This is a genomic window from Adlercreutzia muris (assembly GCF_008831045.1).
Lineage (GTDB): Bacteria > Actinomycetota > Coriobacteriia > Coriobacteriales > Eggerthellaceae > Adlercreutzia > Adlercreutzia muris.
The window spans coordinates 1-115,343 of record NZ_WAJS01000002.1; the positions used below are offsets into that span (position 1 = coordinate 1).

The window sequence follows — 115,343 nt, forward strand, 5'->3', positions numbered from 1 at the left end:
CGCCCGAGAACTCGTCTCGGGCTCCATCCTCAGTATCCGGTTGTCAAGGTTCCGCGGGCCTCGCCCGCCGCCGTCTCTCGCGAGCGGCGCAAGGAAGTACTTTACAGGTCGGCTCCGGTCTTGTCAAGAACTTTTTTCGAAATTCTTTCGGAGCCGCCCCCCCGCCCGCGGCCCTGGGGTCCGGCGGCCGCGCCTTCCCCGAGCGCGGACTGCATATGATACACCGTCCGGCGGATCGCGCAAGGGGGGATTTTCGGCTTTTTTGGAAAAACTAATTTCCGTGGCGGCCGTGACCGCCGTGACCGCCTCCACGGCCCTGATGCGCACCGCTTCCGGAGGAAGCGATGGAAGCCTCGTCTCCCGCGCCTTCGCTGTGGCAGGCATCAATGTGATCGCGCAGCTGGCGCATGGACATGGAAGCGCAGTCTTCGAGCGTATAGGAGGGATCGAGCTCCATAAGTTCCTGGGCCGCCTGGTAGCGACCGACGCACAGGCCCACCTCTGCCGCGGCGTCGCGCGTGTCGGCGTCGGTGCGCTGACAGGCGTGCTCGCAGGGCATGGAGGCCATGGCGGCATCGCTCTGGGCCACAAGATCTGATCCCAGGCGGTCGTTCTCCGACACGACATTGATGTCGATGAAGGCATCGGCGTCAGCATAGGAGGCGAAAACCTCACTGGCCATGAGGGCATCGATCGCGTCCTTGTAAGAGCGATGCAGCACGGGCACCGCGTCAAGCACCGTGCGACCGTCATCGTTGAGGGCGTCGGCGCCGATGACCACACCGAAGGGGTTCACGGCCAGTTCGATGGCCGGGTTCACGTCGATATCCACATAGGCCGAAGGCGTCTGATAGACTCCGTAGACGCCGAAAGCTGCCAATACGAGCAGCAGGCACGCTGCCAGTGCCGTCACGAAACGAGCGCGCGGCCGGCGACGAAGAGGCGCAGACGCGACGGCTCCCCGGACCGGAGCTTCCGTCTCAGCGGGGGAAAGGGCGGGGAGCGAGAACGGGCTCGCCACCTCGGCTGCCTCGGCCTGCGAGGAAAGGCCAGCGCACGGCTGGGGGGAAACCACCCGACCGCCGCCCTCCTGGCAATGACGAGCCTCTTCAATGGCGGCGAGGGTGCGGGCACGCACGGGGGCGGGAAGATGCTGGGATTCGTAGGCTTCGCGCAGGCGCTGTTCGATATCGGTCATTGCAGAGCCTCCTTCAGCGTCTTCTTGCCGCGGGCGATCCAGCTGTAGACGGTGTTCACCGGGGCATCCATCATGGTGGCGATCTCAGGGGCCGTATAGCCCTCGTAAAGGGCGAGGTACACGGGGGTGCGGGGCGGATCGTCGAGGTTGTTCATGGCATCGAGCACCTCGGCGATACGGGAATCGGGCTGGACGGCGGGGTCGCTGGACACGGGAGTGTCGGCGGTGCAGCCCTCCGCCTCCAACGAAGGCGCGTTCCATGCAGCTCGTCGCTGCATATCGCGACAGGTATTGGTGGCGACGCGGATGAGCCACGCCTTACGATGCTCCTCGTCGGCAAAGGCCTTTTCGTCGGCGAGGGCGTACTTCAGAAACGCATCCTGAAAAGCGTCTTCCGCATCGGCAGAGCGGCACAGGGCATTAAGGCAGACGCGCCAGACGGTATCGCCGTGGCGCGTCATGGCTTGCTCTATGTCGTCAGCGGCCCGCACCGATCGGGGACAGCCTAGCGCATGCACCCGTGGCCGCGACCATGACCACCGCCATGGTGGCCGCGACCGCCGGTGCCGTTCTCGTAGTTGTCGCAGACATCGTTATCGTTGTCGTCCACGTAACCACGGCCACCGCCGTTGCCATTGCCAGCGCCATTACCGTTACCAGTACCGTTGCCGTAGTTGTCGCAGACGCCGTTGCCGTCGGCATCGACGTAGCCCGGGCAAGCGGCTCCAGTGGCACCGCAGCTGTCGCAAGCGCCATCGCCGTCGGCATCGACGTAGCCACCGCAGGCGCCGATGTGATTCTCGGGATGGTGATAGCCGTAGGCACGGGAAGCGTCCTGGCCCTCGGGAGCCGGCAGGGCCCCAGACTCGGGAACCGCCTCGGGCTCGGGGGCCTCGTCCGCCGCAGCGACCTTCTCGGCCTCGGCCGGAGCCTCGGGAGCTGGATTAGCCTTGGCCTGGGCGGCCGGCTTGGGAGCCTGGGCCGGGGCAATCGGCTCAGCCGCAGGGCTCGGAGAAAGCGTGGCAAACGCCACTGCCGGCACACACAGAGCCGCAACGAGCGCGATGATAATGGCGAATGTGGACTTCTTCATGGTTCAAGCTCCTCCTTGAGTTCTCTTCCGTCTCTGCAAGTAACACGATTCAGCCTTGCGAATCCTTGCAAGAAATTTGAAAACTTTTCGGAACGCCCGCTGCCGACGCGAGAAGGCCTACACGAGGCGGACGAACTTGCGCTTGCCCACCTGAATGACGGCCCCCTCCAGCAGGGCCGGCTCCACATTGTAGGCCTTGGGGGCCAAAGCCTCGCCGTTGACCTTCACGCCGCCCTGATCGATGAGGCTGCGCGCCTCGCTCACGCTGCTCGCGAGCCCCGCCTGGTGGATGAGGCGCGCCACATAGACGAGCCCCTCGTCGTTGGGGGTCAGGTCGGCGGCGAACTCGGCGATGTCCTCGGGGACGGCATGCTGCTTGAACACGAGGTCGAAAGCGGCCTCGGCCTCCTCAGCCGCAAGATTACCATGGTAGGCGGCCACGATGTTGCGGGCGAGCGCCCGCTTCACCTTGTTGGGATGCAGCTCATCGGCCGCCAGCCCCGCCTCGATGGCGTCAATCTCGTCGACGGACTCGGTGGAGGCCAGGCGGTAGTACTTCACCATAAGCTCGTCGGGGATGGACATGACCTTGCCGAACATGTCGGCCGGCTCGTCGGTGAGCCCGATGTAGTTGCCGTAGCTCTTCGACATCTTCTTCACGCCGTCGGTGCCCTCCAGAAGCGGCAGAGTGAGGCAGACCTGGGGCTCCATGCCCATTTTCTCCATGAGCTCGCGGCCGGCAAGCAGGTTGAACAGCTGGTCGGTGCCGCCGAGCTCCACGTCGGCCTTGATGACCACGGAGTCGTAGGCCTGCATGACCGGATAGAGGAACTCGTGCAGGCTGATGGATTGCCCGGACGTGTAGCGGTTGTGGAAGTCGTCGCGTTCCAAGATGCGTGCCACGGTGAAATTCGCCAGCAGCTTCAGGAGCTGCTCCATATCCAAATCGAGGATCCACTCGGAGTTGTAGCGCAGGACGGTCTTCTCCGGGTCGAGCACCTTGAAGGCCTGGTCGACGTAGGTTTGGGCGTTCTCCTGGATCTGCTCGCGGGAAAGCTGCGGGCGCGTGGAGTTGCGGCCGGACGGATCGCCGATGAGCGCCGTGCCGTCGCCGATGATGAGGGTCACTTGATGCCCCAGATCCTGGAACTGGCGCAGCTTGCGCAGGGGCACCGCATGGCCCAGATGGATGTCGGGGGCCGTCGGGTCGACACCGAGCTTCACGTTCAGCGGCACGCCGCGCTTGAGCTTCTCCAAAAGCGCCGCCTCCGGCACGATCTGTGCCGTCCCGGATTTGATGATGTGCAGTTGTTCCTCAGGAGTAAGCATGAAGCACCCGCTTTTCTCGTTTTCGCTGTACCAATATATAAGTGTAGGCGATTCTAGCACAAGAACGACGAAAGCCCTGCACCTCCAGCGGGAGTGGCGCCCTTTCACCGCAACGACAGCGCGCGATGCCCCTGCCGCGTATCACCCGAGCCCATCGTCCCGTTCACTCGAACAGCAGCACATTCGGACGCTGTTCGGCGACCTCGCGCAGCGCATCGCTGAAGCCGGCGATGCTGAAGAGGACGAAATGCTCCGCGCGATCGGGGTCGCCCCATTTCACGCGGCGGCTCTTCTCCTCCAGGACGGTCAGCACGTCGACGCCAATGGGGCCGTTCTTGAACTTGCACTCGCCGAAGACGATGGCGCTGTCGGCCTCCGAAAGTCCTACGATATCGATCTCCCCGTCCTTGGCGTCCCACCAACGACCCACCTTTTCCAGGAACATCGGCACGATTCCCTGGGCCGAAAGATCCCAGAGCTCCGCGCGGCACACGTCCTCGTAGACGTAGGCGACATGGCGATCGATGAAGCTCTTCTTCAGGCGGTCGAGCACTAACTCCCCATGACCCGATTCCAGGTAGCTCAGACCCGGCTGGACGAACTGGAACCAGAACTGGAGGAAGTTGTCCTTGAGACGATAGAGGCTCTTCTTGCTGTTCTCGGGATTCTTCTCCGTTACGGGCACTTCGCGCTCGATCATGTCCAGCGAAACGAGCGTCTTGAAATAGCGAGACAGGTGCGTTTGCGGCACTTCCAGGCGGCCCGCGATGGCACCGGCTTTCCGGTTACCCGCCGCAATCGCCTTGATGATGGAGAAGTAGCTGCCAATCTCCGACACCTCTTTCTGCAGAAGAAACGTCGGCTCGTCGAAGAGGAAGCTGTCGGGGTTGAGCACGTTGCGGCTGATGGCGCGATACACGTCCGATTCGTCCTCGAACAGCTCGATGTACTTCGGGACGCCTCCCGTCACGCTGTAGAACTCCACGAGCTCCCGCCGGCTCTTGCCCTCGAAGAAATCCCCATAGAAGCGAAACGGCAGCGGACGCAGGTGAATTTGCGCTGTGCGTCTTCCATACAGGGGACTCTCATAGTCGAGCACCTGAGCGCCCATGAGCGTCACGAGCGAGCCGCAGAGGATGACCATGACGTTGCGCTGGCCGAGCATCGTGTCCCAGATGCGCTGGAAGATCGAGGGAAACGCGCTGTTGGCCTTGCCGAGGTACTGGAATTCGTCGATAACGATGACGAGGCGCTCTTCCGGTGTGGCTGCCTCGGCGAGAAGGGCGAACAAGTCGTCCCATCTTTCAAACGAGGCCTGGGAGACAAGGGGGGTTTTCAGAAAATCCGCCACCATATCGCGAAAGGCCATGCGATTCTGATTCTCCGATTCCTCGGTGGCGAGATAGTACAGTGCAGGCTTATTCTTGCAAAACTCGTTGATCAGAGCCGTCTTCCCCACCCGACGTCTGCCGTAGACGACAACGAAGGAGGCCTCTTCTCGGCAGTATTCCCGTTCCAGGGTTTCTCTTTCGGACTGGCGATCGATAAAGCGACCCATGAAACCTCCCAGCTTGAACGCTTAATGCTCGCACTGCATGCTAGCATGCTTTCTAAAGAATTGGAAGATTATGCAGCAAAACATTATGTTGCGGTGCATAATGTTTTGCTACGCTACCAGCCACCATCAGCTTTCTGCCCGATAGGCCGATCGAATACGCATCATCAAAGCCTCCTAGAGTCGGCGAAATGCTCAGCCAGCTCCATGAACTTCACCACACGTTCACTCAGGTTGTCGGCTCGGTAGTAGAGACACAGAGGCAGTTGCGGCTCAGGCTCCGCAAAGGGCACCACCACGAGATAATCCCGATGCAGTCGCCCTACCGACTGCGGAGCCAACGTGAACCCGCGGCGTTCCAAAAGCGCCATCGCCAGTGTTTCAACCTGCCCCACATAGGTAATTTCCTCCGGCACGCAACCTGCCGCGACAAAGGGCGCGAGAAGCGCAGAATTCATGCGCTCGTAATCTCTTTCCTTGTTGCCGAGCAAAACGAGGGGCACCTCCTTCAGCACTTCTGGTGTCACTGCACCCCGACAGGCAAGCTCGCTGCCCTTCCAGATAATCGCCACAACCTGCTCGTGCGCGAAGGGGCGCATGGCGATGCGCCGATCCACATGTGTGGGGACAGCGGCGCCGAAGGCAAGGTCGCACTCGCCGCTTCCCACAAGCTCAATCCCCCGCTGAGGGCTATTGGACTCCAATTGAATCCCTGAATCGAAAGCTTGCTGGCCGGCGAAGAGAACCAGGGGCTCAATATAGCTGTCAAGCCAATAATCCGGACAGCTCAAGCGCAGAGGCGGCCGAGCAAACCGAATAGCATCAATAGCCTCAAGAGCGCTTTTGTAGCAATCATCCATTTGGCGAAAGTACTTTACGGCCACAGCGCCGGCCTCGCTCAGTTGCACCTCACGTGTAGTGCGATTGAAAAGAGGGACGCCTAACTCCCTTTCAAGAGCCGCAACGCGACGGCTGACCGTTGCTTGGCTGGAATAGAGGCGCCGCGCGGCCTCGGTATAGCTTAGAGTATCGGCTACGGCGAGAAAATCACGAAGATACTCTACGCAAAACACCTCTGCCCCTTTTCCATCCCCCCGATGTTTTCAACAACGCCTCAATTATACACTCTCTGCATAAATATCACTCCATACTGCAAGAATTTCCGAAGCTCCTCGCCCTCACAATACTGATCGAAGGCCGTCACACATTACGGCAAGAGACATCGGACACGATGGGAGGAACCCTATGGGGACAAAAAGAGGAGCAGATTTCAGTAGGCGCCAGTTTCTTCAACTTTCCGCCGTTATCTCAGCGGGGGCGGTAGCTTCTGGCTCCCTTGGGTGCGCACCGCGCGCTGAGAGCGACACCCTCAGCGACACCGGATCTGGGACCTCGACGACTTACGCCGAGGGAACGTACCGGGCAACATCATTCGGCAAGAAGAGCGATATTACCGTGGAGACGAACTTTTCCAGCGACGCTATCGAGTCTGTCGAAATTATCGATCACGGCGAGACGGAGCGCATCGCGCAAGCGGCCCTCGGCAAGCTCCCCGAGCAGATCGTCGAATTCCAGTCGCTCGGCCTTGACACCGTAACGGGAGCCACGCTCACCAGCATGGCCGTGCTGGACGCAGTGGCCCAGTGCGCAGAGCAGGCCGGCGGCGACGTCACCGCGCTCAAAACCGTCCCGGGTCCCGAAAAGTCGGGGGGATCGGAGGAGCTGGAAGGCGATCTTGTGGTCATCGGCGCCGGCATCTCGGGCATGGCGTGCGCCCTGGCGGCGGCCCAACGCGGCGCAAAGGTAATTGTGTTCGAGAAGTCTTCCAGTATGGGAGGAAACGCCCTAGTAAGCGGCGGTTTCATCGAGCATACTCAGGCGCCCGCCGAACTGCGCGTCGACACCAACGACGGTTATACCGACATCTTCCAAGAGATCCTACAGTTCAACTTAGACGCGGGCACCGACCCGTCAGTCGTCGAGGCCGTCCAGAAACAGTGGGACGACTACTACGAATCAGGCAACACCAAGCTCTTCAGCTCGCCCGAGTTCCTGGGGCTACAATTGCGCATGCTCGAGGGAAATACCTACGATTTTCAGCATACCTACGCCACCGACGTCGCCTCCGGCGTTGAATGGCTCAGCACCATGAACTACCCCTGGATGCCCCTTGTAGCCATTCCCGGATACTCGTGGGCCCACTTCTCCGGGTCGAGCGAGGACGTAAATGGCGAGGGCTACTTCAACACCTTCGAGCGCGAAATGGACGGGCTCGACCTCACCATCTTGTTCGCCACCGCCGCCGAGGAACTTCTCACCGAGGGGAAAACGGTCGTCGGCGTCAAAGGCACCTGCGCCGCCGACGGAACTACTTATACCGTAAAGGCGAAAGACGCTGTTGTCGTGGCCTCCGGCGGATATGCAGACAACCAGGACATGCTCAAAGAGCATGACAAGATGTGGCACTGGGACGAATTGTCCGCCTTCCATTGCGACAACAACTACGGTCACACCGGCGACGGCATCCGCATGGCCATGGAAGCCGGCGCTGCTTTTGGCGAGCTCGACTTCAACCAGATGGTCTTCCCCTTCGTGGATACCGTGCTCTATGCCACCGAGACCACCGTTGGAACAACCAACGAAAGCATCTATGTGAACAAAGCCGGCGAGCGCTTCTGCGACGAGGGAGGCAGCCGCACCGACATGACGATCGCCCTTATGAACCAAGAGAACGGCGTGGGCTTCCAGGTGGTCGATCACGACAGCGCTATGATCACCGACGGCCACACGCACACGGGCATGGACGTTGAGTACGCCATCGAGCGAGGCATTCTCTACCGGGCGGACACCCTCGAAGAGTTGGCGTCGCTCATGGGCGTCGACGAGAAGACCTTCTTGGGAACGGTCGAGAAGTACAATCAGATGTGCGACTCGCTCAACGACCCGGACTTCGGTCGTTCCAGCTTCGGGCCGAAGGCGCGCCTCGAGACACCGCCGTTTTACGCCTCGCCCCGCACGTGGGCCATGCACATCACTATGGACGGCGTCTCCACGGATTCCGAGCATCGCGCTCTCGATGCGAATGGCAACCCCGTGCCTAACCTTTACGTCGTCGGCGAGGCCGCATGCGGAGGCCGCGGCGTGGGCTCTCTTGGTGCCGGGCACTCTGTAGCGGAAGCGCTCTACGGAACCGCTACCGCCTAGCACCGCAGGCCCACCGATCAAAAGCAATCCCAACCGGACAATCATCGTTAGGAGACTATCGTGAGCACAGACCAAATACGAACATCACTCTCACGCCGCAGCTTTCTCGCCGGCAGCTCCCTGCTCGCCGCAGGTTCCCTTGCCAGCCTTGCGGGATGCGCGCCCAAGTCCGCCGAGTCAGCGAACCCCGATGAGGCACTTGCCGAAACCGGCGCCGACACGACCTCCCCGTGGCCCGGCGAGCCGCCCGTCATCAGCGACGACGAGGTCGTTGAAACCATCGAGACCGACTTCCTCGTCATCGGCGCAGGCACTGGAGGCCTGTTCGCCGCCTGCGCGGCAGGTGAAGCAGGCCTGGAGACGCTTGTCATCGACAAGACAAACGGCGGAGTCGTACGCGACGACATTGGGGCAGTGAACTCTCGCCTCCAGCAGCAAAGCGGCTACACCATTGACAAGCAGGCCTTTATGAAGGACATGTACCACTACGCCGCGGGACAGTGCAACATGGCCCTGCACCACGTTTGGTTCGAGCGATCGGGCGAAACGGTCGATTGGTACGAGAATCTTTTAGCCGAATACGGCATCACATTGTGGCATGAGCACGCCGAGGAAAAGAACGAGCCCAACTACCCGCACTGGGCCACGGGACATTCCCCCGCTTGGCCCGCAGACGGGTCACTGAATGGATTCGAGGTACTCAAAGACCATGCCGAGAAAACAGGAGCCGTCTCCTTTCGCTTCCAAACGCCTATGAGAAGCCTCATCATGGAGGACGACCGCGTCGTCGGCGCCTGGGCCGAGGGCGAGGAGGGCTTCATTCGCATAAACGCGCGTAAAGGGACTCTCGTGTGCACGGGCGGCTACGGGCGCAATGACAAGCTGATGAAGCAGCTCCAGCCCCACACCACGAGCATTTTCTCTTACAACTCAGCGCAGCCCGGTTGCGAGGGCGATGGCATCAGGGCCTGCCTGTGGGCCGGCGCGAAGATGGACGAGACCCATTCAAGCATGCTCTTCGATCGCTCCAGCGTCGCGCCCGACGCACTCGGAGGTATCGACAATACCGAAGGACAAGTCTTCTGGATGGGCTCCCAGCCATGGCTTAAGGTGAACCTCAATGGGGAGCGCTTCTGTAACGAGTCGGGAACCTACGACTACATTCTGCATGCCGACGCCTCCCAGCCCGGCAATATCCATGTGTGCCTCTGGGATGCCGATTGGATGACCTATGCCGAGCAATTCGATATGCACGGGTGCTCTCGCCTGTTCGAATTCGACAACGGGGCGCCGCCCAATTTCACGGCCGACATCGCGGCAGCCATGAACGACGGCTTGCTGGAGATGGGCCATATTCAACAAGCCGACACCATTGAGGAGCTGGCTGAAAAGCTCGGGCTGCCCGCCGATGCTCTCGTCGAAACGATAAACCGCAACAACGAGAACTACGACAACGGTAACGACCCCGACTTTGGCAAAGAGCCCTTCCGGCTTTCCCCCGTGCGCAAACCGCCATTCTACGGAGTGCGCACCACCGGCGCCATGCTTTGCACCATGGACGGCATTGTGGTGAACACTCACGGGCAGGCATTGCGCGCCGACGGAACGATCATCGAGGGGCTCTATGTCACCGGAAACGATTCAGGAGCCTATTATTCCATGACCTACCCCAACCTCGCCACGGGACACGCCTGCGGACGCACCGTCACTTTTGCGCGCATGATAGCGCAAGACATCGCGGCAAGTTAGCCTAGGCGCAAATCACCCTCCCCCCGCCGCCCCGGGTAATCTCGGGGCGGCGCTGTTTTCTCCCAATCTGTCGTTCGCGACCTGATTCGCAGCTGTCGCCACAACAGCGGTGCGGACAGGATCCCCGGCCGTCACGCACAAGGATTCCGCTACATTTCCTCGGCTCGCTCGATGTAATCAGCCATTCCGGGGACGGTGAAAGCAACGTAGCCTCGCTCCGGCGCGTAGATGAGACCATCGCGAATCAAACGATCACGTAGCACAGAGAGGCCATTCGCGCTCTTCTTCCCCATACGCTGCGCTATGTCACCGAGCTGAGAGGCGCCGTCGTCGATTGCCATGGCGCGCATAAACTCCTTGCCCTTCACGGTGGCACGGTCCCACCGTGAACGGTAAAGCCCTCGCGCCAGCTCCTCTCGCGCGAGCTCGATCCCCGCTGTCACTTCAACAACCGTGATAGCCGCAGGAGGCTCTATCTGCTCGCAAATACAAAACCCGCACTGCTGAATGAAATAGGGGTACCCAGCCGCCGCTTCAATCGCCGCGTTAAGCGCATCACTTTCCCAGCGACTTCCTAGCTCCTCCACCGGCTCGACATAAGCGGCCCTGGCAGCCCCAGCATCAAGCGTGTCCAAGGTGTAGAAGCGGTACATTCTTTCCGCATAGGTAGAAGCCTCGGCCAACACGGCCGGAAGCGTTGGAAGACCGGCCCCGACGAAGAACACCGGCACGGGCGCGCTTCCCTGACCGATATTGTGAAGCGCCACGTTGAGCGCCCGCAAGTCGTCGATGGAAGCTTCCTGCAGCTCGTCAATGCAGATAAGCACCGCCGTTCCCGCATCGCGGGCCGCCTCGCCAAGGGCTCCTAGGAGATCCCCTAAATCGAGAGAGAGGTCCCCCGAATCTGCATACCCCTTAGCAGGGTCGATGTCTATGCCAAACGAGTAGGCGCCGGAGGGATCAATCTTTAGCTGGAAAGACCGCAGGACGGCCAGCGCGTGCTCGAACGCGCGGCCTGTCAACCGTTCCGCGCTGCGCAAGCGCCTCAGCTCTACATAGATTGCCTGGGCGAGCTTTCTTGCCAGGGAGTCCCCTTTTGATGCCTCGACCCAAATGGCCACCCACCCTTGGGAACGGGCGAAATCATCCAACTCGCGCAGCAGCACCGTCTTCCCCATCCCGCGCAATCCGGAGACAATAACGGGGCGCATGCCTTCCGAGTCCTCGTAGACGCGGCGCATGTCGGTCTTGACGGACGAGGTCACTTTGCCACGACCTGCAAGATAGGGCGGCTTTCTACCGGCACCCGGATTGAACGGATTTCCCACTTCAATTTCCTTCTCTAACAAATTCTAAGTCAATCTAAATTTTCTTTTAGATTGGATTATAAAGTGTTAGAAAGCGAAGAGCAAGAGCGTTGTCGGGCGCTAGAAAATCGCTCTTATCGATTTAGCGACAGACAATCAGCTCTCGGATCTCAATCGACGAGAATTACGTTCGGACGTTGCTCGGCTATTTCACGCAAGGCGTCACTGAAACCGCTAATGCTGAAGAGAACGTAGTATTCCGCGCGATCGGAAGCGCTCCATGCTACCCGTCGGCCCTTCTCCTCCAGGGCGGTCAGCACATCGACGCCGATAGGGGCATTCTTGAACTTGCACTCACCAAGCACGATGGCGTTGTCGACCTCCGACAGGCCCACAACGTCGATCTCCCCATCACTGGCATCCCACCATCGACCCACCTTTTCCAGGAACACCGGCACCTCCCCCTGGGCCGACAAATCCCAAAGACGCGCCCGGCATATGTCCTCGTAGACATAGGCGACATGCCGGTCGATAAAGCTCCTCTTGAGGCGGTCGAGCACCATCTCGGCATGACCCGACTCCAGGTAGCTCAGACCCGGCTGCACAAACTGGAACCAAAACTGAAGGAAATTGTCCTTAAGGCGGTACAAGCTCTTCTTGCTATTCTCGGGATTCCGCTCGGTCACGGGAACCTCCCGCTCGATCATATCGAGCGCGATCAGCGTCTTAAGGTACCGCGACAGATGCGTCTGCGGCACTTCCAGGCGCGTCGCAATGGCGCCGGCCTTCTGGTTGCCCGCCGCAATCGCCTTGATAATGGAGAAGTAGCTGCCAATCTCCGACACCTCCTTCTGCAGCAGAAACGTCGGCTCGTCGAAGAGGAAGCTGTCGGGATTGAGCACGTTACGGCTGATAGCGCGATACACATCCAACTCGTCTTCGAACAGCTCGATGTATTTCGGCACGCCCCCCGTCACGCTGTAGAACTCCACGAGCTCGCGGCGGTTCTTGTTCTCGAAAAAGTCGCCGTAAAAGCGAAATGGCAGCGGTCGCATATGAATTTGCGCCGTGCGCCTTCCGTACAGCGGGCTCTCGTAATTGAGCACTTGGGCGCTCATGAGCGTCACCAACGAGCCGCAGAGGATTACCATGACGTTGCTCCGGCTGAGCAGCGTATCCCAAATACGCTGGAAAATGGAGGGGAACGCTTTGTTGGCCTTGCCGAGGTACTGAAATTCGTCGATGACGATGACGAGCCGCTCTTCCGGTGTGGCTGCCTCGGCGAGAAGGGCGAACAAGTCGTCCCATCTTTCAAACGAGGCCAGGGAGACAAGGGGGGTTTTCAGAAAATCCGCCACCATGTCGTGAAAGGCCATGCGGTTCTGGCTCTCCGATTCCTCGGTGGCGAGATAGTACAGTGCAGGCTTATTCTTGCAAAACTCGTTGATAAGGGCCGTCTTCCCTACCCGGCGTCTGCCGTAGATGACGACGAACGAGGCCTCTTCGCGGCGATACTCTCGCTCCAATGTCTCCATCTCGGAGTCGCGATCGACAAAACGGCTCATGCGCCCTCCCAGCTTACCTACCCAATATCGCAGATAGCATACTAGCAGGTTCGTCAGGAGATGAGAAGATTATGCAGCGAAACATTATGTAGCTGTGCATAATGTTTCGCTTGTTGTATACGGGGCGACAGATCTTGCAGTTCGGGGCATGGGGCCGGGGCGTGGGATATTGTCGGAAACTCCTAGCTCACACCGCGATACAGGTGGCCGCTTGTGGTGTTGGGCATTTTCGCGATGGCGTTGCCGTCGTTTTGGGCCACGTGCAGGGCGCGGATGGCGCGGCCGACAGCATGGGCGGTCTCCTCGGCGTTCATGAGGGTGGCGTCCACCATGAAGGCGGAGATGCCGGCGGCCATGAGCTCGGGCATGGACGAGGCCACGTCCAGCTCCACGGCGTTGTACAGGTGGCTGCGGCCCATGGCATCGGTGATGACGGGGAACTCGAAGCCCTTGCGATCCTTGAGGAAATGGGGGCTCTTGCGGCGGGGACAGGTGGCGCAGTCCTCGTTGCAGGGGCCCTGGCTCATGAGCATGCAGTGCTCGGTGACCATGAGCTCGGTGGCGCCGATGAGCAGCACGCCCAGCTCCAGCGGGGCATCGTGGGCAAGGTCCTCGATCTGGCGCAGGGTAAGCTCAGGGGAAAGCCACACGCGCTCGGCCCCGTACATCTCGCGCACCGTGCGCAGGGCCAGCTCGTTGGTGACGGGCACATGGGCGCCGACGCTGATGAGCGCCCCCTCCTCGTCGGCCCGCTCCAGGGAAGCGAGGCTCTCGGCCATGAGCGGCTTGCCCTCATCGGCGTACTTCCACACGTCGTAGGCCACGGCGGCCTCGCGGGACAGGCCGACGGCCTCGTGATCGACCACGGGCATGATGGGAATGCAGCCCTTGGGATAGCCGGCCTGCTCGGCGGCAATGTTCTTCTGACCGGCGATGACCGCCTCGCCCCGGCGGTAGTTGAGGGTCGGCACGTAGATGAGATGCGCCCCAGCGCGCTTGGCAGCACGGGCGCAGGCGGGGTTGGTCACGGTGACGGCGATGCGGCAGCCGGACGGGTGGGCTGCGGGCAAAGGCTCGCGATTGGCCACCCGGGGCAGGCGGCGATCGGCCCAGGGGGCGTTCAGCGCTGCGGCGAGATCATCGAGGGCCCGGGCCCGCACGCCGTGAAGGGCCGAGAAGCCGATGCCGACCCCGTCGTCCATATCCACCGTGAGCCGCACCAACTGGAAGGGGGTGTTGCCCAAGCGGTCGACGTGGGCCGCCACGTCGTCGAAGGAGACGGGGCGGGTGCGGGCCGTCTCCACCGGCGCGCCCTCGGCGCTGCCCACGGGAACTTCGGGAAGCACCTGGAGACGGCGGGCGATGGCCGCCGTGGCGGCCAGGCCGTCGGCCGTCGCGCTGTCGAGGGCCTCGGTCAGAGAGCCGTCGTCGATGAAGCCGACCTGCCGCAGATCGGCCACCGTCGCGGGGCGGAACTCCACGGCGAGGGGCTCCCCCACATGGAGCGTGGCCACGCCCACGATGGGAACCCGGGGCTCGCGAGCATCATCGACGAAGGCGGCCTCGGCGCTGCGCACGCGAAAGACGCGGTCGCCAGCACGCACCGTGCGCGTCTTGCTGTCGAGAGGGATGTGGTAGCGGCCCTTCCGATCGATGCGCACGGGGCCCAGGGTGGCCACGGCGTTGCCCTTGCGGGTCCAGAATTCCAGCACGTCGCCCTCGGCCAGAACCTGGGAGCTGCTGAGGAAGGCGGCCCCGTCGCGCACCTCGTCCACCCGACCGAGGAACAGACCACGATTGTTGGGGCGCTGGTAGCTCATGATGGCGTTGCCGCGCTCCCCTTCCAGATAGGCTGTGGTGAAGCCGCGGGAGAAGGCCTCGGCCAGGCGCGTGCGGTCATCGTCGGTAACCGGCGCCGTGGGAACGGAGGCCTCGATTGCATCCTCAGTGGCATCTTCGGCCGCCCGGGCGGCCAGGGCGCCGTCGAGGGCCTTGCGGTAGACGGCCACCACGGCGGCCACGTACTCGGGGGACTTCATGCGACCCTCGATTTTAAGGGAGGCCACGCCGGCCTCCACCAGCTGGGGCACCATATCCACCGTGCAGAGATCTTGAGGCGAGAGCAGATGATCGCCCGGAGAGGGCAGGCTCTTCTGCAGCGCGCCGTTCTTCAGCTCGTAGGGCAAACGGCAGGCCTGGGCGCACATGCCGCGATTGGCCGAGCGGCCGCCGATCATAGAGGACATGAAGCACTGGCCGGAATAGCACACGCAGAGCGCCCCGTGGGCGAAGACCTCCACCTCGATGCCCTCCTCGGCCGCGGCGGCGCACAGAAGCGCCACCTCGGGCAGGGAAAGCTCGCGAGCCAGGGTGATGCGCTCGGCGCCCAGGCGGGCCGCTGCCCGCACACCGGCCAGATTGTGGGTGTTCATCTGGGTGGACAGGTGCAGCGATGCCTCGGGCAGCGTGCGGGTGATCTCGGCAGCCAGGCCGATATCCTGCACGATGAAGCCGTCGGCGCCGGCGCGGTAGGCCTGGCGCACGCATTCCAACGCCGCATCTACCTCGCCCGGCAGGATCACCGTGTTCATGGTCACATAAACCGAAACACCGCGCAGGTGCGCATAGGCGCAGGCCTCCCGCAGCGTGTCGATGGTGAAGTTGTCGGCGCCGCGCCGCGCATTGAAGGCCTCGAGCCCCAGGTACACCGCATCGGCTCCGGCCGCCACGGCCGCGTGAAGCGCCGCCTCATTGCCGGCGGGAGCCAATAGTTCCACTTTTCTCACTCTTTTACTCCTCATCATGGGTTCGCCCAAGGAAGTCAGCGAGGGCCCGATAGGTGCCTGGATCTGTGCTAAACCGCGGCCGAGCGTACTTTGTACGTGAGGGTAAGCGGTGAAGCGCAGAGGCAGGTGCCTGTCGGGCCCGCAGCGTCGGCGTCCTCGTCGTTGCGCTAGCAACGACGAAACAAACTTAGTCCTCGTTCAGCTTCAGGGCCTCTTCGTCGGCGGCCTTCAACTGATCGATGCCCTCGTTGTACTTGTCCTGTACCGCCTTGATGCGGTCATCGTAGGTGCCGAAGTCGAAGGGGTGCTCCTCGGTGGCGCTGTCGATTTCCGTGTAGAGATCGACGTAGCCATTGAGCGCATCCTTGAGAGCGGTGCACCCGTCGACGTAGCCCTTCTGGAGGTCCTTCATGGCATCGGGGGTCTCGATGGCCGCCAGATCGTCGATAGCCGCGAAAGCGTCATCGGCCTTGGCGCGCATATTCACGGGATTGCCCTGGGCCACAGCCTCGTCGAAGCCGGCCAGACGTCCGTTCAGATCCTCCATGGCCCGATTCACCTGGGTCATGTAGGTGCGGTTGGCCTGCTGCTGGTCGGTGGCGCCGGTATTCGGCGACATGCAGCCGGCCAAGAGACCGCCAGCCAGAATCACTCCGGCCAGAGCGGCCGTCATGCGCGCGATTGTCTTTCGGTTCATGGGTTCCACTCCCATCGGGCGCCCGCGGGCGCCATCTCGTTTTGCAAAGGGCGCCGCCGATGCCGGCAGCGCCCTCTCAGATTCCATCATCCATCATAGCAGTCGCGGGACGGCTGCGAACCGCACCGTCACGGGATCGCAACAATTCCAAGAGCGGGAGGGTCTAGCCAGCCGCACCGCCGCCATCTCCGCCGGTGTCGGGCGGCGGGGTCGGATCGGGCGTGGGCTCGGGGTCAGGCGTCGGCGTGGGCTCGGGCTCGGGTTCCGGGGTCGGCTCAGGGGTCGGCGTGGGAGCAGGATCGGGCGTCGGCGTGGGCTCGACGGGATTGTTCCCCTCACCCTCCGGGGCCTCGTCGGTCGGCTCCTCGGTTTCCTCGTCCTTCTCCTCGTCCTTATCCTTGTCCTTTTCCTTGCTGTAGTAGCCGCCGATATGATTCTCCTCGTCGCGGTAGTCCTTCTTGTACTGGGGCTTGTCGGCCGTGAAGAACTTCTCGGTCTGGTCGGAGGAGATGACGCGGTCGATGAAGTCGCCGAAGACGCTGGCCGCCGTGGTGCCCGGCGACTTCGCCTCCGAGTAGTCGCTGCGGTCGCCCAGCCAGATGGCCACGGAGTACTGTGGGGTGACGCCGCAGAACCAGCTGTCCTTCTTGTCGTCGGTGGTGCCGGTCTTGCCGCCGGCCTCCTGGCCGTTGGAGGGGCGCGCCGCCTTACCGGTGCCGTTGTCGATGACCACCTCCATGCAGTCGATGGCCGCACGGGCCACTTCCTTGGAGAAGACGCGCTCGCCGGTGGGGTCGGTGTTGTCGACGATGACGTTGCCGTTACGGTCCTCGATCTTCACGATGCACTCGGGATCGTAGTGCACCCCGCCGTTGGCCACCGTGGCATAGGCGTCGGCCATTTCCAGAGGCGTGACTGAGCCGATACCGAGGGTGAGACCGGCCACGGCGGGCATGTCGGAGGTGATGCCCATGGACTTCGCCATCTCGATGACCTTGTCCACGCCCACCGACAGCAGCAGGCGGATGAAGGCGGTGTTCGACGACACGCCGAAGGCGCTCTTGATGGTGCGCGTGCCGTAGTCGGCGCGGTCGTTGTTGTACACCGGCTCGCCGCCCTCGAGCTCCACCTTGCGGCCGGCATCGATGAGCGTTTCGGGATCGATGCCCTCGTTGAGGGCCGCCATCAGGGTGAACAGCTTGAAGGACGAACCGGCCTGCCGGCCCGAGCCGCCCTCGCCGGTGGCCATGTTCACCTGGGAGCTCTCGTAGTCGTGGCCGCCCACGAGCGCCTTGATGTAGCCGTTGTCGGGATCGACGACGGCCATGGACACCTCGAAGGGATCGCCCGCCTCGTCCTCCTTCTCGGCCGCGGCCTCGTCGGCCGCCTGCTGCACGCCCACATCGAGGGTGGTAGTCACCTTCAGGCCGCCCTTGAACAGCTCGGCGGTGGAGTAGGCGTACTTGCCGTCGGGGTTCGTCAGCTGGTTGCGCACGTAGCTGGTGAAGTAGGGGTAGTCCACGATGCCGGTCATGGAGGGCTCGGAGGGATTCAGCTCGATGGGCTCGGCCTTCACCGCATCGGCCTCCTCGGCGGTGATGACGTTGTTAGACACCATGCGGTCGAGCACTGTGTTGCGGCGCTTCAGGCAGTTCTCGGGGTAGTCGATGGGGTTGTTGTAGGTGGGCGACTGGGGAATGCCCACGAGCGTGGCGGCCTCGTTCAGCGTGAGGTCCTTCGCATCCTTCGAGAAATAGCGCTCGGCGGCGGCCTCGATGCCGTAGGCGCCCGAGCCGTAGTTGATGGTGTTCAAGTACATGAGCAGGATCTCGTCTTTGGTGTACTGCTCCTCGAGCTTCTGGGAGATGTACATCTCGCGGATCTTGCGCTTGAAGGAGATGTCGCGCATCTCCTCGGACAGGATGGTGTTGCGCACGAACTGCTGGGTAATGGTGGAGGCGCCCTCGAGCGCGCCGCCCATGAGGTTGTTCACGAGCGCACGGGCCACGCCCAGATAGTCCACGCCGGCGTGGCTGTAGAAGCGCTCGTCCTCGGTGGCCACGGTGCCCTTCAGCACGTACTCGCTCACCTGGTCGAGGGCTACCGGCTCGCGGTTCTCAAGCTGGAACTCGGCGAGCAGCGTGGTGCCGTCGGAGGCGTACACATAGGTCGGCTGGGCCGAGTTGTAGGCATCGGCGTTCTGGTAGTCGGGCAGATCCTCCAGCCACGAATTGCACAGGGTGTACACCCCGAACACGCCTGCGGCAATGGCCAGCACGATCACCGAGATGATACCGAGGATCGGCGCCTTCTTATTCTTCGTCCGAGTGCCGTTGCGGCGCTTCATTGCACGTGAACCCACGAAATACCTCCATCGTTATAGGTGATCGCCATTTTAGCATCGCGCAAGTACGGCCACGAGTTCGGCACATCCTCTCGGGAAAAAGCACAGAGGGCGCCGGGGCAGGACACGGAGCCCCGCCCCGGGACCGAGGCCCTACAGCCGTGCGCAGTCGGCGGCGAGGGCGGCCTCCACCTCGGCGAGCTGCTCGCGCACGGCGGCATGTCCCGTGCCGCCGTAGGTGGTGCGGGCGGCCACGATGGCCGGGAGGTTCAGGCAGTTGACGATGTCGGCCTCAAAGAGGTCGCTTTCCGCCTGGAAGTCGGCGAGCGTGAGGTCCTCCAAATCGCAGCCCCGCTGCTCGCACAAAAGCACCAGGTGTCCCACCACCTCGTGGGCCCGACGGAAGGGCATGCCCTTCTTCGCCAGGTAGTCGGCCACATCGGTGGCGGCCAGGTAGCCCTTCTTCGCTTGGGCCATCATAGCCTCGGGATGCACGGTCATGGTGGCCACCATGCCGGCGGCGCACCGGTAGCAGTCCTCCAGGGTATCGGCGGCGTCCATGGCGCCCTCCTTGTCCTCCTGCAGGTCCTTGTTGTAGGCCAAGGGCAGCGACTTCAGCGTCATCATGAGGGCCATCAGATCCCCCACCACCCGGCCCGACTTGCCGCGGATAAGCTCGGCGAAATCGGGGTTCTTCTTCTGGGGCATGATAGAGGAGCCAGTGGCATAGCTGTCGGCCAGGGTGATGAACCCGAACTCGGCGGTGGACCACAGGATGAGCTCCTCGGCCAGGCGCGACAGATGCAAGCTCGACACGCTGCAGGCGTAGATGAGGTCGAGCAAAAAGTCGCGATCGGACACTGCATCGAGCGAGTTGGGAATGGGACGGGCAAAGCCCAGCGCCGCCGTAGTGGCAAAGCGGTCGAGGGGGTAGGTGGTGCCCGCCAGCGCCGCCGCCCCCAAAGGGCACGCGTCAGCCGACTTCCGCGCTGCGGCCAGGCGCTCGAAGTCGCGGGTGAGCATCCAAACGTAGGCCAGCAGATGGTGGGACAGCAGTACTGGCTGAGCGTGCTGCAGGTGGGTATAGCCCGGCAGGATCACATCGAAGTGCTTCTCAGCCGCTTCCACCAGGGCCTCGCGCAGGGCCAAGGAGCGGCCATGAGGTCGCTCGCCCGCTCCTTGGCGTAGAGCCGCGTGTCGGTGACCACCTGGTCGTTGCGGGACCGTCCCGTGTGCAGCCGCGCCCCCGCATCGCCGATGCGCGTCGTGAGCTCCGACTCGATGGCCATGTGGATATCCTCGCTCTGCTGCACGTCGAAGACCAGCGTGCCGCCCTCTATGTCGGCCTTGATGGCGACCAGGCCCTCGGTGATGGCCGCCGCGTCCTCGGCGCTGATGACGCCCCGGGCCGCGAGCATCTGCCCGTGGGCCACCGATCCGGCGATGTCCTGGGCATACAGCTTCTCATCCACAGGCAGCGACGCCCCGAATTGCTGGGTGAAGGCATCGGCACCTTCGGTGAATCTTCCCGACCAGAGCGCCATTACGCACACACCTTCCCCGCGTCGTGCAGGATATCTTCGGCCTCGTCCACCACGGCCCGACAAGCGGCGTTGGTGGCATCTACGTCGGCGAAGGCGGGCATGCGGGCATCATTGGCGAGCCGATTCTCAGCCCACACCTTGCAGGACAGGCCGTGAATATCGATGAAGCCCTTGGCGGCCTGATGGTCGAAGGCGTCATCGGCATCGTAGGTGGCCAGACCGAAGTCGTAGAGCGAGAACGGGCTCTTGCGCCCCACCACCGTGCAGCTGCCCTTGTACAGCTTCACCTTCACCGTGCCCGTCACGCACTGCTGGGTGTGGCCGAGGAAGGCATCGAGGGCCTCCTTGAGCGGCGAGAACCACAGGCCGTTGTACACCGACTCGGCCCAGGTCTGCTCCAGGGCCAGCTTCTGATGCAGCACGCCCCGCTCCAGGCACAAGTCCTCTAGGGCCTTGTGGGCCTGGATGAGCGTCAGGGCGCCGGGCACCTCGTAGCACTCGCGGCTCTTCACGCCCACGAGCCGGTTCTCGATCATGTCGATGCGGCCGAAGCCATGGGCGCCGGCGATCTCGTTCAGGGCGTAGATGATGTCGAGAAAGGACAGGGGCTTTCCATCCAAAGCACAGGGGATTCCCTGTTCGAAGGCGATTTCCACGTAGGCGGGCGCATCGGGAGCGCTGACAGGATCGGCGGTCATGGTGTAGATATCGGCGGGCGGCTCGCACCAGGGGTCTTCCAGCACGCCGCATTCGATAGCCCTTCCCCACAGGTTGTCGTCAATGGAATAGGGAGCCTCGGTGGTAGCCTTCACCGGCACGCCGTGGACCGCGGCCCAGGCGATCTCATCGGCCCGGCAGCCCAGGCCCCAATCGCGCACTGGGGAGAGAATCTTCAAGGTGGGGTCCAGCATGAGCACGGAGGACTCGAAGCGCACCTGATCGTTGCCCTTGCCGGTGCAGCCGTGGGCCACGTACTTGGCACCGAAGGCGTGGGCCACCGCCACGAGGTGCATGGCAATGAGGGGACGCGACAGAGCGCTCACAAGCGGGTACTTGTTCTCGTACAGGGCATTGGCCGCCAGCGCGCAGGTCAGGTACTCGTCGGCAAAGGCCTCCCGCATGTCGATGACCGCGCAGCCGATGGCGCTGGTGGCCAGGGCCTTGGCCTTCACCGCCTCCAGGCCGTCGTGCTCCTGGCCCAGATCACCCACCACGGCGATGACGTCGAGGTCGTAGGTTTCCTGGAGCCACTTGATGCACACCGACGTGTCCAGGCCGCCGGAATAGGCGAGCACCACCCGCTCTTTCTCGCCGGGAGCGGGCTGAGCTGTGATGTGCAGGGCATCATGGAGGGACGAGGAGGCGTTGCTGTTGGATGCGGCGGACGTGTTGCTGGTCATGATCGGGCCTTTCTTACGAGATGGGTATGCAACGGCACTGCCCGGCTCGCAAAGGCGCGATTCAAGAATGGAATGGCAAGGGATACACCACGGCAATCTCGCGGACCCGGACGGGCCGCTTGCGGTCCGCCGGAAACGATGACGGACCGAAGGGGCGCACAGGCCCCACAGTTCGTCTGCGTTACGCGCGTCGGCGTCGCAGACCGCGGCTACGTCGGCGTCGATCGGCACCGGCCGTGGTGAAGAGAGAGGGGGAGACAGGACGCAGCACAGCCGCGGCGCTGGCGCCGGCGGCTGTTTCGCTCTGAGCTGCTGCGTGCATCATGAACCTGTTCCTCTCGCGGGTGCGCGGCCATCCGAGTTATGGGGCCGGTGGCCCCTGGCCGTGCAACTGGCGGCTATTATGCCCCAATTCCTGAGCCGTCAACCCAGAATTAGGAAAAATATGGGGAAACGGCGCAAATTCATTGTGCAGAATGCTGTGCATTTGCACAAAAAATTGTGGCTTTTACCTGGCAACTTGCGCGGGCAAAAGGAAGCGCGGCCCTGCTTTTTGTGCAGTGCCGCGCTTCGGAATGCCAAACTGTACAGGTTTTACAGCAGCGCGCCCAGCTTATCGACGAGTGCGTCCACATCTTCCTTGGAGCAGATGAGAGGAGGCAGGAAGCGCAGGGTGGCCGGACCGGTGGCGTTCAGGACCAAGCCCTCCTCCAAGCCCGCGGCGACGATATCGGGGGCGGCGGGGGCCTCATGGGTCAGATCGATGCCGTTCATGAGCCCGAAGCCGCGCACCTCCTGCACGTGGGGCAGCGCTGCCAGGCGCTCGCGCATATAGGTGCCCACCTCCTGGATACGGGCCGCCGTGCCCGGGGCCAGCAGGGTGGAGAGCGTGACGTGGGCCGCGGCCATGGCGATGTTCGAGCCACCGAAGGTGGTGCCGTGATCGCCCGGGGCGAAGGTGTCGGCGATAGAGGCGCGGGCCGCGCAAGCGCCGGCCACGATACCGGAGGCGATGCCCTTGGCCATGGTGACGATATCGGGCAGCACATCGAAGTTCTGGAAGCCGAAGGGCAAGCCGGTGCGGAAGATGCCGCTCTGCACCTCGTCGCAGATCATAAGCGCCCCGTGCTCGGCCGTGAGCCGGCGAATGGCACCGATGAACTCCTCGGTGCAGGGGTGCACGCCGCTCTCGCCCTGGATGCACTCGATCATGACGGCACAGATGCGGTCGCCCTGGGTTTCGAACAGGCGCTCCAGAGCCTCCACGTCGTTGATGGGCGTGGCGGTGAAGCCGGCGGGCAGGGGCTGGAAGGCCTCCTGCTTGGCGGGCTGGGCCGTGGCGGCCAGGGTGGCCAGAGTGCGGCCGTGGAAGCTCTTGGCCAAGGTGACGATGAGGCGCGGCGCGAGCTCGGCGTCCTTCCCCGCCTCTTCAGTGCGGCGGCGGGCATAGAGGCGGGCCAGCTTGATGGCGCACTCGTTGGCCTCGGCGCCGGAGTTCGCGAAGAAGGTCTTCCACACCTCGGGGTGTTCCACGTCAACCTCGGCGTTCAGCATGCTCGACAGTAGCTGCGCCACTTCTCCGCGGTGCTCGATGTAATAATAGTTGCTCACGTGGATGAGCTTGGCGGCCTGATCGCTCACGGCAGCCGCGATGGCGGGGTGACAGTGGCCGAGGCTGCATACGCCGATACCGGAGAGGAAGTCGAGATATTCCTTCCCCTTGTCATCGATCAGCGTCATGCCGTGGCCTTCCACGAATTCCACGGGCTTGCGGGCGAAGGTGCCCATCACGTATTCAGATTCCAGGGCCATTTCTCGGGCGAGGGTCATAAGGGGCTCCTAACGGTTCTCGATGAGCTTGGCTGCGAACTTGCCGACCGGGGACAAATTCAGGCATTGGGACGAGGCCAGGCCGGTGACCATGGTACCCATGCCGGAGTCGGTGAGCATTTCCAGCAGGAGGGCGTGGGGCACCTTGCCGTTGATGATATGGGCGCCGTTCACGCCGGATTCCAGGGCGCGCACACAGCTCGTGAGCTTGGGAATCATGCCCGAGGCCAGCTTGTCGCCGCGGATCATGGCCTCGGCTTCCCCCAGCGACATCTCGGCGATGAGCGAGGCCGGGTCGGGGTAGTTCTCGTAGAGGCCGTCCACGTCGGTAAGGAAGATGATCTTGTGGGCGCCGATGGCCGCGGCGATGTAGCCAGCGGCGATGTCGGCGTTCACGTTGTAGCAGCCGCCGTCCTCGCCGATGGCGATGGAGGCGATGATGGGAATGTAGTCGTCGGCCACCAAGTCCTCGATGAGGGGCGTGTTGATGCGGGTGATCTTTCCCACGCGCCCGAGGGCGGGACTGGCCTGCTCGGCCACGATGACGCCGGCGTCGGTGCCGGAGATGCCCACGCCCATGTTGCCGTGGGCGTTCATGGCCTCCACGAGCTGCTGGTTCACTTCCCCGGTGAGCACCATGCGCACGAGGTCCATGGCCGCCTCCGTGGTGACGCGCTGGCCGTCCACGAACTCCACGGGGATGTCGAACTGGTCGAACACGCGGTTGATGGCCTTGCCGCCGCCGTGGACGAGCACCGGGTTGATGCCGATGATCTTCAGCAGCACGATGTCGGCCATGACCTCGGCGGCCAGCTCCGGGTTCTCCATGGCCGAGCCGCCGTACTTGATGACGATGGTCTTGCCCGTGACCTGCTTGATCCAGGGCATGGCCTCGTAGAGGATTTCGCCGGCGGTAGAGGAAACGCCCTCGGCGCGGGCTTGCATGGCGTACTTCATGAGCGGTAGTCTCCGTTGATCGTCACGTAGTCGTGGGAGAAGTCGCAGGTCCACATGACCGCCGACTCCTCCCCCGCATGCAGGTCCACTTCGATGGCCACCTCAGGCTCCTCGAAGCGACGCAGCGCCTCTTCCTCGTCGAAATCGACCACGAGGCCAGCACGGCATACGGGCAGCCCCAGTATATCGATATCCACGTCCTCCTGGTTGAAGCGGGCCCCCGAACGTCCGAGGGCGGCGGCAACGCGGCCCCAGTTGGCATCGTGACCGTACACGGCCGTTTTCACGAGAGGGGAATTGGCCACGGTGCGGGCGGCCGCGTCGGCGTCGTCGGCCGTAGCCGCCCCGCGCACGGTGACGGTGATGAGGCGCGTGGCCCCCTCGCCGTCGGCGGCCATTTCGCGAGCGAGGGTGGTCGTGAGCTCGTCGAGGGCCTCTTGGAAGGCGGCGAAGGCCGGAGTGCCCGGAGCGAACGTCGGGCCGCCCGGAGCCGCCGCGCCCGAGGCCAGGGCGAAGCAGGTGTCGTTGGTGGAAGTGTCGGAATCCACGGTGACCTTGTTGAAGCTGCGGTTCACCGAGGCGGTGAGGGCCGCCGACAGGTCGGGCGGGGTAAGGGGCGCATCGGTGGTGATGACGGCGATCATGGTGGCCATGTTCGGCATGATCATGCCGGCCCCCTTGGCCATGCCGCCCACGGTGAACGTGGCGCCCGGATGTCCGATGCCGTCGCCCGAGAAGGTGACGGCGCCGTGCTTGGGGCGCGTGTCGGTGGTCATGATGGCCCGGGCCGCCGCGAGGCCCTGAGCCGCGCGCGCTTCGGGCCCGTCGGCCGTGGCCAGGGCCGCGAGAGCCGCCGGCACGCCGGTGGCGAAGGGCTCCAGGCGCAGGTGTTGGCCGATGACGCCCGTGGAGGCCACGAGCACCTCGTCGGCCGGACAGCCCACAGCCTCGCCCACCAGCTCACAGGTCTCGCGGGCCGCTTCCAGGCCGCGCTCGCCGGTGGCGGCGTTGGCGATGCCCGAGTTGATAACCACAGCCCGGGCGCAGCCGTAGGCCGGCTGGCCGGGCGCGCCCTCGTCCAGATGCTCGCGGGACACGCGCACCGGGGCGGCGCAGAACACGTTGGTGGTGAAGGTGGCCGCCGCCGCGCAGGGCTCGTCGGCCACCACGAGAGCCATGTCGAGCCGCTCGGGATCGGGACGGAAGCCCGCATGGGTGCCGATGGCACCAAAACCGAGGGCGCTGGCAGCGTTGCCCTCGGGATGATAGGTGAAGGTGGTCTCTGCCATGGGATTCGCTCCTTAGACGGGGTTGGCGATCTCTTCTAAACCGCAAGTTTCGGGCAGGCCGAACACGATGTTGGCGCACTGCACGCCCTGACCAGCGGCGCCCTTGCCCAGGTTGTCGATGGCGCCCGTGGCCACGATGAGGCCCGCGGGGTGCACGGCCACGCCCACCTGAGCGCGGCAGGTGCCAGCCACCGAGGCGGTGCGGGGCTGCACGCCGGCATCCATGACGGACACGAGGGGGCTTGCCGCGTAGAAGTCGCGGTAGAGGGCCACGAGCTCTTCGGTGCTGGGAGCAGCGCCCAGGGCCAGCGGCAGCGTCACCGTGGACAAGAGGCCGCGGTTCAGCGGGGCCAGGTGCGGGGTGAACACGAGGCGACCCTGCACCCCCAAGATCTGCTCGATCTCGGGGGTGTGGCGGTGGGTGCCCACGCCGTAGGCCTCCATGTTCTCGTTGGCGAAGCAGAAGTGCGTGCGCTCGGTAGCCTTCTTGCCCGCGCCGGTCACGCCGGACACCGCATCGGCCACCACGGGCGCCGCAGCGTCCACGAGCCCCGCGCGGATAGCGGGGGCGGCGGCCAGGGACGTGGCCGTGGGGTAGCAGCCGGCGCAACCCACGAGCACCGCCTCGCTGGCCGCGCGGCGCTCGGCCGCGGCGGCCAGCTCGTCGCCGGTGAGCTCGGGCAGGCCGAAGGCGGCCTGGGCCAGAAGCTCGGGCGCGGTGTGGGGCGCGTACCACTGCTCGTAGACGGCCGGATCCTTCAGACGGAAGTCGGCCGACAGGTCGATAACGGTGACGCCGGCGGCGATGAGATCGCCGGCCACGGCCATGGCGGCCTTGTGGGGCACCGCGAGGAACGCCACGTCGCAGGCGGCCAGATCGGTCTCCTCGTGAGTGGAGAACGCCAGGTCGGTCACGCCGATGAAAGCCGGATAGGCCTTGGCGATGGGGGTGCCAGCCAGGGCATCGGAGGTGGCGGCCACCAGCTCGAACTCGGGATGCCGTGCCAGAAGGCGCACTAATTCGATGCCGGCAAACCCGGCCGCTCCCACAACTCCCGCTTTATAGGTCATAGCGACTCCATTCCTTGGGCTGCCCATGCGTTCCGCATTTTCTTGAGCGCATGCACAAAGATGAGCTTTTCGGTTGCTCTTTCATAATACTCCACCAGCAAGCCTCGGGGGAAGTTGTCGCGAAAAAGGGCAATTTCAGGCGCTCTTTCAGCGAGCAGCAGCTCACTCGACGCGTTTTTGTCCAAGGCTGTGAACTGGGAAAACACAGAGAAATATCAGCTGAATGCCCACTTTTTCATCGGGACAAAAACGCGTCGAGTGAGCTAAACGACCCCCTTCTTGCGCCTGTGAGTGCGCGCAAAGGCGCTGTTTGTGACAACTTGGAGCAGCTTGCACCCCCGTCGGCTCCGCACGGGCTCCTTCCGTTAGACTTAAAGGACATTTCTTTGGAAAGGAGCTCGCGATATGAGCAACAAAGGCAAGAAGGTCAAGGTGCACTACACCGGCACGCTGGATGACGGCACGAAGTTCGATTCGTCCGTGGACCGCGGCGAGCCCATCGAGTTCACCTGCATGGCCGGCCAGATGATCCCCGGCTTCGACGCCGCCGTGGAGGATATGGCCGTGGGCGAGAAGAAGACCGTGCACATCCCGGCCGCCGAGGCCTATGGCGAGCGCAACGATGAGATGGTGCAGAAGGTGCCGGTGGACCAGATTCCCAACGCCGACCAGCTACCGGTGGGCCAGACCGTGTACATGATGGGCCCGGGCGGCCAGCCCTTCCCCGTGTTCGTGGAGTCCATCGAGAACGGCATCGTCACCTTCGACATGAACCACGAGCTGGCGGGCAAGGACCTGAACTTCGACATCGAGCTGGTGGAGGTGGAGGACTAGCCTCGGCGCTGTCGCACTCCCCCGTTCATGCAACGACCCCGTCGATATTCGGCGGGGTCGTTTACGTTCGGGGAAATCTCCGGCGACGAGACCCCAGGCCGGCACGCCTAGGCAAGCGCCTCTTGAGCGGGAGCGAACGTATCGGAAGCGGCAACGGGCGTTGCGGACTTCTGAGGGAAGAGGCCCTTGAAGGCGCTGGGCAGGGCGGCCCAGATGCCGACCTGGGGCACGGCGTCGGCCTCAACGAGGGAACACACAGCGTCGGAAGCGACTTTTGAGCTGATGCCCATATGCGCGAAGCGCTGCTCCAACTTGGCGCAATAGGCGGCGTCGGCGGCATCAAGGTTGGCAATGGCGGAAGTGGCCTGATCATTGAAGAGTTTCATGGTGGTTCTCCTTTCGACGCCGCCTAGTTTAGGGGCAGGATGAGGGTCATCGTTTAGTCGATCGGACGAACCGTTGGGCAGCTGATTGTGCAGATGCACAACGAGCGCCGGCAATGATCTGTGCAGCGGGGCACAAGCCGAGGGGCTCGCGGCGGTATCGCGGCGCGCGAGCAGCGGGGCACAGGGACGGCGCGGGACCGGGCGGGCGCGGGCGGGCGCCCGTTCCCTCCCCGGCGCGGGCCCGGGCTCAGGCCAGGTACACCAGCTGCAGGAGAGCCGCCAGCTCGCGGTCAGTGAGGTCTTGGACGGCCAGGACCTCCTTGATCTTCTTCAGGCGGTAGCGCACGGTATTGGGATGCTGGAAGAGCACCTCGGCCGTGCGGCTCACCTCGCCGCAGGCAGCGGCAAAGGCCTGGGCGGTGACACCCAGATCGCTGTCATGCTCGGCATCGTAGTCGAACAGCAGCGAGCGCATGAGATCGGCCGAGCGGGCGTAGAGCCGATCAGTGCGGGCAGCGGCGCGGAAGGCGTCGAAGCGCAGGGTAGTCCAGCGCACGATGCCGCCCTCGACGTGAGCGGTGCGCAGGGCGGCCATGGCCTGGCGCAGGGCCAGATCGCCCTCGCCAAGGCTCACCTCCTGGCTGATGCCGCACACGAGGGGGCCGGCCGTGGCGATGCACTTCGCCAGGTCGGCGTCGGAAATGGCGATGGCCTTCAGCGGCGGGCGCTTAAAGGAGACAAAGCCCAGGATCATGGCGCGGTAACGGCAGACGAACGTGCGCTCCACATCGCTCCAGCGATCCCCGTAGGCAGCGAGCACCCCTTCCACCACCTTCTGCAGGGCCCGCAGCGAGGCATCGTCCTCGGTGACCGCCTGGATGGCCAGGCACTGAATAGTGGCCCCCGTCACCCCGGCGATGGTGAAGAAGGTAGAGCGCACGGCCTGCTCGTCGGAAGGAGCCAGCATGAGGTCGATGAGGTGGTTGCGCTCCCACTCGGCCGCATCGTCGTCAAGGGCATTCATGAGGTCGGCGATGACGCGCTCCATGTAGCGGCCCTCGTAGAAGAACACGGGCACGCCGCGCTCGGCGGAGGCGGCGACCACCCTCTCGGGGAGAGCCCTCAACGCCACGGGCTTCACGGCGACGGCGGCCACATCGCGCTCGATGAGCGCCAGCAGCGCCTCCTCGGCCAGATCGGGATGCATGGCGGCGAAACCGAGCGTGGTGAAGATGAACTCGCCGCGCTCGAAAAGGTCGTAGCTGCCCGTGAAAGGCTCGTGGTCCAGGGTGCCCACGCCCACCACCTCGCGGGATGCGGCCCCCTCGCAGGGCGCCGCAAGCCAAATGCGATCGAAGGCCCTCATATTCATGACGTCGCCGACGGTAATCACGGCCGCACCCCTCTCTCGTTGCTCTTGGGAGCATCCTAGCACGGCGGGGCGGTCGCTTCCGGCGGGGCGGGAAAGTTTCTGCGCCCTAGCGGCGCCCCAGCGCGATGTCGGGCCTCTCCGGGAGTGGGCGCGAACGCGCGGGGGGCACACCCCCCCTTCGCCCCCGCGAGGCGGCCGCGCCGCAACAGCGCGGAGCGAGGGGCTTAGGCCCCGTGGCGGGCGGAACGGCGGAAGGTGCGCTTGCGCAGGAAGGAGCCGGGGGGCACGGGGTCGTCCACCGCGATCCGATACAGGTTACAGGACCGGTTGGCCGCAGCGGCCGGCTCCCAGTCGGCGGCGGTGGCGCGGGCGAGGGCCTCTTCCACCGTGGAGGGGGCATCCTCGTCGTGGTTGTCGGGACCGAAGGTAGAAAGCCAGCAGAGGTCGCGCACGGCCACGGCACGCGTCGGCTCATGGGGCGCGAGGATTTCCAGCTCGTCACGTTCCGCGAACCGGTTGCGGCAGAGGACGTACAGGTAACGGGCGTCCTCCTCTGCCGAGTGGCGCGGGCGCGGCCCTTGGCCCGCAACTGCCCCCGACCCTTCCCCGCAGGCAGGCGCGCAGGCCACCACATCGGCCACGTGCATGGTCTCCTGCTCGTAGCCGTCATAGGCGCAGGCCTGCTCGGCCTCGTCGAAGTAGAAGCCCGTGCCGTAGGGGCGGTGGGACACGGCCGCAAGCTCGGCGGCCACGGCCTCGGACGGCTCGCCATCGAGCACACGGCGGTAGGCCCCCACCACCGTGGCCACGTAGAAGGCCTTCTTGTTGCGCCCCTCGATTTTGATGGAATCCACGCCCGCACCGGCCAAAGCCCGCAGGTGGGCGAGCATGTTCAGGTCCTTCGCGTTCATGATGAAGGTGCCGCGCCCGTCCTCTTCTATGGGGAAGAACTCGCCGGGGCGCTTCTCTTCCTCCAACAGGAATTCTGACACAGGCTGCAGATTCTCCGAAACCGGTCCCGCACCGGCATTCTCCGCCGCCAGAGCGCCCGGGCCCGCCGTGCCCAGCGAGTAGCTCCAACGGCAGGGCTGGGTACAGTGGCCCTTGTTGCCGGATCGGCCCGTGAGGTAGCTGCTGATGAGGCAGCGGCCCGACACGGCCATGCACATGGCGCCGTGGGCGAAGGCCTCGATCTCCAGCTCGGGCGGCGCATCTTGGCGCAAGCGGGCGATGTCGGCCAAGCTCATCTCGCGGGCGCACACCACGCGGCTCGCCCCCAGGCTGTGCCACACCCGGGCCGCCGCGCCGTTGGCCACCGAGGCCTGGGTGCTCACGTGGCGCTCCACCCGCGGCGCCACCTCGCCGGCCACGGCGAAGGCGCCCAAGTCCCCGATGATGAAGGCATCCACCCCGGCCGCATCCAGGGAGCGAAAGAACGCCGGCAAGCCGTCGATGTCGTCCGGATGCATGAGGATATTGCAGGTGACGTGCACCTTCACACCGTGCTCATGGGCATAGGCCACCGCTGCGGGAATCTCGTCCAGGGCGAAGTTCGCCGCCCGGGCCCGCATGCCGAACCGATCGGCCGCCAGGTACACCGCATCGGCCCCGAACCGCACCGCCGCTCGCAACTGCTCCATCCCACCGGCAGGCGCCAGCAGTTCCATCGGAATGGGCGGCAACGGATATTGGGCAGACACGGGAACCTCGCTTCGTCACGGAAAAACAGAGGCTCCCATTATAGAAGATGGCCGCAAACCCCTTCGCAAAACGGGTCAACGGGATAGAATGGGCAGAGGTTGACCGGCGGGTCAAGCAAGAAAACCCCCGCGGGCGCGAGGCGGATACGGTCTCTCTCGTAGCGCAGGCTGCGCCTGCATCTCAAACAAGGCGCCCCGTCAGTACCTGTTGATTACGCGGGCACAGCCCGCACTACGGTGCATGCCCGCACCGTAAGACGCAAGAAGGAGGCGACCATGGCCCGAAACGCAATCGAAGGTGACCGGCACGGCGACTTCGACGCACTGCCAGTCGAGCGGCAGGAAACCATCATGCGGGCGTCCATCGAGGGCTTCGGCCGCCACGACTACAAAGGGGCCTCCACCGAGGAGATCGCGCGACGGGCCGGCATGTCCAAAGGGCTTCTGTTCTTCTACTTCCGCAACAAGAGCTCCCTGTACGTGCGCACCCTGGATTACCTGATGGAGCGGGCCGTGGACTGGGTGGTGGACGACGAGTTCCGCGCCATCGACGACTTCTTCGACCTGCTGGAGTACGCCGGGGCGCAGAAGCTGGCCCTCATGGGGCGGTGGCCCTGGGTCTTCGAGTTCTCGCTGCGGGCCTTCTACGCCGATCACCGGGATATTCGCGAAACGGTGGCGAAGTGGATGACCCGGCAGGTGGACATCTTGTACGACCAGTTCATGGCGAACGTGGACTTCACACGGTTCCGCGACGGGGTGGACCCGCGCGAGGTGCTGGACATGCTCATCATGATGGGCGACGGCTATTTGCACCAGCACCTCTCCAGCCGCGAGCCCATCGACGTGGCCGCTTTCCAGGCCGCCTACCACCAGTGGTGCGCCATCATGCGCCACTGGGCCTACAAGCCGGAATATCTGGATGGAAGAGGTGGGGACCGGAAGCACACTTCGTAGGGGCGAGCTCCCGCTCGCCCGTGGGCCCGGGATTGCCGGCGCTTCGCGATAGTTCGGCGAGCTTCGGGGACGAGGGCGACCAGGAGGTCGCCCCTACGGGTGCGGCTGCAACTCCCTATAGGCTGAAATCGCGGCGGCAGAAGCGGGCGACGCCTAGGGCGAACAGGGCCGCGGCGACCACACCGAGGACGACGGCGCCGGCGACGGCTCCCCCATCGGCCGCCGCCAGGCCGTAGGCGTCGTAGAGCGCCAGCGGCGAGAGGTCGGCGACCCACGCGAGGCCCTTCCCCACCGCGCCGGCCGTGCCCATGAGCAGGAACACCGCACACGCCCCGGCACCGCCCCACAGCGCCAGGCCCGTATGCTGGAAGCAGCAGGCCGAGGCGAAGCAGGGGGCGGCCACGAACAGGCCGAGAGCCACCAGCCCCGCATTGGCCCGGGCGAGGGCCGCGCCGTCCAACTCTCCGGGGAACAGCGCCTCGCAGGCAATCACTTCCGCGCCCCACGACAGGCCCACGACAATGGCCACCGCCGCCACTTCCACCGCCACGAAGGTGAGCGCGAGGGACAGCCGCGAGCGGGGCGCGGCGAGCAGCCACGCGAGCGACCCGTCGCGCACCGGCCCCACCACGAGGCGCTGGGCCAGGTAGGCCGCCATGAGCACGAGGGTGCCGGTGAACAAGAAGCCGTACAGGTAGTTCAGCAGGAAGTCGAGCAGCGTCGCGGAGGGGTTCGCCATGCCGAAGGCCTCGAAGAGCTCGGGCATGGCCGCCTGCATGAGCTGGATGCTCTCGCTCACCTCGGGGTCGTACAGATACGCCACCATGGCGATGTAGAACGCGAGCACGACCACGATGGCCGCCATCACGGCCGCCGCGCTGCGCAGGCTACGCTTGAACAACGTCGCGCTCATCGGACACCCCCTCTCTCCGACGAGGCTGGGGAACGCCCCAGGTCGACGGAGTCAGACGGCGCGGCGGAGCGATTCCCGGCGGCGCGCCCTTCCGCGGCATCGCCCCAGCGGCGGCGCAGCGCCTCGGCGCCGTACAGGTGCTCCAAGGTGGCATCCAGGGTGAGATCAGCCGCGCAGGCCTCGGACGTCAGGCGCCCCGAGCGCACGAACAGCGCCCGATCGCAGGTGCCCTCCACCTCGCCGAGCACGTGCGACGACAGCAGGATGGTGGCGCCCCGGCGCTTCTCGGCCCGCACCAGCTCCACGAAGCGGCGCTGCATGAGCAGGTCGAGGCCGCTCGTGGGCTCGTCGAGCAGCAGCACCGCCGGCCCGTGCATGAACGCCGCCACGATGCCCACCTTCTGCCGCGTGCCCTTCGACATGGCCCGCAGCTTGGCCGACGGGTCCAGCTCGAAGTAGTCGATGAGCGCGTTGGCGCGGCAAGGCAGCGCGGTGCCCCGCATGCCCGCCACGAAGGCCAAAAAGGAGCGGCCGGTCATGTCGCCCGGCAGGGCCAGCTCGCCGGGTAGGTAGCCCACCTCGCGCTGAATGGCCGCCCGATCGGCGAAGCACGGGCGGCCGCCGAGGGTCGCCCGGCCGCCATCGGCCCGCACAAACCCCATGAGCAGCCGCATGGTGACGGACTTCCCCGCCCCGTTGGCGCCCAAAAATCCCACGACCTCGCCGCGGCCCACAGCGAACGAGAGGTCGAACACGCCGCGGCCGCCCCCGTAGTCCTTCGTGACCCGCTCCAGCTGAATAACCGGCTCCATCATGCTCCTTCCGCCGTTTTCCAAGATCAACACCTACTCTACGCCGTTGACCCGTTTTCGGAAGGGGCTCTTTCGCGATGTCCTACCCCTCGTAGCTCACGCGGGCGCCCTGGGGGGTGTCCTCGATGGTGAAGCCGAGGGCGGCCAGGCCGTCGCGCACGCCGTCGGCCACGGCCCAGTTCTTCTCCTTGCGGGCGGTGGCGCGGGCCTCCAGCAAGTGAGCCACGGCAATCTCGGGGTCGTCGCCGTCATAGCCGGCCAGATCGGCAGCCAGGGCCACCACTTCCACCGGGTAGGCCGCCCGGTCCTCGGCGGCAGTCACGTCGATGCCGAGCACGTCCATGAGCTCCACGATGGCATCCCGGGCGGCGCGGCCGGCCGCAGCCTCCTCGGCCGCCAGCGCGGTCGCATCGGCCACAAGGGCGTTCACATCGCTCACGAAGGAGAAGATCTCACCCAGGGCCGCCGGGGCATTGAAGTCGTCGTCCATGGCCTCGGTGAAGTTGGCCCGCAGCACAGCCACGCGATCGGTCAGCGCCGCTGCATCCAGCACGGCCGCAAGCTCGCCCTCGGCGGTTTCCGGGACCAGGGCCGCCTCGCCGCGGGGCGTGCCCGTTTCCAGCAGCCAGTCAAGGGCGCGCACGGCGTTCTCGATGCGCGTGAGGGCCGCGTCGGCCTCGTTCACGCGCTGCTCGCCGAACACAAGCGGGCTGCGGTAGTGGCTCTGCAGCATGAGCATGCGCAGAGCCGCCGGGCGCACCTGCTCCAGCACCTCGTGCAGCAGCAGGAAGTTGTTCAGCGACTTCGACATCTTCTCGGTCTCGCCGGTCTCGGCGTTGGCGATCTGCAGCATGCCGGAGTGCATCCAGTAGTTGGCGAAGGTGCTGTCGCAGGCGCACTCGGACTGGGCGCGCTCGTTCTCGTGGTGCGGGAACACCAGGTCGGCCCCGCCGCCGTGAATGTCGAAGGGCAGGCCCAGGTACTTCTCGGACATGGCCGAGCACTCGATGTGCCAACCGGGGCGACCCGCGCCCCAGGGAGAGGGCCAGGCCGGTTCGCCGGGCTTGGCCGCCTTCCACAGGGCGAAGTCCAGCTCGTCGCGCTTGCGGTCTTCCAGGCCCTGGCCGTCGGCTCGCAGCTCGCGGTGACCGCTTTCCGCCTCGTCCACGTCGCGGCCCGAGAGCTGCCCGTAGCCCGGATAGGAGCGCACATCGAAGTACACGTCGCCCTCGGCCGCATAGGCATGTCCGCGCTCGATGAGGCGCTCGATGAGCGCGATCATGGTATCGATCTCTTCAGTGGCCTTCGGGCGAATGTCGGGGTCCTGCACGCCGGCGGCCCGCATATCCTCGATGAACAGGCGCGTGTACTCCTCGGCCACCTCGGCGGCGGTGCGGTCCTCCTCGCCGGCGCGCTTGATGATCTTGTCGTCCACGTCGGTCACGTTCTGCACGAAGGTGACCTCGAAGCCGCGCCAGCTGAGGTAGCGGCGGATCATGTCGAAGGAGATGAAGGTGCGCGCATTGCCGATGTGGATGCGGTTGTACACCGTGGGGCCGCACACGTACATGGCCACCTTCCCCGGCTTTACCGGCTCGAAATCCACTTTCTGGCGCAGGCGCGTATCGTACAGCTTAATCATGAATGAGCTCCTTAAGCGAACTAGCAAGTAGGAGCATTGTAGCGCAACCCCAACACCGCCACAGGCGCAGGGCCGGAAAGGAACTACTTCTCCCCGTTGTCGAGGTAGTTGCGCAGGGCCTGCATGCGGGCGTCCAAATCGGCGGCAGCGTCGGCCAAGTCGGCCAACTCCGCGGCCACGGCGGCGGCCTCTTCCTCGGACAGATCCTTCTTGTAGCGCAGCTGGTGCTCCAGCGAGGCCCAGAAGTTCATGGAGATGGTGCGCAGCTGCACCTCCACCTTCACGCAGCGCTTCTCATGCTCTAGGAAGATAGGCACCTCGATGATGAGGTGCAGGCTGCGGTACCCGCTCGGCTTCGGAGCGGCCACGTAGTCGCGACGCTCGATGAGCACCACGTCATCCTGGGCCAGCAGCGATTCGGCCAGGGCGAACATGTCCTCGGGAAAGGTGCACACCACACGCACGCCAGCCACGTCGAAGATGTTCTGCTCGATGGAGTCCACCGACATGGGGAACCCCTTGCGCACGAGCTTCTTCGCCAGGCTATCGGTGCTCTTCAAGCGCGACTTGATGGACTCGATGGGATTGCGGTCGTGCTGCAGGCCGAACTCGGCGTCCAGCACGCGGAACTTCGTCTCCACCTCCATCATGGCGCATTCGTAGTAGGTCATAAGCCGCCGGTAGGGAGCAAAGTTGCGCTCCAGCATAGCGGAGAACTCGTCGCTGCCGGCAAGGCGCGCGAGCATTTGGCTCGCAAGCTCTTCGCGCTGCTCGTGCAGGGTATCGAGTGCGCTCTGCCCCTCGCGCAGACGCACCACCGCGTGATTGAAGACCCGTTCGGCCCGCTTCGCCATGGTGTTTCTCCCTTCCCCGCTTGGGGCTTACGACCCCATGAAAATCTCCCGCACCCGATGATCCAGGTGCGGGAGATTATAGCCGACCCATGCCGTCGGGCACCGAATTCTACTGGGCCTCCACGCTCGCGGCGGGGGACGCCTCGGCGGAGGTGCCGAGCGCATCGGCCTCCGCCTGAACGCTCGCGTGCCAGTTGCCCGGCTCGCCGCTCACCTGGTAGACGTAGGTGGCGCCGTCCATCTCGAAGGTGCCGGTCGCGCCGCCCTGGGCCTTGATCTGGTCGGTGATATCGATGGGCTCCGCCTGGGAGCCGTCACCGGGCACCAGGAGCACGCGGCCGTCGTCGGATTCCAGCACCATGCCCTCGGCCGCGCCGTCAGCCGCATCGGTGCCCTCAGTGGTGTAGTCCTTGATCGTGTAGGCCATGTTCGAGAAATCGCCGTCTTCGGCGCTCATGGTCATGGCGATGTCGCCCCCTTCGCCAACGGCGTCCTCCACCGTGTACTCGACGGTGCCCATGGTGACATCGCCCTCCTGGCGCATCTGCACGTCCATTTCCACCGGCTCGCCGTTCACCCACACGGTGGCCTTCTCCACCCAGGTCTCGCCCGTGGCGGCATAGCACACGCCATTCGTCACCACGAACACACCGAGCAGACCGGCACAGGTCGCCGTGGCCAATCGCAGCGCTACACCGCGCTTCTTCGTCTTCTCCATAGGAATGCCCTTTACCTTTCCGATGAGGTCAGCAGAGGCATGGACCTCGCCCATCATGGCTTTGTACCGGTTGGCATTGTTCATCGTCCCATGCCTCCTTCAACGTTTGCTTGAGTAGTTTCCGCGCACGGACAAGACGGGTGCGCACCGTGGGCTCCTTAATGCCGAGCACCGTGGCTATCTCGCGGGTGCCCATATCCTCGAAGTAGAACAGGTGCACCACGATACGGCACTTCTCGGGAAGCTCGCCGAGGGCCGCATAGAGCCGCTCGTAGGCGGGCTCCGAAAACGCCGGCTCCTCATAGGGCGGCGTATCGGCGTCGCCCACCTCGCGCAGCTCCACGCGACGGTGCCACAGCGTGCGCCAGAGATTGCGGCACTCGTTCACCGTCACGCGAATGAGCCACGCCCGCAAGCGCTCGTCGGTCGCCGCGTTAGGGGCAGCGGAACGGCTGCTGCGCAGAGACCGGCCGCCATCGGCTTGCTCGGCGGCCGAAGCACGCCCGAGCCACTCCGGCGGTTTCTCGTACAGCTTCAGGAACACCGCCTGCACGACGTCGTCGGCATCGGTACCCCGCCGCGTCTGGTTGAGCGCGATGCGGTACACCATGTCGGCGTAAGCATCTACAATGGCTCTGAACTGGCGGTTGTCCACGTCACTTCCCTCTTGTCCGTCTGCAGGAGCGCCACCCTTCCCGTGCTAGCGATCGGGAAGGAGACGACCTGCGCGAAAGGCCCTTCAAGGGTAATACGCATAAGGCGGCGGAAATGTGCGGTTGTGGAAAAATTTTTCCGAGATGCGCGTCCAATGGCCCGCGCCGAGGACCTAGAGCTCGAATTCCTCGAGCAGGGCATCACGGTAGGCGCTATCGTCGGCAGCGCGAAGAAGATCGTCGAGCCGACCAGCGGCAGACAGGCGCTGCGCCAGAGCGAGCCAGCGCGAACCCCCTACCCTGCCCGGTACACCAGGCAGGTGGCGTAGGCGGTAATGCCCTCCTCGCGGCCCTCGGGGCCTAAGTGCTCGGTGGTGGTGGCCTTCACGCCCACGTTCTCCATGGGAAGGCCCATGGCGGCGGCCAGGTTCTCGCGCATGGCCTCGCGGTAGGGGGAGAGCTTGGGCGCTTGGGCGGCGATGACGCTGTCCACGTCGATGATTTCGAAACCCCGCTCGCGCACGAAGCGGGCCACCTCGGCCAAAAGCTTCAGCGAATCGGCGCCTTTGTAGGCTGGGTCGGTATCAGGGAACAGCTTCCCGATATCGCCCCCGCGCACCGCGCCGAGCAGCGCATCGGAGATGGCATGGGCCAGCACATCGGCATCGGAGTGTCCGTCAAGACCCTGGTAATGGGGAATGTCCACCCCGCCCAAGATGAGCTTGCGCCCCTCGGCAAAGGCATGCACGTCCATCCCCAGCCCCGTGCGCAGATTGCGAATGTCCATTTTTGCAGTCCCTTACCGATGCTCGGAGTTCAAAAGCATGGTGCGCACGGCGCTGGCCAAAAGCACGTAGTCCTCGGGCACGGTGAGCTTGATATTGTCGCGCTTGCCCTCCACCACGAGCACCCGGCCGCCCAAGCGCTCGATGAGCGACGAATCGTCGGTGCCCACGAAGCCGTCGGAAAGCGCGCTCGCGTGAGCGCGGCGGTAGATGCCCGCGCGGAACACCTGGGGCGTCTGGGCGTTCCAGAACACGCTGCGGTCGGGCGTGCCCATGATGACGCCGTCCTCCACCACCTTCAGGGTGTCCACGGCCGGATGGGCCACCACGGCGCCGTCGGCATCGAAGTTGCCCTTCACCGTGTTGATAGTGTGCTCGATGAGCTCCGGCGACACGAGCGGGCGGGCGCCATCGTGCAGCACCACGTACTCGTATTCCTCCCCCACCATTTCCAAGCCCGAGAAGGCCGATTCCTGGCGGATGGAGCCCGCGGGCGCCAGCACCACCGGAGTGACGAAAGGGAACGGATCGATGGCCCGGGCCAGGTACTCGCGCATGCGCTCCTCGGGGCACACGATGACGATGAGGCCCACATCGCCCACGGCGTCGAAGGCCTCGGCCGACCAGGTGAGAATGGGCTTGCCGGCAATTTCCACCAGCTGCTTGCCCCCCTCCTTGCCGAAGCGCTCGCCGGTGCCGCCGGCCAAGATGATGGCCGCGGTCTTGGGGTTCTTGTCCACCTTGCCCTGCAACTGCAGAAGCGGGCAGGTGAGTGCATCGAAATCGAAGTCATCGCCCACGAGCGCAGGCTCGCGCAGCACAGACGCTTCGAAGACGGGATCGACGATGTTTGCCATGGGCATCCCCTTACGGGTAAAGCGGGTATCGGTTCTTCTCCATAGTATAGTGCAAAAGCGAAGGGTCAGCCGAAGAAGGCCGTGGCGATGCGGGCCGACTCGGCGGCGTCCTTGGCGTAGAAGTCGGCGCCGATGGAGGCCGCGAACTCCGCGGTGACCACCGCGCCACCCACCATAAGCCGCACCTCAGGGCACGCCTCGTGCACGAGCGCGATAGTGCGCTCCATGGCGCCGACGGTGGTGGTCATGAGCGCCGAGAGGCCCACAAGGCGCGCACCTGTTTCCCGCACAGCGGCAAGCACCGCCTCGGGCGCCACGTCGCGGCCGAGATCGATGACGGAAAAGCCGTAGTTTTCCAAGAGCATCTTCACGATGTTCTTGCCGATGTCGTGGATGTCGCCCTCCACGGTGGCCACGATGATGGCGCGATCGGCATCGGGTGCGGCGCTGCCAGTCGCAGCAGAACCGCCGGGCATTGCCGAGACGCACGCGCCCTCGCCCGCGACCCCCTCGGCCATCTGGGCGCGGATGACGTCGAAGCCGGCCTTCACCGCCTCGGCGGCGGCCATGAGCTGGGGCAGGAAGAAGGCCCCGCTGTCGTAGCGGCGCCCCACCTCGTCGAGCACGGGCACGAACACGTCGTTGATGATGGCGATGCCGTCGTGGCGCCCAAGCAGGTCGGCGGTGGCGGCGGCCATGGGCGCGTCGCGGCCCTGCAGCACGTAGGACACCATGGACCGCACGGCCTCGGCATCTTCCGCGAAGGCATCGGTGACGGGCACGGGGCACTCCTCGGCAGCCGTCGCAGAACCAGTCGGGCCAGGCGCGGGGGCGCCCTCCGAGGCAGCCGCCGCGGGGCCGTCGTAGGGGTCGGCCGCGTGCGCGTAGTTTTCCAGAAAACGCACCGCGCCCCCGTCCTGGCCGTTGAGCACGCGGAAGGCGTTCACGGTGTCGGCATAGCGCGCCGACAGCGGATTCAGGATGGGCATGTCGAGCCCGGCCCCGAAAGCCGCGGCCAGGAACACGGAGTTCACGAGCGGGCGTGCGGGCAGCCCGAAGCTCACGTTGGACACACCGAGCACCGTGCGCACGCCGAGTTCCTGTTTGCAGAGCGTCACGGCCCGCAGGATCTCGCGCACCTCGTCCTGGTTGGTGGCGGCGGCCATGACCAAGCAGTCGATGGCCACGTCCTCCCGCGGAATGCCGTGCTCCTCGGCAGCGGCCACGATACGCCGTGCGATGGCGAGGCGCCCCTCGGCCGTGGACGGAATGCCGTCCTCGTCCAGAGTAAGGCCCACCACGGTGCAGCCGTAGCGGGCCACTACGGGCAGCACCGCCGCCAAGTTCGCCGCCTTCCCGTTCACAGAGTTCACCATGGCCCGGCCCGCGTAGCCGCGCGCCGCCGCGTCGATGGCCGCCGGGTCGGCCGAATCCAGCTGCAAGGGAGCCGGGCACGTGGCCTGCAGCGTGCGCACCGCGCGAGCGAGCACCGCCGGCTCGTCGATGCCGGGCACTCCCACGTTCACATCCAGAATGTCCGCCCCAGCCCGCACCTGGGCCACGGCCTCGCCCACCAGGTAGTCGAAGTCGCCCGCCTGAATGGCCGCGCGCAGCTTCTTCTTCCCCGTGGGGTTGATGCGCTCGCCGATGACCGCCACCTGAGCAGCGCCCGCGGGCAGACTCGTCATCTCCTGAGCGCTCGTCACCGTGAAAGCGGGCCGATAGGTGGGTGCGCCGGGGCGCCGATCGCGCAGCAACCGCGCCAGGGCGGCGATATGGGCCGGCGTGGTGCCGCAGCAGCCGCCCACCACGGTCGCGCCCGCATCCAGAATGGGCGCCATAGCCCGCGCGAAGTCCTCAGGCCCCACGTCGAACACCGTGCTCCCATCCTCTACCCGCGGCAACCCCGCGTTGGGCTGGGCCATGAGCAGGCCCCGGGCGAAGGGCGCCGCCTCGGCCGCCAGGGGTGTCAGCTCGTCGGGACCGAGCGAGCAGTTAAGGCCCACCGCCGCCGCACCCAGCGCTGACAGCGTGGATGCGGCGATGGCCGGCGTGGTGCCGAGGAAGGTGCGGCCGTCCTCCCCGAAGCTCATGGTGGCAAACACAGGCAGCGCGGTCTGCTCCACGGCGGCGAGCACGGCCGCCTTCGCCTCCAACAGATCGGTCATGGTCTCCACCACGATGAGATCGCAGCCGGCCACCTCGGCCGCTCGGGCCTGCTCGGCGAAGATGTCGTAGGCATCGTCGAAAGAGAGGCTGCCCAAGGGTGCGAGCAAACTGCCCGTGGGACCGATATCCCCGGCTACAAGCGGCGCTCCAGCCGTGCGGGCCACCTCGGCAGCCGCCGCGTACACCTCGGCCACCGTCGCCCCCGTTCCCGCCAACTTCAGGCGGTTCGAGCCGAACGTGTTGGTGGTGATGCACTGGGCGCCCGCCTCCACGTACTGGTGCTGGATGGCCGCGATCTCGTCGGGGTGCGTCAGGTTCAGCACATCGGGGTTCTCGTGCACCTTCGCCAACCCCGCCTGCTGCACGAGGGTGCCCATGCCGCCGTCGAAGAGTAGGAAGTCCTCGCGAGCGAGCGCCCGCCGCAGCAGGTCGCTTTCCACCCGCACCTCACGCGTGAGTCCCATAGCTTTCTCCCTTTCACTCGCCCCGCCGTGCGGGGTCGCGGAATCCGACAATGGCCGTGATGCTCTTGGAGGGCACGAGCATGTTCGCCGCCGTGAGCGTCATGCCCAGGGTGCGGCCGGCATCGAGCGCTTCCAGGAACGACCCCTGCACGCTCAGGGGCAAGTCGCCGTATCCGGGGCTGAAGCGCCAGGTGGGCGCGCAGCCGCGCTGGGCAGCCGCCTCGTCCACGAACTCGTTGAGCACCCCAGCCGCCTGCTCCACGAGCGAGGAGGCGCAGGCGTCGGCGAGCATGCCGCCCGTGGCGCTCACGGCTGCCTCGCGCCGCAGCACCATCTCGCTTGACGGCCCCAGCGTAACGGCCATGAGGGCCGCGTACTCGCAGCCCCGCAGATGCCGGGCGATGGATTCGCCGGGCAGCACCAGGCTCGTGCCCGCAACAACAACGCCGCCGACACCCGGCCTGACGGGGAACACCCGGAAGATGCCCCGGGGCGCAAGCTCCCGCTCGCAGAGCGCGGCGGCCCCCTCCAACCGCGCCGCCAGCCTATCGTCTACCGGCTGGCCCCGATGGCCGAGGAAGGCCCACGCCTCGCGGCGCTTCACCGATGCCGTAAGCGCGCAGGGACGCCCCTCGCCCACGACGGGTGCCGGGACCCTCCTCGATGCGGCCTCCTCGCGCCCCGTGTCGCCCATGCTCGCCACGACCGCCCCGGCTCCTAGGCGCGAAAGCCCGCATCGGCCAGGGCCGTGGCGGCGGCCTGGGCGATGTCGGGATGGTTCATGGAGTACACGTGCACGCCGTCCACCTGGTTGCGAGCCAGGTCGACAAGCTGGCGACAGGCGTATTCCACGCCGGCCGCGCGCAGAGCGGCCGGGTCGTCCTCGTGCTTCGCCAGCAGCTTCACGATGGGCGAGGGCAGCGAACTTCCGCAGAGGAACACCATGCGCTGGATCTGCGACTTCCCCAGAAACGGCATGACGCCGCAGGTGACGGGCCGCGTGACACCGGCCGCCAGGGCACGTTCGCGGAAGCGGTAGAAGTCGGCGTTGTCGAAGAACAGCTGGGTGACGAAGAAATCGGCCCCGGCGTCCTGCTTTTCCCTCAGATGGCGCAGATCCTCGTCCAGATCGAGGCAGTCCAGATGCCCTTCGGGGTAAGCGGCCGCGCCCACGCAGAATCCGGCGTCCTTCAAAAGCGGGATGAGGTCGGCCCCGTGGCGGAAATCGCCCGGCTGGGCATTGCCCACCAAATCGCCCCGCAGCGCGAGCACCGTGGTAATGCCCGCGGCCTTCAGCTCGGCAATGGCGGCCTGAACCGTCTCGCGCGTGGAATTCACGCAGGTCAAATGCGCCACAGCGGGAATGTGCGCCTCGCTTTGGATGAGCGAGGCCACCTCGATGGTCTGGCCGCCGTTGCCCGAGCCGCCGGCCGAGCAGGTGACCGAGATGAAATCGGGCCGCGCGAGCGCCATGCCGCCCACCACCTTGCGGGCCGCATCCAAGGTCAGCGAGCCCTTCGGCGGGAACATCTCCACCGAAAAGGGAATCGAGCGTGGGGCGAACAGCGAGGCAACGGGCTCCATGGGGCTACTCCTTCATCTCCTTAATGCGACTCCCTATTATACGGCGGCCCTTCTTCCCCGCTCGCCGTGCAATGGCGCGAGGGCGCGAAAAAGGGGTGCGCTGCGTGCGCTGCGCCGATCGTGCACGGCCCGACTGGCTGCATCGCGCGCGGCCTCGGGCGCCCTCACCCAAAAGCTCGATACCGTACCGCGCCGCAAGGTCTGCATGATCGCGGAGTTTTGGCATAAGGGTTCTCAGCCCCCAGGGCACGCTGGCCTAGCCGGCTCCGCTCGCTTATAATGAAGAATGCCGATGCTCGCCGCGTTACACGGCAGCGCTTCCCTTGAAAGGCGGTGATCCCATGGCCCTGGCCCACTACCAGCTGATGAACAAGAACACGCCCGTGCTCTCGTTCGAGTACGATCTGGACGAGCACAAGGCCGTGCGCATCACCGGTATCGACCAAGCCGAGGCGGCTCCCTTCGGCTTGGCGGACCGTCGGGGAGACATCTCCAAGGCGGAACTCAACTACTGGTGGCGCCATCGGGCCATTCCCGCCTCCCGCGCCCAGATTAAACGGCTGCTCGAGAACTTGCAGCTGGACAGCACCCTCGAACTGGCCGAGAAGAGCTTCGGGCTGTCGCTGTCGGATCGCTATTGGCTGAACGATCTCGATGATCCGAAAACCTGGGACGCCGTCAACTTCTTCGACAACGACTTCAGCGACGACCTGGGTTTCCTCACCCTGGGCCAAGACTCGGCGGGATCATCTCCCGACGCACCCGACTACAAAAGCGTGGCGCTGTCCTCCCCCAACAGCACCCTCGGCGGTGATTTGCTCAAGAAATGGAAGATCATCGACGGGCAGCGTGTGCTGCTGAAATCGGGCGTGGGCTTCGTAAACCAGGAGCCCTACAACGAGATGATTGCCACGCAACTGTATGAGCGGCTCATGGAGCCGGGAAAGTTCACTCCCTACTGGCTTTTCGAGGACGGGCGCCGCGTGTACTCGGCCTGCGGGAACATGCTCGGCCCCGACGAGGAGCTGGTGGCTGCCTGGGATCTCATCCGCAACGTGAAGCAGCCGAACAATCTGTCCGATCTGAGGTTCTATGTGCGCCGCTGCGAGGATATGGGGCTTGACGGCGATGCCGTGATGGACGCCCTCGCCAAAATGTTCGCCGGCGATTTCGTGCTGGCCAACCGCGACCGGCACTACCGCAACTTCGGCGTCATCCGCAACGTGGAAACATTGGAAGTCACCCGACTTGCCCCCGTGTTCGACACCGGCTCGTGCCTGTGGTCTGATGTCGAGTTCCTGGACGTGCCCGGCGATTTCTTGTACATGGCCAAGCCCTTCAAGGCGGCCGGCATGCGCCCCGAAGATCAGCTGCGCCTGTTCGAGGGCCACTTCGACTGGCTCGATGCCGCGAAGCTGGCCGACTTTCCCGACGAGGTGCGCGCTATCTTGAGCCGCAACCCCAACATTCCCGAGCACCGCATCGAGCGCATAGCCCGCGCCGTGGAGCAGAAAATCGACCTGCTGGGCCGTATCGCGAAATAGGTCCCCTCCTTATCGCGGGAAATCTGGCCGCTTCAGGCCGCTTGCCGTACCGCCTATTGCCTCGTTGCAAGCAGGCAACAGGCGGCTATACACAAAGGGAGGCTCCCTTGGGAGCCTCCCTTCTGCGATCGGGAACGGAATGAGCGCTCGCGGACGCGCGATCGGTATGGCGGGCGCTACTCTCCGCCGGCAACGGAGCCGGCAGGCGCACCGGCGCCGCGGCCGCTGCCGAGCCCGGCGCGGCCGAGGTCGTAGTTGGTGAGCAGCAGCTCGGCGTCCCGGGCGATGGAATCGCGCTTGCGCGGCGCGGGAATGGAACCGGTGCCCTCGTTGAACACCAGCTCCTCGCCGTCCTCGCCCACGGTGACATCCACCACGCTGCCGCTCGTCCAGCGGCCCTCGAGGATCTGCTCGGACAGCGGATCCTCCAGCAGGCGCTGGATGGCCCGGCGCAGCGGGCGCGCGCCGAAGGCGGTGTCGGTACCTTCCTTGGCCACGAGCTTCTTGGCCGCCTCGTCCAGGTTGATGGTCATGTTCTGGGCGATCATGCGCTCGCGCAGCTCGGCCACCATAAGGTCCACGATCTGCACGATCTCGTCCTCGGTCAGGCTCTTGAACACGATGATCTCATCGATGCGGTTCAAGAACTCGGGCCGGAAGGCGTTCTTCAGCTCGTGCATCACCCGGCTCTTGATCTCCTTGTCGGAAAGCCCGTTCTGCCCCGAGTTGGAGAAACCGAGCGTGGTGGTGGTCGTGATATCACGGGCGCCCACGTTCGACGTCATGATGATAACCGTGTTGCGGAAGTCCACGGTGCGCCCCTGGGCGTCGGTCAGGCGCCCCTCCTCCAGGATCTGCAGCAGGATGTTGAACACATCCGGGTGGGCCTTCTCGATCTCGTCGAACAGCACCACCGAGTAGGGGCGCTGGCGCACGGCCTTGGTGAGCTGGCCGCCCTCGTCGAAGCCCACGTAGCCCGGAGGCGAGCCCACCAGGCGCGACACCGTGTGCTTCTCCATGTACTCGGACATGTCGAAGGACAGCAGCGCGTCCTCGGAATTGAACAGGAACTCGGCCAGGGCCTTCGACAGCTCGGTCTTGCCCACGCCCGAGGGACCCAGGAAGATGAACGAGCCCGCCGGGCGCTTCGGGTCCTTCAGGCCGCTGCGGCTGCGGCGGATGGCCTTGGACAGGGCGGTCACGGCCTCGTCCTGGCCGATGATGCGCTCGTGGAGCACGCCCTCCATGCGCAGCAGCTTCTCGGTCTCGGCCTCGGTGAGGTTGCTCACGGGCACGCCGGTGGACATGGATACCACGTCGGCGATGTCCTCCACGGTCACCTGCTGCACGGTCTTGGAGGTGTCCTCCTCCCACTGCTTCTCGGCTTCTTCGCGCTCCTTCTTCACGGCCTCTTCCTCGTCGCGCAGCTCGGCGGCGCGCTCGAAGTTCTGGTCGCCGATGGCGCGATCCTTCTCGGCGCGGATCTTGCGCAGCCTCTCATCGAGATCGCGCAGCTCCTTGGGCAGGGTCATGTTGCGGATGCGCATGCGGGCGCCGGCCTCGTCCATGACGTCGATGGCCTTGTCGGGCAGGTAGCGATCCTGGATGTAGCGGTTCGCCAGCTGCACGGCGGCGGTCAGGGCGTCGTCGGTGAAGTGCACGCCGTGGTGCGCCTCGTACTTGTCGCGCAGGCCCTCCATGATGCGCACGGCCTGCTCCTCGTTGGGCTCGTTGATGGTGAGCGGCTGGAAGCGGCGCTCCAGGGCCGAGTCCTTCTCCAGGTGCTTGCGGTACTCCTCCAGGGTGGTGGCGCCGATGATCTGAATCTCGCCGCGGGACAGCGGGGGCTTCAGAATGGCGGCCGCATCGATGGAGCCCTCGGCCGAGCCGGCGCCGATGATGGTGTGGATCTCGTCGATGAACAGCAGCACGTCGCCGGCGTCCATGACCTCCTTGATGACCTTCTTCAGGCGCTCCTCGAACTCGCCGCGGTACTTGGAACCGGCCACGAGCGCCGACACGTCCAGCGTGATGAGGCGCTTGCCGCGCAGGATGTCGGGCACCTGGTTGCTCACGATGAGCTGGGCCAGCCCCTCGGCAATGGCCGTCTTGCCCACGCCAGGCTCGCCCAGGATGAGCGGGTTGTTCTTCTGGCGGCGGGACAGAATCTGCATGACGCGCTCGATTTCCGAGGCGCGGCCGATGACCGGGTCCAGCTTGCCGTCGCGGGCCTTCTTCGTGAGATCGGTGCCGAACTCGGTGAGCATGGAATCCGACGAGGCCGGCCCGTCGAAGCCGGAGCGGCCCGCGTAGACAGGCGACTGGCCCACCAGATCATTCAGGGCGCCGCGCACATCGTCGCCGGACACGTTCAGACGACCGAGCACTTCCAAGGCCGTGCCCTCGCCCTCGCGCACGATGCCCAAGAGCAAGTGCTCGGTGGAGATGTAGGACTGGCCCATCTGCATGGCCTCGCGCAGGGAGTTCTCCAGCACGCGCTTCACCCGCGGCGTGAAGGACAGATGCCCCGACACGTCGGCGTCCTCGTCGATGGTGACCACCTGGCGGATGGCCTGCACCACCCCATCGTAGGTGACGTTCAGGCGATCGAGGGCCTGGGCGGCCAGGCCGTCCTTCTCCTGGATAAGGCCCAAGAGAATATGCTCGGTGCCCACGTAGGGCTGATGGAGCGCACGCGCCTCATCCTGAGCCAGGACCAGCACCTTGCGTGCTTTGTCCGTGAATTTCTCGAATGACATGGTTTCCTCGTTCCTTCGTTGGTGCCCCGCGGCAAAGGTTCTCTCTCGCTAGCAGACAGGCCGGGCACGAAATATAGTTCCCGAGCAGTTTAGCACTCACGCGGGCGAATTGCTAAAGCATGGTGTCGAGAAGGGCTGTTTTGTGGGCACGTTGTGAGGGGAAGCGATGCCACATCTATGTCATCCCCATCGCTCGCACATCACGATTCGCCGCTGGCGCGCGACAAAAATGGCGGTTGGGCGAGGTTTGCCGCGCCCAAAAGGACGGCTACGCGACATTTTTAGCGGTTGAGCGAGTCTTGCGGTGATGAGAGACTCGCTCAATCGTCATTTTTGTCGTCTTCGTCGGAAATGCCCCACTTCCCGTCGGCGTCCCTCGAGGCTGTCTCGCTTTCCCCGAAAGGCCCCCGCGCCCCCATGCGCTGCGCTTCGTCGCGGTCGTCTTGGCGGGCGTCTTCGCGGCGCACGTCGCGCTCGATCTTGCGCAGGTTCGCGTTCTGGAACTCGGCCACGAAGCCAGCGGAGAAGATACCGCCGGGAATGGCCACCAAGGCCACGGAGAGGAACATGATGACGGAGCCCACGATGCGCCCGGCCGGCGTAATGGGCACCAGGTCGCCATAGCCGGTACCGGTGATGGTGGTGACGGCCCAGTACACGCCCGACAGCAGGTTGTTGAACTTGTCGGGCTGGGCCGGGTGCTCGATCTCGTACATGATCACACTGGAAACGACCACGAGCAGGGCGATAACCAGAAAGGCCGCCACAATCTCGTGGTAGTGCTTCGCGATGACGCGGCCGATAGTGCGCAGGCCCCGCATGTAGCGGGAAATCTTCACGAGGCGCACCAGACGCACCACATTGATGACGTTCAGCAGCACGGGCGTGACGGGCACGAACCAGGCCACCATATTCGGCCCGAAGGAGAGCAGATCGATGAGGCCCCAGGGCGAGCAGATATAGCGCAGCCGCGCCCGGGCCGGCGTGCAGTTGCCGAAGGCCAGATCGGCAATCCAGATGCGGGCGAAGTACTCGACGCAGAAGCAGACTGTGGAAAAGCGGTAGAAGCCGGCGACCACGTCGGCCGTGACGGGATCGAGCCCCGGCTGGGTGGACACGAACACCACCACCGCGTTCAGCAGGATGAGCACGAACAGCGCCCCGCCCACGATGCGGGCCGGCCAGCTGGCACGGCGCAAGTTCTCCAGCGCGTAGAACGTCTCGCGCTTCAGTTCGTTGGTGTGGGCCAGCTTGAGCCGCCGGCGGAACCGCTCGGCGCGCTCACTCTCCCGATGCCGCCCCATGGCCGCACCTCCTCTCGCTCATCGAGCCATTCTACGGGGGTTGCGCCCCCACCGCAACGACGCCGCCCATCCGTCAAGAACTTGGCGACTGGACAGCACGGGCGGCGCGATTCCGTTGCCGCGAGGCTCCAATCTGGTGCTTCCAGAGACGCACAGCACCATAGTACGGTAGAGCCAGGGAAACCCATCGATCGAGGAGGACAACCATGGCACTCTCACGAAGGCAATTCATCAAGGGGACGGGCATCATCGCCATCAGTCTCGCCTGCGGAGGCGGCACGCTAACTGGCTGTGCATCGAAGACGGCCGAAGACGCTCTCTCAACCACAGGATCGGGAGCCGCGTCAACCACCGTCATGGGGTTCAACGGGGAAATAACGGTTAGTCTGGCCGTAGATGCCACTACGGGCCTCATCTCCAATGTATCCATCGACGGCCCCTTTGAGACACCCGAGCGCGGCGGCCGGGCCGTTGCGCGGCTTCAGGAAGCCCTCAATGCCAGCGGCAGCCTCGAAGTGGATACGGTGAGTGGGGCTACAGTTACCTCCCAGGCCGTTCTCGACGCGGCGGCGTGGGCCAAGGCTGAGGCCCTCGGTACCGCGCCAAATAACCCACGTCTCGCCCCCGGTACCTACACCGCATCGGCCCACGGCCATTATGCCGGCATTCCCGTTACGGTCACGGTCGTCCTCTCGGAAGACACCATCGATGCCGTGCGCATTGAGGATGGCCATCTGGAAACCGCCCTCATGGCCCGAGCCGCCGAGGAGGCGTTCATTCCGCGCCTGATCGAGCAGCAGAGCATTGCCGTGGACGGCGCCACTGGTGCCACCATGACCAGCAGCGCAGTGCGTCTCGCCGTCGAGGCCTGCCTCAGGGAATCCTACGCCGCAGCGGGCGTCGGCCCCGAAGCCGTCGTACCCTGGCTGGCCGCAACAGCCTACGACGATGCGCCAGCCGAAAATCTCGAGGCGGATGTGGTAGTGGTCGGCCTGGGTGGCGCAGGCATGGCCGCGGCTCTTTCCGCAGCCGAGCGAGGGCTGTCGGTCATCGCCCTTGACAAGGCCGCGAAATACGGCGGCACCACTTGCGTGACAAGCGAGTCCCTTGCCGTCAATCCCCCACGCCTCAGCGAGCTGCATAATGGCGGTGCGACATTCATTGACGGCGATGCCCTGAAGGCCGACTGGCTCGCTCGCACCCAGGGAGACGCCAAAAAGGATCTGCTCGATCTGTTCTTCACCGAATCCGGCCCCACCATCGACTGGCTCCACTTCGACCACCAATGGCCCTTCAACCCGCCAAACCCGGGCCATGCCGACTACGCTACCTACGATTGCTGCTTCACCTACGAGCCCTATACGCTCGCGGGACCCAAGGTGGAAGTGGCAGCCCGTATCGATGGCCTCATGGAACAGTTCAATGCCCTCGGCGGGGAATATCTCCTGGAAACCGAGGCCACCGACCTGCTCTACGACACCTCCTCAGAGCGCATCGTGGGTATCCGCGCCTGTAGCATTACGGGCCAAGAATATGAGATCGCCGCGAAGAGCGTAGTGCTCGCCACAGGAGGTTTCGGCGAGAACGATCGGCTCATGGAGCAGTACATGATCGACGATTTCTATCCGCTCTCGGGCACGTGGCACCAGTACGGCATGGCCACCAATGACGGTGCCATGCTCGAGCAGGCCATCACCCTGGGCGCCGCCACCTTCAACCCCAGCGTTCCGCCGCTGTCACACCTCGCCGGTTTCCCCATTGATCTGACTGGGTTCGAAGTGCACGAAAAGGACGAGTTGTCCTTCTTCACCGGCCACACGGCGCTTTGGTCCGAGGGAGACATTCCCTCTTCGCTCTGCGTGGCCGCCGACGGCCTGGCTGTCACCCGCCAAGGCGTGCGATTCACCAACGAGGAGGAGTTCGCCACACACGCCGCCATCAAGGCGGGGCCCGAGTACTACACTATCTGGTCCCAAACTCAACTGAACGAGTTCAAGGCCCAAGGGCTGCGCTACGCCGACCCCGGCCCTTCCATGGGCTACGTGGGCTGCCAGTCAACCATTCCCCTCGGCACCCCTCTGCCCAACCTCGACGCCGTCATGGACGCGGGCATCGCGGCGGGCTACATCTTCCGCGCCGACAGTATCGAGGAGTTGGCCGAGACCGTTGCCATGGAACCGTCTGTATTGGCGCAAACCGTCGCCGACTACAATGGGGCCTGCACGACCGGTATCGACGAAGCGTTCGGGAAGAACCCCGATTACCTTGTTGCCGTGGACGGCGGCCCTTACTATGCCATCCTGGGCTGCGCCTTCTACTACACCACGGCCGGCGGCCTGGATATCAACGAGCGGCTCCAGGTGTTGCGCAATGACGGAACACCCATCCAGGGACTCTACGCCGTGGGCACCGATTCCATGGGCGTTCTCATGACTGAGAAGGACCAGTACCTCGATTACGGCGGAGCGGCGTCAGGCTGGGCCTTCACCAGCGGGCGCCTTGCAGGGATGCTCATTGCCGAGGATCTCGCCTAGGAACAACCATCGTCACGATAGGGCCGCCTGGGCCGGAGCGCATACTGTCGCTCCGGCCCTTCTCTTATTGCCAAAGCGAGAGAGCCGTCACATGGGCTGCGAAGAGCCGCGCCTCGTCAGTGGGCTCTGGGTCAACGCCCATGAGCAGCCCGATCTCCCATCGGTAGCGTTCGCTCTCGATGGGAGATCGGAACATCGATCCATCTTCGGAAAGAGGCAGGTAGCAGGCAGGGCCCACGCACATCCCCGCACCCGCCTTCACCATTTCCACGATGCGATCGTAGCTGTCCAGACCGTCCTCTATCACGAGTTCCTCCATGAAGGGACGCCTTTCCTCTAGCAGGAGACGATCGAGCTTGAAATTCCGATCGAGCAGAAACAGACGCGTTCCGGCACAAATCGCCCCCGTCTCATCCAGCAAGGCGCGGGAGCCGTAGAGGTACAGCGGTTCGCGCAAAAGCGACATGAAGCGCAAACCGCGCGATTCCACCGGCGCGACAGCCAAGGCGATATCGCGGCGACCGTCTGCCACCATTGCCTCGCATTCAATGGCATCCACAATGGCTATATCCACCTTGATGTCGGGATTCTTCTGCGCGAAATCAAGGAATACCCGCTGGGGAAGGGTATTGGAAACGCCCCGGGCCACGGCGACGCGCAGCACGGGTTCTCCCCGGCTCCCCTGGTCGGCGACGGCGAGAATGCCATCGTACAACTCCCCTATATGCTTCGCCAGCGGATAGATGGCATCCGCCTGCGCCGTAGGTCGCACGCCTGCATGATCGCGTTCGAACAGCGTGACGCCCCACTCGGCTTCGGCATTCTTCATCATCTTTCCCACCGCCTGACGCGAGAAGAAGAGCTCCTCGGCAGCTTGGGCAAAAGAACGCGTCTCGTACACGAGGCAGAAGCACGCGAGTTTCTTGATATCCACAACCACACCCCCTCCGGCGTCCGCTCCCACCATACCCCGAATCGATGGCCGCGGGTCGCAACAAAACGATTCCCCCTGGCACCAAAACGACCCTTTTCCAGCAAGCAGAACCGCCCGGCTGGGAAGCACGGGCGGTTCTGGTGGCGACGGCAATGATGGGGGCCGCTCGGGGCCGCGGCGCTTAGTACAGCTTGGCGCCGGCGGGGATGCGGTCGTCCACCATGAGCAGGTTCAGGCGCTCCTCGGGCTCGCCGTCCTCGCCCGGCACTTCGTGCACGGCGCTGATGATCATGCCGCACGAGTCGATGCCCATCATCTTGCGCGGCGGCAAGTTGGTGATGGCGATGAGCGTCTTGCCCACCAGCTCCTCCGGCTCGTAGTAGGCGTGGATGCCCGACAGGATGGTGCGGTCGGCCCCGGTGCCGTCGTCCAAGGTGAACTGGAGCAGCTTCTTGGACTTCGGCACGGCTGCGCATTCCTTCACCTTCACGGCGCGGAAGTCGGACTTGCTGAAGGTGTCGAAGTCCACCTCGTCGGCGAACAGGGGCTCGATGACCACGTCGGCGAAGTCCATGGGAGCCGCAGAGGCCACCGGGGCCTCGCCCGTCGGGGCCGCAGCCTCAGCTGCAGACGGAGCCGCGGACGCAGCGTTGCCACCCACCGGAACTTCGTCCTTCATATGGGGGAAAAGCAGCACGTCGCGGATGGAGGGCGCATCGGTGAGCAGCATGACCATGCGGTCGATGCCGATGCCCACGCCTCCCGCCGGCGGCATACCGTACTCCAGGGCGCGGATGTAGTCGGCGTCGAAGCCCATGGCCTCGTCGTCGCCCATGTCCTTGGCCTCCACCTGGGCGCGGAAACGCTCGGCCTGGTCCACCGGGTCGTTCAGCTCGGTGAAGGCGTTGGCGTATTCGTGGCCTAAGATGAACAGCTCGAAGCGCTGGGTGAGCTCGGGATTCTCGGGATCCTTCTTCGCGAGCGGGGAAATCTCCAGGGGATGATCGATGACGAAGGTAGGCTGGATGAGCTTCTCCTCGGCCACGGCCTCGAAGATCTCGCTGATGAGCTTGCCCTTGCCCCAGGCCGCTTCCGCATGGCCGCCGTGCTTCTCCAGAATGGCCACGAGCTCCTCGCGGCTGCGGTCGAAGGATACCTCCTCGCCGGCGTGCTCGCTGGCCAGCTCCATCATGGAGGCGCGGCGCCAGGTGCCGGACAGGTCCACCGCCGTGCCCTGGTACTCGATCTGCAGGCTGCCGCAGGCGGCCTCGGCCGCGGCCTTGATGCAACCCTCGGTGAGATCCATCATGCCGTCCAGGTCGCTGAAGGCCGCGTAAGCCTCCATGGTGGTGAACTCGGGGTTGTGGTACGGATCCATACCCTCGTTGCGGAACTGGCGGCCGATCTCGAAGACCTTCTCGAAACCGCCCACGAGCAAACGCTTCAGCGGCAGCTCCGTGGCAATGCGCAGGTAGTAGTCGCGATCCAGCGCGTTGAAGTGCGTGATAAAGGGCTTCGCGTTCGCGCCGCCGATGATGGCGTGCAGAAACGGCGTCTCCACCTCGTAGAAGCCCTCATCCTCCATGTAGCGGCGAATGGCCGACACGATCTTGAAGCGGCGCTCGAAGGTGGTGCGCACCTCGGGGTTCATGACCAGATCCACATAGCGCTGGCGATAGCGGGTCTCCTTGTCCGTGAGCCCGTGGAACTTCTCGGGCAAGGGGCGCAGCGACTTGCTCATAAGCTCGAAAGAGTCCACGGCCACGGACAGCTGGCCCCGGCGGGTGCGCATCATGGTGCCAGTGACGGCGATCCAGTCGCCCACGTCCAGGTCGCACAGGTCGGCGAAACGCTCCTCGCCCAGGGCGTTGATGCGGCAGAACAGCTGGATGTCGCAACCGGACTCGCGCAGCTCCAAAAAGGCGATCTTGCCCTGCACGCGCTTGGCCATGATGCGGCCGGCGATGGTGACCGCATCCTCGGTGGAATCGCCGTCCCCCAGATGAGCGTACTGCTCGTTCAGCGCACCCACGCTGTGGCTGCGCTCGATGGCATGGCCGTAGGGATCCACGCCCGCGGCAATCAGCGCCGCGCGCTTGGCCTTGCGCACCTCAATGGGATCGTCTTCGATTACCTCAGCAATTTCTTCAGCCATATTAGTGCTCGATCTTGACGATGGTCAGCTTGATGTCGCGGCCAGTGGGGCCGGTGGTGGTCACCTCGTCGCCCTTCTTGCGGCCGAGCAGCGCCTGGCCCACGGGGGACTCGTTGGAGATCTTGCCCTCGGCGGCATCGGACTCGGCGCCGCCCACGATGGTGAACACGCGCTCGCGGCCGTTCATGTCCACCGTGACCACGCTGCCGATATTCACCTTGCTCGAGCGCTTCGGCGTATTCACCACGGTGGCCTCGGACAGGATGCGGCTGATCTCGGCGATGCGCGCCTCCATCATGCCCTGCTCGTTCTTCGCGTCGTCGTATTCGGAGTTCTCGGAGATGTCGCCGAACTCGCGGGCCACCTTGATGCGCTCGCCGATCTCGGCGCGCTTCTCGGTCTCCAGGTAGTGAAGCTCCTCTTCCAGCTTCTCCTTGCCTTCCTGGGTCAGTACGTAATTGTCGTTTGCCATGATGATGTCCGTTTTCTCTCTTTATACACTGGTGGTGCGCCCGCACAATTATGCGGGCGCACCACGGATTACCTCGTTATGCGAAGGACGAAAGAGGCTACTCGGCCTTCTTCTTCACGACCTTCTTGACGGTCTTCTTAGGGGCCTCGACCGGCTCCTCGACTACTTCCTCAACGACTTCGACAACCTCGTCATCGTCGGCGGCCTCCTCGACCTCTTTCTGGCCGGCGCCCATGCCATCGCGCAGGTTCTTCACCGTCTTGCCGAGGGCGCTGCCGAGTTTGGGCAGGTTCTTCGGGCCGAAGATGAGCAGAATGACGACCAGGATGATAAGGAGCTCGGGAACTCCCATGCCCAAAATCTTCATGCATTCCTCCGTTGAGTCGGGCAAGCGATGCCTGCCGCTGCTTGTCTCAGGCGCGACGCGACGAACAAACCCCGTTAGCCGTCCCCCGTGAGGCGCTCCTTTGTGCGCGGGCAATGGTAGCACAAACCCCACGCCAGCGGCGCAACGAGCACAAATACTTCAACGATGGGCGCCACGGAGCGCCTGTGGCCGGTCCGGCCCTAGCGCTCGCTTTCCACCAGGTCGATAAGCTCTTGGCGATCGTGCACGTCGAGCTTGCGGTACAAATGACTCAGATGTGCGTTCACTGTGCCCGCCGTCAGGCCCAGCTCCTCGCGGATGCGCGGCGTGGAGCGGCCCTTGGCCACCAGCACGAGCACCTCCTCCTCGCGCTCGGTCAGATTGAAGTCGACCCGCAGCTGATGGCAGCGCTCGCGGAAGGGGCGGCGCCCGAAACGGCCGCCCCCGAGCAGCCGGGCCATGGTGCTCTCGGTGAACAGAAACAGATAGGCGAAGAACAGCAGGCACACGCACAGAAGCGTCACGAGACTCAGCAGCCGCGGGGTGACGGCCACGGTGGACAGCACGAGGGCGCCACCGAAAGTGCCCGCGAGCAGGCCGGCCGTGCAGGAGGCCCAGCCGATGCCGAAGGCGAACAGGGGCGAGAGGCCGTAGAGCCCCGTGAGGCGAGCGAGCACAACCCACATGAGCAGCATCACCACGCAATAGGTGACGACCCCCGCCGCATCGGCCGCGAAAGACCCCGGCTCGAGCAGGGGCAGCAGGAGCATCACGAAGCCGAGGGCGAATACCGAGGTCTTGTAGGCAGCGGCGAAATCGGGGGATGTGGCCGACAGGAGCGGGCCGCACACAATGACGATGGCACCGATGGTGGCCATGAGGAACAGCCACGGATAGGAGCCGTCGCTCACAATAGGCGTCCCGGCCAGGAAGAACGACCGAGCGAAGGATCCGGCCAAGGAGAGCACCCCCAGTGAGAAGACGGCCCGCACCGAGAAAGCGCCCTGGTGGAGCGCCGGCTTCCCCACCTCCTCCGTCGTGCGCCACACGCCGAGACCCTGGAACAGGATGGCGCCGACCCCTATGGGCAGCGCGCCGGTGATGACGACGGCGGCCAGCTTTGGCAGCATGACCGTCAGCGCGAACAACACTGCGGCAAGCAGGAACGCCGACGCCGTCTTCACGGTGACCTCCACGATGTTCAGGCGCCGCAGCACATCGCCCCAGGCGAGATAGAGCACCCCCAAGCCAACGCCGGAAATAGCCGCGGCGATGGAGCACCAGGGCTGGCGGAACACCTCGCTGACATCCACAATGGCGAGCACGATGGTGCTCAGCACGAGGGCCACCGGAGCCGCCCAGCGCAGCACGGGACGCCCCATGGCCCGGGAAAAGACCCCCGCCTGGCCGGCGGCCACCAAGAGCACCGCCACGAGGCCCAAGCTCGAGTAGCCCACCACACTGTTGAAATGGCTCACATCGTTGCGCGTGGAATAGTGGATGGCCGGGCTGAAGAACGTGATGAACTGCCACGCCAGCATGAGCGCCAGACCCCACACCCGGCGATCGAGCACATCGCCAAGGGTCACCGAGCCCCACGAGAGACGGGCATTGGCATCCGAGGGCAAGGCCGGCCCGGCCCCTCCCGACTGTGTCATAAATTCCTCCCAACTCTTTCCCGTCTTCCGAAGCCGGGAAAGCCTCCTTGGCGCGATTCTAACACAAAAGACGGGAAGCCGGTGCACGCGAACCTGTCATATAAAACATATATCGTCCCAGTTCAAAGCCTTGTTTTCAAAATATAGGAAACGCACGATTTTCTCTGGGAGCCAAAAACGCTACGGTGGCATACGTCGCGAGAGGCGACCCCCGCAAGGCCCAGGGATGCTGCACTCATGGTTAGTCGATCGAAGGGGAAGGGGAGGTTTTTCGGATGCAGCGGGTGTCGCGGGGATACCGACAAGAGGAGGTCTTATGGCTGAATTCACCAGACGCACGTTGCTCAAGGGCGCCGCCGCACTCGGTGCCGCAGCGATGCTCGGCGGCTGCGCGCCGCAAACGCTCGAGGAAGACGAGCTGTCCCAGACCGGTGGCGAGGAAGGTCCCGAGCCGGTTATCGAAGTCAAGCACGCCTGGTGCAAGATGTGCGGCCCCGCCCGCACCCACTGCTCCACCCTGTGCACCATCAAGGACGGCCGCTGGGTGCACGTGGAGGGCAATCCCGAGGCCGGCAACAACTTCGGCCGCGGCTCGAAGACGCTGTGCGCCAAGGGCAACGCCGCCATGCACACCGTGTACGCCCCGAACCGCCTGCTGTACCCCATGAAGCGCGTGGGCGAGAAGGGCGAGGGCAAGTTCGAGCAGATCACCTGGGACCAGGCCCTCGACGAGATCGCCGCGAAGCTGCAAGAGCAGAAGGAGCAATACGGCGCCGAGTCCTACGGCGTGCTCTCCCCGCAGTTCTACGCGGTGCTCGGCTCCCTCGGCCGCCGTTTCCTGAACGTGCACGGCTCGCCGAACTACCTGCACTCCGCCATCTGCAATTCCCAGCGCATGTTCTCGCGCCTGGTCACCCTGGGCGGTCCGGAGCACGCGAAGGCCACCGACACGGCCCCCGGCCAGCTGGACAAGTGCAAGCTGCTCGTCGTGTGGGGCTACAACTCCGAGAACTCCGCCATCAACCAGGGCAACCCCAACAAGCGCCTGGATTCCCAGGAAGGCGGCATGACGGTCATCGACATCCGTCCCATGCAGGAGGGGCTGGGCTCCCACGCCGATTACTGGCTGCCCGTCATCCCCGGCACCGACGGCGCCTTGGCCCTGGCCTTCCTGAACGTCATCATCGGCGAGGATCTCTACGACCACGACTTCGTGGAGAACTGGTGCCTCGGCTTCGACGAGCTGGCCGAGCACGTCAAGCAGTTCCCGCCCTCTTGGGCCGCCCCCATCACGGGCATTCCCGAGGAGCGCATCATCGAAGTGGCCCGTCTCATGGGCACCACCAAGCCCATGGGCATCAACATCGGCAACGGCATCGGCGACCAGTCGGCTGACGGCCACTGGACCGTGGCCTGCGCCTGCCTCATCGAGGCCATCACCGGCAACCTCGGCATCGCCGGCGGCGGCGGGGCCGGCATGGTCATGCCCGAGCCGCTCATCAAGACGAAGCCCATCGATCTTTTGAGCGACCGCCTGCCGGCCAGCGAAGAGGACACCGCCAACGGCTGGATGCCCGGCGTGGCCAAGCTCGTCGGCCCCGAGACGCCCCGCTGGTTCCAGGACATGGTGACCCAGGAGTCCGGCCCCACCACGGCCTACAACAAGGGCATCCAGTCCATTCTCAGCGAGAAGCCCTATCCGCTGCGCTTCATCTTCGCTCAGTCGTCCAACCCCATGTCCGCCACCCGCCAGCCCAAGACCGTGGCCGAGGCCCTGAAGAAGCTCGACTACTACGTGGTGATGGACGTGGCCTGGAACTCCTCCTGCGACTACGCCGACATCGTGCTGCCGGCCACGACCCAGTACGAGTCCGCCGACCAGTTCGCCACGAAGAACTCTCCGGCCGGCACGTTTATCGGCATCAACCAGGTGATCTCCGAGCCCGTGGGCGAGTGCCGCAGCGACTGGCAGTACTATCTGGACCTGGCCGTGAAGATGGGCTACGGCGCCGACTTCTGGAACGGCGACATCGACGCCATGCTCTCCGAGCAGCTGGACGGCTCCGGCGTGACCCTGGCAGAGCTGCGCGAGAAGGGCGGCATCTTCAAGGAGCGCACCGACGGTGCCAAGCCCACCGAGCCGGAGTACCAGAACTACGAGAAGATGTTCGCCACGCTGCCCCAGGGCAAGGTCCAGTGCGTGAACGAGTGGATCGGCGGCAAGCCCAACGCCGACGACACGGGCACGATCGAGCGTCTGCCCGTGTACAAGGGCGCACCGGAGAGCCTCACCGGCACCCCTGAGATCGCTGCGGAGTACCCGCTCGTCATCTCCGACGTGCACGCCTACCGCCTGTGCAACCACAGCTACTACCATGACGTGCCCTACCTGCGCGAGCTGCAGCCGGAGCCCTGGGTGAAGATCAACCCGGCCACGGCGGCCCAGTATGGCATCGCCGACGGCGACTGGGTGCTCATCGAATCGCCCCACGGCTCCATCAAGATGGTAGCCCGCTTCTTCGAGGCCATCCAGCCCAACGTGCTCATGACCAAGCGCGGATGGTGGGAGCCCTGCGACGAGCTGGGTCTGCCCGGCTACGGCAGCCTGGACGGCGGCAGCGAGGTCAACGTGCTGTACGACGACACCATTGCGAACTACGACGGCTTCACTTCGGCTATGGCGAAGCAGACGCTCGTCAAGATCTCGAAGAGTGAGGGGTAAACCATGGCTGAACAGTACGGATTCTACGTCGACACGAGTCGCTGCATCAAATGCTGGGCCTGCGTGGTGGCCTGCAAGCAGTGGCACGAGATTGAGGCCGGCACCGTGTCGCGCCGCAACGTGACAGAGACCGTCGAGGGCACGTTCCCCGACGTGAAGCGAAAGTTCGAGTCCCTATCCTGCATGCACTGCGAGAACCCCCTGTGCGTGGCGAACTGCCCCACCGGTGCGGTGAGCAAGCGCGAGGAAGACGGCGTGGTGGTCGTGGACGATACGGTCTGCATCGGCTGCAAGACCTGCGAGCAAGCCTGCCCCTTCGGCGTTCCGCAGTATGTGGAAGTGGAAGGCGAGGGCTTCAAGATGGACAAGTGCGACACCTGCCTATCCATCGGCCGCGAGGACGACCAGCCCCACTGCGTGCTGACCTGCCCTGTGCAGGCGCTGCACTTCGGCCCGCTCTCCGAGATGGAGGCCCTGGCCGCTGAGAAGGGCGGCGCACGCATGGAGGGCGAGACCGCTCCGAGCGTGTACGTGTCCTAAGCTCCCCCTGGCCGGGCTTTCGGGCCCGGCATCCCGACGGGCGCCGCTCCCCCTCCCCCTGCGGCGCCCGTGCTTTTTGCCTGTACGAGGCGGCCCGGAGCCACCTTTGGCGCTGCCCCGGCCCGCAAGACAGCGCTACCGCCCCTGCGCTAGAATGGCAGGCACTATATCCGCCCCTGCGCCCCGCGGCGCCCGACCCAAGGAGACACCTATGAACACCCCGGAGCTGTCGGCGCTCATGGAAGAGCGCGCCCTCGGGTACCGCTTTCTGGCCCGCGCCTTCCGCGCCGCCCCCGACGCCGCCTTCGTTGGTGCCGTCCTGTCGGCAGCCGACGCCAACGCCGAAGGGCCCCTGGCGCCGTTCTACGCCGAGGCCGACGAGGCCGACGGCGAGACCCTGCGCATCGACCTGGCCGCCGACTACAACCAGCTGTTCCTGGGCATGAGCGCCCACCCGGTGGCCCCCTACGAGTCGGTGTACACGAGCGAGGAGGGTCTTCTCATGCAGAAGGCCCGGGACGAGGCCCTGCGCGTCTACCGCCTGTGGGGCCTGCGCGTGCCCGAGAGCTTCGATCTGCCCGAAGATCACATTGCCCTGGAACTGGAGCTCATGGCCTGCCTGGCCGACCGCACCCGCGCGGCCGCGGAAGCGGGCGAGGACCCCACGGGGCTCATCGCGGCCCAGCGAGCCTTCCTCAGCGAGCACCTGGGCTGGGCGGCGGCCCTCTGCGACGATGTGGAGAAGCGGGCCCGCACCGCCTTCTACTACGGCATCGCCGGCCTCACCCGCGAGCACCTGGCCGCCGACGAGGCCGTGCTGGGCAGCCTGTAGGGGTCCTCTCGCCCCTCCGGGATCGCCCCCCCTCGAGCCGTAATCGCCCCCAAGCCATCGCAACCTCGCAGCCCCGGCCCCGGCAACCGGGGCGTCATAGGGTACAATGGCCCGGCACAACCCGGGCCGAAGGGAGCACCATGCATCAGATGAGCGATGAGGAATTCGAGCGAGCCATTGAGGAGGCCCTCGACGGGCTGCCCCCGCAGTTCCTGGAGGCTCTGGAGAACGTGGCCGTCGTCTGGGAAGAGGAACCGAGCGCCTACCACTTGGGCTACGAAGGAGACGAATGGGGAGATGGCGCACCATGGAGCGAGGCCGATGATGAGGGCGTCGAGCCGTGGGACGCCGCGGCCGTGAACGACGGGCTGCGGGATGCCGCCGGCGACGAAAGAGACAGAGAGGGCGGCCTTAACGACGATCGGCTGCCCGACGACTTGCTCGGGCTCTTCGACGGGCTCTCCCTCGTGGAGCGGGCCGACGGCTACGACGAGGACGGTCCGGCAGTTATCACCGTGTTCAAGGGCCCCCACGAGCGCTGCTTCGGCGACCGCGACGAGATGGTGGCCGAAATCGGCAAGACCATCATCCACGAGCTGGGCCACTACTTCGGCCTGGACGAAGACCAGCTCGCCGCCATGGGCTACGAGTAAGACCTAGCGAGCTAGCACCGTCACGTTCGGCAACGCAGACTCGTCGATGGTTTTGAGCTGATAGGCATTCTCCAGGTTGAGCCAGAACTGGGCCGTGGTGCCCAGCGCCTTCCCCAGCAACCACGCCATTTCAGGGGTAATGGCCCGGCGGCCGTGGACGATATCGGAAATGGCCGACTGGGGCTTGCCGATGGCCTTCGCGAGCCGATACTGGCTGATACCCAAAGGCTCGAGGAATTCCTCCCGAAGAATTTCGCCCGGCGTTGAAACGATCTCATTGATGGTAGTCACAGAACTCAACTCCTTGCGCCTCGCCATGAACCCACGTAAAACAAAGCCTCCACTGTCGATTGACCCGAATGCTGTACTGACTTTCGCGCTTCCCCTTGAGGGCCTCGAGACGATTACCCGGCGGCACGCGCAGATCGCACAGTTGGCACGCCGCATCCAGCATCTGCAACTTCCGATAGAGGCTTCGGCGAACGTCCCGGGGCACCCGCGACGGGGCATAGCCCGCTGGATCGTTCCAAAATAACTCAAGGTCCTTTTGCTTGAATTGCATAGCAGCATCCTTTACTTATGCAATACAGATATACTACTGTCAAGCAGAAGTATTGTCAACGACAGGAAGCACGTTCCAACTTTCCCACGGTATTGAGCGAGGAGAGCTCTCTGTCCCACTGAGGCATTTTTATCATGGAACTATAGCAATAATGCGTGAACCGTAAAGAAGTTTACTTCATGGGATGCCTCGGTTATCCCCTTGTTCCCTCCTGCGCTACCCCTGGTCACCCGTCTCCCGTTCGAAGAGGGCGATGATCTTGTCGCGGTTGTGGGTGTCGCATTTACGGTAGATGCTGCGCAGGTGCGACTTCACCATGGACTCCGAGACGAACAGGGCGTTCTGGATGTACTTCAGGCCGTGGCCGGTCACCCACAGGCGGAAGACCTCGCTCTCACGGGGCGATAGGTCGTATTCTGCGCAGAAGATGACGTAGGGATCGGGCTTCTCAACGGCATCCGTCACAGCGCAAGCAGCTTCCGCACGTTCTCGCAGGCCTTCCTCCCCCGCAACGTTTTCCGCGCCATCGTCCGATAGGATCGGAGCGCCCGCACCTTCGCCGGATGCGCTCCCGCAAGCGGAGACGGAGCACTGAGGCGCGCCGGCCAGCCTCTCCTTTTCCCCATCCACGTCGAGCAGCTGGCCGCCTTCCCGACCGCCCGCGGCGTGGCCTGCATCTACAGCCCGCGCCGTTCCCTCCCCGGCCCTCGCGCACCCTGCGGGGGCCGGTGTTTTCGAGAAGTCCGGCTGCCGCCTACGACCCTCACGCCCAAAACCACGAAAAGAGCCGCCCCGAAGGACGGCTCCCTTGCTTTTCATGGTCGGGTTGACAGGATTTGAACCTGCGGCCTCTGCGTCCCGAACGCAGCGCTCTACCAAACTGAGCCACAACCCGTTTTCGCTCCCTTGCGGACAGCGAACGCTATGATACCACAGAAGTGCCGTCATGCAAGGAAAAAGTTGCGAGCGCCCGAGAACCCGATGGACGCTCGAGCGGCGGACACAATGCCGGCCCTAACGGCCGCGCTCGGCCTCCCGCTCGGCGAGGTAGGCCTTTGATACCACCTTCACCACGACATGGCCGTCGCTCATGACATCGCCCTCGTCGTCGTAGGCCGCCACATTCCAGATGAGCTTGTAGCCGGCTCGGCGCGACGGCACGCGCTCGGCCAGGGTGGCCACCCCGCGCACGGTGCCGCTCTTGCCGCTCTTCCGATGGCGCACGCACACTTCCACCCCGAAGGGCTGCTCGCTCTGCCCGTCGCAGACCATCTCGCCGCCGGCCGAGGCCACGGTTTCCAACAAGGCAATGGTAGCGCCCCCGTGCACGAAGCCGAAGGGCTGGGTGATGGCCGGCGTGATGGGCATGACCGCCTCCACCTGCTCGGTGGTAGCCGCCGTGATGACGATGCCCAGCGTATGGTTCAGCCCCGTGGTCTCCCGCTTGCGGGCCACCTCGGCGGCCCTACCGGTCAGCGACGTCGCCTCCATCGGCGGCCTCCTTTCCCGGAAGACTGCTCTCGGCCGCCGAGTCCGACACCGGAGCCGCGGCGGCCCGGGCCCGCACTTCCTCGAGGGGCACGGGCTTGCGGGTGCGGGCCTTCTCAGGCGGAGCGAAAGCCTTCATGCGCTGGATGACAAAGGCGCCCACGAGGAAGGGCAGCCAGAACACGATGCCGCGATACACCATGACCACGGCCAGCCCCGTGGCCGAATCGATGCCGAACAGGGCGAAGGCCACGGTGACCGCCGCCTCCACCACGCCGACGCCCTGGGGCACGAAGGAGATCATGGCGAAGAGCGTGGCCACCACATACCCGCAGATGAGCGCCTCGGGATGGTTGACGCCGAAAGCGAAGCCCACGAGCACGAAGCAGCTCATCTCGCAGATGCTCGACAGCGTGGTCCACAGAAACGACTGCACGGTCTTCTTCGGATTCTTCGTAATGAGGTGCGCCGCACTCGAGAAGTTGTGGATGGTGCGGGTAACGGCCTCGTCGACGGGGTCCTTCTTGAACTTCGCGAGCACCCAATCGGCCAGCTTCACGAAGGGCCTCAGCACCTTCAGCACCAGGTTCGGCTTCAGGCCGCCCACGGTGATGACGAACACGAGACCGCCCACGAGCACGATGGCCACTGCCCCCACGGCCAGCCAGCCCGGCTGAAGGCCCACGGTAAGAGACAGGGCGCCGAAGGTGACGAGCATGATGATGACGAAGCCGGTATCGATGGACAGCTGCATGAGCAGAGCCGCCGTCGTGCCCTTGCCGGCCTGCATGCCGTTCTTCGCGGCCGTAGCCATAACGAGCGAGGTGCCCGCCAAATTCATGGAGGGCGCCACGGTATTCATGAAGAAGGTACCGAACACGAGCGACAGCCCCGTACCATAGCTGATGTGGCCATTGACAGTGTTGAAGCAGGCTTGGAAGCCACGGCCCTGGGCCAGGTACTTGCACACCTGGGCCACCACGGCCGCGCCGATGAAGAACGGCGTGCCCTGTTTGATGGTCTCGACGAGCTTCACGAGCGAATCGCCGGAAAAGAACACGAAGGCGAGCACGATGACGACCACGACGCCGATCATGATCTTCTGCAAGTTGCCACGCACGGAGCACACCTCCCTTTCGGTTCTCTCGCGCCGCCCGCCGCGCCAGCGACGGGATCGGCCTCGCCCCGGCGCCGCGCAGTACCAAGAACCGCCCGGCCATTTTCGGGGCACCGACAGATTATAGCCCACCGAGGCCGCTTCGACGGCCCGCACCGCGGCAACGGAAGCCGACGGCCCCATCTCGCGCCACCGCTTCGGCGCCGAAAGCGGGGTTGGCGGCCGCGATGCCCGCGACGGGCAGCGGGGCTCTCTTCAAGGTCGGCACCTTCCTAGGAACGCGGCGGGCGACGGCGGCTCAAGAGGGCCAGGGCCGCGCCGCTCGCCACCACGACAACGCACGCGATCACCATGGGCACCCCCAGATCGTCGCCGGTCTGGGCGAAGGCCGCCGGGGCCGCGCCCCGAGCCGGCGCCCCGACACCGGACGAGGCCCTTCCGCGACTCGAAGACGCGGCCCCGCCCTCCGCGCTCTGACCAGCGCCTGGGCTGGCGTCAGCCGTCCCGGAGCTCTCTTCGCCCGTGCCGTCGGTCGCGGCACCGCCAGACTGGTCGGACGACCCGCCGACATTGCCAGTCGCACCGGAGGCCCCTGCGCCAGGATGGTCGCCGTGCGGCCCGTCCCCATCGGTGCCCGTGTCGCCATCGCCCCCGGGCGAAGGCTCCTCGGCTCCCGACTGGCCGGGCCGGTCGCCCGCGCTTCCCTCATCGGGATCAGCCGGGACATCAGTACCGGGCACATCGGAGGCCTTCAGATGGTTTTCCCACACCACGGGGCTCGGCTGCGCATCCAGATCCACATCCAGCCAGCGGTCGCTGTTCGCGGGCTTCTTCCGCACGTAGGTGACCGAGGCGTCCAGCGCGCCGTTGCTGCCCTCGGCCACTTCCACGGTGATGATGTAGGAGCTCTCGTCGAGCACCACGTCGGCCGGCGCCGAGCGAGTCGCGCCCGTCTGCTTCACGGCGTAGAAGAACCGCCCGGGCCCATCGAAGACCGCTCCGTCGATCAGGCGCACGCCCGCTCCCTCCGACCCGTTCGCCGCAGCGGCGCAGGGCACCGTGCCGCTGTCGATGATGGTGCCGTCCTCGGCCACTTCCCTCACGGAGAAGGTAAATTCACCGGCCGAGATGGCCTCGCCGTCCAGGAGGACGGCGCCATCGAAGCGATCGAGCACGGCCCCGTTGAAGACGTTGAGGAAGCCTTGCCCCGCCCCCGAAGTAGGTTTGGCCGGCCGGCCGTCGAACGCGGCGTCGCCCAGGGGCAGCACTGCCAGCACCGGACTGCCGCCCGCATCGGCGGTCTGGTACACGTACAGGTAGATGCGCTTCACGCTGTCGTCGTAGGTGACGCCCTGGTAGACATAGCGGCCGCGCTCATCGCGGGTCACGCCGTCCTTGAGAGAGCCGTCAGGATTGCGCGGCACCTGCTCGGCGACGGTATAGCAGAACACCCGGCCCGCGGAGCGCTCAGTGGCCGTCTTCCCGAGCAACGTGCTGTCGAAGGCAAGCGAGCCGAAGGTCACGGCGCCCTCGGCGTTATTCTGGGCCAGGGCCGAGGCGGGCATCGGCTGATCGCTCTCGGGATAGTACGTCAGATCGCCATGGGCCACGAGCTCGTACTTCTCGGCTTCCGAGAGGGTTGCGGAGCGCAGCTGTCGCGGCAGATTCGACCCCGCCGGTATGGAAGCCACGCCCGCTCCCGCCAGGCGGAAGGAGAATTCTCCGGCCGCCAAGGGCCGGCCTTCCAGGTACTTCATGCCGGAAATAGCGAACGAGACGGGCTCGGGTTGGCTCCCCGCGGCCGCAGCGGTCAAGGGCACCCCGAAGCGCCCCGGCAGCCCATCGGCTTCCTCGGCGAAGGCCACGGGGGCCGCCATCAGTCCGACAACGCTTACCATGAGAGCCGCCAAGATCCAAGCCGCTGTGCGCCGCCACCGGCCCGTCGGCCTCTCCCCGTTCCCCACCATGGCGATCACCCGCCCTTTCTCGCTCAGAACGCGTGGCAATCAGGGATCCACGCCCTCTTAGCATAGGGGCTGGCCCGCGCCCGCCGCCGAGGGAACGGGCTTTGTTCGCGGCCCGTCATCCCCCCGTAAGTGGCAGGTGACCCGCATCGCAACGAGCGCGCAATGCGGGTCACCACGCTATGATGGGCGCAACCTAGCCGACGAATTCCATGAGATCGCTGCGCAAAAGCCAATCGCGCTCAGCCGCCCCCGCCTCGTCGGCTCCCGTATCCAGGAAGAGGAAGCCGTAGAATCCCACGGTCTCGGGGTCGAAGCGGTGGTAGGACAGCACATGGGAGCAGCGGGCCAGCAGGGCGTCGTGGTCGAAGGGAGCCGCCAGGTCGGCCTCGGGCGCCGGGTTCAGCAGCGACATGGAGAACACGCGGCCGGGATGGGCCCCGTACAGAGCGGCCAGATCCACCTTCTCGTTTTCCAGGAACGCCTCATAGGTGCGCAGGCCCACGCCGAAGTAGGCCACATCGGTGCCGCCGAGACCAGCAAAGCGCAGGGGGTTGAACTCGATGGGGGCGATAACGTCGCCGTCCACCCGCACCTCCACGTGCACGGGAATGTTGCGGGCGCCCACGATGGCGTTTACGGCCCTAAGCCACGCCAAGAAGCGCGGCCCCATCTCGTTCACGATGGTCTCGTCGGTGAGGTACATGCGGTCGGAGGTGTCCTCAGGTCCGGCGAAATCGTGGCGCAGGACGTTCAGCAGATGCGGCGCGCCCTCCTCGTCGAAATAGCAGTCCAGGGCGTATTCCACGCCGCCAATGAAGCCCTCGATAATGTATACATCGCCGCCCACCACGCTTTCCGGGTAGCGCTCGTGCCAGCCGTCCTCGCGTCGGGCGATGTCGGCCACGGCACAGGCCCAATCGTCGGGCTCCTCGATCACATAGACCCCCATAGAGCAGAAACCCACCGAGGGCTTCAGCACCACGGGCAGGGGCAGATCGTCCACGTTCACGGCATCCAGCTCGTCGCGGGTCGCCGTGACATAGAACAGGCCCGGGTTCAGCGCGGCCAGCTTCTCACGCATGAGCGCCTTGTCCTTGAACAGCGCAATGGCCTCGGTGAGCCCCGGATTATCCACATGATCCATGATCCATGCCAGGGCGTTCTCGGAATTGGTGTACACCCGCTCCCCCGCCTCCAGGCGCCGGACGGCCTCGGCATCGTCCACCAGGTTCAGCGACCGCGCATCGGCCAGCGACCGCGAGAAATCGTTGGCGAGCACTGGATGCTGCGATTCCTCGATGTAGTCAAGCAGGGGTGCCGAGGCGTAGGGGGCATCGATGATGATCATGGAAACTCCTTTGAAGCGAGGTCGCCACGGCGACCTTCAAGCGAATGCGCAGATCCCATTATAGCCGCCAGCGGCACCTGGCGGGAAACCAGAGCCCGCAGAGAAGCCCCACCGATCTCATATGGCAAGGGCCATGCCTTGCCGCCGCGTCGGCCCCGTACCCCTGCGGAGCACCCGCCTTCGGCTCCGAAAACGGGAAACGCGCCCCCTGGGAGGATGGGGGCGCGTTTCTCGCAAAGGGAGGGAATAGCACTGTGCAACGTCGCACCGGAGGCGACGCGAGCCTGCGTCAGGAGCCGGCATTCCCGGCCGACCCCGCAAGATCGGCCGGAACGCTGCGACTTACAGGCTGGCGACGTACTTGCCGGTGACGTAGCCCTGGGTGTGGGCGCGGCCCAGCGAGAGGCCCGGCATGTACATGGAGTAGTCCACGCCGCCGTAGAAGTTGCCGGCAGTATTGCCGATGGCGAACAGACCCGGGATGGGCTCGCCGGTTTCCGCGGCCAGCACCTCCATGTTCGGGCCCACGTTCACGCCGGACACGACGGCGGATACGCGCACGTGGCGGTGGATGCCGTAGAAGGGCGGCGTGTCAATGGCCGTGAGCCACTTACCCTCCTTGCCGAAGTCCAGGTCCTTGCCGGCGGCGACGCACTCGTTGTAGCGCTCGACGCTCTTCACGAAGGCAGCGGTGTCGGTGATGCCGAGCTTGCCGGCGAGCTCCTCCAGGGTGTCGGCCTTGTAGGTGCCGATCTGGTCCTCGAAGACACCGACTTCCATGCATAAACGGGAGGAAGCATGACCATGGCCAATCGAGATCGTCGGGAATACGCCCCCGGGTGCCCCGACACCCCAAAAACAGCGATGCCCATCACCGGGGAAGACGGCGGAAAGGCCGCCGAGCCGTGGCACTTCGGCCTTTCCGCCCTGCTGAAATTCAAGCTCCCCCGCGTGCCCCTGTTCTTCCTTGGCATCGGCGTATACCGCGCCTGGATCGAAATCGCCTTCGTCGGTTCCTTCGTCAATTTCCCCTCCCTGCCCCTGCCCATGCGAGAGTGGTTCGACACCACGGCCGTCTTCGTCATGCTCCTCTGCGTCCTGCTCGCCCGCCGTATCGGCCCCTTTTATCGCCGTCGCAGCGTCTTCGTGCTGTGCGGCACCACCATGGTGGCTTCCACAGCCATGCTCTTCGCCACTATTCTGGCTCCGGCCGTTGCACCCTTGCTCGGCATGCCGGCCGCCGTGCTCGGGGGCATCGGGCTCGGCCTCATCATCCTTATTTGGAGCGAGGTCTACGGTTGCCTGAACCCGCTGCGCGTGACCCTGTACTACGCGGCCTCCATGATCGCCGGTGCCCTCATCGTCTACGTGTTCATGGGATTCCGCATGGAATGGCTCGCCGTGTTCGCGAGCATCCTGCCCCTTGCCTCCCTCATCTTTGCCCGTCGGGCCATGGGCGAGGTGCCCGCCGCCGAGCGCCCGGCCCCCGCGGACGTGAAGTTCAAGGCTCCCTGGAAGATATTCCTGCTCATGGCCTTGTACGCCTTCGCCTACGGCATCATCGAGACGCGCGCCTATTCCGGCAGCTTCGGACCCCACTCCTCGCCGGGCTGCCTCATCGTGGCCCTCATCATCTTCTTGGGAGTGGCCCTGCGCCGGGAGCGCTTCGACTTCAACTCCATCGTGCGCATCGCCCTGCCGCTCATGATCGTGGCCTTCTGGATGGTGCCGGCCTTGGGCATCGAGGCCTACGCTCTCAGCGGACCGGCTGCCGTGGGCGGCTACACGGCCGTATCGGTGCTCATCATGACCTTGTGCAGCAACATGTGCTACCGCTACGGCGTATCGGCCATCTGGCTCTTCGGCATCGAGCGGTCGGTGCGGCTCGCGTTCATGATCCTCGGCCGGGGCATCGCCTATGTGGGCCTGACGGCGCACCTCGGCGCCATCGATGGGGCCGCCCTGGTGTCGGGCTTCGCCGTGACCGCCGTGCTGCTAGCCACCTTGCTGCTGTTCCGCCAGAAGGAGATTACGGGCAACTGGGGCGCGAACCTGCTGACGGGCCGCAGCAAGAGCCCCGAGGGGCTGCACCGCGAGCGCATTGCGGCCCAGTGCGCCGCGGTGGCAAACCGCTATCGCCTGACGGGCCGTGAGACCGAGATTCTGAACCTGCTGGCCCAGCGCAAGACCGTGGGCATGATCGAGCGGGAGCTGTTCATCGCCAACGGCACCGCCAAGGCCCACGTGCGCCACATCTACCAGAAGCTGGACATCCACTCCCGCGAGGAGCTGTTCGCCCTCATCGATCCCGGCGAAGTGGATCCCCTCGAGGGCAAGTAGACTCGGCAGCTGATCGGGGCCGCCCTTCGGATCACGCGGCGGAGCGGCTGCTTGGGCTCGCTCCGCCGGTTGCCCTACTCTCCCAGGCCGTACTTCGCCCGCACCCGGGCGAGCTGACCGAGCAGCGGGTTGGCCGCCAACAGCAACGTGAGCGCCGTGGCAACCCCGTGGATGACGTTGACGGGAAGGCCCGCTCCGTAGATGGCCAGCACGCTGGCCGGAGTGAGGGACGCGAGCATGAGGAATACCGAGCTCGTGTCCAGAATGGGCCCGAGCACCAGAACCACGAAGAGGAAGCCGCCACCGGCAAGACCGAGGCGCGCCCAGCCCGAGAGCGGCACGGACAGGCGCGGCCCCACCAGACCGAAGACGAGCCCCGCGCTGCCGAAGGCCAGCATCTGGAAGGGAGTCCACGGGCCCTGGCCGAAGAGGAACCCCGAGGCGAGAGCCGCCAGAGCTCCGGCCAGAAACCCCTGGCGCGGCCCCAGGGCCATGCCCGTTATCATGACGACGGCCGCCATGGGCTTGAAGTGGGGCACCGCGGCGAAGGCAGCCCGCGAGGCCACGGCCAGGGCCACCATGACCGCCAACAGCACGATATCCCGCGCCGCGGGACGGCGGCGCTCGAACCCCACGAGGAAGGGCGCGAGGGCTGCCCCGATGATGAGGATGCTGATCAGGTAGTACGGCTTCACAGGCGCTCCCCTTCCGCCCCTTGCGCAGCCACCGACCCACAGGCGGCGATCACCTGCCCGTCGGTGACCGTATCGGCAAAGACGTCGCGGCTCATACGGCTCGCTGCCGTGGTGTAGAAGCGGTTGGCCCCGAAGAAGCGCTGTGGCTCGTCATCGGCGGACACAATTCCCTGGAAGAGCAGCACGCAGCGGTCAGCCCACGTGGCGCAGAACTCCATATCGTGGGAGGCCATGACCACGGCCACCCCGCGCTCGGTCAGGGCGCAGAGCAGCTGGCCGAAGCGCTTTTTGAAGAGGACGTCGGTGCCCTTCGTCGGCTCATCGAGGAGGAGCACGGTGGGGCTGCCCAACAGCACCTTGGCCAGGGCCGCCCGCTGCTGCTCACCGCCGGATAGGTCGAGAGGATGGCGCTCCAGCAGGCCGCCGAGGTCGCACAGCTCCACGACTTCGGCCTGATTGCCGCCGGCCACTTTCGCCATTTCCGCCATTTCCGCCATTTCCGCCAGCTCCGCGGCCACCGTGGACCGGGAGAACAGCAGCTGCGGGTCCTGGGGCAGCAGGGCCACACCCGGAAAGGGCCCGCGCCGGCCAGGGCATCCCGGGACCCGCACAGAGCCGCGCAGCGGACGGGCGAGACCGGCCGCCACCTTGAGCAGCGTTGTCTTCCCCGCCCCATTGCCGCCGAGTAGGGCGCAGAGGCTGCCCCGAGGCACCTCGAGGGACAGCCCCCGCAGCACGTCGGCTCCGGCGCGGTCGTAGCGGAACCATACGTCGCGCAGGGCCAGAGCTGCATCGCGACCGTGGATGCCGACGCTTCGGGAGGCCCCGGTCTTGCGGCCGAAACCATCGGCCGAACAGCGCTCGGGCTCGGCAGCCGAAGGAGACGTGAAGCCGGACTCCTCGCTGCAGCCCATCGGCTCCGCGGGCACAGGAGTCGCAGGCGCGGCCCCGTGACCGCGCTCGGCACACCAGCGGCGCAGCCAGCAGCGGCCCTCGCGCACCGTAAGGGGCGCGGGCACGGCATCTTCCGCAGGAGTTCCGTCGCCAATTGTCGGGAGGGAGGCGCGAGGGCCGGGCGCAGTGGCAGCAACGCGACCGCCGGGCCCAACAGCGGCGCTGGTCGCCCCAGCCTCTTCTCGGGCGCCAGGTATTTCCCGTCCCATCACCCCGTGATAAATGCGCACGGGAGCCGGAAGGGCCGTGACCAGGGGACTGCCTGTGGCAAAGAGGCGCGCAGCCACGGCCCGGGGCTCCCCGCAAGCCGCCACCGTGCCCTCTTCGAGCACCAGCACCCGATGAGCGCTGGCAAAGGCCTCTTCTATCCGCTGCTCGCCCATGATAACCGTGACGCCCAGCTCCTCGTTGAGCCGTCGCACCAGGGCCATGAACTCGGTAGCGGCCAAAGGATCGAGCTGGGCCGTGGGCTCGTCGAGCACGAGCACGGCGGGGTCGGCGGCCATAACGGCCGCCAGGTTCAGGCGCTGGCATTGACCGCCCGACAGATCGGCGGTCGCGCGGTCGAACCACCCATCGAGGCCGAAGAAGCTCGCCGCCTCGGCGATACGCGCCCGGGCAAGGGCCGGATCGCACCCAAGGCTTTCCAGGCCGAAGGCCATCTCGCCGGCCACCCGGTCGGCAACAATCTGGTCGCGCGGATTCTGCATGACGAACCCGATGCGCCGGGCCTGCTCGCGCCGGGACACTTCCTCTAGGGGACGGCCCTGGAAGAGCACGCGGCCCGTGCGGGCGCCATGGGGCGCAAGGGCGCTCTTCAGGTGCCGCAGCAGGGTGGTTTTCCCGCTGCCGCTGGGTCCGACCACAAGCAGGTATTCCCCAGGCTCTACCGTCAGGGACACCCCTCTCAGGGCCGGCACGGCGGCGCCGGGATAGGCAAACGTCAGCGCCTCGCACGCGAGAAGTGCCATCGCAACCGCTCCCTTCCCATGACGAGGGCGGGCAGAAGCAGCAAAAGCCCGTAGGCCGCCAGGGACGCCCCGAACATCGGCTCGGCCGCCGGCATCGCGACCCGGGGGAAGAACGTCGCCTCCGTGGCACCGAGGGCGGCGCCGGCAACTACGACGGCGGCAAGCGCCCCCATAAGGCCGAGGGCTGCGCCATCCCGCCAGCGGAACGACCAGCACGGCACCGTGGTGCGGCGTCCCGTACCGAAGCCGCGGCTCTCCATGGCACCGGCCGTGGCCATCCCGTGTTCGAGGGACCAGGCCGACACCGATGCGAGCACTACCGTCGCCTCCCGCACCCGAGCAATCGCGGGCACCTTCGTACCCGACCCGCGACCGAGTCCGATGCCGGCCCGCGCTTCGGCCACGGCGGAAGCGCGCCGGCCGAAGCTGGGCACGAGGCGCAGTACCAAGGTGAGCGTCAGCGAGACAGCCGGCGCGAAACGGCCGAACAGGTACAGGAGCTTGACCGTATCCATGACACGGTTGAAGCTGGCAAACCACCAGAGCACCGCCGCCAACAGCGCCGCCACCATCGCGCCGCAGGCAAGGGCCTCGGCAGTATAGGGGCGGCCGCCGGCATAGGTGAACAGAACCGTCTGGCCCAGGGGCACGAACAGCGGGTTCGCCAGGGCGACTACAGCGGCGAGAGGCACCGCGGCCCCGATCAACCGCCCTGCCGAGCGCCCTTGGAGGAGCAACAACGTAAGGGCCGCGGCCCCCGCGCCCACCAGGGCAAAGGGCGGGCTGAGCAAGAATACGCCCAGCCCGATGGCACACAGGAAGAATCCCAGTTCGACGATGGGATGAACGGGGATGAGAAATGCTGTCGGAGGTGTTCCCATCAGCGAGACGAGGAGGTCGGCGCCCTAGGCGACGAAGAAGCTCCACTCGACGCTGTCGCCCGCAGCCAGGGTACAGCTATCGCAACCCTCCATGACCTGCTCGTTGTTCACCGTGAACACCCAGCCGCTCGCTTCGCCCTGCGACCCATTGGCCACGCCGTTGATGGCGGTGACGTACTTCCCGTAGTCGCTATCCTCGGCCTGCACGTCCCAGCCCGTGGCCTCAAGGGCATCGAAGACGGTGGCGCCTTCGGGCAACGACACCTCTACGGTCTCGGAGGGGGCATCGGCCCCCTCGGGCATGGCGACGGACACAGCAATCGACGCGCCTTGCTCGGCGTTATCGGAAGACGATTCGGCACCCTGCTCGGCGGCCGGAGTTGCCGGGGCGTCGACGGCGCCATCGCCAGCCGCCGGCTCGGTGCCGGCGCACCCAGCCAGGGCCAGAGCGGCGGCGCAGGCCAGGGCCAACAGGGCCGCGGACAGCTTCTTCCAGGAGGACGCAACGATAGACTGGTACATGAGGCAAACCTTTCTCTCCAGGGCTCGTGCCTCTCGGCTTGGTATTCCGACTTCGTCCCGCCCGCGAGCGACCGCCCGTTGAAGCCCGCGCTTCACGGCGCCGGTCGCCACCGGTTCGGGAGCCATACGGTTACTGGCATAGCGCGGGATTCTCACCCGCATTCCCCAAGGATCAGGCGCTCCCGGCGGCATCCGTACCACCCGACCGCGCCCGCGCTGCCCGCAACGCAGACAGCCCGATGAGCCATTGACCCCAGCATTATGGCACAAAAGGGCCGCCCCCGAAGGAACGGCTCAACATCTATCCATCAGAGGCAATGCAGTTCGCACGACACGGGGTACTCTCACCGAGCGAGCTCCGCAGCGGACGAAACTGCCCGCGGACCATCTCTCAGAGCTCGGCCCGTCTGCGCGAGCGAGAATATCCCAGGTCTCGCGAGCGAAGAGGCGCGCCCGCCCCTGCCAGCGCGCCCCGCGAACCGTCCGGCACGCCCCGCGGAGGAAGCCGCCCGGCTACTCCCGCCCCAGGCTTACCTCGTGTTTTGCTCGGGCTTCGGCGCTATAGCGGTCGCGGTAGCGCACGTCTACGAGCTCGGCCACGATGGCGATAGCCAGCTCGGCCGGGGTCTTCGCGCCGAACTTCAGCCCGATAGGCCTTTTCACGTGCTCCCAATCCGCCTCGGCGATGCCGGCGGCAACCACCAGGTCGTGCACCGTGGCATTCTTCCCGGCGCAGCCCATCATGCCCACGTAGTGCACGCCGTTCTGCAGCGCCCAGATGCAGCCCTCGGGGTCGAACATGTGGCCACGGGTGAGCACGCACACATAGTCGTCGGGCCGAGCCGGCATATTCGCCAGCTCGTCGAAGGTACCGCCGTGCAGCAGGATGCGCTCGGCTGCGGGGAACCGCTCGGTGTTCAGAAATGCCTCGTCGTAGTCGACGGCAATCACGTGGAAGCCCACATGATCGGCCAGGGCCGCCACTTCCACAGCCGCATCCGACGCGCCCAGAAGCCACACGCGCACCTTCCCGAACAAAGGCTCGCTCGCCCAGGTGAGGCCGTCGAACTGATCGTTGTGCATGGAGGGGCCGCGCGTGACATCCTTGGCTTGGAACATATCACGGGGCGACAGAGGCCGCGACGCCACGATCTCCTTAGCGTCGCTGCAGAAGAACACGAGCGACTCCCCATCGGCGGAGCCCACTTCGCCGTACTTCTTCGTTACCTCGTTGTCCACATTGCCCACGGCCGCGGCTGCATCGTAGACCACCTTGAAGCCGAGCCAGGCCAAGTCCCCCTCGTCCAGGGCCCGTAGGGCCCGCTCGAAGGTGAGAATATCCGCCTCGGTCAGGGCAGCCGTGATGGCAGCCAGGGCCGCAGGGCCGATATGGGGGTCGCCCGCCGTGGCTGCCTCGGAGAACGCGGGCACGTCCTCGGGAGTGAGCGAGGGCGTGCGCCCGGCCCGCAGATCGGCGACAACCGCTTCAAGAGTTTCGCGCTTCATCAAGATCTCCCTTCGGTGAGAGTACATCGGGATTTTTTGGCCAAAATAGCGCCGAGTGCGCTCTTTGGCCTCCTTTCACCTTCGCTGCAACGCCATTTTAGGCTCGCAGAAGGCGTCACAAGCCCATTTTTGCCCGATTACGCAGCCATTGGGCCCTTGGGGCAGCGCACTCGAAGCCATTTTGTCCACTTTTTCGAAAAGTGCTCCTGCAAAAGGCGCCAGCCACCTACTCGCTAATATGAACGATGCGCTGCTCGTCCATGATCATGCGCCCCTCGGCGATGGCCCGCAGCACGGCCGGGTAGATCTCGTGCTCCGTCTCGTGGATGCGCACCTCCAGAGCGTCAATATCATCCCCGGGCAGCACGGGCACGGCCCGCTGGGCCACGATGGGGCCTTTATCGTACTCCTCGTTGGCCAAATGCACAGTCACACCCGTCACCTTCACGCCGGCATCCCACGCATCCCGGATGGCGTGGCCTCCCTTGAAAGAGGGCAGCAGGGCCGGATGCAGGTTCAGCACCCGATCGGGGAAGGCGTCCAGCACCACGGGGGTGAGCTTGCGCATGTAGCCGGCCATGACCAGGTACTCGGCGCCAGCCTCGGTCATGATGGCGGCAATGCGCCCGTCGGCGGCCTCGCGATCCTCGTACACGGTGCGATCGAACACCGTCACGGGGATGGCCGCGGCCCGGGCCCGCTCGATGCCGTAGGCATCGGGGCGCGACGACAGCACATGCACGATCTCCACAGGCAGCCCGTCCTGGGCAATGGCGTCGATGATGGCCTGCAAGTTGGTGCCGCTGCCACTGAGCAGCACGCCGATTTTCAGCTTGTCGGTCATTCCAATCCCTTCCCTTGGCTTGAAAAGCACGGTTTGGCTCCCCGCGCACCTTCCTGTTCCAGCTTTTGGCTTGAAATCGACGACCTGGGGCCGCTCTACGTGCTTTATCGCCCAGATGTATTACATGAACGGGGGAAAATTCAACGCTGGTAATACACAAAAACGCCTTCCACGCTCTTTTCGGGCCCCAGATCGTTCTTTTCAAGCCATACATGGACCGGACGCTATGCGAACAGGCACCCCTCGCCCGTATACTGCACTTTACCGGCGCCCTCTGCGATGCGCCCGACGCGGTAGGTCTGCTCGCCGGCGGCCGCCAGGGCCGCCTCCACGGCCTCGGCGCGAGCGGGATCTACGATGAGGATCATGCCCAGGCCCATGTTGAAGGTCTTCAGGGCCTCGGCCTCGGACAGGTTCGCCGCCTCGCAGGCGAAGCGCACCACGGGCGGAAGGGGCCACGTGCCCAGGTCAACCTCGGCGTCCACCGTGGCGGGCAGGGCACGGTTCAGGTTCTCGGTAATGCCGCCGCCGGTGATGTGGGCGAGCGCACGGATGCCACCGGGCACCGCGTCCATAGCGGCGCGCACCGGCTTCACGTAGATGCGCGTGGGGGTGAGCAGAGCCTCCAGAATACTCTGACCGGCCAAGTCCTCGCGGGCCTCGCGCAGCGCCTCTTCGCTGCGGCCCTCCACGCACACCTTGCGGGCCAGAGAATAGCCGTTGGAATGCAGGCCCGAGGAGGCCAGGCCGATGAGCACGTCGCCCTCGCGCACGCTCTCGGGATCGAGCATGCGCGGGCGATCCACCACGCCCACGCAGAAGCCGGACAGGTCGTAATCGTCGGGATCCATCACGCCGGGGTGCTCGGCCATCTCGCCGCCGATGAGCGCGCAGCCGGCCTGACGGCAGCCCTCGCCAATACCGCCGACGATCTTGGCCATGGCCTCGGAGTCCAGCTTGCCCACGGCAACGTAGTCGAGGAAGAACAGCGGTTCGGCGCCTGTGGCCAGGATGTCGTTCACGCACATGGCCACCAGATCGATGCCCACCGTGTCGTGCACGCCCAAGCGCTGGGCCACCTTCAGCTTCGTGCCCACGCCGTCGGTGCCGGACACCAGCAGCGGATCGTCCATGGCCTTGGCCGCGGCGATGGAGAACAGGCCGCCGAACCCGCCGATGTCGCCCACCACTTCGGGACGGTAGGTGGAATGCACCGTGTCCTTGATGGCATCCACGGCCCGGGCACCCTCGACGATATCGACGCCGGCCTCGGCATAGGTCACGCTGTTCTGGTTTTCCATGGGGTTCCTTTCCAAGAATGATCCGCTGGCTCATAGTATAAGGGACGGAACGGCCCCCCGACCCCGCAACGGCGCAGACGCTCCCCGCTCGGCCCGGGTCTCAGGCGGCGCTCCTACTCGGTTCGGTCTGACACGTCTCCGGCAATATCGGCAGCCGCCTCGTCCTCCACCGCCAGATCGCTATGATAGTCGCCCGTGCCCACATGGGCGATGGGCACGAACTCGGCCGGGGCGGCGAAGGTTATGTAGCGCCAGGTGTTGTCGGCGCCGTCGCAGGTACAGAAGCCGAAGAGCTTCGTGGCATCGGTGACCAAGGCCGCCACATCGTTGTCGGGAGCGACGATGGATTCGTCGAGCAGCCACTGCTTGAAGTCGGAGAATTCCTGGTCGGTAGTGTAATTCGGCGTGGCGATGGAGGAATGGGTCATGGGCACGTGCTCCACGGCGAAGGTTTGCAGACGGTAATTCCCCTCGGGCGTGAGCAGGTAGATGGTGCGGTGCTCGTTGAAGATATCAGAATCGCGCAGCTCGGCGAATAGGGCGAACATGGACCCATTGCGCATGTGGTGGCCGTAGAGGATGTTCACCTCGTCGGAGAAGTCGCCGGCGTTCTCGCCCGACAGCATGATGGAGCCGAACTCGGCCCCGAAGGAGCCCTCGCCCAAGCTGAAGTTGTGGTGGAGGTAGTACTCCGAATCGCCGTCCTTGTGGGCGACGGGATAGTTCACCATAGTGCCGGGCATGTACACCCAGGCCACCACATCGGGGTTGATCTCCCGCAGGGCATCCCAATCTACCACGAGATCGGCCAGGTTGATGCCCTCCGGAGCCGCTTCGGCCTCGGTCACCGCCGGGCCCGCGCTCTGGGCGATCTCATCGTACTCGTTTTGGCTCGACCAGTAGGTCCAAGCCAGATAGCCCAGGGTGCCCACCGAGGCAATGAACACGATGAGGGCCACCCAGAACACGATGCGCCAGAGGCAGCCGCCCTTCTTCTTTTTACGGTCTCTCTCGCTCGCCATGGTTGACGGCCCCTTTCCACGTCGATTGCGCGCCTCGGCCCGCGACCACAGGCGCCCGGGCCGCTCTTCGTCGGCCGGCCCAAAACAAAAAAGGCCCCCGAAGGGGCCTGCATGGAATGCTACTTCTTCATCTCGTCCATGAAGCCCTTGGCGATGAACACCACGATGATCAGGACGATGACCGCGACGCTGACCCAGATGACCTCGGGGGGAATGAAATCAAGCATGGGAAACTCCTTCTATGGAACAGGCCCGCTCCTCACGTGCCCGTTGACTTCCTGATGTTGGGTTCATAGTACCCCGAACCCTCCCGTTTCGCAAGGAAAACCCCTCGCCCCGCCGACCGCGCACGGTAGACGGGGCGAGAGAACCGGCCCGCCCAGCCCTTCTAGCCGAAGTGCTCGACGCCGAGGCGATCCTCCAGGGCGTCCACGATGATGCGCAGGGCCTTGATGCGGGCGTAGCGCTTGTCGTCTGATTCCAGCACGATCCAGGGGGCGAAGGTGGTGGAAGTGAGGCGGAACATGTCGTTGATGGCGGCCTTGTACTGGGGGTACTTCTCGCGGTTGCGCCAGTCGTCCTCGGTGATCTTCCACTGCTTGGCCGGATCCGTCTCGCGATCCTGGAAGCGGCGCAGCTGCTCCTCGGGGCTCACGTCCACCCAGAATTTCAGCAAGATGGCGCCCCAATCCACCAGGTCGTGCTCGAACTCGTTGATCTCGTCGTAGGCGCGGCTCCATTCCTCGGGCGTGGCGAAGCCCTCCACCCGCTCCACGAGCACGCGCCCGTACCAGCTGCGGTCGTACATGCCCACATGGCCCGCCTTCGGCAGGCGTGTCCAGTAGCGCCACAGGAAGGGATGGTTCAGCTCGGGCTTGGTGGGGGCCGGCGACGGGAAGATGTTGTAGGCGCGGGCATCGAGGGCCTGGGCCACGCGCTTGATGTTGCCGCCCTTGCCCGCGGCATCCCAGCCCTCGTACATGAGGATGAGGGGCACGCGCTTCTGGAACATGATGTTCTCCAGGCGGAACAGACGCGCCTGCAAGGCCCGCAGGGTCTTCTTGTAGGATTCCGGGTCGATGGCCAGGCTGTGATCGATGAGGTCGACCTGAGGGTAGTCCTCCACGATGGCGAAGCGCGACTGACGGGGCGCCAGCTCGCGGGCAGCCTCGGCCTGGGCACGGGCCCGAGCCAGCCGCATGCCGGAGAGCATGCCACGCCCCGGGGCGCCCACGCCGTCGGTCATGCCGAGGGCCTCGAGGTTGAACTGGGCCTCCATCTCCGCCTGATGGGCCGAGAAGGCACCGCGCAGGGCATCGTTGGCCTCCTTCTGGCGCAGCCCCTGTTCCAGGGCTTCCACCAGGGTGCGGGCGATGGTGAGGTTCGTGCGGCGCTTGTCCTCCCCGTTGAGCAGCACCCAGGGGGCGAAGGGGTAGTCGCTGCGCTCCAGCAGGCGGTCGTACAACTCATAGGCGGCCTCGTAGCCGTGATGGCTGTGCAGCTTCTTGTCGGTGACGCGCCAGCGGGTAGCCGGGTCGTCGTGAAGGCTGCGCAAGCGTTTCACCTGGGCTTCCTTGGTCATATGCACGAAGAACTTCACGACGATGTAGCCGTCGGCGGTCAGCTGGCGCTCGAAGTCGTAGATGGAATCGAGGTAGTGACGCTCCTCTTCCTTGGGCAGCAGCAGCTTGGCCGGAGCGTTGTACAGCATGTGCTGGATGACCGCCGAGTACCACCCGCGGTCGTAGAAGGTGATGGAGTTGCGCTCGCCGAGGGCCTTCCAGAAGTCCTGCATGATGGGATAGTAGCCCGTCACGCCCCATTCGCGACCGGCGAACTCGCGGGCATCAGGATCGAGATCGAGTCCGACATAGACGCCCGTGGAGCGCGCATCGAGGTTGTACATGAGGTCGGAGATGCGGCTGCCCTTGCCGGCGCCGTTCCACCCCTCGAACAGCACGACGAGGCCCACGCCGGCGTTGTGGGCCTGCTGCTGCAGCACGACGAGCCGTTCGATGAGGGCGTCCCACTCCTGCTTGTAGGCGGCCTTGGGCAGCTTCTTCTGGTTGAAGTCGATGGTCTCCAGCATGCCCGGAGCTCCTTCCTCAGTGGTCTCTATCCGAACAGCAGCTTCAGCAGACGCCCGAAGATCCCCAGCTTCTTCGGGGTCGCCGGCACGATCTCGGCCCCCACCAGTTCCGTCGGCAGCGGCTCGCGCCCCGTCGCCGCGGAGGGGCTCGTCGGATCGACGACCTCCGCGGCCGGCACAAAAGGGTCGGACTCCGCTTTTGCCGGGGAAGCGGCGACACGGGGCTGGGCGGCCTGCGATGCGGAAGCCGCCTGCGGCGCGTCGGGGGCCGGGGCAGGTTGCGGGGCTGGCACCGGCTGCGACGGCGCCGAGGTCGCGGCGGCCGGAGCAGATTGCGGCTCCGGAGCGCTCGCAGCCGCAGGAGTGGTCGCATGGCCGGCGGCCGGGGCCGCAGGAGCGATCGCATGGCCGGCGGCCGGGGAAGACGGCGATGCGGGCTGGGGCGTGCCGGCCAGGGACGGGTCGGCAGCCAGCACGGAGCGCAGGATGGCTTCGAACTCGGGGGTGATGGGCGCCCCGGCCGCGGCCACGGCCGCCACCGCCGCCGAATCCGGCAGCGGATCCAGGGACGAAGCGGGCTCGGAAGCCTCGGAAGTGGGGGCAGGATCGGCCGCCGGGGGCTCGGCCGAGGTCTCAGCAACAGTCGGAAGCCCGGAGGCAGATGCGGATTCGGCAGCGGACACGGGCTCGAAAGCGGTCTCCACCTGCGGCTCGGGCTCTAGCTCGGGTTCTAGCTGCGGGACGACCTGCTCCACCCGCGGCGGCGCGGCGTGCTTGCCCACCTTCTCGCCGGGTGCGGCCGCTCGAACGTCCGCGGGCACCGGCGCCTCCCCCGCTACCGACGCGACCGGCGCGACCGGCGCGACCGGCGCAGGGTGCAGCGCTGCAAGCACCGAGGCCGCCGAGGCCCCGGCCGCCACGGCCAAGGTCTCGGCAGCCGAGACGCCGGCAGCGGCAACGGACGCCTCTTCTGCGATCGGCTCCGCGACTTCACCCGCCTCCGTCGTCGAGGCCTTCCCGACAGCGGCCGCTGCCCCAGCCCCGACGGCCGCGTCGGGCGCCTCTTCCCCAATCGGCGCAGCCACGGGCGCCTCCAGGGCCGCGCTCTCGCGGGCCACGAACTCGGCCTCCTCCTCGGTGACGACAGGCGCACTCGGGGCCGAGGCCGTCACAGGGCCGAGAGGGAATACCACACGGTGCTCCTCGCCCTCGTCGGCCTCGTGTCGGGCAGCCAGTTCGGCGGCGGCCAGGCGCATGCGCTGGGCCTCGGCGATGAGGTACTTCTGGGAATCGAACAGCTCCACGTTCCCCTCGCGGTCGCGCTCGGCGAAGAAGCCGAGGGGCGTGTAGGAGCCGTCGGGCAGAAGCTCGCGCAGCTTCGCCGTGTCCGACCAGCTGATATCCAGGTAGCCGAGCACCTGTTCGCGCAGAGTATCGTTCAGCACGGGCCAGGCGATCTCGATGCGCTTGTCCATGTTGCGGGTCATGAGGTCGGCGCTCGACAGGTAGATGGCGCAGCTCTCCCGCGGGCCGAAGCCGTAAATGCGGCTGTGCTCAAGAAGCTGTCCCACGATGGACACCTCGCGCACGTGATCGGTGTAGCCGGGCACGCCGGGCAGGATGCAGGAGATGCCGCGCACGAACAGGTGCGTCTCCACCCCAGCCTGGGAGGCTTCCACCAGCTTGTCGATGACCTCCTTATCGGTGATGGAATTCGTCTTGAAGAACAGCCCCGAGGGCTTCCCGGCCTTCGCGAGGGCGATCTGCTCGTCGATGCCGCGCAGGATGTTCTGCTTGATCATGAGCGGTGCCACCCAGAGAATGTCGTAGTTGTCCGACGTGTTCTCCAGGGCCATATTGCGGAAGAAGTCGGCCGCGTCGGCACCGATGCGGGCATCGGTGGTGATGAAGGAGAAGTCGGTGTAGAGCTTCGCCGTCTTCTCGTTGTAGTTGCCGGTGCCCAGCTGGGTGATGTGCTGGAGCCCGTCTTCGGTCTGGCGCGTGATGGTGCAGATCTTGGAATGCACCTTGAAGTTGCGGAACCCGTAGATGACGTGGCAGCCGGCCGCCTCGAAGCGCTGAGACCACTCGATGTTGTTCGACTCGTCGAAGCGGGCCCGCAGCTCAAAGAGAGCCGTGACCTCCTTGCCGTTCTCGGCCGCCGCGATGAGGGCCTCGGCCAAATGCGACTGGCTGGCCAGGCGGTACAGGGTGATTTTGATGGAGATGACCGCTGGGTCATTGGCCGCCTCGTGGAGCAGGCGCACGAAGGCATCCATGGACTGGTAGGGGTAGGACAGCAGCACCTCCCGCTCGCTCACCTGCTCGATGATGGAGCGATTGCGGTCCAGGCATGCCGGCCACTGGGGAGCGAAGGGCTTCTGGGTGAGCTCCGCGCGGCGCTCGGGCGCCAGGCGAGAGCCGAGACCCCAGGTGTAGCCCATGTTCAGGGGCACGCTCGTCACGAACAGCTGGTGCTCGGACAGGCCCAGCTTGTCCAGCAGCAGCTGCTTCACCGTGCGCGAGAGGGGCCGCTCGCTTTCCAGGCGCACAGGGGCCAGGCGGCTGCGCTTCTTGAGAATGCGCTTCATGTGCTCGCGATAGTCCTCGCCCTGCTCCTCGGCGCCCTCGGTGGCGTCCAGATCGGCGTTGCGCGTGACGCAGACGATGTTGGTGTGCTTCACCGTGTACATGGAGAAGATCTCGGGCACCCACATCTCGATGGCGTGCTCCACGAGCATGAAGGAGAGCCCCTCGCCGGGCAGGGCGATGACGCGGTCGGTTTGGCGCGGCAGCGGGATGATGCCGAGCGTCACGCCCTCGGCACCCAGGTTCTTCGACTGCTTGCGCTCCCCCTTCTCAGCACGCTCGGCCTTCTCGGCCTTGGCCCGGGCCTTCTCCTCCTTGGTCTTCTTCACCTTCGGAGGTGCCTGCTCGTCCAGGCGCACGATGATGTAGAGGCCGCCGTTCTCCAGATGGGGGAAGGGGTGGCGCGCGTTCACGATCTGCGGCGAGAGGAAGGGCAGCACGTTGTCGGCCATGTAGTCGTCGAGGAAGACGAGCTGCTCATCGGTGAGCCGGTCCTTGCGCACCTGGCGGATGCCCTCGCGGGCCAGCAGGCCGTTGAGATGCTGGTAGGTTTCCTCGTAGTAGGGGTACAGCTCATGGCACCGCTCGTAGATGGCGTCGAGCTGCTCGGCGGGGGTCATGCCGGACTTCGGGTCGATGATGGACTTCTTCAGCAGCGCCAAGTCGCCCAGGGAGCCCACGCGCACCATGAAGAACTCCTGGAGGTTGCTCCAGAAGATGGAGATGAAGTTCAGACGCTCCAGCAGGGGCACCGTGGGGTCGGCCCCCTGATCAAGGACGCGCTTGTTGAAATCGAGCCAGGACAGCTCGCGGTTCTGCATATAGGGGGGCTTCGCCACGGCGGTGGCAGTTGTTGCGTCCTTCGATGCCTGCTGGGTCATGAGTCTGCGCCTCCCCTGTCTTTAACCGAAAAATCATGCCGCACGCCAAAAACGTGTGACTTTTATATTTTACCACTGGATAGCTCTCAGGCAGCAAATGAGCAGGGAAATAGCGAAGGTTGGGGAATTCGGCAGGAAGTCCGGCTATCGAAGGACTATAGCCCGAACTCTCTCATCAGCCCATCCCGGTAGGCAGCATCCTTCGATGCTCGACGCGCGTCATCGATGCGCCCCGCGTCGAGCAGGGCTGCCATGAGCGCGCCGAGCTCGTCCCTGCCCTCTTCGCGGCCCTCCCTGAGGCCCTCCTCGCGCCCTTCTTCCTTTGCCCTGCGGCAGCGAATCTTGGTATCCTGCTCATAGGTAAGCACGCGCGTCACCCACTCCCGATCCCGGTTGTACTCCTCGACGAAGGAGTCGATTTGACGGGACAGCGATCCTTCCGCGCGCCCCGTGCGCACATAGTGTAGCAAATCGCGGAGGTCGGGGCTCGCCGCGCCCTCGGAGGCCGAGGCGTTCAGCACGATCCAGTGGGAATCGTCCCCCATGGACAGGTCAGGCGTCTCCAGGCAGACGCGCTCGATGGTGTAGACCGGCACGCCCGCCCCAAACGCATCAGCCGCACAAATAAAAATGACGAAACTCTCCGGAAGCAACTCGTAGTCCTCTCCCTCCCCCAGCTCCGTCACATCGATGGCAGCTTGGTAATAACGCATTCGACGGCCAATGCGCGTCTCGCGGGCCAGCTGCATCTCAACATCATACACACGGCCGTCGTCCTTGGCGAACACATCCATGCGTACCCCTCGACTGGCAGCGGTAGGCTCTTTAGCTTGCTCGGCGTTCAGATAGCGAATTTCCCCCACCTGTATGCCGAGAGCAGCGTGAAGCACCCGGGCGCATACTTCCTTCCGGCACATGACACGATTGAACATCCAGCGGTTCGAGAACTTCAAACTTCTCTGGGACATGGCGGCTCCTTCGGCAACGACAGCGGAATACCCCTAGCCTACGCTCCCAGAACCGCACTTATGTCGCGGGAAAACCGTGCCTCGCTCCCGCCGCGAACCGCCTCCGCGTCACCGTGCACCGTCCGCACTTCGCGACTACGTCCCACAGGATTCGCGACAGCGAGCCCCCACAGTGGACGATAGCGCCGCCACCGCTCCTCCCCCTATTCACCTCTCCCCCCCACGAGGCCGGCCGCCGCAAACCGTACCGACGCCCCGCTCCATCTATCGCCCCGCGCTCCTGACATGACCCCAGTCCACGAAAAAGCGCCCCGCCGCGCGAACTTGAACTGCGGCAGAGCGCTCCAACGACAAGGCCAGAATATCTCCCACGCGACCCGAGCTAACGGGAGCTGCGAAAGCCCAAGCTCGACCCGGGCCAGACCCGCATCCTCCTACCCGATACCGCCGTAGAAGATGCCGAGCACGATGACCACGGCGGTGATGCCCACGAACACGTAACGGGTCATGAAGTTGAACCACTTCCCCAAGGGCTTCGCGCGCCCGAGCTCCGCCTGCTTCTTCGCAAAGCCCGCCGGGCACACCCAGAAGAACATGACAGCCGCCAGGAACGCTCCCACGGGAATGACGTAGATGGAGATGACGTCCATCCAGTCGCTCACGGCGCTGCCGCCCTCGATGAACAAGCCCACGGCCACAGCAGCCACGGCAACGATGCCCACCGATACCACTCGCGACAATCCCAGCTGCCCCTGGAGCGCCTCCACGGGCGCCTCGAACAGGTTCATGAGGCTCGTAATGGCAGCAAACACCACGGCCACGAACAGGATGATGGCGAAGACGCCGCCAAAGGGCATCTCCTGGAACACCTGGGCCAGGGTGATAAACAAAAGCGGCGGCCCGGAGGATACATCGAGCCCAAAGGCGAACACCGCCGGCACCACCACGCAGGCGGCCACCAGACCGGCAATGGTATCGAAGATGGCGACGTTCTTCGCCGCATCCACCACATCCACGTCCTTCTTGAGGTAGCTGCCGTACACGAGTGTGCCGCAGCCGGCCAGCGACAGGCTGAAGAAGGCCTGGCCCAGGGCATATACCCAGGTAGTGGGGTTCAACAGCGCCTCCCAGCGAGGCACGAGCAGATACATATAGCCCGCTTCCGCCCCCGGCAGCGTGGCCACGCGAATGGCAATGATGACGAACAGCACGAAGAAGGTGGGCATGAGCACCTTGTTCGCCTTCTCGATGCCGCGGGACACGCCGAGGATCATGATGCCGAAGGTGACGGCCAGGCCCAGCAGGTGAAAAGTCACGTTGCCGAAGTCCGACGCCATGGCCCCGAAGAAGGCACCCGTATCGGTTTGGGCCATGAGCTCGCCGGTCAGGGCCGAGAACAGGTAATGGCACGCCCAGCCGAGCACCACCGCATATCCGATGGCCAGGGCCAGCGACCCCAGCGTGGGAACGAGGCCGATGATCTTGCCGATGCGGTCGCCGTTCCTCACGCCGCGCATCTCCATCGCCTTGCCGAAAGCGCCCATGGGGCCCGTGCCCATGGCGCGACCGAAGGACATTTCCCCGATCACACCCGTGAAACCGAGCAGCGCCACGAAAATGAGGTACGGGATGAGAAAGGCCGCGCCGCCCAGCTGGGCCACGCGGTACGGGAACAGCCAGATATTGGCCATGCCCACCGCACTGCCCACGCAGGCCAAGATGAAGCCCGTGTGCGTCGCCCACGTGTCACGCCGCCGTCCGCCCGTCGCGCCCGTCTCCTCGCCGACCTCGATGGCCCGCGCCTCTTCCGCCACGATGTTGTCGCTTCTGTTCGCCACAGCGTCCTCCTTGAAAATTCCGTGCCCACCACTATAGCGAATGACGGGACGTCTGGGCGCGGCTTTTCGTCGGCAGGAGCGCTAGTTGTCGCGGAGGAGGCGTCGGTAGAGCAGCTTGAAGACCACTACGGCCGCCACCATCCACACGGCCGTCACCGTGAGGGGCGCCACCGCAGCCGCCGGCGTCAGGCTTCCGCTGACGATAAGGCGCAGCAGCTCGTCCGCGCCTCCCGTGGGTGCGAAGCGCACGACCGCGCGGATACCCTCGGAAAAACTGCCGAAGATGGGCGCCATGGTCAGCAGGAGCACCGGCACGCTGTACAGGCCCGCGGTCATCTGGTCGCGCGAGGCGAGCCCCACTACGAGCGACACCAGGATGACGGGCACCGCCCCCACGCTACCGAGGAGCAGATACCACCCTGCCAGGCTCCACGGAGCCCCCGACACGGCGAAGCACACCAACTCGGTCGCTATGGTCAGGACGAAGGCCACGAACCCCTTGGCCAGCATGAGCTGCTCGGCGCTCACGTTCGCCAGCATGAGCGTGCGCAGGGTGTGCTTCTCCTTCTCCTCGGCCAGCCCGTAGATGAGCGACACAGAGGCGCCCATACCGATGGACAGGCACAGCGACATCGACAGCACGATGTATTGGACGACCGACGTCACCTGGGGGCTCGCGCCCAGGCCTCCGTCGCCGCGCAGCGAACCGGCCAGGCCCATATCCCCGATGAAGAACCGATAGAACACGGCGAACCCCACCGGCATCAGCACGCACAGGATCATGGTCGGGTTCTTGGCGAGATCGGCGGCGTCCTTGGCGATAAGGGCGCCCAACTTGCGCAGATTCGCTTGCATCAGAACTCCCTTCCCGTCAACTCCAGAAACACTTCCTCCAGGTTCGGCTCGTCGGAATGCACCGCGAGCAGCTCGCCGGCACAGGCCAGCTCGGGCAGCTTTGCGACATCGGCGGGGTCTTTGGAGAGCTCCAGCGTGCCGCGCGTGCGGGTGCGCACCGCGATGCGGTTGCGAGCATAGCGCAACTTCAGCTCGTCGGGGTCGTCGCAGGCGGCAATGGCACCGTCGGCCAAGATGGCCACGCGGTCGCATACCGTCTCCGCCTCGGCCATGTCGTGGGTGGTGAGGAACACCGTCGCGCCCCGGGCGCGCAGGTCGGCGAGCAGCTTGTGAACCTCGGCACGGGCCGCAGGGTCGAGCCCGCTTGTCGGCTCATCTAAGAACAGCAGCTCCGGCTCGTGCACGAGGGCCGCCGCAAGGGCCGCGCGCTGACGCATGCCCTTCGAGCAGTGCTTGACGAGCGTCTTGGCATCCTCGGCCAGGCCGAGCCGCTGAAGCAGCATGGGCACCCGACGTCGCCCTACCCCGCGCAGCCGCGCATAGAGCTCCACGTTGTCGGCGATAGACATGCGGTCGTACAGAGCGCTCGTGTCCGACAGGATGCCCACCCGCTCATAGTCGGCCTCTGTCGCGCGCTCGAGGGGGCGCCCCAGCAGGCTGATACGACCCCCGTCGCGAGAGAGCTGGCGCGTAAGCAGCTTGATGGTGGAGGTCTTGCCGGCGCCCGACGGACCCAGGAAGCCGAATACCTCGCCGCGACGCACCGAGAAGGTGAGGTTGTCGAGCACGCGCTTGTCGCCGAAGCTCAGACCCACCGCCTCCATGGAGAGAATGGCCGCGCTCATCGAGCGGCTTTCAAGGTGCCGACGGCCACGGCGGCGTCGCCGGTCTCGGCCGAGGCGGAGTGGCCGGGCTCTAGGGCGTCCAAGCGCTCGTTCACCCGGGCGAGGCCTTCGTCGATATGGCGCTGCAGGTACACCACCCCCGCGCCGATAAGCACGAAGGCGAAGGCGAGGGCACCAACCAGAATGGTGAGGGCGTGGGTCGTGATCATGGGAAATCCTCTCTTTCAGGGCGCCGCGAGAGCGCCGGTGAACTGACGGGGCCCATGATCGGAAAAGCGACCGCTGCCTGCAATATCTTCTGCACGACGCGCGCATCGGCTGCCCGAGAGGAGCCCACGGGCGCACGAGAGGAGCAGGGCAAGGCCGGCGGGAGGGCCCCGCGCGCAGATTCCGCAGCCTCGCGAAAAGGGGTGTACCATCCCCACACCGCTTTTCGCGAAGGCGAGGACCTGCTTGAGCACGGGGACCTCCCGCCGGCCTTGCCCGGACACCCCTTCTCCCCGCCGGCCCCGCGCGCAGATTCCGCAGCGGCTTCTACTTCCAGCCGTAACGGTCGCGCATGGCCTCGGCTCGGCCCTTCGACAGCGGCAGCGAGGTATGCGCCGCATCGGACAGCACGAGGTTGAAGGTGTTGCGGGTGTAGCGCTCCACGCGAGCCACCTTCTGCACGTTCACGATATAGGAGCGGTGGCAGCGGAAGAACCCGAAGCGGCCGAGCTCGGCCTCCAGCTCGTCCATGGTGAGGCTCGTGGGGTACAGCTCGCCGCGCACGCTCGCGTAGTTCACCCGGTTGGCACTCTCGATGAAGTCGATGTCGCGAGGGTCGAGCAGCAATGTGGCGTCGCCGGCCTTCGCGGCGATCTTGCACACGCGCACCTCGTCGGAAAAGCCATCGTCCTCCTCGACGTCCGCCTCCTCCACATCGGCCGCGAACAGGCGCCCCTCTTCTTCCCAAAACGCCCGCCCCGGCAAAAGAAGCGCCTCGCGCAGGGGCTGGCCCACGGTGACGAACACGGTGCCGGCCTCATGGCGCTCGGCGATCCACGCCAGCACGAGGGCACGGGAGGAAGCGCTTAAATCCAGCAGGGGCCGTTCGCAAAAGCACAGCTCCGGCTCGAAGAGGCTCATGCGGGCGAAGGCGAGCAGGGCACGCTGCTCGGGCGCGAGCTTCGCCACCAGAGAGCGGGCGCACCCCTCCAGGCCGAAATGGGCCAGGGCGTCCCCAACCGCCGTGCCGTCCCGTCCGGCGAGCCGGGCGAAGAAGCGCAGGTAGGACCGCGTCGTATCGCGGTCGAAGCCACCGTCGTCTTCCAGAAAGTAGGCACCGCGGCGCGCACCCTGGATCTCGGCGACGGCCTGGCGGGCGCGCAGGCTCGTCTCGCGGGCGCATTCCACGTGCACGCTGCGGCACGCCTGCCCCGCCTCCGCGCGGATGAGCGCTTCGATGGAGAGGTATTCGGTGGCGAAGGTCTCTGAGGCCATGGCTTCTCTTCCCAGTCGGTTGCGCCGTTTATTATAATGGCGAGCGGAAAGATAAGGGAAGGAAAGACGGTCATGGAGCAACAGGAGCACGCGACGCCGCGCATCATCGGCGCACTTGTCGCGCGCGATGCGGGCTGCGCCCTGCGCAATCCCACGGTGCTTCTGTGCGCGGCGGTGGCCGCGGCCTTCTCATGGCTCTTCGGCGCAACGCTGGCCGACGAGCTGACCGCAACGCCCGGCTTCGCCGTTTTCCTCATGGCCTTCGCGACGATCCTGCCCACCCTGGAGGCGGGCGGAGTCGTCACCCTGTTCGCCATGAGCGAGGAGGACGCCCACGGCACCTACGACGTCATGGTGCGGGAAGGCGCGAGCCTGGAGGCTATCGTAGCAGCGAAAGTGATCGTCGGCGCCGTGGGATGCACGGTACTCGTCCCCGTGTGCCTGGCGCTCGCGGGCGCACCTCGGGGCTGTCTTGGGCCGGCCGCGCTGCTGACGGCCGTGGGCAGTCTGCCCGTTCTCGTGCTCTTCTGCGGATGCGGCCTGCGCGCCGCCGACCAGATGCGCACGAACGGATGGGCCTGCCCCCTCGTCGTTGCCGGCATGCTGCCGCTGCTCGGCGCGCTCGGGCCGCAGTGGGCACCGCTCGTCGCGGCAAGCCCTGTGGGGTTTCTCGCCGGCAGCTGCGTCGCGGCGACCACGGGCACGCCTGACGCCCTGGGCCTTCCCCTCCCCGCGCTCGCAGCCAACCTCGTTGCGTGGCTCATCCTCGCCCTGCTCTGGCTGCGCCGGTGCATGAAGGCGTGGCGCAGCGCCCGGGAGTCGCGCTAGACAGAGGCCTCCACCACGGCGGCGATGGCCTGGGCATGGCGCTCGGCCTCGGCGGGGTCGGCCGCCTCCACCATCACGCGCACCACCGGCTCGGTGCCGCTCGGACGCAGGAGCACGCGGCCGTCGCCGGCGAGCGCCTCCTCGGCGGCGGCCACGGCGGCGGCCACCTCGGCGTTGCCGTCCACAGCGTGCTTGTCGCGCACCCGCACGTTGATGAGGGTCTGGGGCATCTTCTCCATCACGCGCACGGCCTCGCCCACGGGCTTGCCGGAGCGGATGACCGCTGCCAGGAACTGGCAGGCCGTCATGAGGCCGTCGCCCGTGGAATTGTGGTCCAGCAGGATCATGTGGCCCGACTGCTCGCCACCGATGGCGTAGCCGCCCTCGCGCATGGCCTCCAGAACGTAGCGGTCGCCCACCTTCGTCTGCACCACTTCGATGCCCGCCTCGCGCATGGCGCGGACGAACCCGAAGTTCGCCATGACCGTGGACACGACCGTGTTGCCGGCCAGCACGCCGCGCTCGCGCATGTCCAGGGCGCACACGGCCTCCACCATGTCGCCGTCCACCACGGTGCCGTCGGGGCACATGATCATCACGCGGTCGGCATCGCCATCGTGGGCAATACCCACATCGGCCCCGCTCTCGGCCAAGAGCATGCGCAAGGGCTCCAGGTGGGTGGAGCCGCACTGCACGTTGATATCCATGCCGTTGAAGTCGTCGTTGATGACGATGACCTCGGCACCCAGGCGACGCAGGGCCTCCGGGCTCGTCAGAGCGGCGGCCCCATGACCCGTATCCAGGGCGATGCGCAGGCCGGAGAAATCAAGGCCCTGCTCGCCAATGGAGCGCACCACGTGATCGATGTAGATCTCGCGGGCCTGCTCCAAGGGCACGGTCACACCGAGCGAGCCGCCCGAGGGCATGGCGATCTCGGACGCGAGATAGCTCGTGGCATCGGCAGCGAGCAGGTCAGTCGCCTCTTGGGACGCCTCCCACGCCGCCTCCTCCATGCGGGCCACCTGGCCTTCCAGGCCACCGGTCGTGATAAATCGCTCGATCTCGTCCTCAACGGCATCGGGCAGCTTGAAGCCCGCCGAATCGAACAGCTTGATGCCGTTGTACTCCGGCGGATTGTGAGACGCGGAGATGACCGCGCCGCCGGCCGCCTTCATCTCGCGCACGAGCAGGGCCACGCCCGGCGTGGGAATGATGCCGGCCTCCAGCACGGTACCGCCCGCGCTCATGATGCCCGCGGAAAGCGCCGAACCCAGCATGTCGCCGGAACGCCGCGTATCGCGCCCCACCACGATGGTCTTGCCCAGGTACATGGCGGCAGCCTGGCCCAGACGGTAGGCCATCTCGCAGGTGAGCTCCACGTTGGCGATGCCGCGCACGCCGTCGGTTCCAAACAGTCGGGCCATGTCACTTTCCCCTTCTCACATATTCCCCGTGCAGGCGCACGGCGCCGGCCGGGCATTCCTCGTCGGTCATGCGCATGTTCAATTCGGCGGCGAACTCGTCAAGCGAGATGCCATAGCGCTCGAGCACTACCAGCAAATGATACACCACGTCGGCAGCCTCGTAGCGCAGATGGTCCACCGCCTCGCCGTACTCGGGTGGAAGCTGCACCGAAAGGGCCTCCGGCTCAGCCGCGGCGCCGCCCTGGTCCAATGCCTCGCTCTGGCCGTCAGCGGCGCCATCGCCAGCAGCCTGCAGAGCCACGGCCGCGGCGAGCGATGAGGTGGCCCAGCCCTCCACGTCCTTGGCGGCCAGGGCCACTTCCCCGGCCTCTTCCATGACCTTCTTCAGCACGCCATCTACGCTGCCGGTCAGAAGCCGATGGGTATAGCTCGCCTCGTCGGCCTCGCGCCGCGCGGCAATCGTGGCGCCAAGCGCTTCCAGCGTGGCGCCGATCTGCGAGGCCGGGGGCACCTCGCCTTCGGGGATGTACGTCTTATCAACCATTGAGTTCAGCGCTTTCTCTTCGCAGGCGAGCATGCTATACTGCAGATACCGGCAAAGCCCGAGTGACCTTACACTCTGGTCGGGCGGCGCAGGTTGTTTTGATTAGGGGTTAGTGGCAGCTAGCCCCTATTCTTTTCTTCCCACGACATCCTCGCGTTTATCCTCCCTCCATGTTTTCCATACCTCAAGCAGGAAAGCGGCGATGGTCGAAACCATCGCCAGCACGTTAAGAGCTTCCAGGATTATCTCCATAGGCAACACTCCTCTCGAAGCGCCGCCCACGTTCGGACTTTGCCAGCCTGTCTATGATACCCGTACAACAAGAAGAAGGTGACCCGCACGGGCCACCTTCTCCAAATCACTCAATGCGAATGCGCGCCGTCGGGCCGATCAGGCCTCCTCGGGCTCCAGGTCGTCCAGAGTCGGCGATGCCGAGCCCTCCTTTGGCGCGCCCTTGCCCCGCAACGAAAAGGAGGGACGATTTCTCGCCCCTCCTTCCAAATGGAATAACCTTATTCCGCGAGGATACCCCCTGCTGCCATGTAGCCGCCTACGAAGGCCAGGCCCAGATCGGCATACATGCCCGTCAGGGGCTTGCCGGCGGGATTGCCGTCCCCCGCCGAGCCGCCCGCCGTATGCCAACCGGCGTAGAGCCCGGGAATGACCGCGCCCTCGACGGACAGCACTTGCATGCGGGGATTGACGCGCAGGCCGCACTTCGATCCGAACACATGGCCACCCAAGGCGGCACCGTAATAGGGCGGCGTATCGAGGGGGATCATCCACTCGGGGAGGTAGGGGTAGGTGGCCAGGTAGTCCTCGCCCTCGGCGCAAGCCTCATTCCACTTCTGCACCTCCGCCGTGAGCACGCCCTCGCGCAGCCCCAGGGCACCCTCCAGTTCCTCGATGCTGTCGCACTTCTTGATAACGCCGGCCTCGACCATCATCTCGAAGCCCGTGTGCCAATCGCGCAGCCACTCGGGCACGCGGTCGATCAACGGGTCGTCGGCCGCAACGATCTTCGCCTTGCGGCAGATCACCTGGCCGAAGAAGTTTTCGGTCACAAGCTCGTCGAATTTCGCATCGAAGATGCAGTAGGTCTTGCCGCCCGGCTGGGACATCTCGATGGCGGCCGTCTCGCACAGGCCGTGAGAACCGGGCGCCGCATTGGGGTCGTAGGGATAGGTCGTTGCCGAAGTGGAAATGTAGGGAACCCGCCGCCCGTTGCGATTGATGCGCAGCCACGGCTGTCGCAGCGCCTGGTTGCCGTCCTTGTTGATATGGGCGTCCATCTCGATATCGTAGGGGTCGTAGTCGCGCCACCACACTCCGCCGTCGAACGCGCCCGTGGAATCGTAGCCCGCCAAATCGGCTCCGACGCCCTGACCCATGCGAATGCACTCGCCCGTGCCGTTGGGCGGCGTGGCAATATTGGCAATGCCCCGCAAGGCCGTCGGCGAGTACTGGGCCATCATGGCGCGATTGATCTCCATGCCGCCAGCGGTCAGAAGCACCGCTTTCTCGGCCTTGATGTACTTTTGCGCCTCCCCCTCGGTCACCATGACGCCGCACACGCGCTGCCCGTCGAAGACGAGGGCGTCCACCGAGCAGCCTGTGCGGAACTGGGCTCCGTCGGCCTGAGCCCGCTCGGTCAGCAACTGCATGGGGACGAGGTTCACGTTGATGCCGTTCGTGGGCGTCGACATGCCCTCCCACTCCAAAAGCCCCGCACCGGCCGGGGAGGGATTCATGGGAACCCACTTCGCCCCCGCCTTCTCGATCATCCAGTCGATGCACTGCGGACCCTCCTCGGCCATGGCACGCAGCAGCTCCGGATCACCCGTGTTCTGCTGGCAGTCGAGCATGAACTCGACGATCCCATCGACGTCATAGGGGTAGCTCGGGTAGGCCCATTGGTTCGCTTCGGCCTGGCGATGGCCGCCGAAGTTGGAGAACACCGAGGAGTGCTTGGAATTGCCGCCCAATTCGTCGAGACGCTCGAGCACCAAGGGACGGTAGCCCGCCTGGGCGAGGCGGATGGCGGCGTTCACACCGCCGGCACCCGACCCCACGATGACGACATCGGCCTCCTCATCCCACGCCTCGGGCACTTCCACCGGCTCGATGGGCGCCCGAGCCGCCTCGAAGGCGTCACGGTCGGCATTGCCCGACCCGGTATCAGAGAGCGGCTCCGATGCCGGCGCGCAACCGACCAGGCCGGCTATGGCAGCCGCGCCGCCCATGAGAGCGCCCCCCTTCAAAAAGTTCCTTCGATCCATGTTCATCGCATGTCCCCTTTCCCTTCGCTCCTGCGAGGCCAACGGCCTGGGCCTCGTCTGTCTCCACCATAAGGGACGAGACATCGAGGGCGGGGCAGAAAACAGTGGTCCCAGCGCAGGAAAACGGCGCTACCCTGTTAAAATTTCCTACAGTGCTGCCGCATCTTCCTGCGCAGAGCCGTCTCGACGCTCCGTACCATGGAAGGCAGCCGACGCACAGGCGCTCTCCCATGGGAGGAACCGTGCGGCAGAGGACGGGGGACGGGGAGAAAGGGGCTCCGATGGATCTGCGCCAATTGCGGGAATACCTGGTGTTTGCCGAGGAACTCAACTATTCCCTGGCCGCAAAACGGCTCTTCGTATCGCGACCGGCGCTCGCGGCCCACCTGGCGGAACTCGAAGACGAGCTCAACTGCCAGCTCATCGACAAGCACGGAGGGCACGCCACCCTCACGGGAGCGGGGAAGCAGTTCGTCGACACGGCCCGACGCCTCGTGAGCGACTGGGAGGCGGTCATCGAAACCTACCGCCACCTCTCCGACAACCTCATCACGGTGAAGGTCGCCGCATCGAATTTGCCCTGGATCGAGGCCCACTTGTTCGCGGCTCGACGGGCACTTCAGCGGAGTCATCCGGAAAAGCAGCTCTCCATTGTCATCGAGAACGGCCCCCTGAGCACCATCGATGCCCTGGCCGATGACGAGAACCGCATCGTCATCGCCGGTTACAAGCAGGAAAGCTCCGTCTGTCCCCTTCCATCGCCCAGCGCCGACGGCTTTGTCGTGAGCAGGGAGCGCATCCTCCTCTTCGTGACCGATCGCAGCCCCCTGTTCGCCCGTGAGACCATCTGCACCGCCGATCTGGCCGGCGCCACGCTCATGGTGCCTCCGGATATCTACCCCGGCTACCAGCGCGATTCCATGGCCGAACGCTTCGCGACCCGGGGCGCTTCCGTCTCCATCGCCACCCAGGGCTTCGCCGACCACTTCGAGTACTTCTCCCATGACTTTGGCCAAACCGTTGGTATCGTGCCCACCACGTTGCTTCCCCGCTTCGGCATCGACCAACGCCCCGACCTGCGCGTCTTCTCCCTTGCCGACATGGACATCGCCTCGGACTTCTACGCTCTGTTCAACCGCAGCTTCATCGCAACCGAGAACGGGCGCCTGCTCTTCGAAGAGATGCGCCGCGCCACCGAGGCTCTTGCGGGAATGTAGGCCTTCTCGGCCATAATTCGCTTCCATAATAAAAAGGGGATAGTCGATCAACTATCCCCTGTCATAGAATCGCCCAAGGAAGTCAGCGAGGATCCGGCAGGTACCCGGAACTGCCCCGCCTTCGCACCAAGTTGGCTCGGGCCAACGCCATGTGCGAACTAAGGGGCAACGCCCGGTGCCTGCCGAACCTGCAACGAAAAGGAGGGGCGATTTCTCGCCCCTCCCTCCAAATGGAATAACTTTATACCGTCGCCGCGAGGGCTTTAGTCCTCCTCGCCGTCTTCCATGCGCTTGTTGGAGGCGGCCTCGTCCTCGGCGCTCGTCACGCCGAAGCCGAAGGATCCCAGGCCCCCGACCGAGCCCAGCAGGGCATCCAGCTCCTCCAGGTTGCGCTGGTAGGAACGGGGCGGCAGGGCCTCGCCGAGCATCTCCTCGCCTTCGGTGTTGAACACGGGCGGCTCATCGCCGCCGATGAGGATGGTGTCGTCGGGCGAGAACACCATGTCGAGCAGCTGGCTCATGTCGTCGGAGGAAGCCGCGAGGTCGTCCTCGATCACGTGCATGAGGTCGCGGGCCTCCAGGCCCTCCTTCAGCTCCTCGATGGCCTTCACGCCGATGCCCTCGATGCGCAGCAGATCCTCTTCGGTGTGACCCAGAAGGTCGGCCACGGTCTCGATGCCCGCCTCGGAGAACTTGTTCGCCCAACGCTGGGACACGCCCAGATCGTCGTAGATATACAGGCGCGCGTCCTCGTCGGACAGGTTGTGGCCGCGATGGCCCGAAAGAGCGCTGTAGTAGCCGCCGAAGGAGCCCGCGGAGTTGAAGTAGCCGTCGTTGTCCAGCGACCAATCCTGGGGCTGGGGCAACAGGTCCTCGATCTCGCGCAGGGCATCGGGAGCAAAGTCGGGCAGCGCGTCGCCGGTGACGCCCTCCACGGGGCGACCCTTGTAGGTAAGGCGCACGTCGCGGTAGCGGCGCAGGCCCGTGCCGGCCGGAATCGGCTTGCCGATGATGACGTTCTCCTTCAAGCCGGCCAAGTGGTCGGTCTTGCCCTCGATGGCGGCATCGGTGAGCACCTTGGTGGTCTCCTGGAACGACGCGGCGGACATCCAGGAATCCGTGGCCAGCGACGCCTTGGTGATACCGAGCAGCAGCGGCTGGCCCACCGGGGGCTCCTTGCCCTCGGCGATGAGCTCGTTGGCAACCTTCTCGAACTCGAAGCGGTTGACCTGACGACCCGGCAGGAAGTCCGAATCGCCAGCATCGAGCACGGCCACCTTGCGCAGCATCTGACGGGCGATGACCTCGATGTGCTTGTCGTTGATGTCCACGCCCTGGGACACGTACACGCCCTGGACCTGGCCCACGATGTAGCGCAGCGTGGTGTTCGGATCGGTAAGGCGCAGCAGGTCGTGGGGGTTCACCGAACCCTTGGTGAGCTGCTGGCCCACGGTCACCTCGCACCCATCGTACACGCCCGGCAAAAGCTGGGCGCGGGCGCTCACCACGTACTCGCGGTAATTGCCCTCCTGGTCGTGGATGGTGATGGTCTTGGACATCTTGTCGCCGGACACCTGCATGGTGCCGGAGATCTCCGCGAGCACCGCCTGGCCCTTGGGCTTGCGGGCCTCGAAGAGCTCTTGCACGCGGGGCAGGCCGTGGGTGATGTCCTCGCCGGCCACGCCGCCGGTGTGGAACGTACGCATGGTCAGCTGGGTGCCGGGCTCGCCGATGGACTGGGCGGCGATGATACCCACCGCCGTGCCGATGTTCACCGGACGGGCCGTGGCCAGATCCCAGCCGTAGCACTTCTGGCACACGCCGTGATCGGCATGGCAGGTCATGATGGTGCGGATGACCACTTCCTCGACACCGGCCGCGTCGATCTCGCGCAGCTGGGCCATGGAGTGCAGGTAGCTGCCGGCCTCGGCGATGATCTCGCCAGTCTCGGGGTTGGCCACCGGCTCCAAGAGGCAGCGGCCCACGAGGTTCTCGTCCACCTCGTTCTTCTCGTTGCGCACCGGGTAGCTCACGCCCTCGGTGGTGCCGCAGTCGATCTCGCGGATGATGACGTCCTGGGCCACGTCCACCAGACGACGGGTGAGGTAGCCCGAGTCAGCGGTACGCAGAGCGGTGTCGGCCAGACCCTTGCGGGCGCCGTGGGTGGAGATGAAGTACTCCAGTACGGAGAGGCCCTCGCGGAAGTTCGCCTTAATGGGACGGTCGATGATCTCGCCCTTCGGGTCGGACATAAGACCGCGCATGCCGGCCAGCTGACGAATCTGCTTGATGTTACCGCGGGCACCGGAGAAGGCCATCATGTAGATGGGGTTGAACTTGTCGAAGTTCTCCGCCATGGCCTCGCCGACTTCCTCGTTGGCATCGTTCCAGATGTCGACGACCTGCTTGTGGCGCTCCTCGTTGGACATGAGGCCCATCTCGTAGTCCTCGTCGATGGCGGCCACACGGGCATCGGCCTGGGCCAGAATCTCCGGCTTGGTGGGCGGGATAGTGGCATCGTAGACCGACACGGTCACGCCGGCGCGGGTGGCATAGTGGAAGCCCGCGTCCTTCAGGCCGTCGAGGATCGGCGGCACCTCGGACAGGTCGTAGGTGTTGGTCACGTCCTCCACCAGACGGCTGATCTCCTTCTTGTTCATCTCATAGTTCAAGAAGGGGTAGTCCGGCGGCAGCACGTCGTTGAAGATGATGCGGCCCACGCTCGTCTCGATGCGCTCGCCTTCCTTGTGATCCTCGAAGGTGTTGAACGCGGTGGCCACCTTCATGTTGTAGGGCAGGCGCACCGAGATCTTGGCCTGAAGGTCCAGATCGGCGCGGGCATCGTAGGCGTTCAGAGCATCATCCAGGTCGATGAACACGCGGCCCTCGCCCGGGAAACCGTCGCGCACGGCCGTGAGGTAGTACAGGCCGATGATCATGTCCTGGGTGGGCACCGTGAGCGGATGGCCGTGGGCCGGGGACTTGATGTTGTTAGAGGACAGCATGAGCACGCGGGCCTCGGCCTGGGCCTCGGCGCCGAGCGGCACGTGCACGGCCATCTGGTCGCCGTCAAAGTCGGCGTTGAAGGCGGTGCACACGAGCGGATGCAGCTTGATGGCCTTGCCCTCGACGAGCACCGGCTCGAAGGCCTGGATGCCCAGGCGGTGCAGGGTTGGTGCGCGGTTCAAGAGCACCGGATGGTCGACGATGACCTCTTCCAGCACATCCCACACGTAGCTGGCACCGCGGTCCACGGCGCGTTTGGCGGCCTTGATATTGGCAGCATACTCCAGCTCCACCAGGCGCTTCATGACGAAGGGCTTGAACAGCTCCAGGGCCATCTGCTGGGGCAGGCCGCACTGGTGCAGCTTGAGCGAGGGACCCACGACGATAACCGAACGGCCGGAGTAGTCCACGCGCTTGCCGAGCAGGTTCTGGCGGAAGCGGCCCTGCTTGCCCTTGAGCATGTCGGAGATGGACTTCAGCGGGCGGTTGCCCGGCCCCGTGACGGGGCGTCCCCGACGGCCGTTGTCGAACAGCGAGTCCACCGCCTCCTGGAGCATGCGCTTCTCGTTGTTGATGATGATCTCGGGAGCACCGAGGTCCAGCAGGCGCTTCAGGCGGTTGTTGCGGTTGATAACGCGGCGGTACAGGTCGTTCAGGTCGGAGGTGGCGAAGCGGCCGCCGTCCAGCTGCACCATGGGGCGCAGGTCGGGCGGGATGACCGGGATCACGTCCAGGATCATGTCGGAGGGCTTGTTGTCCGACTTCAGGAACGCGTCCACCACCTTCAGGCGCTTCACGGCCTTGGCGCGCTTCTGCCCCTTGCCCGTGGCGATGACCTCGCGCAACTCCTCGGAGGTGGCCTCCAGATCCATGGCGTCGAGCAAGTCGCGCACCGATTCGGCGCCCATGCCGCCGGTGAAGTAGTCGCGGTAGCAGGCGCGCATCTCGCGGTAGAGGGCCTCGTCGGCGATGAGCTGCTTCGGCTCGATCTTCAGGAAGGCGTCGAAGGCGTCCTGGCGCAGGGCCTTGCGCTCGTTGAACTCCTCGTAGATGTCGGCGATCTCCTCTTCCACCTCTTCGGGGGTGAGGCGCTCGTCGTCATCGAGGTCGTCGACGAAGTCGTCTTCCTCGGGCACGTAGTCAGTGGACAGCTTGCGAGTGGCCTCGATGAGGCGGTCGCGCTCGGCGTCCAGCTCCTCCAGGTCGGCGGCCAACTCGTCGCGCAGGTCGTCCACGTCCTCCTCGCGGGCTTCCTTGTCCACCGAGGTGATGATGGAGCTGGCGAAGTACAGCACCTTCTCCAGTTCCTTCGGCGGAATGTCCAGGAGGTAGCCCAAGCGGGACGGGCTTCCCTTGAAGTACCAGATGTGGCTCACGGGCGCGGCCAGCTCGATGTGGCCCATGCGCTCGCGGCGCACCTTGGAGCGGGTCACCTCAACGCCGCAGCGCTCGCAGACGATGCCCTTGAAGCGCACGCGCTTGTACTTGCCGCAGGCGCACTCCCAGTCCTTGGTGGGACCGAAGATCTTCTCGCAGTACAGGCCGTCCTTCTCGGGCTTCAGGGTGCGGTAGTTGATAGTCTCGGGCTTCTTCACCTCGCCGCGGGACCAGCTGCGCACATCCTCAGCGGAAGCGAGCGAGATGCGCAGGGCGTCGAAATTGTTGACGTCGAACTCGGTCATTATTTAGGCCTCCTCTCCGCCACCGATGAGGTCGGTGTTCAGGTCGGACTCAAGACCGCTCATCAGATCGCCCAGCTCGGCGGCCAGGGTGTCGATGGCGTTGGCCTCTTCGTCTTCGGTCTTCTTCGCATCAGCGGCCAGGGCGGCGTACAGGGCCTGGTCGCCGTCCATGGCGTCGATCTCATCCTCGCTGATGGGCTGCATGTCGTGGCCCTCAAGCTCGATGTTCAGGCACAGCGACTTCATTTCCTTCACGAGCACCTTGAAGGACTCGGGCACCTCGGGCGCCGGGATGTTCTCGCCCTTCACGATGGACTCGTAGCTCTTCACACGGCCCGACGTGTCGTCGGACTTCACGGTCAGGATCTCCTGCAGCACGTTGGAGGCACCGTAGGCGTACAGGGCCCACACCTCCATCTCGCCGAAGCGCTGGCCGCCGAACTGGGCCTTGCCGCCCAGGGGCTGCTGGGTGATGAGGCTGTAGGGGCCGGTGGAGCGGGCATGGATCTTGTCGTCCACCATGTGGCCGAGCTTCAGGATGTAGGTCTGGCCGACGGTGATGGGCTCGCGGAACTTCTCGCCGGTGCGGCCGTCGTAGAGCCAGGTCTTGCCGGTGCGGGACAGCTGGGGCACCAGCTCGTCGCGGGCCATGTCGCCGTACTTGGCGTGGTTCATGTTGATGAGGTTGCGGTTCGCCTTCTCGATGGCATCCGAGATCTCCTCCTCGGTGGCGCCGTCGAACACCGGCGTAGCCACGTGGATGGGGCCCTCGACGACCTCATCGGTCTCGTCGGCGTCGGACCAGCCCCACTTGGCGGCCCAGCCGAGGTGGTTCTCCAAAAGCTGGCCCACGTTCATACGGGAGGGAACGCCGAGCGGGTTCAGGATGACGTCGATGGGGGTGCCGTCGGCGAGGTAGGGCATGTCCTCCACGGGCAGCACGCGGGAGATAACGCCCTTGTTGCCGTGGCGGCCCGACAGCTTGTCGCCCTGCTGCACCTTGCGCTTCTGGGCCACGTAGATGCGCACGAGCTCGTTCACGCCGGGGGCCAAGTCGTCGCCGGCCTCGCGGGACGTGCGGTAGATGCCGATGACGCGGCCGCCGGAGCCATGAGGCACCTTCAGCGAGGTGTCGCGCACCTCGCGGGCCTTCTCGCCGAAGATGGCGCGCAGCAGGCGCTCCTCGGCGGTGAGCTCGGTCTCGCCCTTCGGGGTGACCTTGCCCACGAGCACATCGCCCGGGAACACCTCGGCGCCCACGCGGATGATGCCGTCGGCGTCCAGATCCGAAATCATGTCCTCGGAGATGTTCGGGATCTCGCGGGTGATCTCCTCGGGGCCCAGCTTCGTGTCGCGCGCATCGATCTCGTACTCGGAGATGTGGATGGAGGTCAGCAGGTCCTCGGACACCACGCGCTCGGACACGATGATGGCGTCCTCGTAGTTGTAGCCTTCCCAGGGCATGTAGGCGATCATGAGGTTCTGGCCGAGGGCCAGCTCGCCGCCGTCGCAGGAGGGGCCGTCAGCCAGCACGTCGCCGGCGCACACCTCGTCGCCCTTGCGAACGATGGGGCGGTGGTTGATGCAGCCGGACTGGTTGGAGCGCTGGAACTTGGGGATGAGGTACTCGTCGTACTCGCCCTCGTCGTTCAGGATGATGATGGTCTGGCCATCCACGTAGTCCACCACGCCGGGACGCTGGGCCACGAGGATCTCGCCGGAGTCCACGGCAATGCGGTGCTCGATGCCAGTACCCACGAGCGGGGCCGTGGGACGCAGCAGCGGCACGGCCTGACGCTGCATGTTCGAGCCCATGAGGGCGCGGTTGGCGTCGTCGTGCTCGAGGAAGGGAATGAGCGAGGTAGCCACCGACGTCATCTGGCGCGGAGAGACGTCCATGTAGTTCACCTGCTCGGGCGGCACGTCCATGGCCTCGCCGAACACGCCGTTGGTGTCGGTGGTACGGGCGAGCACGCGGGCGGACTTGTGGAACACGCCGTCCTCGTCGGTGTAGCCGAACTCGCGGGTTTCCAGGTCGAACAAGTCGTTGGCCTGGGCGATGGTGAAGTTCTCTTCCTCATCGGCGGTCAGGTAGTCGATCTCGTCGGTCACCTTGCCGTCGATCACGCGGCGGTAGGGCGTCTCGATGAAGCCGTAGGGGTTGATGCGGCCGTAGGCGGCCAGGGAGCCGATCAGGCCGATGTTCGGGCCTTCAGGAGTCTCGATGGGGCACATGCGGCCGTAGTGGGAGGTGTGCACGTCGCGCACCTCGAAGCCGGCGCGCTCGCGGGACAGACCGCCCGGGCCCAGAGCCGACAGACGGCGCTTGTGGGTGATACCGGCGGCGGGGTTCGTCTGGTCCATGAACTGGGACAGCTGGGAGGAACCGAAGAACTCCTTGATGGCGGCCACAATGGGGCGGATGTTCACGAGGGACTGCGGCGTGATCTCGTCGGGCTCCTGCATGGACATGCGCTCGCGCACCACGCGCTCCATACGGGACAGACCGATGCGGAACTGGTTCTGGATCAGCTCGCCCACGGAGCGGATGCGACGGTTGCCGAAGTGGTCGATGTCGTCGGTGGCGAAGCCCTCGTCGCCGTTGTGCAGGCCGATGATGTAGCGCATCGTGCGGATGATGTCCTCATCGGTCAGCACGGAGGAGTCGTTCTCCTCGGGGGCAAATCCGAGCTTCTTGTCCATCTTGTAGCGGCCGACCTTGGCCAGGTCATAGCGCTGCGGGTTGAAGAACAGGCCCTCCAAGAGCGTGCGGGCGCTGTCGATGGTGGGCGGCTCGCCGGGACGGAAGCGCTTGTACAGCTCGATGAGCGACTCTTCCTTGGTGGTAGCGGGGTCGCGATCCAGAGTGCGCAGCACCATCTCGGAGCTTCCGAGCAGCTCGATGATCTCCTCGCGGGTCTCGGCCAGGCCGAGGGCGCGCACGAGCAGAGTGGCCGGCTGCTTGCGCTTACGGTCGATGCGCACACTCAGCAGGTCGCGCTTGTCGGTCTCGAACTCGAGCCACGCACCTCGGGAAGGGATGACCTTCGCGTTGTAGATGGTCTTGTCGGAGGTCTTGTCGCGCTCGGCGGCGAAGTACACGCCCGGGCTGCGCACGAGCTGAGACACCACAACGCGCTCGGTGCCGTTGATGATGAAGGTGCCGCGAGGAGTCATGAGCGGGAAGTCGCCCATGAACACTTCCTGCTCTTTGATCTCGCCGGTCTCGCGGTTGATGAAGCGAATCTCCACGAAGAGCGGAGCCTGGTAGGAGACGTCCTTCTCCTTGCATTCATCCACCGTGTACTTAGGCTCGCCGAACTCATGCTTGCCGAACTCGACACACATGTCGCCCGTATTGTTCTCAATGGGGCACACGTCGGCGAAGGCCTGAGCCAAGCCCTCATTCTTGAACCACTCGAAACTTTCCGTCTGGATAGCGATCAGGTTCGGGACGTCCATAACGTCCGGAATCTTCGCAAAGCTTCGGCGATCCCTGTAAAGGCTGGTGGGAGCGGATTTTTTTCCTTGAGCCACGAGGCTGTTCCTCCTTCACGTCCATCGCAAATCTGCAAAAAGTTGCAATCCGCTAAATTACTACTGCGCGAAGTCCGAGTCAAGAAAAATTTTTAGCAGCCATGGAAATTTTCTGGAAAATGGGCCTGGAGCAGGGCTTTGTTCAAACAAAAAGCGGACCGAGAAATCCCCTCCCGATCCGCTTGATATTCGACAGCCAACGTTGCCGCTCGCGCAAATGAGCTACGAGCATAGGCTTATCGCTTCTTCAAAGACAAGCACTCGATGTAGAGTTGTTTGTTGTATCCGCTCCACGATGCATCGATTTTCCCACTAACTACCACGTTTTGGCCCTCTTCAACGCTTTCATCGATATCATTGTCCCAGGAACGATCTCCTATTCGAACGACTGATCCGTCAACGCTTTCTTCCTCTGAAATACCCAGATCGTCTATGCCGTCATAATCTCCGCTTACCACGTCAATGATGTGGCTAGTGCCGCCATCATAGGTAATGTGGCTTAACACATACGCTTCAAATTCCACATATCGTCCATCGTACTCCTCCGCAAAGGACATATAATCCGCATCCTTATCTGATAGGATATCGGCGAAATCTGAGCAGTTATCAGTAGTCAATACAGGGCATTCATTGTAATAAATTGTTATTGTTGCGTCTCGGGAAAAGCTCTCTCCGGCCTTCCATTGTCCAGAGCCGAATAGGCCATCATCGATAGATAATTCTTGGATCAACATCCCATAGTTTTCATCATCTGGCCCACAGGGAACGGTGCTGATATCTGTAAACCCCAGTCCTTCAAAATAGTCACATAGGGCCTTGACCGTCCATTCGGAACCAACGTAGCTTGAAGCGTCTTCGGGCATCATAATTTCGCCTGAAGACTCCTCATCTGCCTCTGAGCCTCCTGCTCCGATATTCTCCGCGCTCTCCTTCTCCTCCATTGCTCCCCTCAAGCTTTCTGACCCAGACTCGCAACCAGGCAAGCAGAATAGCCCGCAGGACAATAAGAGTGCCAGGGCGATTTTGATGCAACGTCGTTTCACGATGACCAGCCTTTCGCTCTCGAGTTCGCTCCTATTCGCATCCATAAATACCTTTGCATCATTCTAGCGAATAACTGCAGCTGCGTCTTTATCCCAAGCCGAAAGCACGACCCATCCTCTCGCCACAACATAACACCTCTTGGAGAGGCCCTTTGGGACGAAGCTCCGCCTCTATAGCTCTAGCAAAATAATACTCATTAGCACTGCACGAGCGAAACATTGGAAATGGCCCAACGGAACCGCTGCACAAGGTCGGAGGTGGCGAGATGTCGGCACCCGCGAACATTGCCGCAAGAAAGACGAGGACCCCTCTATGAAGATGTGCAGACCGTCTGCAGAGCGTCGAAATCCGCCCGATTGCACAGCCCTGTTAGTTCCAAGCGGCGCGAGAGGTCTCTCGGTCCTCCAACGTGAAAGCATAGGAGCCGCTACCGCGCATCATGGGCCGCAGATCCTTCGTGTGGATGATCACCTCGGCGCAGGGCGCGCATCTCGATGACCGTCTCGTCGGCGGCAAGACCGGCGTCGGTGCCCCGCAATGCGGCCGCGGCAGATGAAGATGCCACCTTCTGCAAACCATTCACTGCAAAGCGCCACCACGCCCATGACATCGCCTAAGTTTGACTACGCGGTCACCGCTCTGGCTCAATAGCAGCAGAAGGCTTGCCAGCACGCCGATCAGATGCTATAAAGTAACTGGCTTTCGCAAAGAGGGCTACCAAGTGCCGGGGACGTTTTCCCCGGCTTTTTGCTATCTCAAGGAGGCCCCATGCCCCTCGAACTCAGCCTTTTCTGCGACGAATCGGGCAGCGACGCACTGGACAGCCGCTACTACCTGCTGACACTCGTCATTCACGATCAAAGCGATTCGATCGTGAATTCCATCACCCGCTATGAGCGCGCTCTAGTCGACAAAGGTCTTCCCGATCTTGCGTTTCACGCCTCGCCGCTCCTCTACGGCAAAGACGAGTACAAGAGTCTCACACCGGAAACCCGCAAGAAGATGCTGTCCTCGTTTCGTGTGTTTTTCAGGCATCTACCAATCAAATACTGGGTATTTTCGGTAAAAACCCGGGAGCACCGATCGCCTGAAGACATCGAACGCGCCATGCGCCGCGCACTCATTGACCTGCTGTTTGACAACCTCGCGTACTTTCAGCAGTTCGACACTATCAAGATTTACTACGACAACGGGCAGCGATCCATCGCCGACGCGCTCCATAAGGCCATTGACTACGCCTTGTCAAAGAACGCCATCGCTTATAAGTCCACAAACCCGACCGATTATCGCCTTGCTCAAGTGGCTGACTATATCTGTACCATAGAATTTACCGCGCTCAAATACGCTGTCAATGAAGCGACGGCCACTGACGAAAAATTCTTCGGGAGTTGGTCGATGTTCAAAAAGGGAATTCTGAAAGAAGTCCGTCACAAAAGAATGTAGGAGACGTGTTTCAGAGCAGGGGTCGGAGCGCGACAAGGCACCCGACCCCTGTTGCGAACAAGTTAGTTCCCCGCGGCCCGTGCTGCCTCGTAGGCTTCTACGAGCTTCTTGGTTACGTCGGCGGGAGCTGCCTCGTAGCCCTCTAGCGTAAGGCTGTAGGAGCCCGATCCGCGGGTCATGGACCGCAGGTCCTTGGTGTAGTTGATCACCTCGGCGTAGGGAGCGCGCATCTTAATGATGGTCTCGCCGGCCGCGAAACCGGCATCGGTGCCGACGATGCGGCCGCGACGGGTGGAGATGTCGCCCATGATGGTGCCGGCGTACTCCTCCCCCACGGTCACTTCCATGGTGGCCCAGGGCTCCAGGATGATAGGGCCGGCCTGCTCGCAGCAGGCGCGGAAGCCGATGCGCGCGGCGGTCTTGAAGGCCATCTCGTTGGAGTCGACGGAATGGTACGACCCATCGAACACCGTGCACTTAATATCCACCATGGGGTATCCCGCGAGGAAGCCCTCCTCCATGGCCTCGCGCACGCCCTTGTCCACGGCGGGGATGAGACCGTTCGGGATGGCGCCGCCCTTGATCTCGTCCACGAACTCGTAGCCCTCGCCGGGAATGGGAGCCAGCCGCAGCCAGCAGTCGCCGAACTGGCCGGCGCCGCCGGTCTGCTTCTTATGGCGACCCTGGGCCTCGGCGCCCTTGGTGATGGTCTCGCGATAGGGAATGCGCACGGGCACGAGACGCGCCTCAACCCCGGACTGGTCGCGCAGGCGGGCAAGCAGCATGTCCACCTGGGCCTCGCCCATGGCGTGAATGATGGTCTGGTGCGTGTCCTCGTCGCGGGTGATGCGGATGGTGGGATCGGCCTCGGCGGCACGGGCGAGGAAGGTGCCGAGCTTGTCCTCCTCCTTCTTCGACACCGCCTCGATGGCAACCGGGTACAGCGGCTCGGGCAGGGGCAGCGGCTCGATGGCGATGGTGCCCTCGCAGGACAGGGTATCGCCCGCGCGCACGTCATTCAGCTTCGGCACCACCACGATGTCGCCGGCCTTCGCGCTCTTCACGTCCATGGCTTCTTTGCCCATCATCACTTGGATCTTGCCCAGGCGCTCCTTCTTGCCCGTGCGCCCGCACACGAGCTCCAGACCGGGCTCCAGGTAGCCGGAGATGACCTTCAGGAAGGTAAGGCGCCCCACGAACGGGTCGGAGACGGTCTTGAAGGCGAAGGCGCAGGGAGGCTTCGTCTCGTCGATGCGCACGGTGACGTCGTCGGCCATCTGGAAGCGGCCGTGGCTGCGCGGGTGCGGGAAGTAGGTGCAGATGTCCTCCATGAGCCCCTGCACACCCTGCATGATGATGGTGCTTCCCACGAACACGGGAATGACAAGCTCCTGGGCGATGGCTTTGTCGAGCAGGCTCTCCAGCTCCTCTTGGGTGAGCTGCTCGGTGCCATCGAGGTACTTCATCATGAGCTCATCGTCGGCCTCGGCCACCAGATCGCACAGCTTGTCGCGGGCGATGCGGGCCTCTTCCTGGTACTTCGCCGGCAGGCTGTCCACGTCTTCCACGCGCTCGGCGGTGCCGCCCGGCTCGAAGTAGCGAGCCTTCATGCGGATGATGTCGATGACGCCCGCAAAATCGGGGCCCTGGCCGATGGGAATGGTCACGGCGCCCAAACGTCCGCCAAAGCGCGCGTGCAGCAGCGCCATGGCGGTATCGAAGTCGGCCCCTTCGCGGTCGATGTGGTTGATGTACACGGCGCGGGACAGACGCATGTCCTCGGCCTCGCGCCACAGCTTCCCGGTCATGACCTGGGGACCGTCCACGGCATCCACGACGAACAGAGCCATTTCGGCGGCCTGCATGGTGGCCAGGGTGTCGCCGATGAAGTCGGGGTGGCCGGAGGTGTCCAGCACGTTGATCTTGTAGTCCTTGTAGGGGATGGGCGCAATGGAGGTGGAAATGGTGAACTTGCGCTTGATCTCCTCGGGGTCGTAATCGAGGTAGGACTTGCCGTCATGGGTGGTGCCCATGCGCGGGGTCTTGCCGGAAACGAAGAGCATGGCCTCGGCCAGTGAGGTCTTGCCGGCGCCATCCTGTCCCACAAGAACGATGTTTCTGACGTGTTCGGGAGCCGGAGCTGCCATGAGCGACCACCTGCCTTCCAGATAGAGGGCGCCCGCGCCGGGTGCGCGGGCATTCCCAAGCGGCGCGGGCTCAGGCCCCACCGCAGGCGAGTACCTTTCTGTCGCACGCCCCAGACTGCACGGAAGCCCCCGACGAGCAGAAACAGGGGCCTCGCCCCGATGCTCCCGTCGCCCTTCTACGGCATCCGCCAACTCCTCCGCTTACTGACAGCGTGACAGCGAGCGGCTCTCTTCAACCGGCGAGCGGCAATTTGGCGTTGGATTCATCTTAGCAAAACCCTTGGCTCCCACAGCCCGCACCTGCCCGATATTTTCCCCAACTTTTCGGCGCTCCCGAGAGAGCGGGGCCGACGCGACAAGGAGCGGTACCCCGGAAAATCGCGGGGCCAGAGAGCAGAGGAGGGCGGGACGAAGGCGATAGGCGCAGGGCAAGCCGCAACGCTACAGGGGCGCGATGCAACGAGACGTGAGCGAGGCCGCACAGGGTCTTGGGAAGGGACGGAGGCGAGGTTTGCGCGAGACTGCGGGCGACGCGGCAACGGTACGCGGCGCGACCCCCGTGCGACATTCCCACGACAAAAGTACGGCTGCGAGCCTCTACGCTAGGGCATCCCCCGTACGGCTGCGAGCCTCTGCGCCAGAGCACCCCCCCCCGTACGGCTGCGAGCCTCTACGCCGGAGCATCCCCCCCCCGAAAGGATCCCCATGCCCAAACTCCTCCTCTTCGGCCCCACCGCCTTGGAATTCTATGAGCACTGCACCGCCCTTCCCTCGGAAGCGGTGACGTTCGCCGCGGCCAGTCGCCACTCACTCGTCCCCTATACAGCCACCGTCGGTGCCCTTCAAGAACAGTTCCCCTTTCTGACGGAGCCGCTCCATTTCACGGTGGCCGAAGAGCGCGATCGGCGTCAACGCTGCGCCCACTGCCATGTTGCACCCCCATCCCTTCGGGAGGGACTTGTGGTGCCCATAACCGGCGATGTCTTTGCGCCCCCACCCGAGATCGCGCTCATCCAAGGGAGTCGAGGGTTCGATCTGCCCCGCATCGCCCTCAAGGGATCGGCGCTCTGCGGCGCATTCGCCATAACCCGCGACGGGCACCTCACAGGAAGGGAGCCTCTCACCTCCCCCGGCGCCGTGGAACGCCTCAGCCGAACTCACAGAGATTTGGCAGGCTGCATCGCCGTGCGCAGTGCCGTTCCCTGGATGCTGCCGCGCGGCGCCTCCCCGCGCGAGCTCGCCAGCGCTCTCGCTCTCGCGCTGCCCACCCATCACGGCGGGTACGGACTCCTGCGGCCTCTGCTCAATCAGCGCATCGATGTTACCCGGCGCGGACAGCCTGCAGCGGCAAAGCGCTATTATGTCGCCGACCTCTGCTGGCCAGCCCAACGCCTCATCGTGGAATATGACAGCGACGCATTCCACCTGACATCGAGCCAGCACTACTACGATGCCGTCAAACGCACGACCCTCGAGGAGATGGGCTATCGCGTCATCACACTCACCAGCCGGCAGTTGCGCAGTCTCGACGAGATGGACAAAGTGGCCGCCATCATAGCCAAAGCCCTCGGTCGCCCCCTTCGCATCCGAACGCGCAATCACCGAGCTCGTCAGATCACGCTCTGGAAAACACTGGGGCTTCTCCGATAGGTGCCACCCGAGCACCTTGCCAACACCATCGCAGGTATTGCCACTCGATCGGCACCATCCCCCTCCCGCGAACAGGGGGTGCGAAGGCGGCGGATTGCCCGAGCGAGCAGAGGACTGCGAGCGAGAATAAGACGAAGAACAAGGAGAGGCTGGAAGAGCAGGTACTCACGGGGAACGACTTGTGGAAGGGAGCCGCGAAAGTGGATCTCAGGCGCCCCCGAGCGAAAAGACCAGAGCTCGACTCTCTTGAGAAAAAGGGCGGCAAGGGGCTCTGAAGGTGGGAAGAGCCGCAGCAGACGGGAAAGAAAAGCGGGGAAGACAGGACGTGGGACGAGCCATGTACCCATACAACGGCTTTGCGGCGGGCCATGTATCCAAACAGCGGTTTTGTGGCGGGCCATGTATCCAAACAGCGGCTTTGCGGCGCACTTTGGCTCAAACTTGTCACAAAAGGGGTGTTTGGTGCTCTTTGTGATGCCCAAAAAGGGCTTTCCGACCCTCAGACTGCTCAAATGCCCTGTTCAGAGGAAGGTGAAGAGCGTAGGTGAGCGTTTGCGAAGCACCAAACAGCCCCTTTGCGACAGTTTTTCCTCCGACAATGTCGGAAAAGGGGTATTTGGTGCTTCGCGGTTCGCTTTTTTGAACAGAGGGAGACTCGCGCCCAAGCAGAGCAAGAACACCTCAGGGGCACGGCCCGAACGACGATGCGGACTTAGAGAATGCGAGCTGGGAAGAGGCGCAACACAAATGCCCGTTCGGAACGAACGGGCGCAAGCTCAGGGCACCATTACCGCCGACCCTCTCCTAGCGTCACCGCCCCCCGAAATCGCCCCTCCCTGCGCGCGCCGCGCGACCAATCGGCTTTCCCGCACGGCGCGACCAATCGGCTTTCCCGCACGGCAAGCCAGGGGGGGGGCGGACGCCCGCGCGAAGGGCGCGCATCGAGCCTGCCTCACCGGGAACGTAGCGGCGGCAGATCCGGGGGAGCTGCACAACCGACCGCCCCTGCGGCCCGGCCGCACCCATCGTAGTCCCCTTGCGCCAAAAGACAAAGAAAGCCGCCCTGTTGGACGGCTCCTACTGTAATGGGGTGGGCGCCCGCGCGAAGGGCGCGCATCGAGCCGACGGCGCGCCCGCCCGAGCCGACGGCGCGCCCGCCCGAACCGACGCGCGTCCCTACAACTCCCCGATGATGCGGGCGGTGCGGGCGGCGCACTCGGCCTTGGCCCGCTCCAGGTCGATAGTGGGCCATTGCCCCTCAGAACCCGCCGAATGGCCGTCGGCCCGGTAGATGACCTGGCCGTCGCACAAAGTGAGCACCACGTCGGAGCCGTCGCCAGCGTACACGAGGTTGTACACGGGATCGGGCGCCGGGCACCACTGGGGGCCGGTCGTGTCCAGCACGCACAGATCTGCGCGCATGCCCTCGGCCACGACACCGCAATCGTCGCGCCCCTGGGATCGGGCGCCGACCCGCGTAGCTGCAGCAAGGGCCTGCTGGGGGGTCACGGCCGTGGGATCCAGGGTCGCCCCCTTGTAGATGAGCGCCTGGAGGTACATATCGTGGAACAGGTTGTGGTTGTTGTTCGACGCCATACCGTCAGAGCCCAGGCACACGTTCATACCCCGGCGCAGCATCTCGGGAATGGGGGCGAAGCCGCTGCCGAGCTTCAGATTGGACGCCGGGTTGTTGGCCACGAACACACCACGAGCCTGGAGGATATCCAGGTCGGTCTCATCGACCCACACGCAATGGGCCGCTGTCACCGGCACGTCGAAGATGCCGATGCGATCGAAGTACTCCACCGGCGAGAGGCCACCGTGACGCTCGCGGCACTCGCGCACCTCCTTCTCGGTTTCCGAGAGATGAATGTGCAGCCGCAGGTCGGTGCCGCGCACGATGTCCAGGATGTCGCGGCACACTGTTTCCGTGGACAGGTACTCGGAATGGATGTTGTAGTCGATGCGAATGCGCCCGTCACCGGCCCCGTGCCAATCGGCTACCAGAGCCTCCATCTGGGCGCAGATGGGATACTCCGCGTAGGGCTTTTCCTCGAAGGCCACGAGGCCCTCGCACATATTAGCCTTCATGCCCGCCTCCAGCACCGCGCGAGCGCGCTCCTCGCTGGCGTAGTACATGTCCGAGAAGCTCACCACGCCATAGCGGGCCATCTCAGCGCAGGCGAGGACCGTGCCCCAGTAGCAGTCCTCAGCGGTCATCTTGGCTTCGAAGGGGAAGCACTTCTCCTCAAGCCAGCGCTGAAGCGGCAGGTTCTCGGCGAAACCGCGCAAAAGCGTCATGGGGGAATGGGCGTGGGCGTTGTAGAGCGCCGGCATGAGCAGCTTGCCGCGGCCATGGTAGACCTCCCCAAACGTGGCGGCGACGGCCCGCTCGGGGGCCTCCTCGCTCACAAAGGCGATGCGGCCGTCGCGAACTCCCACCCAACGATGGGGCTGCACGGCAAGGTTCTCATCGAGGATGTCAATGTCGGCGAAGAGCATAGCGGGCCTTTCTCGGGGTATGGAAGTGCGGAACTAGAGGGAGAATATGCTGGGGGCGAGATACCAGGCGTCATTGATCTTGATAATGCGATAGGCCGTGGGGAAGGCCTCGGGGGCTTCGCTGGCAGCAGCGTCAGAGGCGCCGGCCCCCTCCGCGGCGGAAGCGGAATCCTCGGCCTCGGGAGCAGCGCCGCCCTCGCCCGCAGCGCCGGCGGCCGTCGGCTGGGCGTTCACCACATAGGCGGCCTGGAGGAAGCGCTCGAGTCCGACATCTTTGAAGCGGGCCTCGAGGGATCGGACCTCTTCCGGCGAGCAGGCCTCGCCCTGTACAAGGGCAAAGCCCTCGGGGGCCAGCGTCGCAGCCAAGGCGGCCACCTCGGGATCGGCCAGGCGCTCGATGAGAGCCGCGGGAGAATCGGCGCCAAGCGATGCGGACCAGGCGCTCAGGTAGTCGGCCGGCAGAAAGCTCAGGGCGCTGCGCACCCACTGGGCCTGAGCCGACGGATCGTCCGGCGCGGCAAGGGCCCGGTTCAGACCCGGGGTAACAGCCGCGAGCAGATCATCGGCGAAGGCATAGCCAGCACCCTCGGAAACGATGGGCCCCGCCGTGGGCACCTCCTCGCCACCTTCGGCCGCGCCTTCCGCGACAGCCTGGCCATCGCCCTCGGATGCGACACCCCCGAGGCTCCCATCGCTCTCGGGTGCCGCATCTCCGTCGGCCGCGACCTCGGCGCTCTCCCCGGCCGAAGTCTCTACTGCCGGGGCCTCCGCTGGATTCGACGGCGCCATGCGGCCCAGAAGCAGCGGCACCGCCACCACGCACGCGATGACCGCCACCAGCCCCACCAAGGCTGCCAGCAAAGCCGGACGCGGCGCACGGCCC

At 65.1% G+C, this 115,343-nt stretch carries 88 protein-coding genes, 1 tRNA gene and 1 pseudogene (1 of these 90 running past the window's edge); 15 read left to right on the forward strand and 75 right to left on the reverse strand.

Features of this window, described 5'->3' with window-relative positions; genetic code table 11:
- Positions 1 to 271 precede the first annotated feature (271 nt).
- The 6 genes from F8D48_RS00850 to F8D48_RS00875 all read right to left on the reverse strand — a co-directional run bounded on the left by F8D48_RS00850 (position 272) and on the right by F8D48_RS00875 (position 6,248).
- Positions 272 to 1,198, reverse strand: coding sequence for an anti-sigma-I factor RsgI family protein (locus F8D48_RS00850; protein ID WP_151429580.1), 927 nt, complete (start codon positions 1,196 to 1,198; stop codon positions 272 to 274).
- A complete protein-coding gene (locus F8D48_RS00855; RefSeq protein ID WP_321194229.1) occupies positions 1,195 to 1,716 on the reverse strand; it encodes an RNA polymerase sigma factor in 522 nt (173 codons plus the stop codon). Before F8D48_RS00855 ends, F8D48_RS00850 begins: the two co-directional genes overlap by 4 nt.
- On the reverse strand, positions 1,704 to 2,291 hold the full coding sequence (locus F8D48_RS11760; RefSeq protein WP_205717300.1) for a hypothetical protein: 588 nt from the start codon (positions 2,289 to 2,291) through the stop codon (positions 1,704 to 1,706). Before F8D48_RS11760 ends, F8D48_RS00855 begins: the two co-directional genes overlap by 13 nt.
- A 117-nt stretch (positions 2,292 to 2,408) precedes the next feature.
- On the reverse strand, positions 2,409 to 3,620 hold the full coding sequence (tyrS, locus tag F8D48_RS00865; protein ID WP_151429581.1) for a tyrosine--tRNA ligase: 1,212 nt from the start codon (positions 3,618 to 3,620) through the stop codon (positions 2,409 to 2,411).
- Positions 3,621 to 3,783: 163 nt separating this feature from the next.
- Positions 3,784 to 5,178: an ATP-binding protein gene (locus F8D48_RS00870; RefSeq protein ID WP_151429582.1), complete on the reverse strand. Its 1,395-nt coding sequence runs from the start codon at positions 5,176 to 5,178 to the stop codon at positions 3,784 to 3,786.
- A gap of 164 nt (positions 5,179 to 5,342) precedes the next feature.
- Complete coding sequence (locus F8D48_RS00875; protein ID WP_151429583.1) at positions 5,343 to 6,248, reverse strand: LysR family transcriptional regulator; 906 nt, start codon at positions 6,246 to 6,248, stop codon at positions 5,343 to 5,345.
- Positions 6,249 to 6,420: 172 nt separating this feature from the next.
- Here F8D48_RS00875 and F8D48_RS00880 point away from each other — a divergent pair, with 172 nt between their 5' ends.
- Positions 6,421 to 8,379, forward strand: a complete 1,959-nt coding sequence (locus F8D48_RS00880) for an FAD-dependent oxidoreductase (protein ID WP_151429584.1) — start codon at positions 6,421 to 6,423, stop codon at positions 8,377 to 8,379.
- Positions 8,380 to 8,439: 60 nt separating this feature from the next.
- A complete protein-coding gene (locus tag F8D48_RS00885; RefSeq protein WP_240806158.1) occupies positions 8,440 to 10,128 on the forward strand; it encodes an FAD-dependent oxidoreductase in 1,689 nt (562 codons plus the stop codon).
- A 149-nt stretch (positions 10,129 to 10,277) separates the two neighbouring features.
- Here F8D48_RS00885 and F8D48_RS00890 read toward each other — a convergent pair whose 3' ends face one another.
- The 12 genes from F8D48_RS00890 to argC all read right to left on the reverse strand — a co-directional run bounded on the left by F8D48_RS00890 (position 10,278) and on the right by argC (position 26,918).
- On the reverse strand, positions 10,278 to 11,456 hold the full coding sequence (locus F8D48_RS00890; RefSeq protein ID WP_151429585.1) for an ATP-binding protein: 1,179 nt from the start codon (positions 11,454 to 11,456) through the stop codon (positions 10,278 to 10,280).
- A gap of 149 nt (positions 11,457 to 11,605) precedes the next feature.
- On the reverse strand, positions 11,606 to 13,000 hold the full coding sequence (locus F8D48_RS00895; RefSeq protein WP_151429586.1) for an ATP-binding protein: 1,395 nt from the start codon (positions 12,998 to 13,000) through the stop codon (positions 11,606 to 11,608).
- Positions 13,001 to 13,182: 182 nt separating this feature from the next.
- Positions 13,183 to 15,777 (reverse strand): U32 family peptidase, encoded by a 2,595-nt coding sequence (locus F8D48_RS00900; protein ID WP_338071842.1) that lies wholly within the window; start codon positions 15,775 to 15,777, stop codon positions 13,183 to 13,185.
- A 196-nt stretch (positions 15,778 to 15,973) separates the two neighbouring features.
- Complete coding sequence (locus tag F8D48_RS00905; RefSeq protein WP_135971499.1) at positions 15,974 to 16,483, reverse strand: hypothetical protein; 510 nt, start codon at positions 16,481 to 16,483, stop codon at positions 15,974 to 15,976.
- Positions 16,484 to 16,646: 163 nt separating this feature from the next.
- Positions 16,647 to 18,845 carry a transglycosylase domain-containing protein gene (locus F8D48_RS00910; RefSeq protein ID WP_151429588.1) on the reverse strand — a complete coding sequence of 733 codons (2,199 nt, stop codon included), beginning with the start codon at positions 18,843 to 18,845 and terminating at the stop codon, positions 16,647 to 16,649.
- A 135-nt stretch (positions 18,846 to 18,980) separates the two neighbouring features.
- Positions 18,981 to 19,976: an argininosuccinate lyase gene (gene argH, locus F8D48_RS00915; protein WP_257475577.1), complete on the reverse strand. Its 996-nt coding sequence runs from the start codon at positions 19,974 to 19,976 to the stop codon at positions 18,981 to 18,983.
- Positions 19,925 to 20,371 carry a lyase family protein gene (locus F8D48_RS12055; RefSeq protein ID WP_257475578.1) on the reverse strand — a complete coding sequence of 149 codons (447 nt, stop codon included), beginning with the start codon at positions 20,369 to 20,371 and terminating at the stop codon, positions 19,925 to 19,927. Before F8D48_RS12055 ends, argH begins: the two co-directional genes overlap by 52 nt.
- The gene (locus F8D48_RS00920) at positions 20,371 to 21,771 is read right to left on the reverse strand and encodes an argininosuccinate synthase (protein WP_151429589.1); all 1,401 of its coding nucleotides are present in this window, start codon (positions 21,769 to 21,771) and stop codon (positions 20,371 to 20,373) included. Before F8D48_RS00920 ends, F8D48_RS12055 begins: the two co-directional genes overlap by 1 nt.
- 594 nt (positions 21,772 to 22,365) lie before the next feature.
- Complete coding sequence (locus tag F8D48_RS00925) at positions 22,366 to 23,601, reverse strand: aminotransferase class III-fold pyridoxal phosphate-dependent enzyme (protein WP_151429590.1); 1,236 nt, start codon at positions 23,599 to 23,601, stop codon at positions 22,366 to 22,368.
- A 9-nt stretch (positions 23,602 to 23,610) separates the two neighbouring features.
- Entirely contained in the window at positions 23,611 to 24,558 is a 948-nt protein-coding gene (gene argB, locus F8D48_RS00930; RefSeq protein ID WP_135971107.1) for an acetylglutamate kinase, read from the reverse strand.
- Positions 24,555 to 25,847, reverse strand: coding sequence for a bifunctional glutamate N-acetyltransferase/amino-acid acetyltransferase ArgJ (gene argJ, locus F8D48_RS00935; protein ID WP_151429591.1), 1,293 nt, complete (start codon positions 25,845 to 25,847; stop codon positions 24,555 to 24,557). Before argJ ends, argB begins: the two co-directional genes overlap by 4 nt.
- Before the next feature lie 12 nt (positions 25,848 to 25,859).
- Positions 25,860 to 26,918 carry an N-acetyl-gamma-glutamyl-phosphate reductase gene (gene argC / locus F8D48_RS00940; RefSeq protein ID WP_151429592.1) on the reverse strand — a complete coding sequence of 353 codons (1,059 nt, stop codon included), beginning with the start codon at positions 26,916 to 26,918 and terminating at the stop codon, positions 25,860 to 25,862.
- A gap of 405 nt (positions 26,919 to 27,323) precedes the next feature.
- On the opposite strand from argC, the gene F8D48_RS00945 reads away from it, so the two are divergent.
- Positions 27,324 to 27,752, forward strand: coding sequence for an FKBP-type peptidyl-prolyl cis-trans isomerase (locus F8D48_RS00945; RefSeq protein ID WP_135971103.1), 429 nt, complete (start codon positions 27,324 to 27,326; stop codon positions 27,750 to 27,752).
- Between the two features lie 107 nt (positions 27,753 to 27,859).
- Here the strand turns inward: F8D48_RS00945 and F8D48_RS00950 are convergent, their stop codons facing one another.
- The 3 genes from F8D48_RS00950 to F8D48_RS00960 form a co-directional block, all read right to left on the reverse strand.
- Positions 27,860 to 28,138 carry a hypothetical protein gene (locus F8D48_RS00950; protein ID WP_136434694.1) on the reverse strand — a complete coding sequence of 93 codons (279 nt, stop codon included), beginning with the start codon at positions 28,136 to 28,138 and terminating at the stop codon, positions 27,860 to 27,862.
- A 247-nt stretch (positions 28,139 to 28,385) separates the two neighbouring features.
- Positions 28,386 to 29,531 (reverse strand): helix-turn-helix domain-containing protein, encoded by a 1,146-nt coding sequence (locus F8D48_RS00955; protein ID WP_151429593.1) that lies wholly within the window; start codon positions 29,529 to 29,531, stop codon positions 28,386 to 28,388.
- 203 nt (positions 29,532 to 29,734) lie between these two features.
- Complete coding sequence (locus F8D48_RS00960) at positions 29,735 to 31,150, reverse strand: U32 family peptidase (RefSeq protein WP_240806159.1); 1,416 nt, start codon at positions 31,148 to 31,150, stop codon at positions 29,735 to 29,737.
- Positions 31,151 to 31,486: 336 nt separating this feature from the next.
- Between F8D48_RS00960 and F8D48_RS00965 the strand changes: the two genes are divergently transcribed.
- On the forward strand, positions 31,487 to 32,167 hold the full coding sequence (locus F8D48_RS00965; RefSeq protein WP_016310436.1) for a TetR/AcrR family transcriptional regulator: 681 nt from the start codon (positions 31,487 to 31,489) through the stop codon (positions 32,165 to 32,167).
- Between the two features lie 115 nt (positions 32,168 to 32,282).
- Here the strand turns inward: F8D48_RS00965 and F8D48_RS00970 are convergent, their stop codons facing one another.
- The 11 genes from F8D48_RS00970 to F8D48_RS01020 form a co-directional block, all read right to left on the reverse strand.
- Positions 32,283 to 33,080: a hypothetical protein gene (locus F8D48_RS00970; RefSeq protein WP_151429594.1), complete on the reverse strand. Its 798-nt coding sequence runs from the start codon at positions 33,078 to 33,080 to the stop codon at positions 32,283 to 32,285.
- Positions 33,077 to 33,892, reverse strand: a complete 816-nt coding sequence (locus F8D48_RS00975; RefSeq protein WP_236650704.1) for an ABC transporter ATP-binding protein — start codon at positions 33,890 to 33,892, stop codon at positions 33,077 to 33,079. Before F8D48_RS00975 ends, F8D48_RS00970 begins: the two co-directional genes overlap by 4 nt.
- Positions 33,893 to 33,974: 82 nt before the next feature.
- Positions 33,975 to 35,534: a cysteine--tRNA ligase gene (gene cysS, locus F8D48_RS00980; protein ID WP_151429595.1), complete on the reverse strand. Its 1,560-nt coding sequence runs from the start codon at positions 35,532 to 35,534 to the stop codon at positions 33,975 to 33,977.
- An 83-nt stretch (positions 35,535 to 35,617) separates the two neighbouring features.
- Positions 35,618 to 36,388: a GTP pyrophosphokinase gene (locus F8D48_RS00985; protein ID WP_205717301.1), complete on the reverse strand. Its 771-nt coding sequence runs from the start codon at positions 36,386 to 36,388 to the stop codon at positions 35,618 to 35,620.
- A gap of 109 nt (positions 36,389 to 36,497) precedes the next feature.
- Entirely contained in the window at positions 36,498 to 37,106 is a 609-nt protein-coding gene (locus F8D48_RS00990) for a hypothetical protein (RefSeq protein WP_151429596.1), read from the reverse strand.
- Between the two features lie 28 nt (positions 37,107 to 37,134).
- Positions 37,135 to 37,761, reverse strand: coding sequence for an RNA polymerase sigma factor (locus F8D48_RS00995; RefSeq protein ID WP_205717302.1), 627 nt, complete (start codon positions 37,759 to 37,761; stop codon positions 37,135 to 37,137).
- A gap of 293 nt (positions 37,762 to 38,054) precedes the next feature.
- Positions 38,055 to 38,546: a 2-C-methyl-D-erythritol 2,4-cyclodiphosphate synthase gene (gene ispF, locus F8D48_RS01000; RefSeq protein ID WP_151429597.1), complete on the reverse strand. Its 492-nt coding sequence runs from the start codon at positions 38,544 to 38,546 to the stop codon at positions 38,055 to 38,057.
- A gap of 12 nt (positions 38,547 to 38,558) precedes the next feature.
- On the reverse strand, positions 38,559 to 39,401 hold the full coding sequence (gene ispD / locus F8D48_RS01005) for a 2-C-methyl-D-erythritol 4-phosphate cytidylyltransferase (RefSeq protein WP_016310427.1): 843 nt from the start codon (positions 39,399 to 39,401) through the stop codon (positions 38,559 to 38,561).
- Positions 39,402 to 39,466: 65 nt separating this feature from the next.
- The gene (locus tag F8D48_RS01010; RefSeq protein WP_151429598.1) at positions 39,467 to 42,034 is read right to left on the reverse strand and encodes a homocysteine S-methyltransferase family protein; all 2,568 of its coding nucleotides are present in this window, start codon (positions 42,032 to 42,034) and stop codon (positions 39,467 to 39,469) included.
- Positions 42,035 to 42,047: 13 nt separating this feature from the next.
- Positions 42,048 to 42,737, reverse strand: a complete 690-nt coding sequence (locus F8D48_RS01015; protein ID WP_151429599.1) for a vitamin B12 dependent methionine synthase — start codon at positions 42,735 to 42,737, stop codon at positions 42,048 to 42,050.
- Between the two features lie 14 nt (positions 42,738 to 42,751).
- The gene (locus F8D48_RS01020; RefSeq protein ID WP_135971070.1) at positions 42,752 to 43,618 is read right to left on the reverse strand and encodes a methylenetetrahydrofolate reductase; all 867 of its coding nucleotides are present in this window, start codon (positions 43,616 to 43,618) and stop codon (positions 42,752 to 42,754) included.
- Positions 43,619 to 43,959: 341 nt separating this feature from the next.
- On the opposite strand from F8D48_RS01020, the gene F8D48_RS01025 reads away from it, so the two are divergent.
- Positions 43,960 to 45,162, forward strand: a complete 1,203-nt coding sequence (locus F8D48_RS01025; RefSeq protein ID WP_151429600.1) for a HipA domain-containing protein — start codon at positions 43,960 to 43,962, stop codon at positions 45,160 to 45,162.
- Positions 45,163 to 45,338: 176 nt separating this feature from the next.
- Here F8D48_RS01025 and F8D48_RS01030 read toward each other — a convergent pair whose 3' ends face one another.
- Together F8D48_RS01030 and F8D48_RS01035 are read right to left on the reverse strand one after the other, a co-directional pair.
- Entirely contained in the window at positions 45,339 to 47,921 is a 2,583-nt protein-coding gene (locus F8D48_RS01030) for an ATP-dependent Clp protease ATP-binding subunit (protein ID WP_151429601.1), read from the reverse strand.
- A 320-nt stretch (positions 47,922 to 48,241) separates the two neighbouring features.
- Positions 48,242 to 49,225: an ion transporter gene (locus tag F8D48_RS01035; RefSeq protein WP_151429602.1), complete on the reverse strand. Its 984-nt coding sequence runs from the start codon at positions 49,223 to 49,225 to the stop codon at positions 48,242 to 48,244.
- 206 nt (positions 49,226 to 49,431) lie between these two features.
- Here F8D48_RS01035 and F8D48_RS01040 point away from each other — a divergent pair, with 206 nt between their 5' ends.
- Positions 49,432 to 51,759, forward strand: a complete 2,328-nt coding sequence (locus tag F8D48_RS01040; RefSeq protein ID WP_151429603.1) for an FAD-binding protein — start codon at positions 49,432 to 49,434, stop codon at positions 51,757 to 51,759.
- A 64-nt stretch (positions 51,760 to 51,823) separates the two neighbouring features.
- Here F8D48_RS01040 and F8D48_RS01045 read toward each other — a convergent pair whose 3' ends face one another.
- The 5 genes from F8D48_RS01045 to F8D48_RS01065 form a co-directional block, all read right to left on the reverse strand.
- Positions 51,824 to 52,693: a LysR family transcriptional regulator gene (locus F8D48_RS01045; RefSeq protein WP_170272675.1), complete on the reverse strand. Its 870-nt coding sequence runs from the start codon at positions 52,691 to 52,693 to the stop codon at positions 51,824 to 51,826.
- A 181-nt stretch (positions 52,694 to 52,874) separates the two neighbouring features.
- A complete protein-coding gene (gene lysS, locus F8D48_RS01050; RefSeq protein ID WP_151429605.1) occupies positions 52,875 to 54,848 on the reverse strand; it encodes a lysine--tRNA ligase in 1,974 nt (657 codons plus the stop codon).
- Between the two features lies 1 nt (position 54,849).
- Positions 54,850 to 55,320: a transcription elongation factor GreA gene (gene greA / locus F8D48_RS01055; RefSeq protein ID WP_135971063.1), complete on the reverse strand. Its 471-nt coding sequence runs from the start codon at positions 55,318 to 55,320 to the stop codon at positions 54,850 to 54,852.
- Between the two features lie 97 nt (positions 55,321 to 55,417).
- Positions 55,418 to 55,687 (reverse strand): twin-arginine translocase TatA/TatE family subunit, encoded by a 270-nt coding sequence (gene tatA, locus F8D48_RS01060; RefSeq protein WP_135970348.1) that lies wholly within the window; start codon positions 55,685 to 55,687, stop codon positions 55,418 to 55,420.
- Positions 55,688 to 55,887: 200 nt separating this feature from the next.
- Positions 55,888 to 57,345, reverse strand: coding sequence for a helix-turn-helix transcriptional regulator (locus F8D48_RS01065; protein WP_170272676.1), 1,458 nt, complete (start codon positions 57,343 to 57,345; stop codon positions 55,888 to 55,890).
- 316 nt (positions 57,346 to 57,661) lie between these two features.
- Between F8D48_RS01065 and F8D48_RS01070 the strand changes: the two genes are divergently transcribed.
- From F8D48_RS01070 to F8D48_RS01085, 4 genes are all read left to right on the forward strand, one after another.
- Positions 57,662 to 60,067 (forward strand): molybdopterin-containing oxidoreductase family protein, encoded by a 2,406-nt coding sequence (locus F8D48_RS01070; RefSeq protein WP_170272677.1) that lies wholly within the window; start codon positions 57,662 to 57,664, stop codon positions 60,065 to 60,067.
- Between the two features lie 3 nt (positions 60,068 to 60,070).
- Positions 60,071 to 60,607, forward strand: a complete 537-nt coding sequence (locus tag F8D48_RS01075; RefSeq protein WP_135970351.1) for a 4Fe-4S dicluster domain-containing protein — start codon at positions 60,071 to 60,073, stop codon at positions 60,605 to 60,607.
- Positions 60,608 to 60,818: 211 nt separating this feature from the next.
- Positions 60,819 to 61,439: a TorD/DmsD family molecular chaperone gene (locus F8D48_RS01080; RefSeq protein ID WP_170272678.1), complete on the forward strand. Its 621-nt coding sequence runs from the start codon at positions 60,819 to 60,821 to the stop codon at positions 61,437 to 61,439.
- A 140-nt stretch (positions 61,440 to 61,579) separates the two neighbouring features.
- Positions 61,580 to 62,092, forward strand: a complete 513-nt coding sequence (locus tag F8D48_RS01085) for a metallopeptidase family protein (protein ID WP_240806160.1) — start codon at positions 61,580 to 61,582, stop codon at positions 62,090 to 62,092.
- Between the two features lie 3 nt (positions 62,093 to 62,095).
- Here F8D48_RS01085 and F8D48_RS01090 read toward each other — a convergent pair whose 3' ends face one another.
- The 9 genes from F8D48_RS01090 to F8D48_RS01130 all read right to left on the reverse strand — a co-directional run bounded on the left by F8D48_RS01090 (position 62,096) and on the right by F8D48_RS01130 (position 69,354).
- Positions 62,096 to 62,383: a HigA family addiction module antitoxin gene (locus F8D48_RS01090; RefSeq protein ID WP_240806161.1), complete on the reverse strand. Its 288-nt coding sequence runs from the start codon at positions 62,381 to 62,383 to the stop codon at positions 62,096 to 62,098.
- Complete coding sequence (locus F8D48_RS01095) at positions 62,367 to 62,654, reverse strand: type II toxin-antitoxin system RelE/ParE family toxin (protein ID WP_151429610.1); 288 nt, start codon at positions 62,652 to 62,654, stop codon at positions 62,367 to 62,369. Before F8D48_RS01095 ends, F8D48_RS01090 begins: the two co-directional genes overlap by 17 nt.
- A 216-nt stretch (positions 62,655 to 62,870) precedes the next feature.
- Positions 62,871 to 63,119 carry a response regulator transcription factor gene (locus tag F8D48_RS11855; protein ID WP_240806162.1) on the reverse strand — a complete coding sequence of 83 codons (249 nt, stop codon included), beginning with the start codon at positions 63,117 to 63,119 and terminating at the stop codon, positions 62,871 to 62,873.
- Positions 63,120 to 63,472: 353 nt separating this feature from the next.
- Positions 63,473 to 63,549: transfer RNA gene (locus F8D48_RS01105), tRNA-Pro, on the reverse strand.
- A 119-nt stretch (positions 63,550 to 63,668) separates the two neighbouring features.
- Positions 63,669 to 64,145: a PaaI family thioesterase gene (locus F8D48_RS01110; protein ID WP_135970356.1), complete on the reverse strand. Its 477-nt coding sequence runs from the start codon at positions 64,143 to 64,145 to the stop codon at positions 63,669 to 63,671.
- Positions 64,120 to 65,262: a lysylphosphatidylglycerol synthase transmembrane domain-containing protein gene (locus F8D48_RS01115; protein WP_151429611.1), complete on the reverse strand. Its 1,143-nt coding sequence runs from the start codon at positions 65,260 to 65,262 to the stop codon at positions 64,120 to 64,122. The genes F8D48_RS01110 and F8D48_RS01115 overlap by 26 nt, the downstream gene beginning before the upstream one ends.
- A 269-nt stretch (positions 65,263 to 65,531) precedes the next feature.
- Entirely contained in the window at positions 65,532 to 67,157 is a 1,626-nt protein-coding gene (locus tag F8D48_RS01120) for a Spy0128 family protein (protein ID WP_170272680.1), read from the reverse strand.
- 262 nt (positions 67,158 to 67,419) lie between these two features.
- Complete coding sequence (locus tag F8D48_RS01125; protein WP_151429613.1) at positions 67,420 to 68,574, reverse strand: ATP-grasp domain-containing protein; 1,155 nt, start codon at positions 68,572 to 68,574, stop codon at positions 67,420 to 67,422.
- A gap of 342 nt (positions 68,575 to 68,916) precedes the next feature.
- The gene (locus F8D48_RS01130) at positions 68,917 to 69,354 is read right to left on the reverse strand and encodes an FAD-binding protein (protein ID WP_135970360.1); all 438 of its coding nucleotides are present in this window, start codon (positions 69,352 to 69,354) and stop codon (positions 68,917 to 68,919) included.
- A gap of 24 nt (positions 69,355 to 69,378) precedes the next feature.
- Between F8D48_RS01130 and F8D48_RS01135 the strand changes: the two genes are divergently transcribed.
- Positions 69,379 to 70,914, forward strand: coding sequence for a response regulator transcription factor (locus tag F8D48_RS01135; RefSeq protein ID WP_240806163.1), 1,536 nt, complete (start codon positions 69,379 to 69,381; stop codon positions 70,912 to 70,914).
- Between the two features lie 74 nt (positions 70,915 to 70,988).
- On the opposite strand, the gene F8D48_RS01140 is transcribed toward F8D48_RS01135, so the two are convergent.
- The 16 genes and pseudogenes from F8D48_RS01140 to F8D48_RS01215 all read right to left on the reverse strand — a co-directional run bounded on the left by F8D48_RS01140 (position 70,989) and on the right by F8D48_RS01215 (position 91,157).
- Entirely contained in the window at positions 70,989 to 71,609 is a 621-nt protein-coding gene (locus F8D48_RS01140; protein ID WP_135970362.1) for an ECF transporter S component, read from the reverse strand.
- A complete protein-coding gene (locus F8D48_RS01145) occupies positions 71,606 to 73,534 on the reverse strand; it encodes an ABC transporter ATP-binding protein (RefSeq protein WP_151429614.1) in 1,929 nt (642 codons plus the stop codon). Before F8D48_RS01145 ends, F8D48_RS01140 begins: the two co-directional genes overlap by 4 nt.
- Complete coding sequence (locus F8D48_RS01150; RefSeq protein ID WP_151429615.1) at positions 73,507 to 74,226, reverse strand: energy-coupling factor transporter transmembrane component T family protein; 720 nt, start codon at positions 74,224 to 74,226, stop codon at positions 73,507 to 73,509. Before F8D48_RS01150 ends, F8D48_RS01145 begins: the two co-directional genes overlap by 28 nt.
- 213 nt (positions 74,227 to 74,439) lie before the next feature.
- On the reverse strand, positions 74,440 to 74,937 hold the full coding sequence (locus tag F8D48_RS01155) for a DUF4430 domain-containing protein (RefSeq protein WP_151429616.1): 498 nt from the start codon (positions 74,935 to 74,937) through the stop codon (positions 74,440 to 74,442).
- 513 nt (positions 74,938 to 75,450) lie between these two features.
- Positions 75,451 to 76,443: an XdhC family protein gene (locus tag F8D48_RS01160; RefSeq protein WP_151429617.1), complete on the reverse strand. Its 993-nt coding sequence runs from the start codon at positions 76,441 to 76,443 to the stop codon at positions 75,451 to 75,453.
- Positions 76,444 to 76,669: 226 nt separating this feature from the next.
- The gene (gene purN / locus F8D48_RS01165) at positions 76,670 to 77,287 is read right to left on the reverse strand and encodes a phosphoribosylglycinamide formyltransferase (RefSeq protein ID WP_151429618.1); all 618 of its coding nucleotides are present in this window, start codon (positions 77,285 to 77,287) and stop codon (positions 76,670 to 76,672) included.
- A 224-nt stretch (positions 77,288 to 77,511) separates the two neighbouring features.
- Entirely contained in the window at positions 77,512 to 78,588 is a 1,077-nt protein-coding gene (gene purM, locus F8D48_RS01170) for a phosphoribosylformylglycinamidine cyclo-ligase (protein WP_151429619.1), read from the reverse strand.
- A 113-nt stretch (positions 78,589 to 78,701) separates the two neighbouring features.
- Positions 78,702 to 79,610: a class B sortase gene (locus F8D48_RS01175; protein WP_151429620.1), complete on the reverse strand. Its 909-nt coding sequence runs from the start codon at positions 79,608 to 79,610 to the stop codon at positions 78,702 to 78,704.
- A gap of 388 nt (positions 79,611 to 79,998) precedes the next feature.
- Entirely contained in the window at positions 79,999 to 81,699 is a 1,701-nt protein-coding gene (locus F8D48_RS01180) for a polyphosphate--AMP phosphotransferase (protein ID WP_151429621.1), read from the reverse strand.
- A 1,225-nt stretch (positions 81,700 to 82,924) separates the two neighbouring features.
- Positions 82,925 to 85,169: pseudogene (gene ppk1, locus F8D48_RS01185) on the reverse strand (polyphosphate kinase 1); the annotation flags it as partial.
- Positions 85,170 to 85,324: 155 nt separating this feature from the next.
- Positions 85,325 to 86,137, reverse strand: a complete 813-nt coding sequence (locus tag F8D48_RS01190) for an Rpn family recombination-promoting nuclease/putative transposase (protein ID WP_151429622.1) — start codon at positions 86,135 to 86,137, stop codon at positions 85,325 to 85,327.
- A 434-nt stretch (positions 86,138 to 86,571) separates the two neighbouring features.
- Positions 86,572 to 87,975 carry a sodium-dependent transporter gene (locus F8D48_RS01195; protein WP_240806164.1) on the reverse strand — a complete coding sequence of 468 codons (1,404 nt, stop codon included), beginning with the start codon at positions 87,973 to 87,975 and terminating at the stop codon, positions 86,572 to 86,574.
- An 81-nt stretch (positions 87,976 to 88,056) separates the two neighbouring features.
- Entirely contained in the window at positions 88,057 to 88,830 is a 774-nt protein-coding gene (locus tag F8D48_RS01200) for an ABC transporter permease (RefSeq protein ID WP_151429623.1), read from the reverse strand.
- Positions 88,830 to 89,675 carry an ABC transporter ATP-binding protein gene (locus F8D48_RS01205; protein ID WP_016310379.1) on the reverse strand — a complete coding sequence of 282 codons (846 nt, stop codon included), beginning with the start codon at positions 89,673 to 89,675 and terminating at the stop codon, positions 88,830 to 88,832. Before F8D48_RS01205 ends, F8D48_RS01200 begins: the two co-directional genes overlap by 1 nt.
- Positions 89,672 to 89,884, reverse strand: a complete 213-nt coding sequence (locus F8D48_RS01210; RefSeq protein ID WP_135970374.1) for a hypothetical protein — start codon at positions 89,882 to 89,884, stop codon at positions 89,672 to 89,674. The genes F8D48_RS01205 and F8D48_RS01210 overlap by 4 nt, the downstream gene beginning before the upstream one ends.
- Before the next feature lie 325 nt (positions 89,885 to 90,209).
- Entirely contained in the window at positions 90,210 to 91,157 is a 948-nt protein-coding gene (locus F8D48_RS01215) for a LytTR family transcriptional regulator DNA-binding domain-containing protein (RefSeq protein WP_151429624.1), read from the reverse strand.
- A gap of 72 nt (positions 91,158 to 91,229) precedes the next feature.
- Between F8D48_RS01215 and F8D48_RS01220 the strand changes: the two genes are divergently transcribed.
- Positions 91,230 to 91,985 (forward strand): hypothetical protein, encoded by a 756-nt coding sequence (locus F8D48_RS01220; protein WP_151429625.1) that lies wholly within the window; start codon positions 91,230 to 91,232, stop codon positions 91,983 to 91,985.
- Here the strand turns inward: F8D48_RS01220 and F8D48_RS01225 are convergent.
- The 4 genes from F8D48_RS01225 to F8D48_RS01235 form a co-directional block, all read right to left on the reverse strand.
- Entirely contained in the window at positions 91,982 to 93,409 is a 1,428-nt protein-coding gene (locus F8D48_RS01225) for a phosphoglucosamine mutase (protein ID WP_135970377.1), read from the reverse strand. The genes F8D48_RS01220 and F8D48_RS01225 overlap by 4 nt on opposite strands.
- A 1-nt stretch (position 93,410) precedes the next feature.
- Positions 93,411 to 93,953, reverse strand: coding sequence for a phosphoribosyl-ATP pyrophosphatase (locus tag F8D48_RS01230; RefSeq protein WP_135970378.1), 543 nt, complete (start codon positions 93,951 to 93,953; stop codon positions 93,411 to 93,413).
- Positions 93,954 to 94,079: 126 nt separating this feature from the next.
- Entirely contained in the window at positions 94,080 to 94,205 is a 126-nt protein-coding gene (locus tag F8D48_RS12060) for a hypothetical protein (protein ID WP_257475581.1), read from the reverse strand.
- A gap of 260 nt (positions 94,206 to 94,465) precedes the next feature.
- Complete coding sequence (locus F8D48_RS01235; protein WP_240806165.1) at positions 94,466 to 96,232, reverse strand: FAD-dependent oxidoreductase; 1,767 nt, start codon at positions 96,230 to 96,232, stop codon at positions 94,466 to 94,468.
- Positions 96,233 to 96,513: 281 nt separating this feature from the next.
- On the opposite strand from F8D48_RS01235, the gene F8D48_RS01240 reads away from it, so the two are divergent.
- Positions 96,514 to 97,449: a LysR family transcriptional regulator gene (locus F8D48_RS01240; protein ID WP_170272681.1), complete on the forward strand. Its 936-nt coding sequence runs from the start codon at positions 96,514 to 96,516 to the stop codon at positions 97,447 to 97,449.
- 263 nt (positions 97,450 to 97,712) lie between these two features.
- On the opposite strand, the gene F8D48_RS01245 is transcribed toward F8D48_RS01240, so the two are convergent.
- The 4 genes from F8D48_RS01245 to F8D48_RS11540 form a co-directional block, all read right to left on the reverse strand.
- Entirely contained in the window at positions 97,713 to 102,137 is a 4,425-nt protein-coding gene (locus F8D48_RS01245) for a DNA-directed RNA polymerase subunit beta' (protein WP_151429628.1), read from the reverse strand.
- Positions 102,138 to 102,140: 3 nt separating this feature from the next.
- Positions 102,141 to 105,674: a DNA-directed RNA polymerase subunit beta gene (gene rpoB / locus F8D48_RS01250; RefSeq protein WP_151429629.1), complete on the reverse strand. Its 3,534-nt coding sequence runs from the start codon at positions 105,672 to 105,674 to the stop codon at positions 102,141 to 102,143.
- Positions 105,675 to 105,910: 236 nt separating this feature from the next.
- Positions 105,911 to 106,615, reverse strand: coding sequence for a DUF4839 domain-containing protein (locus F8D48_RS01255; RefSeq protein ID WP_170272682.1), 705 nt, complete (start codon positions 106,613 to 106,615; stop codon positions 105,911 to 105,913).
- A gap of 530 nt (positions 106,616 to 107,145) precedes the next feature.
- Positions 107,146 to 107,283 (reverse strand): hypothetical protein, encoded by a 138-nt coding sequence (locus tag F8D48_RS11540; protein WP_170272683.1) that lies wholly within the window; start codon positions 107,281 to 107,283, stop codon positions 107,146 to 107,148.
- A gap of 203 nt (positions 107,284 to 107,486) precedes the next feature.
- Here F8D48_RS11540 and F8D48_RS01260 point away from each other — a divergent pair, with 203 nt between their 5' ends.
- Positions 107,487 to 108,161, forward strand: coding sequence for a DUF3800 domain-containing protein (locus F8D48_RS01260; protein WP_151429631.1), 675 nt, complete (start codon positions 107,487 to 107,489; stop codon positions 108,159 to 108,161).
- Positions 108,162 to 108,223: 62 nt separating this feature from the next.
- Here the strand turns inward: F8D48_RS01260 and F8D48_RS01265 are convergent, their stop codons facing one another.
- Positions 108,224 to 110,308, reverse strand: a complete 2,085-nt coding sequence (locus tag F8D48_RS01265; protein WP_151429632.1) for an elongation factor G — start codon at positions 110,306 to 110,308, stop codon at positions 108,224 to 108,226.
- 705 nt (positions 110,309 to 111,013) lie between these two features.
- Here F8D48_RS01265 and F8D48_RS01270 point away from each other — a divergent pair.
- Positions 111,014 to 111,958: a DUF559 domain-containing protein gene (locus F8D48_RS01270; RefSeq protein WP_151429633.1), complete on the forward strand. Its 945-nt coding sequence runs from the start codon at positions 111,014 to 111,016 to the stop codon at positions 111,956 to 111,958.
- A 1,176-nt stretch (positions 111,959 to 113,134) separates the two neighbouring features.
- On the opposite strand, the gene F8D48_RS01275 is transcribed toward F8D48_RS01270, so the two are convergent.
- Together F8D48_RS01275 and F8D48_RS01280 are read right to left on the reverse strand one after the other, a co-directional pair.
- Positions 113,135 to 114,460, reverse strand: coding sequence for an amidohydrolase (locus tag F8D48_RS01275; protein ID WP_151429634.1), 1,326 nt, complete (start codon positions 114,458 to 114,460; stop codon positions 113,135 to 113,137).
- Between the two features lie 33 nt (positions 114,461 to 114,493).
- Positions 114,494 to 115,343, reverse strand: the 3' portion of a protein-coding gene (locus F8D48_RS01280; protein ID WP_151429635.1) for a hypothetical protein. It continues 317 nt past the right edge of the window; only the last 850 of its 1,167 coding nucleotides appear in the window; its start codon lies beyond the right edge, outside the window; the stop codon is at positions 114,494 to 114,496.

Coding starts and splice junctions, on each gene's coding strand:
- tatA (WP_135970348.1), bottom strand. CDS start 55,687: ATGAAGATTTTGGGCATGGGAGTTCCCGAGCTCCTTATCATCCTGGTC.
- F8D48_RS00950 (WP_136434694.1), bottom strand. CDS start 28,138: ATGAAACTCTTCAATGATCAGGCCACTTCCGCCATTGCCAACCTTGAT.
- F8D48_RS01255 (WP_170272682.1), bottom strand. CDS start 106,615: ATGGAGGAGAAGGAGAGCGCGGAGAATATCGGAGCAGGAGGCTCAGAG.
- lysS (WP_151429605.1), bottom strand. CDS start 54,848: ATGGCTGAAGAAATTGCTGAGGTAATCGAAGACGATCCCATTGAGGTG.
- F8D48_RS00975 (WP_236650704.1), bottom strand. CDS start 33,892: ATGGAGCCGGTTATTCAGCTGGAGCGGGTCACGAAGGACTACGGGGGC.
- F8D48_RS01270 (WP_151429633.1), top strand. CDS start 111,014: ATGCCCAAACTCCTCCTCTTCGGCCCCACCGCCTTGGAATTCTATGAG.
- F8D48_RS00905 (WP_135971499.1), bottom strand. CDS start 16,483: ATGAACCGAAAGACAATCGCGCGCATGACGGCCGCTCTGGCCGGAGTG.
- F8D48_RS01190 (WP_151429622.1), bottom strand. CDS start 86,137: ATGTCCCAGAGAAGTTTGAAGTTCTCGAACCGCTGGATGTTCAATCGT.
- F8D48_RS00965 (WP_016310436.1), top strand. CDS start 31,487: ATGGCCCGAAACGCAATCGAAGGTGACCGGCACGGCGACTTCGACGCA.
- F8D48_RS01215 (WP_151429624.1), bottom strand. CDS start 91,157: ATGGCCTCAGAGACCTTCGCCACCGAATACCTCTCCATCGAAGCGCTC.
- purN (WP_151429618.1), bottom strand. CDS start 77,287: ATGACCGACAAGCTGAAAATCGGCGTGCTGCTCAGTGGCAGCGGCACC.
- F8D48_RS00985 (WP_205717301.1), bottom strand. CDS start 36,388: ATGGCGAAGCGGGCCGAACGGGTCTTCAATCACGCGGTGGTGCGTCTG.
- F8D48_RS01075 (WP_135970351.1), top strand. CDS start 60,071: ATGGCTGAACAGTACGGATTCTACGTCGACACGAGTCGCTGCATCAAA.
- F8D48_RS01220 (WP_151429625.1), top strand. CDS start 91,230: ATGGAGCAACAGGAGCACGCGACGCCGCGCATCATCGGCGCACTTGTC.
- argJ (WP_151429591.1), bottom strand. CDS start 25,847: ATGGCAGAGACCACCTTCACCTATCATCCCGAGGGCAACGCTGCCAGC.
- F8D48_RS01035 (WP_151429602.1), bottom strand. CDS start 49,225: ATGGGGCGGCATCGGGAGAGTGAGCGCGCCGAGCGGTTCCGCCGGCGG.
- F8D48_RS01135 (WP_240806163.1), top strand. CDS start 69,379: ATGGCCAATCGAGATCGTCGGGAATACGCCCCCGGGTGCCCCGACACC.
- F8D48_RS01155 (WP_151429616.1), bottom strand. CDS start 74,937: ATGTACCAGTCTATCGTTGCGTCCTCCTGGAAGAAGCTGTCCGCGGCC.
- F8D48_RS01085 (WP_240806160.1), top strand. CDS start 61,580: ATGCATCAGATGAGCGATGAGGAATTCGAGCGAGCCATTGAGGAGGCC.
- F8D48_RS01030 (WP_151429601.1), bottom strand. CDS start 47,921: ATGTCATTCGAGAAATTCACGGACAAAGCACGCAAGGTGCTGGTCCTG.
- F8D48_RS01200 (WP_151429623.1), bottom strand. CDS start 88,830: ATGCAAGCGAATCTGCGCAAGTTGGGCGCCCTTATCGCCAAGGACGCC.
- tyrS (WP_151429581.1), bottom strand. CDS start 3,620: ATGCTTACTCCTGAGGAACAACTGCACATCATCAAATCCGGGACGGCA.
- F8D48_RS01265 (WP_151429632.1), bottom strand. CDS start 110,308: ATGGCAGCTCCGGCTCCCGAACACGTCAGAAACATCGTTCTTGTGGGA.
- F8D48_RS01275 (WP_151429634.1), bottom strand. CDS start 114,460: ATGCTCTTCGCCGACATTGACATCCTCGATGAGAACCTTGCCGTGCAG.
- ispF (WP_151429597.1), bottom strand. CDS start 38,546: ATGGACATTCGCAATCTGCGCACGGGGCTGGGGATGGACGTGCATGCC.
- F8D48_RS12055 (WP_257475578.1), bottom strand. CDS start 20,371: ATGGCGCTCTGGTCGGGAAGATTCACCGAAGGTGCCGATGCCTTCACC.
- F8D48_RS01225 (WP_135970377.1), bottom strand. CDS start 93,409: ATGGCCCGACTGTTTGGAACCGACGGCGTGCGCGGCATCGCCAACGTG.
- F8D48_RS01110 (WP_135970356.1), bottom strand. CDS start 64,145: ATGGAGGCGACGTCGCTGACCGGTAGGGCCGCCGAGGTGGCCCGCAAG.
- F8D48_RS01070 (WP_170272677.1), top strand. CDS start 57,662: ATGGCTGAATTCACCAGACGCACGTTGCTCAAGGGCGCCGCCGCACTC.
- F8D48_RS01205 (WP_016310379.1), bottom strand. CDS start 89,675: ATGAGCGCGGCCATTCTCTCCATGGAGGCGGTGGGTCTGAGCTTCGGC.
- F8D48_RS01175 (WP_151429620.1), bottom strand. CDS start 79,610: ATGGCGAGCGAGAGAGACCGTAAAAAGAAGAAGGGCGGCTGCCTCTGG.
- F8D48_RS00925 (WP_151429590.1), bottom strand. CDS start 23,601: ATGACCCTCGCCCGAGAAATGGCCCTGGAATCTGAATACGTGATGGGC.
- F8D48_RS00920 (WP_151429589.1), bottom strand. CDS start 21,771: ATGACCAGCAACACGTCCGCCGCATCCAACAGCAACGCCTCCTCGTCC.
- F8D48_RS01235 (WP_240806165.1), bottom strand. CDS start 96,232: ATGGATCGAAGGAACTTTTTGAAGGGGGGCGCTCTCATGGGCGGCGCG.
- F8D48_RS00960 (WP_240806159.1), bottom strand. CDS start 31,150: ATGGAGCAGTTGCGAGCGGCGGTGCGGTTCGGGGCCGATGCGGTGTAC.
- F8D48_RS00870 (WP_151429582.1), bottom strand. CDS start 5,178: ATGGGTCGCTTTATCGATCGCCAGTCCGAAAGAGAAACCCTGGAACGG.
- F8D48_RS01065 (WP_170272676.1), bottom strand. CDS start 57,345: ATGACACAGTCGGGAGGGGCCGGGCCGGCCTTGCCCTCGGATGCCAAT.
- ispD (WP_016310427.1), bottom strand. CDS start 39,401: ATGGCAAACATCGTCGATCCCGTCTTCGAAGCGTCTGTGCTGCGCGAG.
- argC (WP_151429592.1), bottom strand. CDS start 26,918: ATGACCTATAAAGCGGGAGTTGTGGGAGCGGCCGGGTTTGCCGGCATC.
- F8D48_RS01230 (WP_135970378.1), bottom strand. CDS start 93,953: ATGGTTGATAAGACGTACATCCCCGAAGGCGAGGTGCCCCCGGCCTCG.
- F8D48_RS11760 (WP_205717300.1), bottom strand. CDS start 2,291: ATGAAGAAGTCCACATTCGCCATTATCATCGCGCTCGTTGCGGCTCTG.
- F8D48_RS01080 (WP_170272678.1), top strand. CDS start 60,819: ATGAACACCCCGGAGCTGTCGGCGCTCATGGAAGAGCGCGCCCTCGGG.
- F8D48_RS01260 (WP_151429631.1), top strand. CDS start 107,487: ATGCCCCTCGAACTCAGCCTTTTCTGCGACGAATCGGGCAGCGACGCA.
- F8D48_RS00850 (WP_151429580.1), bottom strand. CDS start 1,198: ATGACCGATATCGAACAGCGCCTGCGCGAAGCCTACGAATCCCAGCAT.
- F8D48_RS00945 (WP_135971103.1), top strand. CDS start 27,324: ATGAGCAACAAAGGCAAGAAGGTCAAGGTGCACTACACCGGCACGCTG.
- F8D48_RS12060 (WP_257475581.1), bottom strand. CDS start 94,205: ATGGAGATAATCCTGGAAGCTCTTAACGTGCTGGCGATGGTTTCGACC.
- F8D48_RS01245 (WP_151429628.1), bottom strand. CDS start 102,137: ATGACCGAGTTCGACGTCAACAATTTCGACGCCCTGCGCATCTCGCTC.
- F8D48_RS01130 (WP_135970360.1), bottom strand. CDS start 69,354: ATGGAAGTCGGTGTCTTCGAGGACCAGATCGGCACCTACAAGGCCGAC.
- F8D48_RS01095 (WP_151429610.1), bottom strand. CDS start 62,654: ATGCAATTCAAGCAAAAGGACCTTGAGTTATTTTGGAACGATCCAGCG.
- F8D48_RS00880 (WP_151429584.1), top strand. CDS start 6,421: ATGGGGACAAAAAGAGGAGCAGATTTCAGTAGGCGCCAGTTTCTTCAA.
- F8D48_RS01160 (WP_151429617.1), bottom strand. CDS start 76,443: ATGAAGCGCGAAACTCTTGAAGCGGTTGTCGCCGATCTGCGGGCCGGG.
- F8D48_RS00895 (WP_151429586.1), bottom strand. CDS start 13,000: ATGAGCCGTTTTGTCGATCGCGACTCCGAGATGGAGACATTGGAGCGA.
- cysS (WP_151429595.1), bottom strand. CDS start 35,534: ATGATTAAGCTGTACGATACGCGCCTGCGCCAGAAAGTGGATTTCGAG.
- F8D48_RS01025 (WP_151429600.1), top strand. CDS start 43,960: ATGGCCCTGGCCCACTACCAGCTGATGAACAAGAACACGCCCGTGCTC.
- F8D48_RS00990 (WP_151429596.1), bottom strand. CDS start 37,106: ATGGAGAAGACGAAGAAGCGCGGTGTAGCGCTGCGATTGGCCACGGCG.
- F8D48_RS01120 (WP_170272680.1), bottom strand. CDS start 67,157: ATGGTAAGCGTTGTCGGACTGATGGCGGCCCCCGTGGCCTTCGCCGAG.
- F8D48_RS01240 (WP_170272681.1), top strand. CDS start 96,514: ATGGATCTGCGCCAATTGCGGGAATACCTGGTGTTTGCCGAGGAACTC.
- F8D48_RS00970 (WP_151429594.1), bottom strand. CDS start 33,080: ATGAGCGCGACGTTGTTCAAGCGTAGCCTGCGCAGCGCGGCGGCCGTG.
- greA (WP_135971063.1), bottom strand. CDS start 55,320: ATGGCAAACGACAATTACGTACTGACCCAGGAAGGCAAGGAGAAGCTG.
- F8D48_RS01010 (WP_151429598.1), bottom strand. CDS start 42,034: ATGGGACTCACGCGTGAGGTGCGGGTGGAAAGCGACCTGCTGCGGCGG.
- argB (WP_135971107.1), bottom strand. CDS start 24,558: ATGAAGTACGCCATGCAAGCCCGCGCCGAGGGCGTTTCCTCTACCGCC.
- F8D48_RS01210 (WP_135970374.1), bottom strand. CDS start 89,884: ATGATCACGACCCACGCCCTCACCATTCTGGTTGGTGCCCTCGCCTTC.
- F8D48_RS01020 (WP_135971070.1), bottom strand. CDS start 43,618: ATGGAGCCCGTTGCCTCGCTGTTCGCCCCACGCTCGATTCCCTTTTCG.
- F8D48_RS01145 (WP_151429614.1), bottom strand. CDS start 73,534: ATGGCACTTCTCGCGTGCGAGGCGCTGACGTTTGCCTATCCCGGCGCC.
- purM (WP_151429619.1), bottom strand. CDS start 78,588: ATGGAAAACCAGAACAGCGTGACCTATGCCGAGGCCGGCGTCGATATC.
- F8D48_RS01125 (WP_151429613.1), bottom strand. CDS start 68,574: ATGATCATCATCGATGCCCCCTACGCCTCGGCACCCCTGCTTGACTAC.
- F8D48_RS01180 (WP_151429621.1), bottom strand. CDS start 81,699: ATGCTGGAGACCATCGACTTCAACCAGAAGAAGCTGCCCAAGGCCGCC.
- F8D48_RS01040 (WP_151429603.1), top strand. CDS start 49,432: ATGGCACTCTCACGAAGGCAATTCATCAAGGGGACGGGCATCATCGCC.